Genomic DNA, 106807 nt, shown 5'->3' with positions numbered 1-106807 from the left:
GGGCACGGGGACTCCAACTAATCCAGGCACAGGGACTCCTGTACCAGTACCTGAACCAGTTCCCGTCCCTCTCCCAGAACCCGACCCCGACGCCAACATCATCAAAGACAGCATCATCACCAGCGTAGTCATGAAGGACAAGGACGGAAACAACATAGAAGACATCCGCCCGGATCAGGGCTCGCGTGTTCAAGTTGATTTCACTTGGCAAATCCCTGCTGGACATCCTTACTCAGAAGGTGCCACCTTTACCTTCCCTCTCCCAGATAAGTTTCGGACCGATCGCAATTTGACCGGAGATCTGAACGGAGGCTACGGCACCTATGAAGTGACAACAGACGGCACCGTCACCTTCACTTTCAGTGATGCCATCAATGACGGCGCAGAGATCAATGACGGAACCTTCTATGTGTGGCGGGAATTCGATGAGAAAAAGTTTGAAGGTGGCACGAGACAGGAGATCGATTTCAAATTCGATGGCATCGCTCCGATCTCTGTCCATTTCAAAGGCAAAAACAACAATGAAATCGACAAGAACGGGAAAGCAAACAAGGGCATGAATCCTAGCTATCTCGACTGGACCGTCGATTTTAACCAAAGTGAAAATCCGATAAAAGGCGCTATCTTTACGGATGAGCTTCCAAGCGGTCTGGATATCGACATGAGCTCGATTAAGGTCTTCCCATTGGAAGTTCAGTTGAATGGCTCTGTTAATCCAAAGGCTGAGGTAACCACCTTCACTCCTGAGAAATTAACAGAAGGAAACGGGTTCAAAATTAACTTTGGCGACATCGACGGTGCTTATCGCGTCGCGTACAGGACCAACGTCACCGGTACGATAGATACAACCTACACGAATAAAGCCACTGTCACAGGAACGAACCTCCCAAAGGATTTAATCGATTCCGCGAATGTCTCTGTCCGATTCAGCCAGCCTTTGAACAAAAAGGCGATTCACTACGATTACAACAAACAAACGATCACCTGGGCTATTCAGTACAACTACAATGAAAAACTGATCACGCAAAGCGATGCATGGCTCGAGGATCGATTCGATACGAGTCATCAAGAGCTCGTGAGTGGTTCCTTTACCGTTCATAAAATGACCATCGGTGACAACGGAAACGGAACAAAAGACGGGGCTGCCATCACAGAGTACAACGTAACCCCATCGCCTACTGGCTTCCACTTGCAGTTTGACCATGACGTGTCGGCTGCTTACGAAATCACCTACCAAACCAAAGCCAAAAATCGGGTCCACCAAGACAGCTACCTCGTGAAAAATGAAGTAGAGATCTATGATGGAACCAAAAAAGATGCATCCAGAGAGATCAATCAAGCAATCTTCTGGAAGAACGCCAAAAAAGAAAAAGTGAACTACCTGGATAAGACAATCGAATGGACGCTTAGTCTAAACGACGACAATCAGGTGATGGATGAAGTCGTCATTACCGACAGTTATGCAGGTCAAGGGCTAACTCTTCTACCTGACAAAGTAAAGATCAACGATTGGACAAAGGATTTGGAAGAAGGTCCTGACAAAGACTACAGCATCTCTCCGAACTCAACGTACGAAGAAGGATTCAAGATTACCTTCCACAAACCAGTCACAAAAGGTCTAGTCATTACGTACCTGACGAAGTTCGATCCTACTTCCAAGGACCGTCCATCCGTGTACAAAAACAAGGCTGAACTGAATTGGAAGGAAAACGGGAAAGCACAAGACCCTATCACGAAATCCGCTACTGTTAAACCAGACAACTACACCAACAATAACGGCAACAAAACGGGTACATACGACGCCCGCACAAAAGAAATCACGTGGACAATCGATGTGAACTACAACCTTCACAAGATTAACAACGCGATCATCCGGGATTTTTATACCGGAGAACAAACTTTTGTGAAGGACTCGTTAACCATCCATAAGTTGCTGCTCACAGGTGGAGCAGATGGTGTAAAAGTGGTCGAGGGTCCAGTTGTCGCCACCAAATTTGACGAACTGACCAACGGCTTCGAGCTTCATCTCGGTCCCATCGACTCGGCCTATCGCATCACGTACAAAACCAGTTTGGCTAATCTGCCTGTCGGAGAAGTGTACGAAAACAATGCCACTATGCACGATAGTGACACAACAGGCACTCCACTCTATAAAGGCAAGACGACCGTCAGACCGACATACGGTGGGCAATACGTCCTCAAAACAGGCGTACAAGGTACAGGAGCAGATTCAGAGTATGCAACATGGACAGTAAGAATCAATCCGAGCCAGTCTCATATTTCGGCAGGTGCTGTATTGACGGATACCCTGTCCAGCAATCAACTTCTGATGAAAGACTCCTTCAAACTCTTTACGACATCCGTCTCTGAATCCGGTGCTTTGACTATCGGAAAAGAAATGGCCTCCGAGGACTACAAATTAGAAGTAGTCGGCAATACCTTTAAACTGACCTTCAAAAACGATCTGCACACTGCCTACATCCTGGAGTACCGTTCCTTTATCAATGCTGACCATGGAGAGATCATCAAAAACGAGGCCTCTTTTGCAGGGAAAACAGTTGTAGGTAAAGGGAAAGACGGACAAGAAGGTGTCAAAGTCAGCTTGTCCGGTGCTGGTGGCGGAGCCAGCACACCTGGTAAAGGCGACTTGAAAATCGTCAAAACAGACGCAGATACGAAAAAAGCATTGGCAGGCGCCACGTTTGGTCTGTACGACAAGGCAGGGAAAACCTTGCTGGAAACAGTCGTGACCGATGAAAATGGCATGGCCACCTTCAAAGGCTACAAATTTAAAGCGTACAAGCTAAAAGAACTATCCGCTCCTGTTGGCTACGTCATCGCAGACGAGTACAGAAATGGAAAAGACATTACGTTAAAAGCTCCTGCAGGTGCTGACCCAGCTGTTCCAGTTATAATCGAAATAACCATCGACAACAAGCTGCTCCGTCAAGGATTTGAGTTAACCAAAGTTGACGCGGAGAATGCTGGCAAAACACTGGAAGGCGCTGTCTTCAATCTACAGGTTGAAAAGGGCGGAGCATACGAAACAATCGCTGAGCTGACAACCGGTTCTGACGGAAAAGTCTCCAAAGGCGATCTGGCAGAAGGAAACTATCAGTTAGTCGAAACGAAAGCTCCGAAGGGATACAAGCTGGATGCGACTCCTATTTCATTCAAAATCGCCTCCAACCAGACAGAAATTGTGACCCTTACGAAAAAGAACACCAAAAATATCGGGTCCGTTCAATTGCTGAAAGTGGACCACTACACCAAAGAGCCACTTCCTGGCGTAACCTTTGAGCTTCAAGATGCTGACGGGAAAGTACTGCAAAGTGGACTCACAACGGATAAGGACGGTATCCTTCTCCTCGAGAACCTGAAAGCAGGATTCTACCAGCTCGTGGAAACAAAAGCACTTGCTGGTTATGAGCTTGCTGAACCACTGAAATTCGAAGTAACAGATGAAGGCACGACAGCTCTCACGTTGACCAACAGATTGATCCCGGGATCTGTGAAACTGACCAAAATAAGAAAGGGATACCCAAATCATAAGCTCACAGGAGCTGAATTTACGCTCCGCGATGAAAATGGTCAGGTAACCAAAGACAAGAACGGTCAAGAGCTGACAAAGCTGACAACTGATGCAAACGGTGAACTTCTAGTCGAAGGCCTAAATCCTGGCAAGTACGAGTTTATCGAGACGAAGGCTCCTACTGGTTATGTAATAAACAGCAAGCCAATTGCTTTCGAGATTAAACGGAACCAAGTAGTTGGCGAGCATGTGCTTGTTACTGCCGAAAATGACGTAACCTCTGGTGGAGGCGGCGGTGGTGGTGGTGGTGGAGGCGGAAATCCTGAACCAAAACCTGAACCAAAACCTGAACCGAAGCCAGAACCTAAGCCAGAGCCTAAGCCTGAGCCTAAGCCGGAAAAGCCCGAGAAACCGGATAAACCAGACAAACCAGATAAACCAGATAAACCTGGCAACCCAGACCAACCTGGCAAACCAGACCAACCTGGCAACCCAGACCAACCTGGCAACCCAGATCAACCTGGCAATCCAGACCAACCTGACAAACCAGACCAACCTGACAAACCAGACCAACCTGACAAACCAGACCAACCTGGTACTCCTGATGCAAACAACAACACTACGAACCCCAACACTTCGGGAGAGTTGAATCAAACAGGAAATACAACCAAACCGAACGATTCGGGAGCTGCCAATAACTCCAACGTCTTGGAAACCAACAACGAATCTCCAGCTACAGGCAAAGTATTGCCTCAGACGGGAGAACAGGCTAACCCACTCCCTCTCGTTGCAGGTATCGTTTCGATCTTGATCGGTATTTCGATCATGTATCGCAGAAACAAGAAAGCGTAGCTCATCTAAAGGACCAAGTCCAGGGATTTTCCCGGCTTGGTCCTCTTTTTTCCCCTACTCTAGCAATTGCCGGAGAAGCGGTTCACTTTTATACAAAATCTCCAGATGTGTCGCCTCTACGTAATATCGCTCACCTTCGAGTGCGAATACACTGTTTGCCATGACACTCCCATCCCCAGCGTCACTATTGATCGAGCCCACTACTCTTCCATCGACCCATTTATCGGGAGACAGCGAAGGGACTGTTCGCAGGTAATGAATCGTTTCGTGTCCAATGCCAGCTACCAGCGTGACGCGAATATTGCGGGCTGCGATAATCCCCATCGTTGTGTTCAAGTAGTCCATGTATTGATTTTTCACGACCATCTTTTCATAAGGGACGAAGGCTTCTACCCCCTGTTTCTCCAGCAAATAATCGCCATATGCTGCTGACGGGGTAAGATCAAGGAGACTCGGAAAGTGTCTATGAATAGCTTGTATACGATGAAAAGGGATGCTTTGCTCCAAATAGGCTAGATAAACATTCATATATAGCTCCACGACATTTCTTTTGGCCGAAACGGAGCGCGGCAGCTTCCCTCCTGCCCAATAGCTGTAGGCGACAGGCGATCCTGCGTTGGGAGTCGCAAAAATGAGCAACTGATCCACATCGTTTTGATAATATTCGCTTTGGACATAGGCTCTAGCAACAAGGCCCCCCATGCTATGGCAAATGAGATTGACATAAGGGGAACCTGTCGTTTGCTTCGCTCGCTCGATGACAGGCAGCAAAAAGCGCTCTGCTGAAATATCGATCTGCCTTCGCCAATCATAAAAAGCTACAAACAATTGTTCATTGAGGGAGTATCCCATTTTTCCAAGCAAACGGATAAATGGCTCGTAAGCCGTTCGGGCAAACCCGAAGCCCCAGTCACCAGTACCCGGAATAATTTGATCACTCATCGACCCAAAAAGCCCCGGAACAAAAACAATCGGTGCCTTTTGCGCAAGAAAAGAACTCATGCTTGCACTCCTTTCCCTCTCTTTTGTCCCATGACCAGAAGGAAAACAACATATGCTTCTGCCTATGCCAGAGCAGCTTGGGTGGTTCCCTTGTTTCGATCAGTGTCGTCATTTTTTGCCGAAACTTCCCACTGGAGCGTAACAAAGCGATATAATAAAGCGTCAAACGTATTGGCTAATGTTTTAAGCAAATCTATCTTGTCGGAGGATTGGCAAAAATGAAGGTACGCAAGTGGTTTATGCTTTTGCTAATGTTCGTACTATGTATTCCAACGATGGGGATATCCGTGCAGGCCGCGCAGACATCCTCTGGCATCAGCATCTATTTAGACGGGCAACAAATCAAAAGTGACGTCGCTCCGTACATTATTCCAAAAGCAAACGTAACGATGGTCCCTATGCGAGTGATCGGTGAAAATCTGGGAGCCGAAGTAAATTGGGAGCCAAATTCTCAGACCGCAACGATCAGCAAGCAAGATACCTTGTTGTCCATGACGGTTAATCAGAAGAACGCTCTCGTGAACAACAACAGCGTCCCACTTGATTCTTCTGTTCAGAACAAGCAAGGAAGAATCATGGTTCCGCTGCGTTTTGTATCCGAGCAGTTGGGCCTAACGGTAAACTGGGAAGACAAAACCAAAACGATTCGCCTACAAAGCGGCAACGTCGCTACCATGACTCCGCCACCACAGGATGTTCTGAGTGAAACTGGCGGGATGGAACCAAGCACACCTGTCGTGACAAACGGAGATTTGCGCGGGGTATGGATATCGACAGTCTACAACTTGGACTGGCCATCTTCCGGTTCTAACGGAAACCCAGCGAAACAGCAACAAGAATACATACAGCTGCTCGATGAGCTGCAAGCCATGGGAATGAACGCTGTTTTCGTGCAAGTGCGTCCATCTGGAGACGCTCTGTACCCTTCTACACTCACTCCATGGTCGAGATTTTTGACGGGAACCCCAGGGAAAGATCCTGGCTACGACCCGCTTGCCTTTATGGTAGAAGAAACGCATAGACGCGGGATGCAATTCCATGCTTGGTTCAACCCGTTCCGTGCCACTACGGATGCAAAAACAGACCAATTGCCAGCGAATCATGTGATCAAGCAGCACCCTGACTGGATTGTGAATGCCAACAAAAAGTTGTACATCAATCCGGGTATTCCGGCAGCACGTCAGCAAATTATCAATGAAGTAATGGAAGTCGTGCAGCGCTATGAAATCGATGGTGTCCATCTGGATGATTATTTCTATCCTTCCAATGTCGCCTTTGCAGACGATGCAGCATTCAAGGCTTACAACAGCAAGAAAATCGGATCCAAAGCAGACTGGCGCCGCGATAATATCAATCAATTTGTTCAACAATTGAATCAGTCCATCAAGAGCGTCAAGCCTCACGTTCAATTCGGGATCAGTCCATTCGGTGTATGGCGCAACAGCAATGTCGATCCGACCGGCTCCGATACAAAAGCTGGCGTGACTGCTTATGACCACATGTTTGCCGATGTGCGCACATGGATTCAACAAGGCTGGATCGATTATGTGACTCCGCAAATTTATTGGAGCCTTTCCTTCGCCCCTGCCCAATACGACAAGCTCGTTACTTGGTGGGCAAACGAAGTACAAGGGACGAACGTCAAGCTCTACATCGGTCATTCCCCTTACAAGCTGGGAACGGCTGAAGCTGGCTGGCAGAGCGCCCAGGAGATTATCAACCAGTTGAATTACAACGCGATGGTTCCTCAGGTTCAGGGCAGCATTTTCTTTAGTGCCAAGGACTTGCGGAAAAATCCATTAGGTCTGCTCCCAGCTCTTAGCAGTTATTACAACCGCTAAATAAATAGCAAAAACCCCCGAATACTCGTAGCAAAGCATGCTTGCTACCTATGTTTCGGGGTTTTTTCTTCTACGTTAATTTTTCTACAATGAACGTGAGTTGCGCTTCCAATGAGATCGGGTCATTAAAATAGGAGCCTTTCTGATCAATCTGAAAAACCTGGTTATTTTTCACTGCTGACAGGCCCTTCCAAACGTTTGTACCGTATACACTCTCCGGATTGGTATCATCTCCGGACCATGCACTGGTAAAAATGTAGTCTCCCGCAAAGTCCGGCATTGTTTCAAGCGAGACCTCCGCCCAACCGGTATTGCTATCAATGGCTTCTTTTTGTACGGCATTCGGAGCCTTCAACTGGAATTCTCCGTAAAGGATGTCTCCGCCCCTTCCGAAGTTGTGCCCAAACGCATAGATCCCCTTGGCGTATGGCTGCAAAATCGAAACGGTTTTATCTCCTACCGCTGCTTGCACCTTTGGTTTTGCCTCAGCAATTTTCTTGTCCCATTCGGCAATCCACTCATTCGCCTTGTCTTCTCTCCCTGTCATTTTGCCAAACTCCCGCAGTTCTTCGCGGATTGGCTTCTTACCGTATGGAATTACTACCGTTGGAGCTATTTTGGTGAACTCCTCGATATTCTTATCCCCTTCAAACACGATAAGTAAATCAGGATTCATCGCCAGTACTTTTTCTAGCGATGTTCCGTTGCCCACGCTTTCGATACCATCCAGCTTCCCTTTAAAATACGGGTTTTCCATAGCATGGTCCGTGATACCGATAGGCTTGATCCCCAGTGTCAGAAAATGTCCAACATAGCTGTCCGCAAGAACCACAACCCGTTTTGGGTCCTTCGGAATTTTTACTGTGCCATTAAACGCTTGGTAGTTGATATATTCATTGTTACTCTCGTTAACTGAACTTTCCTGCGCAGGCTGAGCAGTTGGATTGGCTGGTGTCTGTCCGCAGGCTGATAACATGCTGATCATGACCATAATAAGGGCTACCATTATGATCTTATCTAAGCCTGATTTTCTCCTTCTCAAAAAGAACCTCTCCTTCAACGGAACTTGAAATTGATAATCATTCTCGTAAATTTTAGCATAAAGAGCTTGCTCTGCCCATCTTTTTCGTTCTCCGAGATACCATTTTCAATCCGTCACAAAAAAATGCCGCGAAGCATGTTCGCGACATTGGTAGCTTTATTTTTTGGCTTATTTCGTTACTTTGTGAAGACCGAACAGCATGAGGACATCATTATCGTTGGTCTCATACTCTTTCACTTCACCTTTAAAGGAAGTTTCTTTGACAATAATCTTGCTGCCTGTCGCATTTGGTTTCATTTCAATCATATGTGAAGATAGATTAAGATCATCTGCCGTTATACCTAACTTCTCGGAGAGATCTTTAACCGTAGCCTTGTGCTCACCTAGTTGACTGTCTTTAATGGTTACTGCCTGGCCATCCTTAGAAAAAACGAATGCAATCGTCAGGTCTAGGTTACTTTTTTCCGCAACGTTTGCTTTTGCATCTGCTGTTGTGGTTGCATACGGTATAACAGTACCAATCACCCCAGTAAGTAATAAAGCTGATGCAGTTGTCATCCATTTCTTTTTCATTGGTCTCGCTCCTTTTCATTTCTTTTTTTGTGTGCAAGTAAATCTCTTACTTGCTACATATAGGGTAAGAGGAAATGTTAAAAAAAATTGTGGGGTAAAACTAAAGTTTTCCTTAATTCATCGTGCATCACTCGGATCCGTTGGGTCTACTCCAAGCTTTGACCAGTTATTCGATAACCCATAAGGAAAACCCCCGAATCAGTAGCAGAGTTCGGGGGTTTCTATTTGTGAAGAAAGAGCTATTTGTTTTTCGGGACAACAGCATCGACGAACTGGCTGATAGTATCCTTGTTCAATTTGTCTCCGTCTGTTGATACTTCGTACTGTACTTTTTTACCCGAAGCCTCTGTTACCCAAACAATTTTTTTATTTACCTGGTCTTTCCTCGCTTCTTCTGTATAAAGCACTTCAATTTTGCCTACTTTTATTACCTCTTTTTTCTGATTATCCAGGTCAACTACATACGTTGTGCTGCCCTCAACATCTTCGTAATTGGTGATGCTGAAATTTAAATAGCTTCCCTCTGAATCCTTGTATGTCGCATACATATAATCCAGCTCATTGGTCCATTCCAAGGGCTGCATGACGAATTCTTTCTTTTCCTTTTCGGCCTGTTTATACAAAGCCTCTTTGTCATACTGGTTTTTGATATCATTCGCCAATTGAGCATCTAAGAAGGTAAAGCCTCCTGGCAATGTCTTTGGTACAACGATTCCTTCTCCCACTTTCTTTTGAACATCAGTCAGGGCGGTATACGAGAACGGGGTTGATACCGTGAAAACAAGCTTTTTCGGATTGTTTGCAACGATATACAGTGCTGCTGCAGTCCCCGGCTCCAGAGAATCCTCGATTTCCCAGCGTTTATTGTATAAGGTATCCGTTTCAGGATCGAGCTCTTTCACAATTTTCGATTTACCTTCATATTGCGATATATCCTTCTCCTGATACAGAACCTCGCCCTTCTCATTCTTCAACTGATAGTACTGGACAGCGGCATAGCCCGTTGTGAGGCTCGCGATCAAACCAATAGCGACTAATATGCTTACCTTGTACTTCACAAAAAATCTCTCCTTCTCTCTTTTGATTTTTGTCATCACTTGATGGCTAATGTCAATCTCCTGCGGGATGCGCGGGTCGTTGAACAGGTCCTTAATATTCTCGTGCGATTTGTTTGGTCTCATCGTGAGTTGACCCTCCCTTCCCTAAAGGAGAATAAGCGGATCGGAACTTCGATGCCGTACGCTCGAATTTTTTGCGCAGACTCGCAGCGTTTTTGTTCATGATCAAGGAAATTTCCTCGTACGTCTTTTCTTCCACGCCTCGCAGTAAGAGAAGCGTTCTTTCCTCTACGGAGAGTGTCTGCATGGCAAGAAATACATCCTCACTGAAATAAACATTCTCAATATGCCGCTCGATGTCTGATTCAGACTCTTTGTCCTGCATCAAAAATGGCAACATCTTTGTCCATTTCCTTTTTCTGATGAGATCGATGCAATGGTGATAGGCTATTTTATAAAGCCAAGCTGCAAAGGGCATGGTTGGACTGTATTTTTTCAAGTTGCGATAAGCCTTGAAGAAGACCTCCTGTGTGGCGTCTTCCGCTTCGCATCGATTCCCCAAGATGTGATAGCAGTAGTGAAATATGGGGGTTTGGTAGCTTTTCATGATGGCAGCGTAGCGGTCATCCGCTCCCTGAATGATCTCATCCACGAGTTCTTCTATCTGTTTCGTGTCCACTCTCTCCCTCCTTCCAACTGGTATAACGTACCACATCACCCTGTATGTGACATCGCGCACAAAAAAATGTCGCGAAGCATGTTCGCGACATTGGTGGAAAGCCTTATTTTTTGCCGAGCTCCGGCTTGTCTTGGTAAAAGAAATTCGGCGTATGGATTGTGTTGTCGTATAGACTGTGGAAAATGTGTGTGGCTGTTCCGGAGATCGGAGGAACCAGCCATGTCCAGTCACCCGTAACGGCTCGACCACATTTCTCTTCTCTTTCCTCAAATCGCTTGAATTGCTGGCTCGCCGTATGGTGATCGACAATCGATACTCCTTTTTCCTTGAAGGAGTGCAAGACGGCAACATTCAGCTCGATGAGCGCTTTGTCTCTCCAAAGTGTCACTTCCCTGCTCGTATCGAGCCCCATGACCTCTGCGACCTTTGGCAGCATGTTATATCGCTCTTGGTCAGCGAAATTGCGTGCACCGATCTCCGTTCCCATGTACCAGCCGTTAAATGGAGCGGCCAAATAGTCGATACCGCCAATCTCCATGCGCATATTCGAAACAATAGGAACCCCATACCATTGCAATTCCATATCAGCAAAGCCCGGCAAATCTGGATGCACGATCGGCACCTCCAAGACCAGCTCCTGAGGAATCTCAAAAAACTGCGGCGTCCGATCTCCAATTTGCACGACAAGCGGCAAAACGTCGTAGTTTGTGCCTTTTCCTTGCCATCCAAGGCTCTTACATAGCTTCGTCAACGAAAGCGAAATCGGGTCACCCAGTACGCCGTACTCTGTCTCGTATCCCGCATAGCGAATCAGTTGGTCATTCCAGATGCGCATGGGAGCTCTGCCTGCTACAGCAGGTGCAAAAACGGTGATGGTCGGGCGAATTTTCCCGTCATTGGTGGCAAAGTCGATGTGTCGGAGCATGGCCTGCGCCATCTCTTCTTCAGTTTCGACGTGCCGCTCATCTATCACAAGTAATGATTCCCAAAAGAATCGCCCAATACATCGATTGCTGTTGCGCCAGGCCATTTTTGCTCCGTGACGCAGCTCCTCTGCTGTATGCTCATAGTATCCCTGCTGTTCGATCATCTGTCGTACTTCTTGCAGCCGTTGCTCGGTTTCTTCCGTTGTCTTGTCCAGTTCGCGATAGCATGTTCGGATAAATTGCTCTGCCGTTTCCATTAGTTGAATTGGTTCCATATTACCCTCTTTTCCCGCTGAAAGGCGGTTCATGGTCCTGAAAAAATATGTACCTTCATTATAAATTTACCGGAACTCTATTACCAATCCCTGTAGGCATTTGGACACATATCTGTAAGAATCATTGGCTGACGTGGTTACTACGCACGATGAATAAGCAGCTTGAAAAATCCCGCAATCGACACTGCTACTTGCTATATTACGAAAATTTAGCAATAGTAAATACCCTAACGAAAATAAAAAAGAGCGCCTTAGCGCCCTTCTTAAACCGATAAGATTTTTCCGGCGATCTCTTTCGCCTTGTTTTCGTTGTGACGACGAACCCGTCCAGATAAAAGGAATAGTTCTACAATAGAAATAATAAGAGGAATGTACGTCCAGCAGAAAAGGGTATAAACAATTCCGAGGCCTACGCGATTCATATAATATTGATGGGCTCCCAGCCCCCCAAGGAACAGACAGAGGAGAATAGCTGTCGTGGAGTTTTTCTGGACTTTGCCGTACTCGGACTGGAAAATCAGTTTTTGATCCATTGTCATGTTTTTCTGGATGAGGATTGTATCCATAATGTAAAATTTCTCCCTCATGCTATATGAAATGTAAAAATTTAATAATGCAATAATACTACCCCTTTTATTACCTGTAAAGGAAAAAAGAGTAGCAATAGGCTACCCTTTTGGTGTGCTTTCTACTTCTGATAGGGATTTAGTAAAGAGATCGGCGGAAGTAATTCTTGCGCGACTTGCGCCATTACCATAGTGAAACGGAAAAGCCCATGTTCGCCGATAATCGCGAGGCGCGTAAAGATTTATTACATACAAAAAAGACAGGTGCTTTCACACCTGCCCTTTCTCCTAAACAGTCATATGGTTCCACATCTCCGACTTACTCAACGAAACAGCATCTGCTCCACCCTTCAACGCTTCGTTGACCTGCTCCATATTCCAGATCAACCCGCCCAAAATAATCGGCTGCGGCAAATGCTCCTTTATATACGAAATAATAGACGGCGCTATCCCCGGCATGATTTCAATCGCATCCGGCTGGTTTTCCAAGACGTTTTTGATGGTCGTCGTGAGAGAGGTCGAATCGATCAAAAAGACTCGCTGGATCGTCAGCATCCCTTCCTTTTTGGCCGCGCGAATCATCGGTCCTTTGGTAGTGACAATGCCCGTTGGTTGGATATAGGTGGACAAGAAACGAAAAGCCTCTTTGTCATTGGACAGGCCATTCATGAGGTCTGTGTGCAAAAAAATCGGCTTGCTCGACTGACGGATGGTTTCAGCTTCCTCCATCAGCTTGGTCAGCTTTCCGTACATCAACAGGATCGCGCAAGCTCGAGACGCCATCGCCTCTCCCAAGCGATCCTGTTCGGTTGCCGCAATAACCGGATTCGTATTCAAAATCGTTTTCATGTCCATGTTATTCGCCTCCTTCCCTCAGTAGCCGTTCCACACTTACCTCAGCGCAGCCAAGTTGCTTTGTCTCTACAACCCAATGACCCGCGAATCCGTTTTCTTTCAGAAGTGACAGGATCGAAGCAAACGGGATCGTTCCATCGCCTATCGCCAAATGATCGTCGAGCTTGCCAAAGTTATCACTCAGGTGAAGAGCGGACAAATGAGGGAGCACCTCCTGCAATGCATCGATTGCATATCCCGGACGAATCAAATGGGCATGACCTACGTCGTACACGATCCCTACGCGAGAGGATTGTACGTGACGGCATATACGCACGAGATCCTCGACGTTCCACCCCAGCACTTTTGGATAAGGGGGAACATTCTCGACCGTCAGTATGGTTCTACTCTCTGCGGACAGCTCGGTGGTCAACACGTGGAGTGCCTGACTCACATTTTCCACACCTCTGGCACGCTCTGTTTCCGCAAGTCGGTCTTCTACTTCCCCCGCATGCATCACAACATGGGTGCAGTCGAGAAAGCTGGCAATCTCCAGGCAGCGCTTCATCGTGTCCATTGTTTGCTCCCGAGTTGGTCCTGAGTCCGCCGCCAGATTGCAGCCGCTAATCGGCGCATGAATCGACCAGGCAATCCCTCTCTCGTTTCCCTGCTGCTTCAACTTTTTCAACTGCTCCCAGGACCAGTCCAAGAGGTCGGCATGATTCACTTCACACATTATCTCGATGGCCTTCCAATCATGGTGCAAAAGCTGAACAATAGCATCACGCAAGGACAGATCAAATAACGCATAGGTGGATACGGCAAACGAGCTTTTGTCTCTCATCATTCATGACCCTCCCTCTTATTTCACGCCGGAGTGGATGAAGCTGTTGATAAACTGCCGCTGGAACAGCAAAAATGCCAGCAACAACGGAAAAATTACCATGACAGTCGCTGCACTTACCTCGGCCCACTGCGCCCCTGTCTCAAACGATTGGGCAAAAATCGCCAGACCGACCGTCAACGGGCGATTTTCCACGGAATTCGTAATAATCAGTGGCCACATGAAGTTGTTCCAATGGTAGCTGACCGAGACCAAGCCAAACGCAATGTAGGTCGGCTTCGCTAACGGAACGTACACCCGCCACAAAATCTGGAACCAGGAGCAGCCCTCCATCCGTGCCGCCTCCTCTAGCTCGTGCGGGATTGTCTTGAAGGTTTGTCTCAACAGAAAAACCCCGAAGGCAGAAGCGAAGTACGGCAGCATAATGCCGATTTTGGTATCCAGCAAAGACAAGTCACGCAGGACATTATAGTTGGGGAAAATCAAGATATCTGCCGGGACCATGAGCTGGACCAGGAACAGGACAAACAGCACATCCTTTCCCCAAAATTGCAGCTTCGCAAAGGTATAGGCCGCCAGTGTAGCTGTGATCATTTGTGCCACCAAAATACCCGTCACGATCAAAAAGGTATTGATGTAGTACTGGTCAAAGGGCGCTGCATCCCACACCTTCGCAAAGTTATCGAGTGTAAAATCTGCACGGAGCGACCACGAAGTCGCCAGCTCCCTCGGGCGAAAGGAAGTCCAGACCGCCCAGAGCAAAGGAAACAACCAGAGAACGGCCAAGCCGTACATTCCAACTGTTGTGATTTTGCGAAGCATCTGCCATCCCCCTTTAGTTGTAATGAATCTTTTTATCCATACCAAAAAACTGAAAAGCAGCGACTAACAGCAGCAGCACGACCATGACAATCGTCAATGCCGAAGCCATTCCTTGATCCCAGAAAGAAAACGCTGTCTCGTATATGTAGTACAGCAAGAGATTGCTGGCATTATCCGGCCCGCCTTTGGTCATGATCACCAAATGGTCTACCAGCTTGAAAGAGTTAGTGAAGGCGATAATACTGACAAACATCGTCGTTGGCATAAGCAGTGGAAAGGTGATGCGGCGAAAAACCGTCCACGACGATGCCCCTTCCATGGAGGCGGATTCGTATAGCTCCTGTGAAATGTTTTGCAGCCCCGCCAAATAAAAGATCATGAAATAGCCAGCTTCCTTCCAAATGACCATGAAGATCATCGCCCACATCACATTTTTCTGATCGCCGAGCCAGTTCATGTCGCCTTTTCCGAACCACTCCATCACATGACTAAGCGCTCCGTACTCCGGTGTGTAAATAAACAGCCAGATGTTCGCCACTGCAATCATCGGAACAACTGTCGGGTAAAAATAAGCCGTGCGGATAAAGCTCTTCCCTCGTATTGCCTTGTTGGCGAACAGAGCCATAGCTAGCGCGAGAGCCACACTCGTCGGCACCGTTCCGATGGCAAACCAGATATTATTGGTCAGCACCTTCCAAAACACTTCATCTTCCACCATTTGTTTATAATTATCTATCCCGTTAAAAAACGGCTCTGGAGAACCCAGATCCGCTTGATGAAAACTGAGTATGAACGTTTGTATAACCGGATAGAAGGTAAACAGTAGCAGGAAGATGAGGGAGGGAAGGAGCAAGAGCCAGGCGTACATGTTCACTTTCCATTTTGCGCGTAGTTCCCCCATTGTCGCTCCCCCATTGCCTTGCTTGATTTATTTGTTGAACGGCGCCAGCATCTTGTCCGCTTCTTCCTGCGCTTTTTTCAATGCTTCCGCAGGCTCGGATTGACCAGTGATCACAGATTGCAGCGTGTCGTTCAAGAGCTTTGTCACTTTGCCGTTATTGTGCGTGGACAGCTCAGCATGTCCGTATTCCAGCTGGTCGCGAGCCACTGCTGCCGCCGGGAAGTCCTTAACGTATTGCTTCATACTCTCTTCTGCGTAAGCAGATTTGCGTGTAGCAACATATCCCGTATCGACGCTCCACTGAGCAGCGCGCTTAGGCTCGGTCATAAAGCGAATGAACTTCCATGCCGCTTCCTGTTTCTTTGCATCCGTTCCCTTGAACATGTAGAAGTTGCCGCCCCCTGTCGGGCTGCCGTAGTTCTTTTTCGCTGGCAAAAATGCTACGCCAAAATCAAACTTCGCGCTTTTCTTCACGTTCGTCAGGTTCCCTGTCGTATGGAACATCATCGCCGTTTTGCCTTCCAAGAAATCAGAAGGTACAGTCGCCCACTCGTTGACACCTTCAGGCATCACTTGATGCTTTTTGGACAAATCTACCCAAAATTGCAGGGCTTCTACATTTTCTGGCGTATCAAAAAACACTTTTTTCCCATCTTCGGACATCAAGTTCTTGCCGTTTTGCAAGGCCAGCGCTTGGAACATCCAATACGTAAAGCTCGAGGAAGGAATCTCGACGCCGTAGCGTCCGTCCTTTTTCAATTTGGCAGCGTACTGAACCAGCTCGTCCCAGGATGTCGGCGGTTTTTCCGGATCAAGCCCGACTTCCTTGAACGCGTCCTTGTTGTAATAGAGCACGATGGTGCTGCGTTGGAATGGAATGCTGTATGTCTTGCCGTCTACTTGGGAATTCGCCAAAAAGCCCGGGAAGAAATCATTCACGTATTCGCTACCGCCATCCTTGGCAATGAAGTCGTCCAACGGCAGGATGGCATCCATGTCCATCATCGTATGCAGCTCCGTTGAGAGCATCACCGCTACGTCTGGAGGAGTCTTGCCCTGCACAGCTGCTTGTACCTTTGTCGTCGTATCTTGATAGCTGCCCGTATAGACTGGCTTGACTGTGATATCTGGATTTTCTTTGTTAAACTCCTCTGCCATACCGTCCACGATCTTGGTCAAAGGACCGCCAACCGCAACCGGATAATAGAAGGACAGCTCTGTTTTGCCTGACGAATTGGCTCCTTGCGCCGCATTGTTTGTGGACGAAGAATTGCCACTGGAGCAACCCGTGATCAGACTCATACTCATAACGACCGCAAACAAGCTTTTGACGACTTTACGCATCGCAGTACCTCTCCCTTTTCTTTTCTTAATTGGTCGTAACCGCTAGATTTTTTCCGGTTTCTCCATCAAACACGTTCACCTGAGCTGGATCAAAACGAACATGCATGGTTTCGCCTCTTTTACAGTGCCATTGCCCGTTCCATTTGGCCTTCCACAGCTTGTCTCCCACGGTGAATTCCACAATGGTCTCAGAACCGAGAATCTCTACTCCCTGCACGGTGACAGGAAGCTGGCAGGAAGCATCCATAGTTTGCCCTTCAAGGGCGGGCTGCAGTGACTCTGGACGCAGACCAAGAACGACCGGGGTCTGGTCCTTGATACCGTGAAACATAGGAAGCGGCAAAAAGCGCTGGCCTGCTAGCTCAATTCCTGCTTGATCTGCCCGCCAAATGGCAGGTACCGTATTCATCGGGGGTGCCCCCGTAAACTCCGCCACGAACAAATTCGCTGGATGGTTGTAGACGTCGAGCGGTTTTCCGACTTGCTGAACCTCGCCGTCACGCAGGACCATCATGCGGTCTGCCATTGTCATCGCTTCCACCTGATCGTGCGTAACGTAAATCATCGTGATGCCCAGCTCTTGCTGCAAGCGACGGATTTCCGTGCGCATGTGTCCACGCAGCTTGGCATCCAGATTGGACAACGGCTCGTCCATCAGGCAGATAGGGTGCTGACTGACGATGGCCCGTCCGAGTGCTACGCGCTGTCTTTGTCCCCCGGATAATTCCTTTGGCTTGCGCTGCAAAAGATGCGCGATGCCCAACATCTCCGCTACACGCTCTAACCGCTTGCCCTGCTCTGCTTTGTCTACTTTTCGAACCTGTAAACCAAACAAAATATTATCTTTTACCGTCAAATGCGGATAAAGTGCGTAATTTTGAAAGACCATGGAGATGTTTCGCCCGCTCGGAGGGACTTGATTCATCGGCTTGCCGCCAATCAACAACTCTCCCGTGCTGATCTCCTCCAGCCCGGCAATCATGCGCAATGTGGTTGATTTCCCACAACCAGAAGGCCCTACCAGTACGAAAAATTCTCCTGGCAGAATACGAGTGCTCACTTCATTGACTACCTTCTGACTCCCATACATCTTGGAAATGCGCCGCAATTCCACTTCAGCCACGACTTTCCCCCCTGAACCTCTCGCTGTTTTTTACGTATCACTCGACTATAACAATTGCTTACTAAGGTAATATTTGGGTATTGTAAAGTTTTTGCGCATAATCCGTAATAATTCCCCCGACTCCCGCCTCGGTTGCCCGCTTCATATCTGCTTCCTCGTTAACGGTATACACGGTCAAAATGATTCCCCGATGCTTGGCGAATCGGATTAGCTCTGGCGTGACAATCTGATGGTTGATATAGTATTGGGCATTCAATTGAACCGCGTCTGTTATCTGCTTTTCGGCATACTGTTCCAGCTGTTCCTTTGGCTTGGTCCCGCTCAAGGTAAAGCCTAGTCCCAATTCCGGATTGAGCTTGGCGAAACGCTCCAATACTTCTGAGCTGAAGCTGCTGACAATCACATCTTCAACCATGTCGTGCTCCTTGATGGCCTTTGCCATTTCTTTTTCGTACCCAATCCCCTTTGCTTCCAGAATGACCACCGCTTTGCCCTTGGCCGCTTCCAGCAATTCATCCATGGTAGGAATGACAGCATCGGTAATCTCAGGCTGGTACCAGGAAGGATTGGCTGGATCGAGCTTGTTAGCGTTCAATTCACGCAGTTCCTTCAGCGTGAAATCCTTTACCTTTCCTGTCCCGTTGGTGGTACGCTCCAGATCAAAATCGTGGATCAGAACAAGGTGGCCATCCTTTGTTTTGTGGACGTCTGTCTCGATGATCTCCACACCCAGCTCCATCGCTTCTTCAAAGGCGTACATCGTGTTTTCCGGCTTTAAGGAAGGGATACCTCGATGTGCCATGACCATCGGAGGTTGCGTGATGCTTTTCTCTGGGTATGCAGCAAGCAGCTCATGCACCTCTTTTGGATCGTGTGAGACAACCCCCGCCACACCCATCTCGATCATTTCACTCGCTTGGCTATTGTTGGCCCGATCGATTCCCCACACAGACAACCCGCGATTGCGGAAGTAGCGAATGACATCCTCCGTCATCGCCGTTTGCGAGAGAACGATCACATTGGAACGACTGCTTCTGGCTGAGCGTACGAGCTCCTTTTGCTTCTTTTCGTTCAGCTTGCCGTCGATATACACGAGGGCACCACGGTATTCATTGTTTTTCTCCCGCATCTCTTGGACGATTTCCGGTCGGGAAGACACAATGTGCACATCAGAGAGGTCCTCTTTCTGGAGCAGGCGATCGACCTCGCCTAGCAATTTCTTGTCCTCGATATGAATCACTGGGATCGCCTTGCCCTTGATCTGGTCCAGTACCTCGTCCAGCGATGTGCCGTCCTGGGTGACGACTCCGTTCTTCCCGGATTTTTTCACCGGTATAAAAATGGAAGACGCTTCGGCATCCAGAATCGTATCGATCTCGGACTTCTTGTCGTACATGGCAATCACCGTTGGCGGTAGGACAATTCCCGTCTTGGGTTCAGGGACAATCAGCACGTCGTCTTTCAGATCAGAGACCGGAATCTTGTCTTTTTGGGCATTCGGTCCGAACAACAACTCACCAGGAGTCGGCTTGGGTTGATCGACAAAATCTCTGGACGCATCATTCGTATCCTTTTCCGTCAGGCGTTCCATCGAGTGCCCACCAGCGACTCCCGGATGAGAGGTGACTCCCGGAACCTTCGCATCCATATAAGCCATCGAATCCACCGTATTGTACTCAGGGTCCATCAGAATGACATGGTCGCCGCCATTCGCCAAATAAATGCTGCCTGTCGCCCAATCCGTCGGCAATAGCTCAGGGACGTCCTCCATGGAGTCGAACAATTCAAAATCAGGCGTGACGCCATGGCGTTCCACGATTCCGTCTGCATAGCGGGAAATGACAATCGTCTGGTAAGGCTCAATCATGGTGCCTTCCGGAAACGCATGCATGCCTTCGTTTCCTCCACGCTTTTCCTCGTCGCCTATCATGTATCCACTCAAATCAATCGGATCGTTGGAGATATTGGTGATTTCGATAAACTCGCCTGTGCTTTCATCAAAAAGGGGATCATTGACAACCTCTGTGATGAGCAAGGTTTTGCTCACCGCACTTTGCGCCATCGCGGGCATACTGCCTGTCACCAGACTTGCTGCCATTAGTGACCACAACCACTTTTTGCTGCTCTTTCCCAACTCCATCTCCCTTACCTCCTCGTTTTCCTACTCGACTTGCCCCATGGCTTCCATCGTCGGAAGGATGTAATCTGGCTGAATCTCTGTGGCTTCTAGTTCGCGACTGGTCGTCACACCTGTCATAACGAGCGCTGTTTTCATACCGCTGTTTTTCCCGAGTAAAATGTCTGTTTCCAAACGGTCGCCCACCATGACGCATCTTTCTGGCTGCACTTGAAGCTGTTGTAAAACCTGCTCGGCGTAGTACCGGGACGGCTTGCCAGTCATCGCCCAGACAGAGGCTCCACCTGCCGTTTCAATCGCTCTCGCCAACGGCCATGTATCAGGAATGGCACCCCCTGGCACCGGACATAACGGATCGGGGTTCGCTACGATCAGGTAGGCTCCATTTCGCACAGCGTCAGCAGCTTGTTGCAGCTTTTCATACGTAAATGCGCGGTCCATTCCGACCAATACGTGCGTAGCTTCCTCCGCATCTTGCACCTGCTTTATATGAAAGCTCGCAATCTCTTCCTCCAAGGCAGGCTCCCCAACGATCAGGACACGCGCTTGCTCCGCATTCTCTTGGAGATACAATCCCGCCGCATAGGCAGCCGTCATGATTTCTTCCCGCCGGGCAGCCAATCCGAGCTTCTGGAGGCGAGTCTGACAAGCTGTTCTTGTTTGTACCGTCGTATTGGTCAAAAACATGATTTTTTTCTGCTTCTCCCGCAGCGCGGCAAGTGTCTTTTCCACCCCAGGAAGCAATTCATTCCCGAGAAAAATCGTTCCATCCAAATCAAAAAAATACGCATCGTACCTATCTGTATCTAGCAAATCCTCTGCTCGCTCCTTTCATTCGAAAACACAAAAAGCCCTCATACACGGCAATAGCACAAAGAAACAAACCGAACGAACGGTCTTTTTCGAATCTATTGCTGTATGAGGGCTTTCTCCACGTCTCGACCCACTTACAGACGTTATTTATTTGGTTGATAGCTCGATCATAACAAGTCTTTGTTAAGGGATTGTTGAGCTACTTTTGGTTTTATGTGAACAACGCCAAAACTAACCAGTGATCGTTACACAAAAAAAGATTGCAAACTGTCTAAGAAAGAGTAAAATTCTTTGTGGATGATAATGATATTCATTATCGACATATAATCATATAATTATGCACTCATATTAGATGAAGGGATGTCTTTTCATGATTCAAAAATGGAGTTATCCACTCGCCGCAGTTGTTCTCGGCTCCTCCTTGCTCGCTGCTTGTGGAAACGCACAAACACAAACCGAAGAGAAAAAACCAGAAGCCACTCAGCCTGACAAGCCTGCCGCTGCTGAACAGTCCGCGACAGCGAGCACTGCTTCTGCTCCTTCTCCTGAGCTGCAAGCCTCTATTGATCAATACCGTAAATGGGTCGTTGACCAAACCGACCAATTCGTAAAAGCAACAGAGAGCTTCACCACCGCCGTTAAAGCAGGCGATATGGAAAAAGCGAAAAAGGAATACGCTCCAGCCCGTGCTTACTTTGAGAAAATCGAACCGATTGCTGAATCTCTCGGCGATTTTGACCCGTGGATCGATGCCCGCGAAGGCGATGTGCCTGATAACGAATGGCGCGGTTATCACAAATTAGAGAAAGCACTTTGGGAAACCAAATCGGTCGCTGACCAAGGAAAAGTGGCGGATCAACTGCTGCAAGATGTGAAGCAGCTCCGCGTGAAGGTAGAGAGTGTCGAAATCGATGTGCCTATGCTGGTAACGGGGGCGGTTGAGCTCTTGAACGAGGTATCGACGAGCAAGGTGACTGGTGAGGAAGAACGCTATTCCCATACGGACTTGTACGATTTCGCTGCGAACGTGGAAGGCGCTCACGAAATTTACAAAGTATTGAAGCCTGCTGTTACGGCTAAAGACTCTGCTCTTGCAAATGAAATTGAAGCCCGCTTCGCTGATTTGGATAAAGCACTCGCACCATACCGCAAAGGCGACGGCTATGTGCTGTACACCGAGTTGAAGCCAGACCAGGTGAAAAAGCTGAGTCAGTCCCTCGATGCATTGGCTGAACCATTGTCCAAAATGGGTACGATCGTAGGAGGCTAACAAGATGAATGACAAGCATCTCGCAAACACCACAGCGAACAAATTCACACGTCGAGAAGCTTTGAAGTTGGCGGGTGTCGGAGGGATTGGACTGCTGTTGGGGGCGACTGGGGTCAATAGCCTTTTGCCCTCTACTCCTAAAAATGAGCAGACAAGTGCCGCTCCGACCGGTGCAGATGAGGTCATTCCCTTTTATGGCAAGCATCAGTCCGGGATCATTACACCTATGCAGGATTTTATCTGCATGGGTGCTTTTGATTTGACGACGACCTCGCTAGGGGATGTCCGCAAGCTGTTTCAAAGCTGGACGCAGGCAGCAGCAAGCATGACTGCCGGCAAAAACGTCGATGAGGAGAGCGATAACGCCCTTCTTCCTCCTGTCGACACGGGAGAAGCCATGGGCCTGCGCCCAATGAAATTGACGATCACATTTGGGCTTGGCGCTTCTTTCTTTGACGAGCGCTTCGGTCTTGCAGCCAAACGCCCTGCTCCCTTGGTCGATTTGCCTCGCTTCAACAGCGATGAAATGCGAAAAGAATGGTCGGGTGGCGATATTGTCGTGCAGGTCTGTGCCAACGATCCACAGGTCGCCTTCCATGCCCTGCGGAACTTGGCCCGGATCGCTCGAGGAAAAGCTGTCCTCCATTGGCTACAAGAAGGCTTCCAGCGTACCAGCACATCCGACCCGACTGGCTCTACACCACGAAATCTGATGGGCTTCAGGGATGGCACGAACAATCCGCAGGTGAACGATCCCGCTACCGCAAATGAAATCGTCTGGGCTCACACTGCTGAAAGTCCTGCGTGGATGGCAGGCGGAAGCTACATGGTCATGCGTCGAATCCGCATGCGGATCGAGGTGTGGGATCGCTCCTCCCTCACCGATCAGGAGAATACATTTGGTCGTCACCGTTTAACCGGAGCTCCTCTTGGCAAAGCAAATGAGTTCGACGAGCTGGATCTGGATCGCAAGGATGCCAAGGGCAAACCCGTTGTTCCTGTGGATTCCCACGTCGCGTTGGCCCATATGGAGGGCAAGGTGAAAATTCTCCGGCGCGGTTACTCTTATTCGAGTGGAATGGATCTCAAGACTGGTCAGCTCGATGCTGGGCTTTTGTTCATTTGCTTCAATCGTGATCCGCGCAAGCAATTCATACCGATGCAACAAAAGCTCGCATCCGTTGACCTGCTCAATGAATATATCACCCATGTCGGCAGTGGTTTGTACGCCTGTCTACCTGGTGCAAGTGAGGGCGGATACATCGGGGACACGCTGTTTTAACCAACTATCTGGGATGGAGTGAACACCTTGAAACGCTATCTGTTTATCATTTGTACCTGCATGCTGCTATGGACATCTGCTCTGTCAGCCGCTGTAGCCGCGCCCCTGGTGCCAGAGCAGCTCAAGCAAATGATCGCCCTTTCCAGCGATGCCTTGATTAGCAGTGGCGATAACAATTGGGAAGAAGTAACCAAAGCGATCAGCAGTATGAAGAGCATCTGGGAGGGCAATTCGGAAGAAACCTCCGCAGATGCACAAGCATTGACGCAAGCAATCGCGGAAGCAGAGCAAGCCCTTGCCCAAACGAAGGCGAATCCTGACACCGCAAAAGCAGCCATCTCCAATCTGGCAAAAGCAACGGATCGATACGTCTCGTCCCAAGAAGAAGGCGGTCAGCCAAAAGAACGCGCACACAAGCAAATCGCGGCATTGCTACCGCTCTTGCAAAACAGCATGACAGCCATCACGGAAGGCGATCTGACGAAAGCCAAGCAATCGTACAACAGCTTCGTCACCGGATGGTACAAGGCAGAGGGTCTTGTTCGGGCGGAAAATGCCACAGTCTACGGGGATATGGAAATCAAAATCAGCGGTGCGCGCATTGCCCTGAACACAGAACCACCCGATCCGAAAAAGAGCGCAGAGAAAGTACAGGCACTCATTACTACGGTGGACAATTATTTGTCAGGAAAAGCAGTCCAACAGACCGCTGCGAATCCTTCTGCTGAGCAGCCGTCCATCTCGTCTCTACTGGAACTCCTTGCATCGGTAGAAACAGATATCGCCAATCAGGATGCAACCGCTGCTTCGGACAAAATGGAGACCTTTATCACCTCTTGGCCCTCTGTTGAAGGCGTAGTCATGACCAAATCGCCTGCTACCTACAGCAGCATCGAAGCCAAGATGGTCGCCATCCCGACACTCATCCTGTCCAATCCCCCGCAATGGGAAAAGGCGACGGCTCATCTTGCAGAAATGAAGACAGAGCTTGCGCCTTTTGCAACAGCATCCTCGTACACGGCTTGGGATGCGGGACTCATCTTGTTCCGCGAAGGACTGGAGGCTATCTTGATCATCGTCTCTCTGCTTACGGTCCTGAACAAGTCAGGCAATGCTGACAAACGCAAATGGATCTGGTCTGGGGCCATTGCCGGGATCGTAGTTTCCGCCATTCTTGCCGTCATCCTCAGTTTCGTTTTCTCCACCCTCTCCACAGGCAACTCGCGAGAAACGATTGAGGGAGTAACCGGACTGATTGCCGTCTTCTTTATGGTGACGATCGGTGCCTGGTTGCATAAGAAGTCCAATTTGCAGGCATGGAATCAATTTGTCGAGAAATCTATCGGCTCTTCTTTGGCAAAAGGAGCTCTGTGGTCACTCTCATTCACGGCCTTTCTCGCTGTTGCCCGCGAAGGGGCTGAAACGATTATCTTTTATATGGGGATGGCCGCTACGATCTCCATGACAGACCTGGCGATCGGTATTTTGAGCGCGCTTGTCGTCTTGGCCGTGATTGGCTTTGCCATCATCAAGCTCAGTGCACGCATTCCGGTCCGTCCGTTCTTTTTTGTAGCCAGCCTATTACTCTACTATATGGCGTTTAAATTCGTCGGCGTCAGCATCCACGCTTTGCAGGTGACGGGAAGCTTATCTGCACACAGCAGCGATTACTTGTTGTACGCGCCGACTCTCGGCATTTACGCGAGCTGGGAAACGACGATCCCGCAATTGATCATACTCGTGATCGTTCTTTTCAACTTATTCCTGTATTCGCGGAAAAAAACAGCCACTCCTATTCCACGGGTGAACTAAAAGAGAGAAAACCTGAAAAACGCAGCTCCTTCATGAGGGCTGCGTTTTCTTGTAAACCCTGATATTATTTTTGGCAATCATTCTTTATCGCAAGTTCACACTTTTTCTGTTATCGTTAAATTTTTATGGGACAAGTTATGTTACCATATTACAGGTGTAACCTTCTTTTTACATTTTTCGTCATTAGAAGGTACGATTCGATATTAGGATAGGAGTTAGATATGGGGGCAACATCAAATTCTGTTAAAGTTGACGTCAAAACAACGCCACGCGTTCGACAAAATATGGTCTACCTGTTAGTGAAGCAGCTTCGTCCACATCAATGGACAAAAAACCTGCTTGTCTTTGCTGCCTTGCTATTTTCTTTGCACAAAGTAAGTCCGGATGTCATTGGAAAATCCGTGCTGGCTTTCCTGCTGTTTTGTTTTGTATCCGGCTGTGTCTACATCCTCAATGATTTTGTCGATATCAAAAATGACCGAAATCACCCGGAAAAACAGCTCCGGCCCATGGCTTCTGGTGCATTGCCGCCAGCGCTCGCATTAGCATTCGGTGCATTTTTGCTTCTGGGTTCCCTTTTTAGTGCTTATTACTTTGACCGACTATTCGCGCTCGTACTGTTTGTTTACTTTGTGCTCAACGTCGCTTACTCGCTGAAGCTGAAGCATGTCGTCATTCTGGACGTCATGATTATCTCAGCCGGTTTTGTTTTGCGTGCCATCGGTGGAAGTCTCATGATCCAAACTCCTTTCACCCCGTGGTTTTTGCTCTGTACGATGCTGCTCGCGCTGTTTTTGGCCATCAGCAAACGTCGCCACGAGTTGATTTTGTTGCAGCAGGATAAAGGAACGCATCGCAAAGTGCTCGACAGTTATTCCTCCGAATTGTTGAATCAGTTGAACACGATTGTTACAACCATGACAATCATCAGCTATTCCTTGTTCACTTTTACGTCAGGACGCACGATTCACTTGATGTGGACCATTCCACTCGTGATCTTTGGTATTTTCCGTTACCTGTATTTGATCACCGTCGCGGGCCAGGGCGGCAGTCCGGAAAAAGTGTTGTTGCAGGACAAGCCGATTCTCATTACGGTGTTCCTGTATGTCGTCATGGTTGCCGGGATTATTTACGTATTTGAATTTAAATAAGGAAGTAAGGAAGTTTTGAACCTGTTTTGCACATGAAGTTACTTGCTCAGATAGGTTGTGGATTAAGCTATGCCATCCATTGTTCTAATCATCATTTCCGTGGTCCTCAGTGCGTGTGGACAAGTTGCGATGAAGATGGGCGCATCCTCGCTCACCAGCAACAATGACATGCTGCTACTGAAGTTCCTCCACTATTTCACGAACCTGCCGATTATGGTGGGACTTACACTTTACGGACTTTCTGCGTTTATCTGGATTGCTGCGCTGGAAAAGGTGCAGCTCTCCTATGCTTATCCCATGGCAGCACTCGGATACGTGTTGGTAGCTGTCATGTCCTTCTTGATCTTCAACGAACCGTTGTCCCTTACACGTATTGTCGGTCTGGCGATTATCGTCGTGGGCGTCGTCGTCATTTCTCAGTCATAATCTTCACGTAGAGGAGTTTTATCATGTTTTATGCGGTAGCGCCGTTTATCGGCTGGCTTGTGTCCGGAATAACCAAATTTTTGATTAATTACCTCCGTTTTGGGTCCCGGGCCAAAGAAATGGTCGGGAACGGCGGGTTTCCCAGCACGCACACAACCGTTATGGTCACGACTGTGTTTTTGATTGGCTTGCAGGAGGGCTTTACTCATCCTGCATTCGGGCTGGGTGTGGCTGTGACGTTTATTGTGATCATCGATGCGACTGGATTGCGCAGAGCGGTAGGAAAACATGCAGAGGCACTCAACAAGCTCGCAAAGGAACATCCGGACGTGTTTCCCGCCAAACCTTTGCGCGAAAGCATGGGACATACCAGATGGGAGATTGCCGGGGGTCTGGTGCTCGGGGTACTGCTTGCGACCGTATTGCATCTGCTGGCAGCGAACCTCCCTACCCTCATTGGCTAGTAGATTCGTAGACAGGAGATTATGTTCATGAATAACCGTACAGCTACGTACTCGTTCCTGCTTGGGACGGCTTTGCTATTGTTTATGGCTACGATTGTGCTTAGCACATCCGTTTTATTTTTGTTCGGCGTATCCGTGACGGCCGCCAGCTTTTGGATTGGCCTCGTTGCGGCTTTGGCTGCGATGGGCGGGATGGTGTCGGTCTTCGTAAGTTCACGTCGACGGGCCTGGTTTTTCTCCCTGTTGGCTGGATTGCTGATTGTTTCAGGCATCAGCTACTACATCAGTGCCAATACGTTTGATCTTTCTTTTGACGGGCAAACCTATCATCAAGAAGCAATCGTGAAAATAACCAACGGCTGGAACCCGGTTCATGACCAGCCCATCGTCAAGCCTTCTGATTCAAAAGAAGTGGAAGAGATGGATAATAGAGAGGTTCTCTCGGCCTTTCACCTGTGGATCAATCATTACGCCAAAGGGCCTTGGATGCTCGATGCAGTCATGTATAAACTGACTGGTCAGATCGAGGTTAGCAAAATATTTAACCTGTTGTTGATTGCATCGTCCTTTTTCCTGACACTCGCTGCGATCCGAACCGCTTTTCCAGAGAAAAAAGGGGCGGCGATTGCCTTCGCGCTGCTCGCAGCGTTCAATCCCGCGGTGATTACGCAATCGACTTCCTTCTATATTGACGGACAGCTCGGCTCACTCGTGCTCATCATTTGCGCTCTCGGCTATCTGCTGTATAAGCGCTACCATGTTTGGACGCTACTAGCGCTATGCGCAACGCTCATGCTGCTGGCTCAGATCAAATTCACGGCATTGGGGTATGCCGGATTGCTCGGCTTGGCTATTCTCGTGCTCTTCTTTTTCTACGATCGCCGACAGCACATCAAGAGCATGCTCGTGTGGCTTTCGGTCAGTCTAGTTATCACGGTAGGGGTTGTTGGGTACAATCCGTATGTCACCAACACGCTAACGAAGGGACATCCGTTTTATCCGTTGGCGGGCAAAGGTGCCGTTGATATCATGACCTCGAACAGCCCGCATGGCTTCAAAGACAATACGAGCATAGAAAATCTGGCTATCTCCTTATTTTCCAAATCGGAGAACATCGCAACACCCCATAGCCCTACATGGAAAGTGCCATTTACGGTCACATGGAAAGAGCTCGCCGTGTTCTACTCTCCTGACGTGCGTGTGGCCGGATTCGGACCACTTTTCGGAGGAGCTGTGATTGTCACATGCTTGATTCTCGTCGCCTTGCTTTTAGGAACTCATCGAAAAAAAGCGGCACCTTTCTTGTGGATCAGTCTGGCGCTCTTCGTGACCGTGCTTATTAATCCGGAAAGCTGGTGGGCGCGCTATGTTCCCCAGCTTTGGTTGATTCCACTCTTGATTGCGCTGGCAGTCTGGGATGTCCAGAAGGGCTTTTTCCGCCATGCGGGCAAGGTTCTGATCGTCATTTTACTCGCCAATATGGTGATGGTAAATGCTTCTCATATCATTGGACAGTCTGGCGCCAATGCATTAGTGAAAAAGCAGCTTGAAGAGATGAAGGCAAGTAACAAAACGCTGGTCGTAGACTTCCACCATTTCAATGCGGTGAAAGTACGTCTGCAAGAAGCTGGCATTCCTTTCATTGAGCAAAAGATCGATAAAGGCGAAGATGTCAAAGGATTTATGACTACGCGTGCCGTTTACCTCTTGAAATAAAACATAGAAAGGGCGTCTCTAAGTCGGAAAATCGACTTTTGAGACAGCCCTTTTTTATTTCTAGGTGCGTGTAGTAGATGAGACACAATCTTGCACGAATGTAAAAATTTTCATAATGATTATTGGAAAACTATGGTAGAGTTTACTTGTATTGATTATCCAGAAGGGAGTGTGCATCATGCCTGTTGAGACATTCAAAGCAACTGCACATCTACAGAAGGGAATGGTTGTGAAAGCCAGTTCCAGAAATTTCGAGATAACCATCGATGAACCGAAAAGCCTGGGAGGAACGGATACTGGGATGAACCCTGTTGAACTGGTTCTCTCCGCACTAGGCGCATGCCAATCTATCGTTGCCAGAGTATATGCCAGAAAGTTTCATATTCAACTCGACGATTTTTGGGTGGAAGTCGAAGGTGATCTCGATACGGATGGCTTCATGAACAAATCTGATGTTCGACGTGGGTATTCTGAAATTCGATACACCTTTCATATCAAAACCGATGCTCCTAGAGAGCAAGTAGAGTCTTTTGTGGAATTTTTGGAACAGACGTGCCCGGTTGGAGATACGATTGCGAATCCTGTCACTCTTAAATTAAACGGAATTGTTATTGAAAAACCGAGCGAGATAAAGGCGAATGATTAAAATAAGGCTCCCAGCTGGGAGCCTTTGTCGTCTTTTTGATTTTTACATAAATCCAAAGTAAATAACTGCGGCCAGCACCAAACGATAAATCGCAAAAGGTGTCAGCTTGATGCGATTGATCAGCTTCAAGAAGAAACGGATCGACAGAAGCGCAAACACAAACGCGCTAATAAAACCGACGACGAAAAATGGAATGCTGTCCATCGTAATCGCATCCCAACGCTTCAACAGCGACAAAAAGCTCGCGCCCGCCATGATCGGCACAGCCATAATAAACGTGAAGTCTGCCGCCGCCCGATGGCTCATCCCCAACAGTACGCCCCCCGAGATCGTGGAACCCGAACGGGAAAAGCCAGGCCACAGGGAGAAACATTGAATGAGTCCAACCAGCAACGCTTGCTTGTACGTAATTTGGTCAACCGATTCGATCTTGGGACGTCTTGGTCGGAACCAATCCGCAGCCAGCATGAGCAGAGCGCCCAGCACCAGACCAATTACCACGGTCTTTGTCGAGAACAAATACTCATCGATGTAGTCGTCAAACAGAACACCCAGAATCCCCGCTGGAATCAAACCGACAATGACCGTAGCCAAATTCAGTCGAGGTCCTGCCTGAATCTCACTCTTACCCGCCAGCTTTTTCAAGCCGAGCAAGCTCATGAACCGATCCCACATCAAAACGACAACAGCCAAAATCGAACCGAGCTGAATGACAATTTTGAATGTGTTGGCCACTTCAGGTGAAAACAAATCTTTCGTTTGGAACAAAAAGTCATCCACGATGATCATGTGACCCGTAGAGGAAACCGGGGCAAACTCAGTCAATCCTTCTACTAGCCCCAGCACAATCGCGACAAAAGCTTCCCAGAGACCCAAAAATTCCACGCTCCTATGAATGATGTCCAAAATCAATAGGTAGCAGCTACCCTGTAAAAGAGCAGACTACTGCTTCTAGCATTATAACGTTCATCTCCGGTACAAAGTTACATTGTGATAGAAAAACATTCTAGTAAATTATTGATAGGATTTCCCACAGTGAAAGCCCTCATGTTTTTCTTTATTCATTTAACTCTACAAGATGTGAATCGAAAAGCTGCGCAGGAAGAAGCGAATTTCCAGTCCAAGCGCCTCTGGAGCCCACCCCAGCTTCGGAATAAATGGCGGGGAATTTCAGCTTCACTTATGAATGACATCCTCGAAACTTCTACCTTTGAAACGCTCCCGCCATTTATTCCGAAGCGGACAGTCAATCACCCCTTGCGGGGCGTAGGCCGAAGCGTAGACTGGAAATTCGCTTCTTCCCTCCACGACAGCCCTCATCGATTCACATATTGCAACGTCCCTTCCCCCATGTCACCTAGTCGCCAGAGCGCCATTTTCTCGATGCCCGCTTTCTTCGCAACTGCGACCCATTGAGACAGTGTCTCTTCATCCGCATACCAAACCGTGTGCTTTTGTCCGTCTTCACCCATGTAGTCGAAGTACAAACTGCCACTCGCTTTATCCCGCTTTGGCGGCTCGATACTGGAGATAGCAAGGTCTGCTGCCTGTTTTTCCGTCACAGCCGTCACTTTTCCATCAGAAGCCCAATCAAAGCCGCCTACAGAGAGGGCCATGACTTTGTCACCCGGTACTTTTTTCATTCGAGTGGCGAGTTGTTCAATAAATGCATGATCGGCTTTGGGACCTGGCTCTGTATTCGTTCCGTACAAATTATAAGCCATCATGACGTAAGTAGGGCCCTTTGGCAATGCCAAGTCTTCAATCGGCGCGCGCGGCTCCAATACGATGCGAAGTGACTTCCCCTCCTGCTCCATATGCTGATACAAGGTATGGATAAAAGTAAGGAAGTTGTCCCAGTCTTTCTCGTCAATTCTCTCATAATCGATTTCTAAACCATGAAAGCCATTCTGGATCACAGCATTCTTGATCTCCATAATGTGCTTGGTACGGCTTGCATCTGTCGCCATGAGCCGGCTGACAATCGACGGGTCCTTTTGAACCTGCGTACCATCACTGTTAAGACGATCATTCACAATGGTCAAATCGAGATCGACATAGCTGCCCTGCTTCGAGGCTTCCTTGATCTCAGGCATCGCCTTGGTCATGCGGTCAGTAAAGTGCAGCTTGTCGTTTTCATCAAAATACGCCGCGAAGACTTGCACACTGGACAGGCCATCCGTCATCCTGCGGAAATCCTCCAAACCGGATTCCCACTGCCAGTCTACCACCCAAGCAGACAATTCCGTCGTGTTGTTGGCTGCATCTACACTCTCCAAGCTTTCCGTATCATTCCATTTCATCATGTACCACACGAGGGTGATACACACTCCTATCAGAAGAACAGTCAAAATGATCGATCGTTTCTTGATGTTTGACACCTTACACTGATCCCCCTTGTTTCGGATTTAAAAGGTGTCGATGACCCAGTCCATTGTAGTAGAAATAGCTTTCTTGATCGAGCTGACGACTCCTGCTAACCCTGTCTGCACATTACTGAACAGCATCTGCTGCTCACCACTCGGTTGCGCCAAGGACTCTATTTTTACGTCCGCAAACACCCCGTCATAAATGTCGTCCTTTTTGTTCTCTTCACTATAGGCCGCTTCCAATGCAACGCCACCGCTGCTCATACTCGGGTCGATCTGTTGCTGATCCAAAAGCGGTATCTTGTCCACGGAAACACTGAGACGGTCGCCTTGAACAGTGATTTCGAATGGACGCGTATTTTTAATGTTAATCGGGTATTTCTCCAGCTCCGGAGCACCAGACTCGCCTTGCTCCCTCGTATAGACCGAAGCACGGTCGAAGGTCAAATCCTCAGGATTCCAAATCACTTGGCTCAATTCCGTCTTGAAAAGCTCCTGAACTTCGCCTTTTTCCTTCTTCTGCTCGACGCGCAGCTCATTATCATGCAGGACAACCCGTACAAAGCTGTCTTTTTCCCGATCATAGCGCAAATAAATGGACTGCTTGCCGATTACATTCCCTTCCAGCTTGGCAGAAAGCTTGATATCCTTCTGGCTGTCGCTGTTTTTTAAATATAACATGCCAGAGCCAGCAGCTGGAGAGGTCAGGACGATCTGATCCTCCATAAATTGCGCGGCACCACCGAGACGATCCCACTCATTGGCCTGCTCTTCATCACCGCGAACAAAGCGAATCTTCTCGTCGGTGTCTTTTTGGATACGCATCAACAAATGATTCGTGTACCAGTAAGGCTCTGGCTGCACACGGGTCAGGTTGTACAGATCCCCCTCGCTGTCGTTGTAGGCGGTTCCTTCCCGGTTAACGTGCATCGTAAAATACTTTTTGATATTCGCGTCGTTCGCATCCGCTACCAAGCGATTCATGCCACCATACAGGGTGTTTGCATGCATGATCATATAGGCCCCTGGGACAAAGCCCAATTGATCCATATACGTATCATTCATCAGCTTGTAGTCTTCGTTTATTCTCGCTTCCATCTTGCTTCTGTCTTCAATCGGGATCATATTGCTGTCACGGATAAAGTCCATCAAGTAGTGGTTATAGTAACCCACCTTTGTTTTATTCGTTAATTCACCCTCATCCTTCACACCGATGAAATTGCCCTGATCATCAAACACATTGATATACGTCAACCGATAGCCGTTGGAACCAAGCTCCCAGAAGCCAGTTTCCATCATTTTTTTCATGTCTTCCGGTTGCAGGAATTTATTCTCGCTGTTCCCCATCTTGTTGCCGTATGACAATGCTGTTGCTTTGAAGTTGTACTTCTCCAAAAGCGGCTGGGCAAACAAGCTCGAATCGTTGCGGCCATCTTCAAAGGCTAAAAACAGTGCCTTGTCAGGAAGTGGCTTCTTTTTCTTGTAAAAGTCCAAGATATCTTGTTGCGAGATCGTTTGATAGCCCTGGTCATACAACGCTTGAAGCTGTTCATCCAATTGCTTCTTGGCTACCAGCTTCGGTGTACCCGAACGACCCACGCCAAAATAGGAGATGGCGATAAAGCCTTTTTCATTCGTCCAGCTCGCTCTATTCGGTTCCTCGTACTTCTTCCAATCAAATACAGCATTGAATAACATGACGCCCAAGACGACTAAGATAGCGATCTGGATCAGCGTCTTGATGAATTTATTGCGATCTTTTTTCCGATAGTCCAAGACATCGCTCATCGTTTTCCCCATAACTCCTGACACCCTCACTCCCTTTGTCTTTCCCACTTAAAATGGCAGCCCAAAGCCTTTTTTGTTCTTCTTTCGGGCTTCTTTTTTCAATCTCGCTTCGACATCCTGCGGTGTTTCTCGCGTACCCCAAGTAGATTTCCAGAATGTCACCCATGCCACAGGCATCTGCCATAATAGCACCAGCTCATAAAACACACAAAAGACAATCCCGAAAACCCACAGCTTGCTTCTACGGAAAAACAGATGGGCCAAGCTCATTAAGAGCGCCATCAGCAGCAAGCCCATTAAAAACGTACCTGGGAAAATATGATGAACGAGCGGAACGTATACGAGGTTGTACAGTACGATGACGGGAGCAGCAATAGGAACAATCAGACCAATGTAAAAGAAGATCGCCATAAATGGCTCCTTGCGCCAAATAAAGCCGCTGGCACGCAAAGACTCCCTCAACCACGAACGCTTCCAGCGCATCTGCTGCTTCAAAAATATGTTCATATCTGACGGCACAATCGTCGAGCAAATCGCAGAATCCTGATAGCCTGTCCGATGTGTTCGCAAAATAAAGTTGGTCATGCTTCGGTCATCGCCAAAAGTGGCGGGCTGCCCGAGAAACTTCTGATTCAGCCATGCTTCCGAATGCTGCAAAATCAATTCCTTGCGATAGCAAGACAACGGTCCAGACAAGCAAGTGACACTGTCAAACCACGATTCAGCCGCCTTCATGATGCGAAAAGCAATGTAGTAACGAACCGTTTGCAGCTTGGTGATCGCGTTGGTGAACTTGTTTTCCACATCCGTACGCCCTGCGACACCCCCCATTTTCGGGTCTTGGAAAGGCTGTACGAGGTTGCGAATCGCAGTCGGTTCCAAAAAGCTGTCTGAATCAACGAAGACAACCAAATCGTGCTTGGCCATTTCCACACCTTTTACCAAAGCGACCCGTTTCCCGCCGTTTTCAGGAAGAATGTGCATCTTCACGCGTTCGCGGGTCATATAGCGCTCGGCCTCGTTATGAATCATATCAATGACCTTTTGAATCTCTTCTGCTGATCGGTCCGTCGAGCGGTCGTCTACCACGATGACCTCCAGCTTATCAATCGGGTAGTTCTGATTCACACAACTCAAAATCGTCCGGTGAATCCACTGCTCTTCGTTGAAGCACGGAATAATGATGCTCACGCCCGGTGTATAGTCCGGATTGACGGGAACCTCCCGATAAAGAGCACCGAATAAATACCGTGTCAGCAAAAAGGCAGCGGCAATCAAGCTGTACAAATACAAGTAAATGTTGTATTTGAAATAAATCACGCTCTCCGCGCGCATGAGCACGATAAACGCCGCAGCGAAAAACAGGGAAGCACTTGCGATATAAATAGCGTATCCCCAGCGCTTTTTGCGAAAATACTCGGTCAGCGGTTTGGAAAACTCGAAGGCGAGCATGAACTTCTGACACCCTTCCTCTTCCTCCGTAAACCGGCGAACGACAGTTGCATCCAGCTTCACCGTTGACTCATAGCCTTCTGGCATTGTGCCTGGCGGGATTGTGCAATGGATCATAAACACTTGTCCCACCTGGATGTCTTCTCTCTCCGAATCTAGTTCAACTAATAGGCCCGTCGAAGAAATGTCGACGGCTCTTGCCTTCATTCCATCCTTGACCCGCTGTTTCTTGGTTAATAGCGTCACCGGGAAATCTGCCATATAGCGCAGACTCAGCATCCGAATGCGATTCAGGTATTCCGGGTCCTCCAGCTTTCCTGGCTCATTCGTATCTTTCGTACCGCGGCGATCCACTTGGACACGAATTTTCTCCGGGTCTGGCACATTCGATAGCACGCGCCTCTCCGTTTTGGAAACCGTCAGTACTTCTTCGATTTTCTCTTTCTTTTTAGGCTTTACTTTCTCTATCAACTGTTTCATCACTGTCGCTCTCTCCCCTCCACTGCCTACAAGCTCCAGTAATGAAATCCACTGTTTTCAAAGTCAGCTTTGGAATAAGTCTCTTTTATATCAATCATGATTTTTGCTTCATTCTTGCCGTACATCGCGGCATAATCAGCGACTTCCATCTGGGCAAAGGGAGCATGTGGTACCGCTACAACCACAATGTCCAAGTCGTGGAGAGCCTTCATCTCTGACAGCTCGATGCCGTATTCCTCGTATGCCTCCCGAGGATTCACAATCGGATCTACGACCAGTGGGTTGATCCCGTACTCTCTCAGTTCCTCAATGATATCCGTCACCTTGGTGTTTCTGATATCCGCACAATCCTCTTTGTAAGACAGTCCGAGTATGCCAATCCGCACATCCTTGAGGTCGAGCTTCGAGCGAACAGCCATTTTAATGATTTGTTGGGCGACATATTTCCCCATGCCATCGTTAATGTGTCTGGCCGCCAAAATAATGCGGGAGCGATAGCCGCTGTCTTCTGCTTTGTACGTTAAATAGTAAGGATCGATACCGATGCAATGCCCGCCGACCAAGCCCGGTGAAAAAGGGAGGAAGTTCCACTTGGTTCCTGCCGCTTGCAATACTGCTTTTGTCGGAATATCCATCTGATTGAACAGCATCGCCAGCTCATTCATAAACGCAATATTGACATCCCGTTGCGCATTTTCAATGACTTTTGCGGCTTCTGCTACCTTGATGCTTTCTGCTCGATAAACGCCTGCCTGGATCACGAGCTCGTAGACACTTGCTACGATTCCCAGTGTTTCTTCATCCATCCCCGATACGATCTTGACGATGTTTTCCAAGCGATTTACCTTGTCTCCCGGGTTAATGCGTTCAGGTGAATAGCCGATCTTGAAGTCTATGCCACAACGCAAGCCGGATTCCGCCTCCAGGATTGGCAAGCAAACATCTTCGGTTGCCCCAGGATAAACCGTCGATTCAAATACGACGATTGCCCCTTTTCTCAACTGTCTGCCCACCATGCGGGATGCGCTTTCTACATATTTCAGGTCGGGGACATTCCCACTTTTGACCGGGGTAGGCACTGCCACGATAAAAAATCGCGCTTCCTGCAATCTATTTTCATCTAAAGTGAATTCGATAGTAGCGTCACTCGTCAGCTCCTGATCCACGTCAGCATCATGAAAGTTTCCCTTTTGATAGGCTGCTACTTTCTCTTGGTTTACATCGAATCCAATCACAGAAGTACGTTTGGACAGTGCCATCGCAATCGGTAAGCCTACGTACCCAAGACCGACGACAGCAATTTTTTCTTCCCTCTCCACAATCCCTTCGTACAAATTCATAAGCCGGCTCCCTCTCCCTGTTCTATTTTGGCTTTATTGGCCAAACATCTCTGTCATGGGTACAAGCGTGTATCCTTTGCTTCTAAGCTGGTCAATTACGGTTGGTAGCGCCTCGATTGTGTGAATGTCATCGAGCATGTGCAGCAGAATCACGCTTCCGCTCCGCGTCTGCTCCATAATTGCTTTGACGATATCGTCCGCACTCCGTTTCTTGTCGTAATCGGACGGCGTCACATCATAAATCGTAATGTCCTCGTAGCCCGTCGCTGCAATCGCCTTGAGTGTCTGTTCGTCAAACGCCCCAGTTGGTGGTCTGAAATACATCGTCGGCTTCTGCTGAATCGCTTCGGTAATAATCTGATGGGCTTTGACAATCTCTTTTTGCAATTCTTCCGGCGCAATTTTGGTATTCACCGGATGAGAATAGGTGTGGTTGGCTACATCGTGTCCCGCTTCCGCAATCGCTCTCGCCAAGTTTGGATTTCGCTCTACACCATCTGCGCGAAGGAAAAACGAAGCCTTTACTCCTTTTTTGTCCAGGATATCGAGAATCTTCGTAACTGTTTGATCCGTACCCCAATCATCGAAGGACAGGGCGACCATCTTCTTGTCCGTTTCTTTTCGATAGATGAGATTTGGCTTGGACTCGTGATAGGCCGCATTCATTTTTGCTGCATCAAAACCCGGTATTTCTTGCAGCGGCTTTCGCTCCCCGCCTTGTGCAATCAACTCGTGCAATGGGACGAATCTATAACCGACATCAGTAGCTGCCTCTGCCAGTAACCGGATGTTTTCTACGACAGACTTGTTCTCCTCTGTGTCCATCGCGATGATGCCGCCGCGATTCATGTATTTTCTTAAGTAATGATTTTTTTGCTCCTCCGTCTCTTTTTGCCAATTGTGCAGAAACAAACTGGAGGACACGACCGCTTCTTGTCCATTGTGAGCAGCTACCAATCGAAGATCGTCGGAGTAATCGCCCGACTTCGTTCTGATATATCGCGGTGTCTTGTCGGTCTCTCTTTTGATGACCTCATTAGCCAATTTGATATCTTCGTACATTTTCTCGTAAGATTGACCCTGCAAATCTGACTGGTTCAACGTGTTGTTTTCAATATCGTGACCTCTGGCGACAATTTGTCGCGCAATGTCCGGCTCTTCCGCTACCCTCATGCCTGGCAAGAAAAAAGCTGCTTTGATGTGGTACTTATCCAGTTCATCCAGCAGTCTTTTCATCGTGTCTTTATCTGCCATCCCATTAAAAGTAAGAGCAAGCTGTCTTTGCGTCGTGTAGACCATGGACACGCCCTTGCTCTTCTCCCCTTGGTATCGCTCGATTTTTTCAGGTTTGACTGGCTGTAAGTTGTTATCTGTGCTGCTGTCACTCCCCTGAAACGGTGAACAGCCTGCCAACAATGCCAATATCGCGACAAGGGAGATCCAGTGAAAGAATCGGAACCCACTGACCCCTTTCTTATAACTAATCATGATTGTCCCCTTTTCGTGTAAGAAATGCCCTTTACGCATAAAAAAACGACTATTTCATCTGCGTAACAAGTAAGTGTAATCAAACACTTTTTGCACAGAAATGAACATAGTCTGCCTCTATACGCTAGACTAACATAACTACCTATGCCAAACAACTATATGAAACGGTTTCAATTATGACACTTTATGGAAAAAATTTGAATTTCCTACAGGACGCCATTAACGAAAAAAGACGAGCCTCATCAGGCCCGTCATTCGCTGTTACAGTTTGATCGCAATTAATTTTAGTTCCGTTAATTCCTCGACCGCATACTTGATCCCCTCGCGGCCAAAGCCACTGTCTTTTACCCCGCCATACGGCATGTTGTCCACGCGGAACGTCGGAATGTCGTTGATCATCACGCCCCCGACCTCCAGCTCTTCCGCTGCGCGCATAGCCGCGTGAATGTCACTCGTATAGATGCCAGCCTGCAAGCCGAATCGGGAGTCATTTACCGCCTCAATCGCTTCGTCCATCGTCTCAAACGGTGTAACGACTACGATTGGACCGAATACCTCTTGGCAGGAGACGGCAACATGTGCGCCTACATTGGTCAGAATCGTTGGGGCAAAGAGCTTGTCACTAACAGGCTTCCCACCAGTCACTACATGTGCGCCTGCTTCTACAGCTTCCTGTACCCATGCTCCCATGCGTTCATGATCCTTGGCGGAAATCACAGAGGACATGTCTGTCTCTTCGTTCAGCGGATCACCCAGCACGAGCTTTTCTGTGCCAGCCTTAAACTTCTCCAGGAACTCTTCGTACTTGCTCTGGTGAATATAAACGCGTTGCAGTGAGATACACACTTGACCACTAAAGGAGAAGGCACCCGTCACGCAACGATCAATCAACGCTTGCGTGATTTCCACGTTGTGGTCGATGATTACTGCAGAGTTGGAGCCAAGCTCCAAGGTTACACGCTTGAGTCCCGCTTTGTTTTTCATCGCGATTCCAACCGCAGGACTTCCAGTAAATGTAATCGCGGCAATTCGACTGTCACTGACCAGCCTTTCGCCAACGACCGCGCCTTTTCCAGGCAAAATATTGAGCGCTCCTGCAGGCAAGCCCGCCTCCGCGAAAATATCGGCCAGGATCAGCGAGCTAAGCGGCGTCTGACTTGCTGGCTTCAGTACAACGGTATTTCCTGCGGCAATGGCAGGCCCGACCTTGTGTGCTACGAGATTGAATGGAAAGTTAAAAGGCGTGATCGCGCCGACTACGCCGATCGGCTTGCGTACCGTAAAAGCAAGACGTCCTTCACCACCCGGTGCTGCATCGAGCGGCACCGTCTCTCCGTGGATACGCTTCGTTTCTTCTGCTGCGAACTTGTAGGTCTGAATCGTCCGGGCAATTTCTACACGACCTGTGCGAAGTGGCTTGGCGGCTTCTTGTGCGAGGATGACCGCCAGTTCCTCTTTGCGTGCTTCCATAATCGCAGCGGCCTTCTCCAGTATCAAAGCACGCTGATTGGCTGGCATTTTTGCCATGACTTTGGTTGTTGCTTTGGCCGCCTTAATTGCCTCGTCGACGTCATGATCGTCTGCCTGAGCGATTTCAGCCACCAGCTCCCCAGAATACGGGGAGTAGAGTGGTGCGTATTCTTTTGCTTCTTTCCATTGTCCGTTGATGTAGAGATGCTTTTTCATGAGTATGGAGAACCCCCTCGGGCGTTTTAGTTCGTCACGTATTGGCTTTTCAGAACATCCGTCATAATGTCCAGTGCCTCTTCCAGTTGCTCATCTGTAATAACCAGTGGAGACAGGAAGCGCAGCACGTTGCTGTGGACGCCAGCAGAAAGCACGATGACGCCAGACTCGTAGCAGCCTTTGGTCAAGCCAGCAACGAGCTCTTTCGCTGGTTGTTTGGTTGTTGGATCGATAAATTCTACAGCGCACATCGCACCCAATCCGCGCACCTCTGCGATCACAGGGAACTCTTTTTGCAACGCGTGGAAATGCGCCTTGATTTTGTCCCCGATCACCTGCGCACGACCAGACAGGTCTTCGCGCTCCATTTTCTCAATAACTGCCAATGCCGCTACGCAGCCAAGCGGACTTCCTCCATAGGTACCGCCGATCTCACCTGGGTTTGGCGCGTCCATGATTTCTGCACGTCCTGTAACCGCAGAAATAGGCAAGCCTGCCGCGATTGATTTGGACATGGTGATGATATCTGGCTCGATACCGAAATGGGTAGAGGCAAACATGGCGCCAGTGCGACCGAAGCCTGTTTGAATCTCATCAGAAATAAATAGGATTTGATGCTTTTTACAAATGTGATAGACACCTTGAACGAAGGACACAGGCGGGACGATAAAGCCGCCTTCTCCCTGAATCGGTTCCATAATCACGGCAGCTACTTCTTCCGGTGCAACCTCAGTCAAGAGGAAGTCCTCGAACTGACGCACGCAAAATTGCGCGTATTCATCATCTGTCATGGATTCCGGCTTGTTCAATGGATACGGGAATTGCGCTTTATACGTAGCTGGAGCGAATGGACCCATCTGGAATTTGTACGGCTTCACCTTGGATGTCAGTGACATGCCCAGAAGCGTACGACCATGGAAGCCACGGCTAAAGGAAATGATGCCTGGGCGTCCTGTGTATTTGCGGGCGATTTTCACCGCGTTCTCTACTGCTTCTGCCCCGCTGTTTGCGAGCATCGTCTTCTTTTCAAAGCTGCCTGGCGTGATTTCCGTCAGCTTCTCAGCCAAGGCCACATATGGCTCATACATCCCTACATGGAAGCAAGGATGAATGTATTTGTCCAGCTGCGCTTTTAGTGCCTCAACTACTTCCGGTGGGCAGTGTCCGGCATTCAATGTACCGATCGCTCCGGCAAAATCGATGTACGTATTGCCATCTACATCCGTAACCAATGCACCTGAAGCTGACTCTACAAAAACAGGGGTATTGTTGCCGACACCTTTTGGAACGAACTGCTTTCTTTTTTCAATCAAGGCCGCTCCCTTTGGACCTGGCACACCAGCAGCTACGTTTACAAATTGACGTTGTTTGGACATATCGTTTCCTCTCCTCGTTCGAGATGGTATTAGTTGGATGGCTTGCTTGTAAACTCAACCACGATATGTAGCAATACCTATGCCAAACGCCAGAGCTTGATGAAATCGCGTTTCTGGCACTATGGTCACATCAAATTATTCAAAAATGAATCGAAAACACCAGAATGTTCGATTCATTTTTGAATAAACTATTCATTTTTGAATCACCTGGAACGAATCCGATATTTTTGCAGCTTCCGCACGACAGAGGGCTGGCTAATTCCGAGAAACTCCGCGATTTCCCCCGTGGTCCGACAATGCTCGGATGCATAGCGCAGCCATTTTTCCTCTACCTGCTCTAGTGCTTCCCGAAGCGACATCTTGGAAGTAGCCAGACTCGGCTCCATGGCTGCCTGCTCTTCCCCTGCCAACCTGATTTCCGCGGGCAGATGCTGGGAAGTGATCACATCTTCGTCCGCAGTGACCACCATTCTCTCCAAGACGTTCTCCAGCTCGCGCACATTGCCGGGCCACTCGTACTGCATCAAGGCATGTGTCACCGCAGGGTCCAGACGCTTGTCCATTCCATATCGTTCATTGAGCGAGCGCACGACGCGCTTCAGGAGAGCCGCGATATCCTCTGGCCGATTTCGTAACGGCGGGACGTGGATTGGGACAACATTCAGGCGAAAATACAGGTCTTGCCGGAACTTTCCTTCCTTCACCATCTTTTCTAAATCGCGATTGGTGGCGGCAATCAAACGAAAATCCACGTCGCGGTACTGTGTGCTACCAACGCGTTGCAACCGTTTTTCCTGAATCACCTTCAACAGCTTGGCCTGCAAAGTCAGCGGCAGTTCCCCCAGCTCGTCCAAGAGGAGGGTCCCTTGATTCGCCATCTCGATAATCCCTTGCTTGCCCTGCTTGGCGGCCCCTGTAAACGAACCAGCCTCATAACCAAACAGCTCCGATTCCAGCAAGCCCTCCGGGATCGAGCCACAGTTGATCTCCACGAACTGCCCACCCGAACGACGGCTACTGCGATGAATTTCTTTCGCGATCACATTTTTCCCAACACCCGATTCCCCGAGTATCAGGACCGTCGAATCAACAGCCGCGACTTTTTTGATGAGACGCTCAATGGCTTGCATCGGCTGACTCACTGCCACGAAGCCATCCTGGTGCTTTTCGCGCAGCTCCTCAATCTCGGTTTCAAACTGCTTGAGCTGCTCTGTCAGACCCTCGTAGCGCCGTTTCAATTCCATAATTTCAGTCAGGTCATGGGAATAACTGATGATCGAATGCATGCTGCCATCCTCGTTCCAGACGGGAAAAGCCATCACCATCAGCTTTCGACCCCCGGGTATTTCCTGCATGATCGTCTGCGGCGTCTTGGCATCCATGACTTTTCGCGTGACAGATGGAGAAAAAACTTTCTTTTTTTCCAGCTCGATGACGTTTTTGCCCAAGAGCTCATCCTTCCCGATGCCGTATATTTCATACGACGAATCGCCAACCAGCCGGATGTAGCCCTCATGATCCGTGATTAACAAATGATCGCGAGACGTTTCAACAATGGCCTCCAATACGCGGCTCATCCACTTCTGTGTGCTCTCTTCTCTCATCATCTCTTCGCCGCCTCTCACACGCCGTTGTGTCCGATCTATGTTTATTTTTTCATTATAGAAAACAGCAAGAACAACGACAACCTATGAAAAATATGTAAAAATAGCGATAATAACAAGCCCTGCGAGATGGAAAGGATGGTAGGAATGACACCCACAGTCGGAGACATCTACTGTGTTTTTGTCGAGAAGCTGCAAAAGTACACAGCTTGCCAGGTCACATCGATAAAAGAGCCTGACACGAGCAAATCCAACCTCATCAGTATCCTCGAGCTGGACTGGAGCAGCGATACACTGCCTGATGAATCAGAGCTGCACCAGATGAAGCCCTTATATTGCGACTACTTCTTCTGGAACAACAAGCTCGATCACATCTATGTTGATCCAGCGGTGCCCAAAGGCTACATAAAAGTAGGGAATGTACCACCTCTCGTGACAGAAGAGACAAAGAGTTACGGCAGTTGGGATGTCGGAGGGAGCTTTTACCGTCAACACAAATGGAATCAAATTCCTGAGGAGCGTCGCCAGCAGTTTAAACAGGCCGCAAATGATGACAAAATGATTTCGCTGGGCGGGAAGAGCCTGCGTAGATCTAACAACGTCATTCATGCTGACATCCTGCGAAGCCTGACGGACATCTCTGAATTGGAAAAGCTCCCTTGCCTGACAAGAATCTACGCAGAGGAGCCCACCGATTCCTTACTTGCCTTTGTCAAAAGCAATCCTTTTATTCTGGAGCTTCACCTGGAAAAAGCCAACGGCTCCTCTCTAGATCTGATAGGAAGCCATCTCAGTAAACTCTCTGTCCAAAACGCGGACGGGCTGGAGTCACTGCATCTGAACGATTGTCTAAGAGAGCTCATACTGGGTAAGTCTCTTTCACCGAACCTACTCATAGAAGCCGAACAGGATGGATATTGGCTGACCGCCTCATTCTCAGATTCGCTACCGCTTCACCGCGGACTCGACCAGCTAGGAGGACTCAATCTGCGCGATGTGCCGGAGCTGGACTTACAGCCACTCGTCCAACGGTATCCCTCGCTTCAGAACCTCCGTCTGTGGGGCAAGCCCGGTACCCTCAGTAATCTGGGCAGTATCAAGCACTTGAAGGAGCTACTGACGTTTACGACCTACGATCTGTTTGGCTTCACAGGGGACGAGTTCCCTTTGCCAGATCAATGTCCCAAGCTCTCCAGTCTCTGGATGACAAGCCTCCCAGCAGAAGCGGCCAAGACCATTAAAGCCGCCTACAAAAAAGAAGTAAAAAATGGGCTGGATTTGTCCATTACCAAGCCGCGCAAACCCGAATGGCTGGCCAATAATTTGACCAATCCGTTTCGCGATTGGGATGGCAGGGAGCACATCTCAACAACCAACGCCAACAAGGCCGCCAGTCTCTATAAAAAAATGAACACCGCGATCAGTGCGCTTGAAAAACAGAGCAACGAAGACGCGACGACTGCGGAAGAAATACAAACTGCTTTGCGTGCATGGGTCAAAGAGTACACAGAGACTTTCAACAAAATGGATCGCCGGACTGGCTTTATCGAAACAGTTGAGCGAGAAGAAATTTTCGTTGTGCTCGATGAACTGCTTCAGTCGGCAAAACAGAATTTAGTTACTACGGGTGTGGAAGTAGATGTGGACGAGCTTTTTGCTATTTTTGATCAGACACGTGATTTTTGAGTGAGAAAAAAGAAGCCGCCTCTCCTATAGGAAGGCGGCTTCTCGTGCTTAGGCATTCTTTTTGATGACCCACGTACTCATGCAACGCTGTCCAGCTACATTCACCGTTTTGATTGGCTCCAGGAACACGCCTTGCCGTTTTTCCGTCATGCCCACCATCGTCCGTTCATTTACGAGAAAACGGGTGCTTCCGTCTGGCAACAAATAACGTTCGTTCCCTAGTGGCTGTACAGCATCCTCAATCCCGATCGAGGAAGCAAGACGCATGAATAGAGTGCCTCCTGGCTTCAGTACCCGCCACAGCTCCTCTAGCATCTGATGAAAATGCTCTTCGTTTTCAGCAAAATGGAGAACGGCATTACTGATGATGAAATCGAAGCTTTCGTTTTCAAAGCTCATGCTCTCAATCGGTTCCACACGAGCACGCTCCGCTGACCAGTTCGGCGCCAGTTGCGATGCCATTTGCTGTACAGCCTCGATAGCTTTTGCCGATTGGTCAACCGCATACACCGTATAGCCATTTCGCAAAAAGTAGACCAAATTCCGTCCCGAGCCGCAGCCAGCATCGAGTATCTGCATTTCCTTCGTAACCCGTCCCTTTAACAACTGATCAAACAAGTAAATATCAATATCGCCAAACAGCTCTGCCAGATTCATGCTTATCACAGCCTTTATCCGCTTTTTCTTCAGTGTACCAATTCGCTTGTCATCTTCCAATCACGGTCATCTGGAACGGATTTACAAAAATGATAGTTGACACCTGTTGACTACATGTGTAATCTTAAAAAAAGAAACAACGACTACAAATGTAATCGACGGAGGTGTCTTACTTGGACGAGCAACCGCGAATCTCGGATGCCGAGTGGGAGATTATGAAGGTCATCTGGGCAAAGTCCCCCGCTACAGCAGCCGATGTCATCCACACTCTGCGAGACAACAAGACGTGGAAAGACAACACAATCAAAACCTTGCTCAGCCGCTTGTTGCAAAAGGGTATTCTCACCTATGAGCAGGTCAATCGCGTCTACTATTACTCTCCTGTGCTCACTGAGGAAGAATGCAAGCGCCAAGAGCGCCAATCCTTTTTGCAGCGCGTGTACGGCGGAGCCTTAAAGCCCATGCTGGTTCACTTTTTAAAAGAAGAAAAGCTCTCCTCCCAAGAGATTGACGAGCTAAAAAAAATCCTTTCCGAAAAGGAGAAATAAGCTGGTGGATTGGCAATGGCTCACACTCACCCTCAATCAAGCATTTACGTGGACACTGTCTAACTCCATCGAAGCCAGTCTACTCGTGCTCTTGATCTTGCTCTGCCAGCAGCTCGGCAAAAAGCATTTCCCCATCCGCTGGCACCATGCCGTATGGTTCCTGCTTCTCTGGAAGCTCGCGGTTCCTTGGTCCATAGACAGCACGATCAGTTTGTATAACTGGCTGCCTACTTCCACGTGGACATCCATACAGGAAACGCACCCGCCTACGGAACCGATTGTTCTCACTACAGAGGCTTTGCATCCGCATGAATTTGCCCTCCAGCCAGATGCCTCTCTAGCAAACGAAGCGAGCTTTTCCTGGATCAGCCTGCTTTCCCTCATCTGGATCGGCGGTGTCGCCATTTTCGCTATCACCATGACTCGCAGTGCATACCGATTGCTCTCTCAGCTAAAAAACGATGTGTTCGTACAGGATGAAGCTATTTTGCGCGTCTTTTCCCAATGCCAAAAACAAATGGGCATCACCAAATCCATTCCCCTGCGCATGAGTCATCAAATGACAAGCCCTGCCTTGATGGGAATCTGGCGACCGCAAATCTGGCTGCCGGAAAATCTTTTGGACAAGCTCAACGAGCATGAGCTGCGCCACATTTTTTTGCATGAGCTGGCGCATTGGAAAAGACGAGATATTCCTGTGAACAGCATCATGAGCGTGCTTCTGATCCTCAACTGGTTCAACCCGCTGTTATGGTATGCTGCTTCCCGCATGCGTCAGGATCAGGAAATGGCTTGTGATGCCTTGGCTTTGACTTATTTGCAGGAGACAGAGGTACCTCGCTACGGATACACCATGATCAAAATGCTCGAGCTGTATGCCTGTCCCAAACAGATTCGCTTCACAGCCGGGTTCTCCAGCTCCAAAAAACAGGTGAAAAGGAGAATAGAAATGATTCGTCACTTTCAAAAACGAGCGTATACGTGGACGCTATCTGGTATCGTCGTCGTCTTGGCTTTAGGCATCTTCACTTTGACCGATGCAAAAACAGTGCTCGGGAACGAGGTCACCTTCTCTGTACCAGCAGAAGGGGAAACGAGAAGCGCACCCGATCAAACCAGCCTCTCCATCATCAACAACCTGAACACTCCAGTAAAAGCAGCAGCGGCCGGTAAGGTACTCAAGGCTGAATACGATTCAAAAACAGGGAAAGGCAACCAGGTCATTCTGGAGCATGATGGCGGGTATCAAACGGTTTACTCTCATTTGGAAAAGCTGGAGGTCACCGCTGGAGCTACTGTGACCCAAGGCCAGCTCATTGGTCTGTTAGGAAGTACGGGACGTAGCACGGGACCGCATCTTGCTTTCCAGATTCTCGAAAATGGTACACCCGTTGATCCGGCGAAGCTGTTGGTAGACATTGAAGCAAAAGAATAAAAACGAGGCCACAGAAAAAATATCTGTGGCCTAACTTGTTACGCTTATTCATTCGTAGACAAATCTCGTTTGTTACCTGAAAGCACCTTGTACAGGATAAGTGCAGTCACCAAAGCAATACAACCGTTCAGATAAAAAGAGGTAGCCGCGCCAAACTCTTGCCATACCCAACCGGTAAGAAGGGATGCGGGCAACAAACCGATTCCTGTAACCATCGAGTACATGCCCAGTGATGTTGCTTTCAAATCTTTCGGTGCGGAGGACGCTACCAATGACTTCTCTATGCCCTTCGTCAACGCGATATAAAAACCATACAGAATGAATAGCAACCATAAGCCTGTTACCGAACTCACCATTCCAAATCCAATATATACGAATCCGTATAGGATATAGCCAACAGTTAGAATGACCTTGTGTCCGAATCGATCGGAAATGGCACCTGATGTGTAGGAAAACAGCGAAGCAACCAAATGAAGGACTAAATACAGCAACAATACACTCGTAGCAGAAATCCCGAGATCAGTTGCTCGCAGCAATAAAAAAGAATTGGACGAATTCGCAACAGTAAACAGCATAATGATCAGAAGCAATTGCTTGGTCTCACGATTTAACTTCTTCCAGCTCGGTTTTGCTTTCGGTTCACGCGAAATCACCTTCGTATTTTCCCGCTTTTCCTTGATGGCAAAGAGCAAGCAGAAGCCAATGCCGACCGGAATCATTGAATACAAGAAAACACTGTGGAAATCTTTATTTCCATCCATCGTTAATAAGAGATACGCTATGCCGATTCCAATCGCCGCCCCGAGCATATCCATCATTTGATGCAAGCCAAATGAGCGTCCTTGCTTTCGTTTTCCTCCTGCTTCCGAGATGATCGCATCGCGCGGAGCCGTTCGTATTCCCTTACCCGTACGATCGATCAGCTTCCAGACAAAAACACCTACCCATGAACTGGCTATTACGAGGAATATCCTACCGATCCCGGATAGTCCATACCCCAGTATGGCTAACGATTTTCGTTTCTTGGAACGATCGGAAACATAACCTGAAACGAACTTGAGCAGACTGGTCAGAGCCTCGGAAACCCCATCGATCACCCCAATAATCATAGGACCCGAAGAGGCAAGAAAGATCGGAATTAACGGGGTAACCATGTATGTACCCATGTCTGTGAAAAAACTGACGAAACTAAGCAGCCATACGTTATTCATGCTGTTACAACCCAAAATGCTGTTTCGCCAGCTCTTTGAATCTCGCGTTGTCGATTTCCTCTTTGGTAACGACTCCATCCACCCACTGTGTAAAGGACGTATTCGTCAACGTAACATTGCCTCTCTCTGTAAGCTGCGTAAGCAAAGGGCTTTTGTTGAAGGGAGACTGTTCATGGTCAGCGATAATCGTCTGAATCTCGTTTAATTCCGTTACATCCGTCACCAGCTTCTGCGAATCAAACGTATAGCCGATCCTCCAGTCCGTATCCTTGTGTCGCAGCTTCATTTCGAGTACATAATCGCCATACTCCGTCTGCTCTTTCTTGATCCGAAACTCACCATTGCGCGAAGAGACGGTCTCCCCGGTTAACGGGACAGGCTTCAACGGCAGGTTCGAACCAAAACCCGTGTCGAGCAAATACGTTTGCCCCTCATAGGTAAGCAAAATCGTGGCATGCGTTCGACCAATCGTGTAATACTCGCCAACGTTCTGTCTGTATACAACTCCACGAATCAGATGGGCGTCAAATCCATTTTCCAGCAAGAAGAAATACAGCATCGGATTGAGTTCGTAGCAAAGACCGCCTTCGTTTCTGACCAATATCTTCTCCATGATGGACTGTCTAGAGATTACCCTTGTTCGCTCATCCACAACGCACAGGTTTTCAAAAGGAATCGCCAATGCTGTCAGATCAAGGAGGCGATCCAATGTATCGAAGGTAATCGTTTCATTTTCTGGCATGCCGATTCTTTTCCGAAATAAGGCATTTAGCTCACTCATGCTTCTTCCCCCTAAATAGGCTCTCCCTCAAGTATACGCCAGGCTCCAGCTCGATTTCCTTATATACCGAGCAGCTTTAGCTTCCGATACAAGGTGCGTAGCCCAATCCCCAGTTCTTCAGCCACCCGCTGCTTTCCTTTCAAATCACTGCCGTGCTTTTGCAACGAAGCGCGAATTGCCTCCGCTTGTGCATCGGCGACCCTTGCTTTGATAGCTGGACCTGAATCTGAAGGAGCCATTAGAGGACGAGCACGAAGGCGCGGAGGCAAGCTGTCGACAGTCAGTACTGTGTCTTGCTCCATGTTCATGGCGTACTCGATGGCGTTTTCCAGCTCCCGCACATTGCCCGGCCAGTGATAGTGCGTGAGCAGGTTGATCGCCTCTCGTGCTATTCCGAAGAAGGTGCGTCCTGCTTGCTCTCCGTACTTCTCCATAAATGAAACGGCCAAGAGCTCGATGTCTTCCTTACGCTCTGCGAGTGAAGGGACGTGAATGGGAATGACGTTCAACCGATAGTACAAATCGGCACGAAACGCTTTTTTCTCCACGAGCTCCTCCAGATTCTGGTTCGTTGCCGCGATGATTCGTACATTGATAGGAAACGATCGCGTGCTGCCGATGCGTTCCACAACCTTTTCCTGCAAGACGCGCAGCAGCTTTGCTTGCAACGAGAGCGGCATATCGCCGATTTCATCCAGAAAAAGCGTACCTCCCTCTGCCATTTCGAACCGCCCTGGCTTTCCTCCCTTTTTGGCTCCGGTAAAAGCACCATCCTCGTAACCAAACAATTCGCTTTCGAACAAATTTTCCGGAATGCTGGCACAATTGATCGCGACAAACGGGTAGTAAGCGCGTGTGCTTGCCTCGTGAATCGCTTTTGCCAGATGTCCTTTGCCTGTCCCTGTTTCGCCGGTAATTAGTACCGTAGAGCTGCTGTTACCGATTTTCATCGCCATTTCTTTGACCTGTTTGATGGCTGCGCTGTTTCCTACGATTTGAGCCAAGCTATCCACTTTGCCAGACGATCGGCTCCCTTGATGATCCAGCAAACGCGGAACGGTAAGCGATCCCCTCTGCACGCGAAGCACGCCGCCAATGAGCTGATTGTTGACGATGATCGGCGTGGCCTCGGTGGGAGCATCCAGCTTGTCAACGAGACAATTGGCGATCGGCAAGGAATGTGCGGCCATCCCGGATAATGACGGCAGCAGCATCCGTGAAACCTCCGCTGGCAGCAGTTCATGCTGGGACAGCAGTCTACGCGCGCTGGCGTTCGTGTGAATGACATTGCCACTCCGGTCAAAGGTGAAATACGCATCGGCAACGGTATCCAGCGCTCCCTCCAACAGTCGCATGGAGTCATCAGACGATTCGATCTGTCTCGTCGCATGAGACTGTACAATCGCCGTAATCATCTCGCTGACTTCTGTCAGGATTTGCTGGTATCTCTCTGTATGCTTGGATAGGCGATTTTGACCTTCCTTCGTAAAGGATGTGAGGGAAACGACCCCGATTGCATGATTGGCAACCTTAATAGAAGAGAGCAGCTCTACTTTGGCGGGACAGCTGTCGAGAAAACGGCATCCTTTGCACATTTCCATAGAGCCGGGTTTGTCTACCACATACTGACCTTTTGCCAACACGAATTCAATCGAGGGCACATGCACATTTTCGCCTTTTTGTTTCAAGTAGCGCTCCGTACTCACGACCAAGAGGCCGCGCTCGTTAATCACCGCGGCATCCACGTTCAATATATCTGAAATGCTAGTAATGACCTTTTCGATGGCTGGTTTGCACAGATCCAACGAAACCATGGATATCCTCCCTGTTGATTGTCCTTGCTCTCTATTTTATGAAATATTTAGATAGTTCACAAACATTTTACCACTGGTGTTTGCCAATAATGACAACTCATTGCCACTTTTGTCATCGCCATGAAGGTACGAAACACAGTCAGACCCTCGTTAAATCAGCTGTTTTGGCGATCAAGTAAGGAGCATGTTACTCGACAGAGTCCATTCCAAACTTGGCACAGTGATTGCATTATTAACTTTTCATCTAAGGGGAGTGATCAACCATGGTAAACACGAACGAGGTATTCCATTTGCAAGGAAAGGTAGCCTTGGTAACTGGCGCTGCTTCCGGTATCGGACTTGCAACAGCGAAACGACTGGCTCAATTCGGAGTAAACGTCATGCTGCTTGATATCAACGAGGAGCTCGGGGAAAAGGCGGCACAGGAAATCGTAGCGGAGGGCGGGTCAGCCCGTTATTTTACATGCAATGTCGTTTCCCAACAGGATTGTCGCGAAGTAACGCAAGCGATCGAGGAAGCGTACGGTCGCATCGATATTTTGTTCAACAACGCAGGCGTGATTAGAAGAAAGACGGTCGTCGAGCTGGAAGAAGATGATTGGGATCTGGTCGTCGATGTTTCCTTGAAGGGGGCTTACAACCTCTCGAAATTCGTCATACCGGTCATGGCAAAAACAGGCGGAGGCAGCATCATTAACACTGGCTCTGGCTGGGGCATCAAGGGCGGTGACAAGGCTGCGGCCTACTGCGCGGCAAAAGCAGGCGTCGTCAACCTGACGCGGGCAATGGCGATTGACCACGGTCCGGAAAATATCCGTGTAAATTGCGTGTCACCCGGCGATACCGACACACCTCTGTTGCGTGAAGAAGCGCGCCAGCTGGAAAAGGAAGAAGGAGCATTCCTCGTCTCCTCCGCCCAAGGACGTCCGCTGGAGCGTCTCGGTTCTCCGCAAGATATTGCCAATGCTGTCCTGTTCTTTGCCAGCGACCTGTCATCCTGGGTGACGGGTTCCGTACTGGTCGTCGACGGCGGCGGTTTGGCTTAATTTATCGCTATTGCGACTGAATATTCCAATGAAGAGATGGAGGAACCATGAGATGAGCGTACAACGTTATGCCCACCCGTATATTCCGAATTCTGCACCTGAAGTCAAAGAGAAAATGCTTACCGAAATCGGCTTTTCCAGCATCGAGGATATCTATGCGGACATTCCCAGGGAGCTGCGCCTACAAGAAAAAATGAACATCCCGAAAGCTTTGACCGAGTACGAGCTGGAGCGTCACGTCAACCAGCTGATGAACAAAAACCAAACCACAAAAGAAAATATCAGCTTCCTCGGTGCAGGCTGCTGGCCGCATTTTGTTCCGGCTGTCTGTGATGAAATCAACTCCCGCGCGGAGTTTCTGACGGCGTATGCTGGAGAGCCTTACGAAGACAAGGGGCGCTTTCAGGCGTTGTTCGAATACCAAAGCCTCGTAGCTGAACTGGTCGATATGGATGTCGTAAACGTTCCGACCTTTGACTGGGCACAGGCTGCTTCCACTGCTCTGCGCATGGCAGCACGTATCACCAAACGCACAGAGCTACTGGTCTCGAAAAATATCCATCCCGACAAGCTCTTGATCATCAAAAACTATACGTCTCCTGATCTTACTGTCACCACGATCGATTTTGAGAACGAAACAGGCAGTCTTGACCTGAATGATTTAAAAGCAAAGCTCAGTGTAGATACAGCAGCGGTTTACTTCGAAAACCCGACCTTCCTCGGCTCCGTGGAAGTAAACGGACAAATGATTGCGGACTTGGCTCATGCAGCGGGTGCCATTTGCGTAGTCGGTGTCGATCCCATCTCTCTCGGCGTGATGGAATCTCCGGCGAATTACGGCGCGGACATCGTGTGCGGAGATTTGCAGCCGCTTGGCGTACACATGCATTACGGCGGTGGGCAATCCGGCTTTATCGCGACGCATGATGATCCGACCTACGTCATGGAATATCCGTCCCGCTTGTTCGGAATCGCTCCGACAGAGGTCGAAGGCGAATACGGCTTCGGGGACGTCGCGTACGACCGCACCTCTTTTGCCAAGCGTGAAAAAGGCAAAGAGTCTGTCGGAACACAAACCGCGCTATGGGGCATTACCGCAGGCGTGTACTTAGCGACGATGGGACCTGTAGGCATGGAAGAAGTCGGGCAAGGCATCATGCAGCGCTCCCAATACGCCGCCAAACAGCTCTCTTCCATTCCCGGAGTCGAGGCCAGATTCGCCGCTCCCTTCTTCAAGGAGTTCGTGATCGACTTTTCGCAAACAGGCAAAACCGTCAAAGACATCAACGCTGCTCTTCTCGCCAAAGGAATATTCGGCGGAGTTGATTTGACTGAATACTACCCGGAATTGGGTCAATGTGCGCTCTACTGCGTCACAGAGGTTCATACCCAGGAGGATATCGATACGCTCGTCGCTGCCATCACAAGCATTTTGTAAAAACGGAAAAGGAGGAAATCGACCATGAAAACATCCGAAGGAACAATCGACAAAATGAAACGGATTCCGAGAGATCATAAGGTACGCCGCTTCCACCAAGCAAAATGGGATGAGCCTGTCATTTTCGAGCTGAGCCAGCCCGGCGAGCGTGGCGTCGAAGTACCACCCGTCGAGCCACAAATCGTGGAGACCGTAGGCGATGGCATCTCTTCGCTGCCAGACAGCCTACGCCGGAAAAAACGACCGAATCTTCCCGAGATCAGTCAGTACCGCGTGATCCGTCATTACTCCCGCATTTCGCAGGAGGTTCTGGGGTCAGATTTCAACGTCGAGATCGGGCAAGGCACCTGCACGATGAAATACTCCCCGAAAATCAATGAACGCTTCGTACGCTCGCCGAAAATGGCGGAGCTGCATCCGCTGCAAGATGAGTCCACTGTCCAGGGGATGCTGGAGATGACGTATCAGCTCGATCTATACTTGCGCGAGATTTCAGGAATGGACAAATTCTCGTTCCAACCGGGCAGCGGCACACAGGCGTTGTTTACCCAAGCCTCTATCGTGCGCAAATATCACGAAGCTCGCGGCGAAGGAGAACAGCGCAACGAGTTTATTACCACCCATTTTTCCCACCCATCCCAAGCAGCGACGGCCGCAGTCAAAGGCTTCAAAATCATATATGTACCAGCCGACGAAAACGGCTATCCTGATCTGGAAGCGCTAAAAGGTCTCGTATCCGAGCGAACCGCTGCCTTTGCCGTAGCGAATCCAGAGGATACAGGCATTTACAACTCCCGCATCAAGGAGTTCACAGATGTCGTTCACGCCGCAGGGGGGCTGTGCTGCTACGACCAAGCAAACGCCAACGGTTTGCTCGGCATTACCCGCGCGCTGGAAGCAGGCTTTGACATGTGCTTCTTCAACCTGCACAAAACCTTCTCCGTTCCTCACGCTTGCGGCGGACCTGCAACAGGTGCCATCGGGGTCACTGCCGAGCTTGCGCCATTCCTGCCAGGTCCGATCGTAGACTTCGACGGAGAGCGTTACTTCTATAAGCGTGATTTGAAAAACAGCATCGGGAAAGTCCGCAGCTTTTACGGCGTACCACCTGCTGTCCTGCGCTCCTACGCTTGGGTCCGTGCACTTGGTGCTGACGGCTTGAGGGAAGTTGCCGAAATCGCTTGCCTCAACAACAACTATCTCTATCACAAAATCACGCAAATCCGCGGTGCGAGCGCTCCCTATATACAAGGTCGACGCCTGGAGCAGGTTCGCTATAGCTGGCAGCAGCTAAAAGAAGACACGGGCGTCACGACGTATGATGTTCAGCGCCGCATGATCGACTTTGCCCACCATTACTGGACCAGTCACCACCCGTACGTCGTGCCGGAGCCGTTTACGCTGGAACCGACGGAGTCCTATTCCATGGCAGAGCTCGACGAATACGTTGCGGCACTAACCCATATTTCACAGGAAGCCTATGAGAATCCGGAGATCGTCAAAACAGCGCCACACAATAGTACAGGTCACCGTGTCCTAGAGTCCGTACTCGATGATCCTGATCAATGGTGCATCACATGGAGAGCTTATTTGAAAAAGACGGCACAAGGATAAAAAGAAAGAAACGCCAGCACAGATACGACAAGTGCTGGCGTTTTTTTCGTTGTGGAAGTTCATTTTAGAACTGATTCGGGAACTGCTTAATGATGCCTGCTGTTAGCACATCCGCCAATGAGATGATGTGATCCTCACCTTTGTCAAAGGTAGCAATGTCTGCTTCCCAGTCCTTTTTCAATCTCGCTTGGAGATTTCCGGTGAGCAGCTCCAAATGTTTGTACAGCAAATCCTTCAATTCCTTTTCGGTCCAATTGGGATTCGCGCTGCTTAAAAACTTGGCGATATCATCTGCGTTCCGGAACCAATCTTTATTTAATTTTGCCACACTCGCCTGATCGCCATTTTTTGCAGCATCAATAATTTTGCCTGCAATGACGATATGCTCAGTGAGAAGCTTGCCAAGCTTGTTGCCTGCTTCCTCTCCATAGTAAGGCTTAATCGCATTTCCGATATCCGTCTGGATTTTCAAAAGTCGCGCCAGTACCTTGTCTTTGTCTTCCAGTCCCGCCAAAGCGCTGACCAGATAGCTCCTCGTCCATAGTATATGGTCGATCCAGAGCTTTCTCATATCGCCCTGCAATTTGACTTCTTTCGGCTTTATGCATTCCTGTTGCTGGCCGTTTCCTTGTGATTCCTTGGCTACAGCCATCACCGGTACGCCTAGTAAAGCAAGGCAAATCATCAACAGTGTTGCTTTCCGGAGTATTGGAGTCATCATTGGGTCTTCTCCTCGTTATCGGTATGTAAAAGGTCCACAACCCAAAAGCTGGTGGTTAAAACTGATTCGGGAACTGCTTAATGATGCCTGCTGTCAGCACATCAGCGAATGAGATGATATGATCCTCACCTTGATCAAATGCAGCAATATCCGCTTGCCAGTCTTTTTTCAATCTCGCCTGGAGATTATTAGTGAGCAGCTTCAGATGCACGTACATCATCTCTTTTAGTTCCTTCTCGGTCCAATTAGGGTTGACGCTGCTTAAGAACTTGGCGATCTCATCCGCATTACGGTGCCACTCCTTATCAAGCTTTGCTACAGTAGCCTGATCGCCTTTTTTGGCTGCGTCAATGATTTTGCCGCCTATCGTAATATGCTCGGTCAGCAATTCGGTAAGCTTTTTACCTGCTTCCTCTCCGTAATACGGCTTCATTGCGTTCCCGATATCTACCTGGTTTTTCAAGAGACGTGCCTGTACGGCGTCTTTGTCTTCCAGCCCTGCCAAGGCGCTTACCATATAGGTGTGGTCCCACAGCAAATGGTCAATCCAGAGCCTGCGCATATCGCCCTGTAGCTTTACTTCTTTCGGCTTTATACACTCTGCCTGCTGTACATTTCCTTTCGATTCCTTGGCTGCTGCCATACTCGGCACACCAAGTAATGCCACGCAAATCATCAGCAATGTTACTTTCCTGAACACTGGAGTCATTTATTCCTTCTCCTTTTTTGATAAGTAGTGAATCCCGCTGTTATTTTGAGCAAAATTGGCTTTTTCATGCGTCTAACACATGAGTCCTGCAAATTGACACTTATCCGAGGCATCCTTATAGTTGTCATTAGCAACAATTGCACGGACTACCTAACCTAGGAGGTTTCGCAATGAAATTAGATGAGTATATCGGCGTCATCGTGAAACGAACGGATTTAAAACTGAACAACTATTATCAAAAAGTATGCAATCCGTATAACATCACCATCGATCAGTGGATGATTTTTGTCGTGTTATGGGAAGAAGAAGGTTTGACCCAGAACGAGTTGGCAGAACGCACCTACAAGGATAAAACGAATATCGCACGGATGCTCTTTCTCATGGAAGAAAGAGGGTTCATTCATCGCGAAACAGATAAAAAGGATCGCCGCTCCCTTCGTGTCTATCTGACGGAAAAAGGGCGACTTTTAAAAGACGAGGTCCTTCCTCCCTCCATTGAAGCGTACGAGAAAACCATTGCAGGATTGACCGAAGAAGAAGTGAACCAATTTCGAAGAACACTCAATATTATTTATGAGAACGTGAAAAACTTGTAAAAACAAAACATATTGCAGGATGTCATTTTTTGTATATAATTAGTTGTTGTAACAACAGTTTTTATAACAACTTTCATGGCGGAATATATACAAAAAAGGAGTGAAAATGATGAGTACAGAAGGGATTTGGAGCACGCATTACCGAGCGTTGACGATTGGTATTATTCTTGTGGTGACTGCTACAGCATTTGAAGGCTTGGCTGTCACGACAATCGCCCCCGGTCTTTCCCGAGAGCTACAGGGTGAGGATCTGTATGGGTGGGTATTCAGTGCTTATTTGTTGGCTCAGCTGATTGGAACCGTGGTCACAGGTCAATTCGTCGATAGAAAAGGGCCTGCCCAGCCTTTCATTGTCACGATCGTGCTTTTTGCTGTTGGCATTGTAGTTGCTGCAATTGCGCCAGATATGCTTACTTTACTGCTTGGGCGAGTGATGCAAGGATTCGGAGCCGGTGCCTTGGTCAATTGCGTGTATACCATGATTACCTTGCGTTACCCCGATTCCCTTCGCCCTCAGATTCTTGCTGTCTTCTCCAGCGCTTATATTCTTCCTGGCCTGTTCGGACCATATGTAGCCGGGATTATTGCTGAACAGTTGTCGTGGAGATATGTCTTCTGGTTGATCCTTCCCTTTATCTTTCTGTCTGCACTCTTAACCACCCCCTCTTTCCGAGGCTTACAGCCGCAAAAAGCAAGCGCGGCAAACAATCGTAGTCTTCTTCTGCCTTTTTTCTTGGCCCTGGGGACTGGTGCCTTACTTTTGGGGCTGGGCAAAATCCCCTCCATCTACGGTTTCCTGCTATCCATCGCGGGTTTGCTCACCCTCAGTGTCCCGTTGTATAAGCTGATGCCAAAAGGAACGCTCCTCGCACGCTCTGGCTTACCTGCTGTCATCGCATCTCGGGGTCTTTTTGTCGCTGCCTATTACGGCACACAAACGTATCTCGTCCTTGGACTCACCTCGATTTTAGGTTTAACCGCCGACAAAGCTGGTTTAGCTGTTGCCTCCGCAGCAATCAGTTGGTCGCTGGCAGCCAATGTACAAGCAAAGCTGGACAAAAAAGACCAAGGGGCCGGTCGAAAAAAACGAATTATCACAGGTCTTGTCATTATGCTCATCGGAGTCACCTGCACCGTACCGCTGACGTTGATTCAACTAGACCTTTTCGGTATCGTGGTCGCGATTTTTAGCCAGATCATTATGGGCTTCGGAATCGGTTTGGCTCACCCGACAAGCGGTGCTATTGCGTTTTCTCTTGCAAAGCCTGGTGAAGAAGGAAAAGTATCTGCTGAAATATCTATCGCGGATACGTTCACACCTGCGATTGTCATTGGGATGGGGGGTGCCATCGTGTCTGTGATGACTGCCTTTGAGTTTTCACTTTCTGTTGGGATTACTGTTTCCCTGCTCCTTCAGACGTTCATCGTCCTACTGGGGCTGGCATCTGCTGCCCGACTGGCGACAAGTTCCGTATCTGTTCAAGAAAAAAGGGACACCTTGGGGTAACCTCACGAAACGGAAAAAATCGTACGCTATGGATTAAGTCATTTCCGATAAGCTCCATTGACCAATCGTGCCTATCGTTCTGGACCGGGCGGGTAGCTTCGGCAGTACTTAACCGTAAATACGTGTTATGCTGGCGGTGGCCACAAAGAAACTGGTAATATATGTTATATCTATTATTGAAGATTCATAAAATACACAAGGAGGGAAATGAATATTAAGAAACCTTCGATTGTTGAACGTCCTCTTCATATGCTTCTCCTTCTGTTCATCGTTCTCCTTAGTGGTTGTAGCGCGGATAGTTCAACAGAAACAGTCCCTAAAGAGAAGTCATATGTAAGCGTCTACGATTATTTCGAAGAAATTCATGGGGAGAATTTGAAAACATCCGTGCTTCAAATAACAAGAAATGGTAATTCGGCAGAACTCACGTTACGAATCTTAATTTCGGATGATTTGAGAGAAAAAATGATGCATACGGAAAAGCCTATTTACTTTTCGTTTGCAGATATGCCGGGTGACGAGACCATTAAAAATTTGCTTGCTGAGACTCCTTCACTCGTTCAAATTGAGTTAAACAGTAAAGAGAGTCGGTATACGATTTCGCAACAGCTAAAGCTAAAAGAAAATTTGACAGAAGCTGATAACCAGGCACTAATGTCTCCTGCTAATTACCGATTTCAGGTCATAAACGAAGAAAAGCTCTCTGTAGCTAGTTTTATGGGTTTAGAATATTCGCTACTTCCTGAAGATAATCAGAAGTAGCAAAATCGCTTGTTACGAATTGTGCCTCTTGTGGCAAACGTGCCCACACCCCGCATGTATTCTTTTGGGGTAACGCCAGCCAAGTGTCATAAAACCCACGTAAGGACTTGGATGTAATAAAAAACTAGATTTCCTGTACGCTAAGGAAATCTAGTTTTTCATATTGTGGTAGTACCAGCGTGAAAGATGGTGTCCTCTCCCCAAACATGCCTATTCAGTCTCCTGCTTGTACAGGTTTTGTAATTCCTCGAGTCTTTTGTCTATCTTATGGAATCGTCTTTCCAGCCGATCCTGGACTACTCTGGGCAGTTCATTTTTCAAAATGTGTACAATATAAAACAGGGTTCCGATCATGACGAACATACTCAATATCAAGGTGATTTCTGGAGTAATAATAAAAAAGCACACACCGCCTATCAAAATCGTCAGTAGAATGTATCCAAACCATCTCCCCATGGTTCACTCCCCTTTACGATTTACAAGACACCTATATTTTACCAAATCATACAATCACTTGTCCTTGAAAAAAGGGTACCCTCCAGTAGTGATATCTACGTGAGGACACCCTGCTCTATTCCATCATGAAACTTTACCCAATAATCTTGGTCTTCTTCGCATTCTCCATCGACTTTTCAATAAGTCCGCTCAACGGACGCTTCAGCGCGAGCGCCACGAACAGGCTGATCCCGATAAAGCCGAATAATACGAGAATATCCCGAATCGCCGTTTCCCAAAGGATGCCGCCCACACCTTCACGTAACAGGCTGATCGCATACGTGAAGGGCATGTATGGGTTCAGCGCTTGGAAAAACGGTGAAGTCATGCTGATTGGGAACGTACCGCCCGAGCTGGAAAATTGAAATACCATGAAGATGATCGCTATTCCTTTGCCCACGTTGCCGAAAACGGACACCAGTGTGTACGTAATCGTAACGAACACTAGGCTGATCAGCATACCGAATAACACAAACGGAGCTTTATCAGCCACATAGGCCCCGAGGATGTAAATATCACCGAGCGTGACGAACAACGCCTGAAGTAGCCCGATGGTCGCAAACGTTCCCAAGCGGCCCAGGTACAACTGATACGGCTTGTACACTCCGCCCGGATTTTCCGCATTCGGCTTCAGCAGAGAAATCAACAAGGTCGCACCTACCCAAAGAGACAGCACACCGTAAAAAGGTGACATGGCCGAACCGTAATTCGGAATCGGATATAGGCGGTTTTCCTTGATCTGCACGGGACTTGCGAGGAATTCGCTCTCTTTTTTAATGTCGCCGCGCAATAGCTTGGCAAGATCAGCGAAGTTGTTGTTCGCTTCGACTTCTCTCAGCTTGTCAGCCGCCTGCCCAATGGCACTCTCCAGCTTAGGCAGATCATCGCGAACCAATGTGGCAACTCTGTGGACTCCTGCCTCCACCTCCGGGAGCTTGTAGCGCACAAAATCAGCCAGCTTGGTCAAATTCGCCTCCGCTTTGGGCAGATCGTTCTGAACGAATGCCGCTGCCTCGTCGAGCTTTTTCCCGATAGTAGGAAGATTCCCCTTCAAGAACGGAGCTGCTACGTGAATGGCATTTGCAAAAGCATCCGACTTGCTTCTGAGCGTTTGCGCGAGCTCGTGGACTTGCGCCCGTATTTGCGGCATATCCTGCTGGATTCGTTTCAGTTCTGCCAATCCCAGCTCCAAGCCCGTCTTTGTCTCTTGAAGAATCGCTTCGATATCCGGTAGTTTTTCTTGGGCCTTATGCAGTAGATCGGCAGATTCTCCTGTGATCACCTTCAGCCTTTCAATGCCCTCGGATATTTTCGGAACGATTTCGCTATCGTAACGGGACAGGATGTCTCCCAATTCCGCGCTGGTATTTTTCGAGAGCTGATTCAAGCTCTCCACCAAATCTTTCGCAGGCTGCTTGCCTTTTTCCAGCGCGCTTGCAATTGTGCCGAGAATCTCGATTTGTCGGTTCATTCTGCTCTCAATCGTGCGCAGCCTCTCTGCGAAATGACTCAATGGCTGTCCAGGAATATAACTGTTTACTTTCTCTACAAGCGATGCGGTATGCCCCAAAACATTGGCGGCTCTGGCTAACCTGTCTTTCACAGCATTTACCTCACTCGCAGTAGGCAGACGATCCGGATTGATTTGCAACAGTCTGTCCGTAAGTTGTGTGAGTGCATCCGAGGCTTGCTGGGCTAAGATGAGATTTTGCTTGATCAGCGGTGCAATCGTTTCAAAGGCACCGTCATGCTTCGTAAAAAAGTCATTGAGCTGATCGGCAACAGCCGCGCCCTTATCAGTCAGATCAGCGATACGCGGCAACGCATCTTGAGCAGCCGAAACGATCTCAATGGCCTGACTCGCTTTTTCTGTGGCCGTAGTCACTGCGTTTGCGACTTTATCAAAATTTTGATCCAGCTCTTCAATTCGTCCGACGGCTTGCTCAATCACCGGCAGCTTGTCTTCCATCGCGATAATGACAGACGCCGCCTCATTGATTTTCGGCCAGTTTTGCTGGATCTTGAGCACGGCCTGCCCTGCTTGATTGATTTCGGGGATTCTTTTTTCCACTTCCAGAATGATCTGCGCTTTCTCGTGAATCTCGGGAAGTTTCTTTTCAATCTCCAACACTTTTTGCCCAGCGGCACGAATCTCAGGCAGGCTTTTTTCCAGTTGGAAAACGCCACTCTCGATTTTGCGGATGGTCGGCAATTGCTCTTCAATTTTAATGCCGATCTCTGTAAGCTTCGTCAGCAAGGCTTCACTGACGCTTTCCGTAAAACTCTCGTTGATCTGCTTGGCAATCGCTGAAACACCTGATGAAGTGATTTTGGGTGCGACGGCGTTCACTTTTTCGTTGACCGTATAGATCACTTCAGGCTTGTTCAGGTCGCCATGGACAATTCCCGTGATTTTTGTGGAAAAGTCAGCCGGGATCAGGATGCTGGCATAGTAATCGCCCCGCTCTACGCCCCGTCTGGCCTCTTCTTTGTCCACAAAGGTCCACCCTAGCTTCTGGTTGTTGTGCAAGCTCTTTATGAGCTCGTCTCCGATGTTGACCTTTTGGTCGCCAACTGTGGCTCCCTGATCCTCGCTCGTTACCGCCACCTTGACACCTTGCGTATTGGCGTAAGGGTCCCATACTGATTTGATGTTGATCCAATCGTATAAACAAGGAAGGAGAATGATGGCGATGATCAGAAAAATCCCAGTCGGGACCTTGAAAATGTTAATCCAGTCCGTTTTGTAAATCTTCCATATAGACCGCATGTATGTACCACCTAGTAGGAAAGAATGGATGAATCTTTGCACTCACATGACAGTTTACCATGGAAGGAAATGATCGGGAATGAGCTGTCAGTAGTATCATGAGCTGCTGCACGCCAATTTATGAAGGACAATCTTCAACGCGCTGGACTCACCATATCAAAGCTCCAATCCACATTTTCATACCTTTTTACTAGCTGACTGGCCGTGATCGTTACCGGTTGATTTTCCCTTCCTTTCGGGAAATCGCGGATCGTGATCGTTCTTGCTTGGGGACGATCTTTTTCCGTAGAAGGATCTTCCAGCTCCATTTTAACGACGCCCAATCCGATTGCATCGACTCCACGGTATTCATAGGTGTCGGGATGATAGGTGAACTCTGCCTTTACGATACCGACGTATCCGGATGTGCCGGGATCTGGATTAGGCTCGGGCGCGATGCGAAACGACTTTAAGACAAACGTATTTCCCTCATTCGTGAAGGTTAGAGGCTGTTTGTTGAGGTCAGCAGGCGTAAAAGTCAGGAGCAGATCGGATGGTTCTGCCTTCTCGATGTAGACAGTACGATACGTCAGTTTTTTGTTTGGTTCAATCGGTCCATAAAACTCGCCATCTGCCCCGTTCGTATCCATCACAACCTTGCCTTTCTCATCGACGATTTCCCACATGACTGTCGCATTCTCCCCAAAGAAATCCCATAGCTCTTGGGCGGTAACCTTATCCCGGTAGAGCGAATTGTAGACTTTTACCCCTGCTTGCACTCTCGACTCCATGCGGGCAAGCTCTTGCTCATTCATTTTGGACGAGAGAATCAGTTTCGATTCCATCGGTGTCAGCACCAGTCGGTCAGCCACTAGGATAAATCCTTGCGGCGAGGTATACGTCTTCTTGAGTGGAATCGTTTGGGTTGCCGACTTGCTTTTTTCCAGTGAGACAGGAACCTTCAAGTGCCAGCTTCCGTAAGTCTGCTTGACCTTCTCTTCTTCCTCTTTTGAAGCTTCATCTTGCAGGTCCACTCTGTTTACTTTCAGGTTGAGAATCAAATCGTTCGGTATATTTTCAGGGAGATACAAGGTCTCAAAGCCGTAGGAATGCTGTACCTGGGTTCCGATGTACTTCCCGTTTTGGTCTGACAGGAAAATCCGGTTATCCTTGTTTTCAAACTCAATCGAAGCTTCCAGCTCTTGATTTTGTTCGGTAAAAAACCGAATCGACACGTACATTTTTACTGGATCGACCAGAATCTCATCTACCAACATAGTAATGCCTTGATCGGTTACCTTTTGATTCACTTTTTGAGAAAAGCCTAGATCGCCTCCGCGCTGCATTTCCGCGATAAACGACTCGGAAAAAATCGATGTGACATAGTGCGCAAGCGTAGGAGATGAGACGACACCCACTGTCAGGGCAAGCAACAGTATGGCGGCAGTAAGACCTGCCCTTTGCCATAGACGACTGCCTGTCCATTTTTTTCGGCGCATCGGTCCTTGTTGTTGCTCTTCTACCTGTAAAATTTCCCCCATGACTTTTTCGGTGAAATGATCCGAGGCAGATACGATCGGCCAAGGTTTACTCAAGTCGGCATCCACTTCGTCGACTTCCTGAAGCAGCATGGACTGACAATGTTCACAACCAGCGATATGGTCCTGAAGCTCTCTTCCTTCTTCATATGAAAGCTCTCGGTCGACTTGATTGATCAGCCTAACACAATCAGCACATTTCATGAAGCTCCCCCCTTTTCCCCATGAGTTCACGTAGCTTTTTCTTTGCGCGGTACAAGTGAACCTGCACGGTTGTCACCGGCACTTGCATCGTCTCAGCAATTTCTTGATAACTCAGCTCTTCAAAATACCGCAGCGTAAGTACGATCCGGTAATGGGAAGCGAGCTCTTCCATGACAGCGAATAGTTCGTTTTGTTTTTCAAGCGCCAGATAAAATGACTCCGGGTTTTCTTCGCAGGTAAGAGCCGTATTGGACTCTTGTAAAGGTACGCTCGGATGCTTCTCGGCCCTCCGCCACGCTTGCAGACAACAATTGATTGCGATTTTGTTTAACCAAGCTGAAAACGGACGGCTCGCATCGTATTGCTGCAAGCATTTATACGCATTAACGAAAGCTGACTGTGCGAAATCTTCTGCATCCTCTGGGGAATTGCCCATCCTCACGAGTAGCGAGCACACCCTGTTTTTGTACTTGTTCACAAGGTGGGCAAAGGCATGCGGGTCGCCTCCCAAGACTTGCTTCACCCACTCTTGATCATCCTCCATGAACTGTCGCTCCCTTCTATTTCTATCACCAGACATTCCGTTCACTTATACTGTCCAGCAATCATTCTACCTTTACTATGAAAAGATCGGTTTTTTTCTTACAAGGGTTGGATAAATATTTTCAGGACAGAAAAAAAAGCCCAACCATCACTGGTCAGGCTCTTCCTAGTAAATCAGTAACTTTATTTTCTCACTTTCAACTTGTACTCGCTCGTATGACCATCGTTCTCAGCAACAATCGTCAGCGTGGTTTTTTCTGGTGCATCCTCATGGACGGTTACCAGACCATCCTCGCTAATCACCGCATATTCTTCCTCCACTACACGGTAAGTAGTTCCTGTGCTTTCCTTGGTCATATCTCGTCCACTGCGGTCTGTCATGTTCGCCCATACGATCATTTGAACAGTATCACCAGGCTTCACTGAACTCTTTTTGGTGGATAGATTGATACTTTTGATTTCCGCAATGGAGAAAGTCACTTTGGTCGATTTTTCTCCGTTTGTCACCTTGACTGTAAATTTCTTGCCAGGTCGTGCATCCTCGGAAACCTCAATCAAGCCGTTTTCATCAACAGTGACGCTATCGTTGTCAGATTCATAAACCGTTCCGCTCTCGCCATCGGTCAGATCCTGTTTGGTGCGGTTCGAGAACGATCCTGTTACTTGAAGCTGGAGATTCTCTCCTGGCAACAGTGTTGCCTTGCTTGGCGTAACTTTCACGCTTTGCAGACCTGCACTCGCTACCATGTAGATGCCCGGTTTTTCGATATCAAAGCTTGCGCGGTCCCCCGTTTTGATAACCTCTACTGTTTTTCCTTTGGAAGTCTTGAGGCTACTCCATTCTTTCTCCGCTTCATCATAATGATGAGCCGTCAAATATTTATCCTTTTTCTCGTAAGGCAGAATCATGCGGACAGTCTCGCTGTCAAAGCGTTTCCATTCCTTGTTGTCTGCTTTCAGGCGAACTTCGTACATATCGCTGGCATTGCCCGATTTCGAAGGCTTTTTGATGTCGTCCAGCTTCGAGATCTCAGCGTGGATATCCTCACCGTCATGCTCTTCGAGAAGCTCGCTGGACAGCCACACACCTGCGTCTTCCTTGTTCACCAAGGCAACATTGATTTGTTTTTGTGCCAATGCATCGACGATATCACCACTTAGTGTCATCGAAGATTTTTCTTCTTCCTCCGATTTTTTCGCTGCACGCACTTCATGACGAGCGCCGTCCATGCGAATCTCGATTGTCTTCTCCAATCCAAACAGCGATGCTTGCTTGTCCAGTGCTGTCTCGATGGACTCTACTGCTTGGGCAAAACGTTCGATCTGAGCGACTACCTTCTCCGTATTTTCGCTATCGTCTGCTTCGATCGTGCTGACTTGTGTCAAAAGTTCAGCGATTGGTTCTTTCAGCTTTTTCACCCATTTTTCAGAGAGATCGTCTTTATCCAGCTTGGCAATCGTCGTCTCTGCTACATGAGCCATGACTTTTACTGCTTGCTCCCATTGTTCTTGATCGTTTTTCTCGATCTCACCTACAACTGGCAAGAAAGCATCCTTCAACAGGGAATAGGTCTGTTCTAACACCTGATCCTCATCGACGATATCCTCTTTCCACTTGGAAACCATCGCGGCCAACACGGTATCCGTTGCATCGGAGACCAAAGCAAGATGCGTAGAATCACTGAGCTTGTCGTCCTTGATCAGCTTGGACAATTGCTTGATCGCATTCTCGGCTTGCTTCTCTACTACATCCTCATCTGTAGCGTTCTTAATGGCATCAGCAGCAGCACGATTGGCTTGGCGCAACTGCTCATCTGGCGTGAGTACAGGTGGATCTACCGGTGGTGTGACTGGCGGTACTTCGGTAAATGCGTCCTTCAGTGCTGTTTGCGCAAAGTCCACTGACTCTGAGTCCTTTTGCTTGGAGAAAGCGAGAATGTTCGTCGCGCCATTCGGGATCGCCGTACCATTCGGCATCGCGTAGATGACCTTATCGCCTGTCTTGGCTACAGATGCGATCGCTGACTGACCGGACAGCTTGCCCTCGTCGTTCCCCCAGTAGAGTACATACTCGTCAATGTTCGCTTCATTTGCCGCAGGAGTGATCGTGACGTCCCCGCCAATCACACCCTTATTTGTGTCGGCATCGGTAAAGGATACTGCCTGTGGTGCCTGTGCCTGCGTTTCATCGACAATCGTAAAGGTCACGCGGCCAAGCTCCAAATTATCGTTATCTGTGCGATACTCTGCTTCCCCGACATAAATCGCATCGTATTTGCCCGGAGCGAGCTTCAAATCCTTGAATGAGACCGTTCCATTGGGTTGCTTCACGCCGCTCGTTTTTTGCTGAGCGATTGCTTTTACATTTTTGCCCAACTTCGTGCCTGTAGGGAAAATACCGATCCAGTCTTCTCTTACCGAACTCGTGTAGGCCACTTCAATCGCTTCTGACGACAGGTACTTCTCCTTCACCATCTGAACCGTAGGATTGCTCAAGGTCAGATCTGGATCGGTAGAAGGGTCTACCACTGGAATTTTCTTGGATAGATCAATTTCATATTGTGCATTGGCGATCCACGTGTCGTTTTTAAAATCTCTGCCTTTTACCAGGACTTTATCCTTGTAAACTTCCACGAAAAAGCCTTGGCTTCCGTCCTTGCCTGTATTGGCATCTGTCCACAGATAAGAGGTAGCACCCGCATTAAACATCGTGGCGTATTTGGCGTTGTACATCGTATCCTTCGCACCCAACTCCCAGTGTGTATGTCCACTGAACAGGAAAGCTCCAGGATGCTTCGCCAGGATCGTTTTCAATTCTGTATCTTGTCTGACACCGTACCAGTAATTGCTTTTGAGATAGCCATCATTGGCACCGGCTACCGTGTTCTTCAACGGTTGGTGATGGAAAATGAACGTCGGCTTGCCCCCAGACTCAGCCAGCTTCTCATCCAGCCATTTCAACTGCGTTTCAGACAGGTAGGAATAGTCTTTCAGCCCTTTTTCCGTGCCAAGGAAAATGAACTGGTAGCCGTTGATCCACTCACTGTAGTAGCTGGACTTCATGTTGGTGTACTTGTGGAACAGCTCGGAAAACTGCGTCCAGTCCCCCCAGCGAACGTCGTGGTTCCCTTGCACAAAATAGGTTTCCGGGAGTTGGTCCTTGTACATGTTAAAAATCCGGGCCAGCTCCATATATTGCGCTTCGGTTCCGTTCTCGGTATTGTCCCCGATAGTCATGAGTCCGTCACTGTCCGGATTCAGCGCAACCATATCTTTGAAAGCATCTTCGAGGTTTTTATTATGAACGTGATCCTTGCTGGTTTGCACATGCATGTCGGTGATGACTTCAAAGCTGACCAATGGCTTCTCTTTCACCATTCCTGGGATCGTAAACTCTGCGCTCGCAGTCGTTTCACCCGCAGCTGAATCCGAGTAAGCGAGGAGCTTCGTCGCACCTTTTGGAATGACCGTGTTAGCTGGGATTGTATAGGTCGCATACGTTTCACCTGGCGTAGTTGGAGGCTGCACTTGTGCGATGATCGGCTCTCCTGGCAGCTTTCCGACATCATTTCCCCAGTACAGATTGTAATGAGCCACATTCGCAGGATCGGCAGGGATTTTGATTTTCACATCGCCTGCGATCTGGTCTGCATCGTCATCCGTATCGACAAAAGTAATACCCGCAGGAGGATTCAAGGTAATGATCGAAAAAGGAGCTCGCTGAAAAATGTTGTAGCCGTCATTTTGCATGTACAGCGCCTCGTACTCACCTGCTGGCAATGACTTTGTAAAGCTCATCGCACCATTCGGCTGACCGTTTGCACTCGTATATTGCCAAGCGAGAGAAGGATTGCTGCCCTGTGGAATGGCACCTGCTTTATACAGTCCGATCCAATCCTTCAAGGAAGCTCCTGTATACGACAAGGAAACCGGTTGACCATACAAATAGGTTTGCTTGTCCATCGTGACAGTTTGCGCTCCTGCTGCCTGAACACCTTGGATCATAAAAGGTTGAGTCATTCCCATGAAGGCAACCGTAACACCCAGTACCATCGACATCGTTTTGTTTATCACTTTCATAATAAACGCGCACCTCATTTCGATCAGATTGATAGAGTCCGACTGATGATTTTTACACGACCTTGCTGCTGACTTTCAGACCAATGACACCAATCACAATGAGTGACATCCAGAGCATTTGCTGTAGATTGATCATTTCTTTGAATAAGAAAATACCGACGAATGTAATGAGAACAATCCCGACACCAGACCAGATCGCATAAGCGACACCGACCTGTATATAGCTGAGTGCGAAATTAAGCAGAGTAAAGCTGGCACCGTACAACAGAAACATCAGAATGGATGGCCACAGCTTGGTAAAGCCCGCAGATAGTTTCATCGAAGTCGTACCTGCTAGCTCCAACAGAATAGCGAATGCGAGGAGAACCCACCCCCACCCGATCCCCTCATTCATGCCGTGATGCCTCCACCTTCAGCTGTGCGTAGGAGGAAATCACTGCTTCTGCTTTCTCCAGGATTTGAATCCGGTCAGACGAGTCTTCCTTGCTCACAATGCCAATCGTCACGGAAACCCCTGCACTTTTCCCCATGCGTATGTCGCCGCTCGTATCGCCGATGACAGCGACTTCTCTCGGCTTCAAGCCCAATTGGGTACAAGCTTTTACCACCATGTCGGGATAAGGCTTGCCACGCTCTACCTGATCATTCCCGATAATGACTGGAAAATAAGAGCGAATGCCCATCCATTCCATATGCTTGATCGCTTCCTCTGTTTCGTCTGCGGTTACAATCCCCATAAACATTCCGTGGTCGCGACATTGTTCGAGGAACGGGATCAGCCCCGGAATGGGATAGGCAGGACGAGTCTGCTCCATATCCTGATAAGCTCGCTCCTTGCACTCTCTAGCGAGTCTCATTGATTCTCCCCACGATAGTCCCTGACGATAACCTTGCCATGCCAGGATCGCAAGCAAATCACCAGTCGAGCCCATCGCTAACGGACCATTGATGCTGTAGTCGCATACGTGCCCGTCTTCGTCGTGAACAGTCCCCCACAGCTCTGCGAGAGGAGCGATCTGGGCCGGCTGTGGAAGCTGGCTGGCAAAATGACGATGGACGGATTCGCTCCAGTACCCCCAGAGCCGCACAAACTCCAGCAAAGTACCATCCTTATCGAACAAAATCGCTTTGACCGTATATCTCTTGTTGTTAACAAGTAAGTCGGGCATCTTTTTCCCACCTGCATTCCATTTTGAATCGGATTTGACTTTACTCTTTCGTCCTGACGAGAAGCGCATCCGTTCTTTTCTGAATCTTGCCTGCCATCCACATGATCGCGGTACGTACCAACAGATTCGCCACAATGATTAACGTAGACATCGCAGCAGCTTGCGCGATATCACCTGAGTCCTCCTTATTCACAATCGCAACCGCAGCCGGTTTCAGGTCCGGTGCATACAAGAAAATAATGGCCGAGACCGTCACCATGCTGTTGATGAAATAGTAGAGGAACACTTCCAAAATCGTCGGCAATGACAACGGAACTGTCACCCGCAGCAATGTCCGATACCAGGGCACATTCATCGATTCCGATGCAGCCTCGAACTCGCTATCCAGCTTCTTCAGACCGGACGTCATCGTCAGGAAAGAAACCGAGTAGAAGTGAACGATGTTACACAAAATGACGATCCAAATCGTGCCGTAAATGCCATGCAGCGGTTGATTCGGATTGTTGAAAAAGAATACGTAGATCAAACCGAGCACGAGTCCTGGCAATGCAAGCGGCAGCATGGACAGAAAATACGCTGACTGACGCAGCAGACGATGCCCGCGTGACTTCTCGATGAGATATGCGAACAAAAAAGTAGCGACTGTACCAATCAATGCCGTCGCAAACGCGATAAGCAAGCTCGTCACAAACGGTCCTTCCCCATCCAAAAAGTCTTCGTAGTGTGTAAAGGAAATGGACAGATTGTACGGCCACACTTTTACAAGGGAGCCGTAAATAGCAACCAGGATGATGCTAATAATCACAGCGGACACGGCGGAGCAAAGCACGTAGAACAACCCATCCCGCAGTTTGTTGCGTTCAATTCGGTAAGGGGTGGACTTCGCACTCAACCAACCGCTCTGTTTACGCTGGGAGATGCGATCGATCACAAATGAAATGACGGCTGGTATCAACAGCAACACCCCAACGGCCGCACCCATTTGCATGTTTTGTTGCCCAATAACCTGCTTGTACAAATCTGTCGCCAGCACGTTGTACTGCCCGCCGACCACTTTGGGAGCACCGAAGTCGGTAAAGGTCAAGACGAAGCAGACAAAAATGGCACTGATCAGCGCAAACCTCGTACCTGGTACCGTGACCGTCCAAAATGTGCGCCACTTGGACGCCCCGAGCGTTTCTGCCGCTTCATACATCCGGTAATCTGCACTTGCGAGTGCCACCGACAGCATCAGAAACGCCTGCGGAAACGTATAGAGTACTTCCGCCATCACAATCCCGATAGGCCCGTAGAGCTCCATACGGAATTCCGGCAGCAGCCCAAAAAATCCGGTAGAAATCAGCCCTTGATTGCCAAACAGGTAGGTCAGCGCCAAGCCGTGCAGCATAGAGGGGGCGAATAGCGGCAAGAGCGCAACAGACCGATAAAACCATTTGCCACGAATCGCGCTTCTCTCCAGTGCGTAAGCAAATCCGAAGCCCAGCGTAACGGCAATGATCGTCGTGACTGTCGACACCTTAATGGAGTTCCACAATGACATCACGAGAGCCGGCGTCGAGAAGTAATTGGCAAAGTGCATAAGCCCAATAAAGTTCCCGTCCTGATCCGTAACTGCCTTGATCACCAGCTCACCAAGCGGCAGCAGGATGGCAAACAACAGCGCGATGGTCATGCAGACGATGATCGCGTTTTGGCTCCATTGGTTGGCATCAGGGCGTATTCGTTTTAACCAGGTGTCCATATCGTATGCGCTCCTTAGCCAACAGCCAGGTCTGCCGTATCATCAAAACGGATGACATGCTCTGGCGGCAGAGTGAAGGCAATTTTTTGATCCGGCCAAACATGATGAGACACCATAGCATGTGCCGGGACATCAATCGTGACAAACTGTTGCAACAAAGTACCTTGTGGACCGATTAACTCTGCCACAATCCGATAATGCGTACCGCGATATTCCAGCTCGCGCACGATTCCTTGTCTGCCTTTTTCATGCCCGTCACGCAGCAACTGAACATGCTCCGGACGGATGGCGAGCATAGCCTGTTCCGAGTGCTTATCCGACTGGATAAAGCTGATGGCTCCGATAAAATCAGCGACAAATGGCGTTTTGGGACGCTCGTACACTTCTTTTGGCGTACCGACCTGAATGATGCGCGACTGGTTCATAACCACGATGCGGTCCGCCATCGTCAACGCTTCCTCCTGATCGTGCGTTACCATAATCGTCGTCATCCCGAATTGATGATGGAGCCGACGAATTTCGTTTCGGAGTTTGGCGCGAACCTTGGCGTCCAGCGCAGATAATGGCTCGTCCAAGAGCAAGCAGTCCGGCGAAAACGCCAAGGCCCTCGCCAGTGCTACCCGCTGCTGCTGCCCTCCTGATAATTGGGCCGGGACTTTGTTGCGGTGTTCTCCCAGCTCAACCAGATGAAGCATTTCCTCTACCCGATCAGCAATTTGTGCCTTGGAGAAGCGATTACGCAATCCGTAAGCAATGTTTTCACTGACCGTCAAATTCGGAAACAAAGCGTACGATTGAAACATCATGCCAAAATTCCGTTTCCCTGCTGGCAGCGAGGTAATGTCTTTCCCGGCAATGACGACGCTCCCTTGATCCGCTTTTTCCAGTCCTGCGAGGATGCGCAACAACGTTGTTTTACCGCAGCCGCTCGGTCCGAGCAGACAGATGAATTCATTCTTGGCAATGTCCAGTTGAATGTCCTGAAGCGCTGTGTGCTTCCCAAATCGCTTGGCGAGATTGCGTAATGACAAATAGCCTTGCTCCATCACAAATGCTCCTTTATTCTTTACTTTTTCGGTTCAGCCTTGGAGCCGTACTTCTGCTCCCACTCTTTCAGAATGCCTTCGCGGTCTCTTGCTGCTTGATACAAGTCCAGCTTGGTCAGCTGCGATACCGGATCTTGTTTGTAGCCTTCCGGAATTTGACTTCCTTCTTGCTTGATGCTCAAAATCGCGTAGTTTTTGTTGTATTCCTTCATCGGCTCATCACTGATCGCCCAGTCGAGGAACAATTTTGCTTCTGGCTTGATGTCTTTTTTCTTTACGAGCGCGCTCGCTTCCATATCCCAGCCCGAGCCTTCTTTCGGGAACACGACTTCGACTGGAGCTCCTTTTTTCTGTTCCTGGATGCCGCTGTATCCATAAGAGATACCGATTGGCGCTTCACCAGCGGACGCCATCTTCGCCGGCTTGGAGCCAGAGTGCGTGTAGACCATCATGTTTTCATGCAGCTTGTCCATATATGCCCAAGCCTTGTCTTTGCCGTACAACTGATGCAGGGCGTTGACGGTCAAGTAGCCTGTTCCAGAAGAAGCAGGGTGAGGCATCGCGATTAAGCCCTTGTATTCTGGTTTGACCAAATCTTCGTACGACTGTGGGATGGGTAGATTGCGCTTTTCCATCTCTGCTTTGTTAACAATAATGGCTGTCTCCCAAATATCCATGCCTACCCATTTCGGCGGGTTGGCCTTGTCCTTGAATTCAGGCAGTACACGATCTACGCCCTTGGGAGCATATGACTCCAACATTTCCATATCGTCCATCACCAAAAGACTGGTGGCAGCCAGACCCCAGATTACGTCGGCTTGCGGATTGTCCTTCTCGGCAATCAGCTTGGCTGTCATGATACCAGTGGAGTCACGAACGATGTTTACTTTGATATCCGGATACTGCTCTTTGAAAGAAGTCAGATACGTCTTGATCTGTTCATCTTCAATTGCCGTGTACACATTGATCTCTCCAGATGCGTTAGACACAGCAGTCTCTGAACCGGTTTGCCCACTGCTTGATGCTGTTCCCTCTGTCTTCGGTGCTCCGCAGCCTGCCAACAAACTCGTAACGACCAACGTTGCTGCCATCACATTCCACTTGATTTTCACTGTGATTCTCCTTTTCTGAAAGAAAGTATCGGATAAAAACCATCTGTGTTCAAAAATTATTGTACATTCGCATTGTGTTTCGCCCATGAAACCACTGTTAATTGAGCATTAAGATTACGTAAATGCTCATAACAATAGCTTTATCACCGTGTTGAAAGAATTTTTGCTATAATGGAAGTATCATACAAAAAGAATTGAACGAAATAATGATGACGGTGGCACGAGAGGGAAGTGAATATTCGCATGTCTTTGAACGAGGAAAATGTACGAGAAGAAAAACGCCTCCATATTCGTAAACAAATGATTGAAGCCATAGCGGAAACAATGGACTTGTATGGCGCTACTCATTCCTCGGGTCAGCTTTACGGTGTCATGTTCTTCGAGAATCGTCCGATGACACTCGACGAGATGAAAACACAGATGAACATGAGCAAAAGCAACATGAGCTATGCAGTGCGATCCTTAATGGAATCCCGCATGGTCAAAAAACTCGAGGAAAAGCAGGAACGAAAAGAGCTGTATGCGGCGGAGACCAACTTCTTCACAGCGTTTCAAAACTTCTTCACATACAAGCTGCAGCGTGAAGTCGATGTGATGACCGGTGCCATCGACCAGGCAATGCCTGAATTAACCGAGCTGATCCTTCAGGAAAGTACCTCTGATGAGGAACGAAAGCTCGCCCTCCAAGATTTGCACAAGCTCCGACATGCAAAAAAGTATTACGAATGGTTACAAAATTTTGTGTATACCTTGGAACAAGGTGATTTTTTCGAAGAAGAGCCCGAATAGAAAAAAGCCATCTTTCTCTCCAAAGCTAGAGGAAAAGATGGCTTTACTTTTTACTTTTTCTTCTCTTGACGCACCAAATACAAGAAGTACGGAACACCGATGACCGCCGTCACAATACCTGCGGGAATCTCGATCGGAGGATTCAGCCCTCTCCCCAATGCATCTGCAATGACGAGAATCAACGCTCCCAAAACCGCGGCACCTGGCAACAGATAACGATGCTGATGACCGAATAGCTTTCTCGCCATATGTGGCGCAATCAATCCCACAAAGCCGATCGAGCCAATCGCCGCTACACATGCGCCTGCCAATGCAACCGCGAGCAGCAAAAGCATATAGCGTGTTCGCACGACATTCAGTCCCAGCCCGGTAGAGCTACCTTCATCTAGACTGATAATGTCCAGCTTTCGGTGCAGGGCAAGGCTAATGGGAATGAATACGAGCAGCCACGGCAGCAAAGCGTAAATTTCATCCCAGCCTTTCCCCCACAAGCTCCCTGCCAGCCAGACAAGTGAATCATTGGCTTGCATCGGATACTTCACCATGATGAATTCCGTCAACGCTTGGCAGATCGCCCCTACTCCCATGCCGACCAAGGCAAATGTAGTTGGCTGTGCACCGCTTTTCCGAGTGAAATAAATGAGGGCAATCGCTACCGCCAGTGCTCCCAAAAACGCGACAATCGGGAGAAGAAGTGGTGAAGCGGTCGGAAACAGAATGATGACAACTACCGCGAACAAGCCCGCGCCTTTGGTTACACCTATGACATCCGGTGATGCCAGAGGGTTACGGATCATTCCTTGCAAAATCACACCAGCGATCGCGAAGCCCGCTCCAGCAAGAATCGCGAGCAACGCCCGCGGCAATCGATAGTTTTCAATCATAAACGTAAGCGACGAAGATTCGCCCATGATCACCCGAATGATTTGATCAGGGCCGATAAAGATAGGGCCGATCCCCATGCTAAGCAATGCTGCCACTAAGACTAAAGCAACGAGGCCAATCAGGAGTAGGGTGTTTTTTCGCGACGTCATACCATTTCCCTCCCCTTTTTTCTCGCCAAGTAAAGAAAGAACGGGGTTCCCAGGAGAGCCGTTACAATTCCTACAGGAGACTCAAACGGATAGGAAATCAAGCGAGCCAGTACATCGGAGATTGTCACCAGGACAGCACCACCAAGCGCAGACACAGGGATAACGACCCGATAGTCCGTACCCACGAGCCTCCTTGCGATATGTGGAACCATCAGTCCGACGAATCCGACAGCTCCGGCGACAGCAACAGAGGCGCCTGCCAAAATAACGACCACAACATAAGATAGCAGTCGGACGCGGGCGATTTTTTGTCCCAACCCCATCGCGACTTCCTCCCCCAGTCGAAACACAGACAAAGAGCCGGACAGCCAGATCGCCAGCAGGAGTCCCGCCATCGACCACGGCAAAATCAATTGCACATCCGTCCAAGCCGCTCCGCTAATGGAGCCAGACAACCAGTACAATACATTCGATATGTGTTCGTTAAAGATGATAATTCCCTTCGTAATGGAGGTGAGCAGCAGGTGGATGGCCATTCCTACCAAAGCGATCTTGAGATTGGTCATCCCACGGGAAGCTGCGAATCCAAAGACAACAAGTCCCCCGACAATCGCTCCAGCAAATGCAAAATAGATGAGATTGGCTTTCCCGATATCCGGTAAAAACACAATCGCGAGTACGACCACCAAACAAGCCCCCGCATTCACGCCAAATACTTGCGGAGATGCGAGCGGATTGCGGGTAACGGCCTGCATCACCGCTCCTGCCACAGCCAAATTCGCCCCGATGATGGCTCCCAGTATGGCTCTCGGAACCCGGATGGTTTGGAATATCAAGAGCTCCTTGGAGTATTCACCCGATAGCCAATGCGTCACTAACGATCGAATTTGCAGCGAAGCTACTCCGGTAAACAAGCTCAGCAACAAACCAATGAGCAAGAGGATTGCCAAGCCGATCGCAATGAGGACAAAGGTACCTTTTCGTTGTCGTGTCGTTGTTTTCTGCAATACAAGCCACCTCGATCAATTACCACGTGCAAGAACACCGAAAAGACCAGATCAGCGATCGGTCTTTCCAGATTTTGCATCGTATGTGTTCTTATTTATCCTTACTGTACAAAAGGTTCACTGCCTCTTCGACAATGCGTTCCGCAGATTTCAGTCCGCGATAGCGCGTCCAGAGGTCACGATTTACTTTGTGTACTTCCTGATTTTTGACTGCGGTGATATTGTTCCAGAGCGGATTTTGCTTCCACTCGTTCAACAACGCGTCGTCTGCTTCCGCCAGGAAAATCACATCTGGGTCCCACTGTACCATTTGCTCCAGACTGATTTTTACCGTTGGTTCTGGCGCATCCTGAATCGCATTTTTGATTCCAATCATTTCGAGCAATTCACCATCAAACGATTTCGAACCATGTGCAGACAGCGAATCCGCGCGGAATACACCCAGCATGACATTGCGGGAATCCCCAGCAGGTATCTTCTTCTTAAACTCTGCGATGATCTCCTTGTGCTTGATCAGGCGTTGTTCTGCTTCTTTTTGCTTGTTCAGCGCTTCCCCAATCGTGGCAAACGAGCTCAAGTTTTCCTGATACGTCGAGTTGCGGCTTTTCAAAATGATCGTCGGTGCGATTTTTTGCAAATCCTTGTAAATGTCCTTGTGGCGATTCAAATCACCGATAATCAGATCTGGCTGCAACGAGCTAATGACTTCCAGACTCGGCTGCTGGCGAATCCCCACAGGAGTATACTCGATTTTTTTGCCGATCAGTCCTTCTACGTCCTTATCCTTCTCTTGCGCGATTCCTACAGGCGTCACTCCCAGCTCCCATAGTCCGTCTACAAAGGAGTACTCCAACGCGACGACTCTTTTCGGGTCCCCGGTAATTTCTGTTTCGCCCAACTCATGTTTCACGATGCGCTTTTGTGCGGTTTGCGCACTATCTGTACCTGCTGCTGGCTGTTTTTGCTCTGCGCTGCCGCACCCGGTCAGTAATACCGTACCTGCCAGTGCAAGCGTCCAAAGCATATGACCGAGACGTTTCATTCCGTTTGTTCGCTTCATCTTTTGTCCCTCACTTGATGTGATTGATAATGATTATTATTACCGTTGAAATGCGTTTTTTATTGTAACAATCTGCTGTCGCAAATGAAACATTGTGCTTATTAAACCTTTTACCGTAATAAAGATGATTAACGTCATTTTATTCATGCTCTGCCATTACGAAAAAAAGCCGTTACGTCTGAACCATCGACGTAAACGGCTTTTCGCTACGATGCTATTTGTTGTATGGCGAATGACTTACTTCAGACGTCAGGCTCAGCTTCTCTAATGCTTCCTTGGCAGGCGCATAATTCCCCGCCATCGCCAACGACGTCTGATAAGCTGCCACAGCCTCCTCCACTTGACCCAATCCTTCGTAGCATAGCCCTTTGTAATACCAGGCGTGAAAACTTCCCGATCCCTTCAAGGTCAGATGACGAATGTTGCTCTCACCTAGCTCCAAGCAGTGATCGAACGTCATCAAGGCTCGTTTATAGTCCTTTTTCAAATACTGAATGATCCCTTTGTACAAATGCAAATCAACGTAGTCAGGATACATCTCGATTGCCTTTTCAATTCCTGGCCACGCTCCCTCAGAACTGCCGATTGAGATCAACGTAGAGTATTTGAGCTTATAAAGAAGCGAAGGAGGCATCATATGGTTTTCGAGAAACCCGATAATAGACAGATTCACGAACTTGAACGTTTTCTCATGCTCCTGGATACGTGAGAATTCACTGGCAAGATGATACTCAATCCACGGAGAGTGGCCCTCTTTTTCCAATTCCTTCATGAGTAGCCCAATATTACGCTCGAATTTGTTCTTTCTGCCAGTAAATTCATTCATGTAGCCGTAATGGTATATCCGTACAGGCAAGATTTGAATATGGAGATCTTCGGTCAGATTGGGAAGAACCTCTTCTACGTTGAGCGTTTCATGAATGGGAAAATGGAAGCGAAAACCGATGCCATTGCGAAACAAACGTGAGTGAGCGATATGAAAAGCATCGTCTTCATTTATTTCATCTCCAATGTAATTTATTAGATGGATATAAAAAAGAGAATCCTCTTGACCGCGAAGCAGCTCTTTCAATTTCTTGCTGTCTTCCTGATTCATTTCCTCATCGGCATCCATCCACAAAATCCAGTCGCCCGTTGCTTTTTCCAGTCCAAAGTTTCGCGCTTCTGCGAAGTTATCCTGCCACTCATAAGAGTGTACGACCGCTCCGAATGACTTGCCTATCTCTACCGTTTTGTCGGTACTTCCCGTGTCTATGATAATCATTTCATCCACAAGGTCTTTCACGCTTTCCAAGCACTTGTGAAGGCACTCTTCTTCGTTTTTTACAATCATACATAAGGAAATTTTGGGCGCCTCAGACATGCTGCTCATCTCCTTTTACACACATCACTGAGATCGTAGTCTATCCCCCCTTTACTCTATGAACGGACTGCTCCTTTCAGAACGGCGCCATTTCCTTGGTTTTCGAACCTTTTGCTGAAGCAGCGCATAGGTAGTGGTAGGCAGATATCACAAAGAAAGCAGGGATCGTATCCATGCATGACTCATGTCCCTTGTGCAACAGCGCTCAGGTTGCGCTTTTCTACCAGTACGCTACCTTTTCGCTCCTAACGTGCACAGATTGTGATCTCGTTTTTCAACCTCACCTCGATCAAGTCAACGTGCCACAGCTGGTTGCAGACATTTATGATGCAAGTTGGGTTTCCATGCGGGATCAATATGCCAAAAATACATTTACGGAGCATGCGATCTTCCATACATTGCTGCTCGATATGTGGTTTTCGGAAAAAGGGAAGTTGCTCGAAATTGGTCCAGGAACAGGAGAGTTGTTATTCCTTGCTCGTGAGGCTGGGTGGGAGGTTGTTGGGGTAGAGCCGTCGCACCAATCATGCGCATACGCCCAAGACCGGTATGGGCTACAACTGGTTCATTCGTTATGGAACTCCTCCGTTCTCGCCCCCGAACACATTGGTACTTTTGATGCCATCGTTTTTTGTCACGTCTTTGAGCATATTTCGCATCCGAAGCAATACCTTGAAGAATTGAAGGGGTTTCTTAAACCAGGAGGAAAAATCATTTTTAGCGTGCCGAACAAAAACTCGTTCACCAATAAACTGTTTGGGGTGTATTCCCCGTTGTATACCGAGAATGACCACCTCTTTCATTACTCCCGTGACAATCTGATCTCACTGCTTCATCAAGGTGGCTGGGAGGTCCTCTCTATCTTTTCTCGAGAAGAAACGAACCGCTTGGAAAACCATCTGCGCAAGACCACGCAAACACCTTTACCGATCCATGACATCATGAAGCTAGCCGTGAACCTCCAGTCGACCTTCCAAGGCCATGAAATCTTCTGCATAGCAACACGACAAGCGCAGGAGGTGCAGCACATAGATGACCAGAGCCAAGCTGACTCTTTCCATGATTGTGAAAAATGAAGGCAATCGCTATTTGAGACAAGCGTTGGAAGCACATAAAGACTTTATTGACGCAGCCGTCATCATCGACGATGGCAGTATCGATCATACCGTGGATCTCTGTAGAGAGGTTCTCAAGGGCATTCCTCTTCAACTGGTTCAAAACGCTACCTCTCAGTTTTCCAACGAGGTCGCCTTGCGCAAACAACAATGGCAAGAAACAATCCAGACTGAGCCGGAATGGATTTTGAATCTGGACGCCGATGAAATCATGGATAGCGCCTTCCCCTCAAACGTTTCCGATATTTTGGAACAGCAGACATACGAGGCGATCTACTTTCGTTTGTACGATATGTGGAGCGAGACGCATTATCGCGAAGATGTGTATTGGAAAGCCCATCATTACTACCGTCCTTTTATGATCAAATATCGCCCTGACTTCCCATATATATGGAGAGAAACCCCTCAGCATTGCGGCAGATTCCCTCTCTCGATCAACCAGTTCCCTTACCTGTGCCATCCATCACGCGTGAAACATTTTGGCTGGGCACGACTCGAAGATAGACAAAGCAAATACAACCGCTATCAGCTCCTCGACCCCGACGCCCGATATGGCTGGAAGGAACAGTATGAATCCATCTTGGATCAACATCCCAATCTGTTGGAATGGGTGGAATGAAGATGATCATTCGCGATATCGAAAAGGCTTTGCAGCAGTCCAATTGTAATCACTGGCGATACAACTCACTCACGCTGAGCAAACAGGCCCTCGTACATGCATGCCGTCATATCAACAAAGAAAAGGAGGAGTGCCTGGTGCTTCAGTTGGGTGGAGGTGACTCCGCTCTGTTTTGGAAATCACTTGGCGATCTTGAGCTGCTCCCGGTTCAAGCAACTATTGTGGAGCATCATCCAATTCGTGCAAAGGAAATCAAGGAGAGTCTAGGTGATGTACCGCATGTCGCTTTGGTGACCAGCTCTTTGAAGCAACTATCCGAAGAGGAATGGAACAAGGTCTTCGACAATCCAGCAGAGAGCAGGAGCTTGTGGCCTGCCATCGGACAGCATGTTCCCGAGAATCAATTTGATCATTTTTCTATTCAAAAAGCATTTTACGCCGATTTGGACCAACTATCGCTTTCCCGTCATTCAGTAGATGTCATGGTTGTGGACGGTCCGCATGGCAACGGCCGCTCTCTTGCCTATCCACTATTTATTGACACACTCAAACCAGATGCGCTTATTCTCGTAGATGATTTTGATCACTATCCCTTTCTGGCTTACCTCGGAAAAATCTATCACTACGAAGAACTTTTTCGAGAGATAGCCGGAAATCGTCGCTGGGTATTGGTAAGGCTCCGGGGCTTACATACGCATAAATCTATGAGGTGATGATCATGTCCCAAGCATCGATCCCTAATATTACGCCTGTTATCTCGATTACTCTTGGCCAAACCACTTCGCTCTTGCTTGCATCCATCGCGTTAGAAGAACTGGCTTTGGCTCACATTCTGAACGCAGAGGCTGAAAAGCTCCAATTTGTTTTAGGCACCCTTGTTCCAGGGCTTGAACCACCCGCTACACTCTCCGACATCCTGCTCGTCCATTCAAGCGTTCGTCAAACGATACAAGATGTCATCAAAAAAGAAATACTTCTCCAATTCAAATTAGAAAATATCGTGGATAATCTTCTTCCCCAGATTCCTTCGAGTTAATAGGCCTCATTCGTATGGAAACTACCACAATACCACTGGTCCGGGTCAATCGATCCGGGCTTTTCCTTTTCCTTGCTTCCTTGCGCATGGTGTACAAATTAACAGTTCAGTGGGACACACACCTATGCATACACTTACCGTAGTGAAAACGAAGGGGGAATTTGCTATCGATCACGCGTTTAGAAGTAAGCGATAGGCTTAAATGAGTAAAATAGTTACCCATTACTTCAAAGAGGTGATCTCATGTCTCAATCTACCATCCCTAACATTACCCCAACGATTTCCGTTACGATTGAGCAATCCGTATCTTTACTGCTGGCATCCATTGCTCTGGAAGAATTGTCTTTGGTGCATATTATGAATGCAGAGGCAGAAAAACTCCAGTTTGTGGTAGGTACATTGGGGGTTACGCCTGAGGTCGTCCCCACCATCTCTGACATTCTCGCCGTTAACAACAGTGTTCGCAAAACGCTACAAGATGTCATCAAAAAAGAAATGCTCTTGCAATTCAAGCTGGAAAATGTGGTTAGCATTATCCCGGGCGCCTCTACTTCCTTATCGAATGAATACGATTAAGTTGTCATATTAAGATCGCGGTTACATAACATGTACTGCGAGGAAGTTTCCATTTATTCACTATCAATTACGCGATCCTATGACGATCCTATCGTTTTTAAGTACGTTGTAAGAAACTTGCCCGAAGGAGTTCTGTGCAAATAAAGGGAAGCAGATCTCCTTCTATTTCGGGCAAGTCTTATTTTGTATACAAAATCATACAAACAAAGGATGTAGATCACGATGTCAATGCCCACGGTCCCCAATATAACACCGGAAATCATATTGAAACGCAACGAAGTATTAAATCTGCTTCTCACCTCCATTGCGCTGGAGGAAATCGGACTTTCTCACATTATTAATGCAGAGGGGCAAAAGATCCAAAAAATCGTGAAGGAGCAATCCCTCTCGCTCAATGATGCACTTGCCCTAAACAATAGCGTGGAACGAATGCTGCGCAATGTCATCAAGACAGAGATGCTCTTGCAATTCAAGCTGGAGGACATTATTAAGCTGGAGCAGATGCATGATCATAACCACGATGACTTACCTGACTTGCCCGACCTGACTTGCTTCAAAGAATAACCCTCACTACTCACACTGCTTCTCATGGGATCATAATTTTATTGAAGAGGGATGATGATGACCTTACAAGATAAAGTTCAATCAAATGATTTGCCGACGCGCGAAGAAGCTTTGAGTCATTTGCTGCAATCGATTGCTCTAGAGGAAGAAGCCTTGTCCAGATTGCTAAATGCTGAAGCTGACAAAGCCCTTGCTTTCGTTGGCAAAAATCTGGACTTCCCCAACAACCCGTCCAATGATGAGATCATCACCTTTAATCGTACAGTCATTTCGATTCTGGATTCGGTGCTGATGGCTGAGTGGCTTTTGTTAAAAAAGCTGGATGCAGCCATTCACATGTACCCTGTGGCGCTTAAATCAAATTTTGAGATGGAAGAATCCGATTTCGGGGATGAATTGGATGACATCACCATCGACTATTAAGGATTGTTCATTTCAGGAATTCGAGGTCAATTGCCATGAAGAACAGAGGTATCGATGACACCGTTCTAAAACTGACCTATTCCATCGTCCAGTTGGTCAAAGGATTGGAATCCCGCTTTCATCATGCCAAAGATTACGAGCTTATGCTGTTTGGCTACCAACTATCAACGATGATCAATCTGCTCGTCAGACTGCATACCCACACACATAATAAGCAGATTACTCACAGCTTCCTTTTTGAATCGCGTAACCCTCTCCATCCCACAAGCGAAACATACACACATGTCCTTGCTGCGATTGCCCAGTTATCGGAGTTGGTAAAGTCGTGGAGCTTTCCACATAAACAAATCGCGACATTCATTGAAGATCATTTGCGGCAATTACAAGCTTTTTACTTGATAGAAGACCATCCCCATCATCAAGCAAAGTCTATGGAGCCGGAAGAGGATTCCCCCTACGAAGAGCCGATGCAATTAGAGCTGGAAGGAGTTTTTCCAGATGACGAACCGATACAGTTGGATCTGGGTGAGCAAACGAAAGCCACTGACGTTCCACCTATGCCTCCCCCAACCCCTCCATTGCTCGCAAATGACGCACGCATCGATACAGCCAACAACCGGAAATCACTACGTCCAAAACCCCCATTATTAGCACAAACTGCGTCCATCCCTACTCCCGATAAAAATAGAAACAAATCCGTGCGTTCCAAGCCTGTAGCGAACGTGGAAAAAGTGCGTGGCAAGAAAAAAATGCTCGCGAAGCGAGTGTCTGCACCTGCACGGCCTCCCTATGTACCGAACTCCGTAAAGGTACGTATCGGCAATGTCACCAAGATCATCCACATATGAACCTGAATCTAATGAAGGAGTAAGGTATATGGATCGTTTGGAATTGATCGAAGTGGCCGGCAACAGTTATGTGGTCTCCGGTAAATACGGAATCGGGGTCTATTTGGATAGGTCCAGCAAAACCGCTGTTTGCATTGATAGCGGCCCAAATGCCGCTGTCATCGAGAAAGTATGCAGTAGAATCAGCGATCGAGGGTATCAAATCCTTGCCGTTGTTCATACACATGGTCACGCTGTTAACCACGGTGGCAATCTCTATTTGAAAAAAAGGTTCCCCAACCTTCGCATCTATGCGACACATTTAGCATCCTATATCATCGAAAATCCACATCTCGAGCCTTTGGTTTTCGACGCAGGTGGAGGGTCTGATGCGAAGCCTGATCAAAACAAAAGGAATGAACGTGCGCTCGTAACGGATTACCTGCCATCCACCGATGGTATCTTTCACGTCGATACCATTCCATTCAAAATCGTCTCCTTACCTGGACATTCGCCGGGAATGGTCGGCATTATTACCCCTGATCATGTTCTTTACTGCGGCGATGCCTTGTTTGGCCCCAAAACGTTGAACAAGCAGGATCTCCTTTTTTTTAACGATCTGAAGGCTGCCAAAAGAAGCTTCAAGAAGCTCTCGATGATGAAATTGAACGCTTATGTGCTGTACCATGGTGGACCCTTTAAGACAGTAACGGGTTTAATTAACAAGCATCTCAGCCTTATGAAAGACACCTCTGCTTTTCTTGAAGCATGGATTCATGAGCAGCCAAGCACTCTCGAACAAGTAGTTCAAAAAGTCATGAAAAAATATGAGTTTGAAGATGACTTGCACCGCTACGGTTTGACTACTTCGATTATCCGCTCTTATGTAAAAGAGCTACAGCAAGAGAACCGAATTGTCGCAAAAGTGGACAATGGCTTACTGCTATTCAGTAAATCTGCGGAAACCGTTTGAACAATGGCTACATATGGGGGTGTACCATGGGTAAAAAACGTATTTTAATCGGTAGTCCCGTTCAACAATTCCCGATCATTTTGGAGGAATTCCTTCAATCCCTCACGGAGCTGACTACCAAAAACGAACTGATTCATTACATGTTCATTGACGATAACAAAGACCCACTATCCAGTACACTCTTGGCTGATTTCGAGCAGGAGAACAAACGAACCGTCATCCTCAAAAACACAGACGATGACACGTATGTCCGAAATGAAATGACTCATTATTGGACGGAACGAAATATTTGGAAAGTAGCGCAAATGAAAGATACGATTATCTCCCATGCGCTCAAAGAGGGTTTCGATTACTTGTTTTTGATCGATTCCGATCTCGTTTTACACCCTCACACCCTGCAACAATTGCTTCGAGCCAATAAAGATATTATTTCCAACATTTACTGGACACGTTGGCAGCCTGATTCGATTGAGCTTCCTCAAGTTTGGCTGATGGATCAATACACATTGACTCGCGAAGGGGCGTCCGAATCAGCGGAGAACCAAAACTTTTTAGAGATGCTGCGTAAACCGGGTGTGTATGAGGTAGGAGGTCTCGGTGCATGCACGTTCATCCATCGAAAGGTCTTGGAGGCAGGCGTCAGCTTTAAACGAATAGCTAACTTGTCGTTCTGGGGAGAAGATCGGCATTTTTGCGTTCGGGCTGTAGCTATGGGCTTTTCTTTGCATGTGGATACGCATCTTCCTGGGTACCACATCTACCGTCAGTCGGATCTGGCTGGAGTGAGCGAGTATCGCAAAAAAAATGGCATGACAGCGGGGAAAGCGAATCAGATTTCAATCAGTTTATGCATGATCGTCAAAAATGAAGAAGACGCTCTGGAGTGTTGCCTCTCCACCGTTGCGGATCTCGTAGATGAAATCATTATCGTCGACACGGGATCAACAGACCGCACGAAAGAAATTGCGTCCAACTATGGCTGCACCATTTATGATTTCGAGTGGGTTGATGATTTTTCCGCTGCCCGCAACTATGCATTCAGTAAGGCAACATGCCCCTATATTTTGTGGCTGGATGCAGACGATACCCTTCTAGAGAAAGACCGTCAGCTCTTCCGCGAGTTGAAGCTTACGTTGAATTACAGCATCGACAGTGTCACGATGAACTACAACCTCTCTGTGGACAGCAATGGGAATGTGGCGTACAGCATTCGCCGCAATCGCCTCGTAAAACGCGACCGTGGTTTTCGCTGGATCGGACCCGTCCATGAATATTTGGAAGTCAGCGGAAACGTCATCAACAGTGACATATCCATCACGCATAACAAGCAGAAGGAATACACGGACCGCAATCTGCAAATCTACCGACGCAGGGATGCTAAAGGGGAAGAATTCTCTCCACGGGACTTGTACTATTATGCGAATGAATTGCGTGACAATCAGTATCATGAAGAGGCCATTATTTTTTACACGAAGTTCCTGAACACCCAGCAAGGCTGGGTAGAAGACAACATTAACGCTTGCTTGAAGCTGGCGAATTGCTATTCCCATCTATACGAGAGACAAAATGTTCTATCGTCGCTATATCGTACGTTCAACTACGATCGCCCACGGGCGGAAGCGTGCTGCCAGATTGGAGCCTTTCATGTCGAAGATAAAAATTGGCTGCTCGCCATTTTTTGGTATGATCTCGCAACACAAGTGGAGCGACCTGCTGAAAAGCTCGCACACATCGACCACGTATCCTGGACGTGGCTACCTCATCTTCAACTCTGCTTATGCTATTCTCAAATGGGGGATAACGAGAAATCACGCCACCACAATGATATTGCCTACTTATACAACCCAACCCACCCTAGCATTCTCTACAACAAAAGGTATTTTGAGTCTCTGACCTGACTCCCCTCGTGATCATGAAAAAGTTACCCACCCTGTGGGTGAATGTATAAATGCCATAAGCAATGGTGGTCTATTTTTTGATGAGCACGGCGCTTACCGGTTAACACAAAAGCCAATCTGGAAATCAGATTGGCTTTTTTCTGTTTCTATACAGTCAGGCACCTGCACAGATAACGCCTCATAGCATAGTGAGAAGTTTTTGAATGTAACAGGAAGGATGAATGCCATGTCGCAAGCCAATATTCCCAATATTACTCCCACCATTACTATAACGAGAGACGATGCTATCAATCTTCTCCTTACTTCCATCGCCATCGAAGAGCTCAGCCTCGGGCATATTATTAATGCAGAAGCAGAAAAATTGCAATATGCCATTGGTACATTACCAGGTTTGACTGTTCCTGCTTCGTTAAGCGATCTCCTTTTGGTGAATACAAGCGTACGCCAAACCTTGCAAGACGTTGCGAAAAAAGAAATGCTCTTGCAATCGAAACTGGACAACATCCTGTCTGTTCCATCCTACAGCACAGGTGGTATAACGGGGGCGACGGGCGTTGGTGCTACCGGACCTACTGGAGACACTGGGGACACTGGCGCTACCGGACCTACTGGGGCTACCGGGGCTACTGGCGCGACTGGACCTGCTTTCACCGCAGAAAACTTCTCTGGCTTCTTATCAACTGTGACCCTTTGCGCATCTTCCCAATTAATTAACTGGTCAACGGCCAGCCCCTACTATGGCAGCCCAAGTTTCAACCCTCTAACTGGCACTTACACAGTACCAGCGAATGGAACTTACTCCATAAAGGCAACCATTAACTATGAAACGACCGCAGCCATTACCGTTAACTTAGACGCTGGAATTACTCCCGCATTTGTCGTGCAAAGAATAACTCCGACCGCAACGGATTTGATTATTGCCGATTTCCCTGTTCTCAACGTAAACGTTGCGCTCGTACTCACATTAAGAGCCATTCTGGGGGCAGGAACCGTCACACTCGCGGGTGACGTTCAACTCAATGCAGGTGATACACTCGGTTTGTTCTATGTTGCCAATGGTTTGACCATCAACCTCAACTTAGGTGGAGGAGGCGAGGGCATCGTCTGGTCCATTCACCGTCTCACCTAACAAGACTTTGCCTTTACGAAAAAAGCTGACTGCATCTAACATGCAGTCAGCTTTTTCTTGTCCGTTACATTCCCAGCTTACACCTTTTTCACAAATTCCGATTTCAATTTCATTGGACCAAAACCATCGATTTTGCAGTCGATATCATGGTCTCCGTCAATCAAACGGATATTTTTTACTTTTGTCCCGATTTTCACAACCAATGAAGTCCCTTTTACTTTGAGGTCTTTAATGACGGTTACGGTGTCGCCATCGTTCAAGACGTTTCCATTTGCATCCTTGATGACCTTGTTATCTTCACTGTTGTCGCTGTCTGCTTGCAACGTCCACTCATGGCTGCATTCCGGGCATACCAGGGAGCTTCCATCTTCGTACGTGTATTCTGAATGACATTTTGGGCAATTTGGCAATTGACTCATCTTTGATATAACCTCCATTCGATACTGTCCATTCTACCATAACTAGCCTGAAAAACCTGGCCACCTAACCAGTAAGCCCCTCGTCCCGTGCTTTTTTAACGGCCTCTTCGCGATTCTTTACACCCAGTTTTGCATAAATCACTGTAGTGCAATTGCGTACCGTTCCTTCTGAAAGAAAGATTTTCTCCGCGATTGTTTTCATGCGAAGCCCCTCTACTAACGAGGCCAATATGCCTCTTTCCCGTTCCGTCAATCCATAGGGACACTCGCGTCCTTGCTTTTGGCGAAGCCCATTCAGCTCTTCTTGCTGCAAGCGCATTTCTTTGAAAAGGACATCCGCAATCTTATGGTTAATCAACGCTTCACCCTGATGAACAACTCGTATCGCCTCTACGAGCTCGACCGGACTAACCGATTTTAACAAGTAGCCATTCGCGCCTCTCCCTAGCGTTTCTGTCGCAAGGGCTGTTTCTTCGAAGGTCGTCAACATAATGACACGCATATCCGGCCACTGCTCACGTATCGCTTGTAGTGTCTTCGCCCCGTCCATGACAGGCATTTGAACGTCCAAAAGTACGACGTCGGGCTTTTCTTTTGGGATAATGTCCAGTGCCAGCAAGCCGTTCTCTGCGACCCCGACCACTTGTAAATCTTGCTGATTCTGTAAAACGAGTTGCAAACTTTCCCTCACAATGGGCTGATCATCGACGATCAGGATACGTATGCCTGCACTTGGTACAGCCTGCATAGCTGGCAGACTACAAATGACCGTCACACCTCCTTCGTCCATACAATGGATCGATAATCGTCCCTGGAGTGCTTCCAGCCTTTCCTTCATCGATTGCAAACCAAATCCGAATTCGATCGTCCCATTTCCTTCCCCATTATCTTCGACCTGCAATCGGATCAGAGCTTCTTCAAAGTAAAGTCCCACTTGAATTTGTGATGCTTTTCCGTGTCGCACAGCATTGGTCAGTGTTTCTTGCAAGCAGCGGTACAAAGTCAGCTTCACGGAACGGCTCAACGCATACTCAGCGCCGTACATACGCAGCTTGACGGATACCCCTGTAGCCACTTGAAATTGCCCGATCAATTCAACGAAGGCGGACTCCATGGTCGTAGCAGATTCATAGCCATTATGAGCCCATTTGTGGAAAATCCCTCTGGACTCATCCAAACCTTGTCGGGCCATCTGCAAAAGCATGTCCAGCCGACTAACCTCCGCATCTGGTATTTTAGACCGAAGCATCTCCATACCCATAATGAGCGATGTCATCGTGTGTCCGATCGTGTCATGCAGCTCTCTGGACATTTTGTTCCGTTCTTCCAGCAGCGTGATTTCCTCCACCTGGGAAGTGTATTGCTCCAATATCTGGTTCTGGTGTTGAATAATCAGGCCTTGCTTGTGCATACGGCTAAGCAATTGAAAGGCAAAACCAAGCGCATATGCCGCGAAATGGTACACAATTAGATCGCTTACGACTATAGGCTCGAAAGCAAACCCAATTGCCTCGCCCACAAGAAACGGCATCGCCGGAATCACCAAAATCGCCAATGGTCCCGTCCAGCGATAAGATCGTTCCACACTGTGATATCCGATGAGAAAAGCGATGGGGATAAACTGCCACCTTACTCCTTCAAAAAAGAAGTTCAAGGCAATGCACAAGCCTCCACTCAAAATAATCTCAGCGAACAAATATAAGTTACGAGAGTATCGACGCAAACAACTGGGGACGACAAGCACTAAGAACGAAACGATCAATGTAATCACTATCGGATAAGGCAATTGATCGTGATGGCGGACAAAACCAAGAATAATCGTCAATCCCCACATAAAGTGGATGGTGAAGATCATCCAGTCGACCCATAACCATCGTTTAACAAATGCAAGCAATTGGCACACCTCATCTACACCCAAACTTTTTCTCCATTATATTATCAGATGACGACCAGCTACTATCACGATAAACAATGACATTCTGTTACTTCTCACCGTGACACTCCTCATCCTATACTCATCCCTGTCGCTGGCCTTACAACAATTGACTGACGCAAAACGCGAAAGGTGATGAACATGACATTATTTGCTCTACGAAAATGGTTTGCCGTTCTGCTCGTATCCTGCCTCATGCTGATACAGCCTCTATCAGTGGCCAATGCTCGCTCGCCGCTTACTGCTCCTTCCATCGAACAAGTAGTTGATCCCCTCATGCAAAATGAAATGAACAACCTGCATATCCCAGGCGCAGCCATTGTCATTACCCAGGGAGATCGTATCATTTTTAAAAAAGGCTATGGTTTTGCCGACGTCGAACAGCAAATCCCCGTTGATCCTGAGCGTACGGTGTTTCGAATCGGTTCCGTGACCAAGTCGTTTACCGCTACTGCAGCGATGCAGCTCGTGGAACAAGGCAAACTTTCCTTACGCGAAGATTTGAATACCGTCCTAAAAGACTACAAAATTACCAATAATCGTTACGGCCCAATCACACTCCACCACCTGCTCACACATACAGCCGGTATAGATGAAAAAATTTATAAAAGAGACAACCGTCAGAGTGTGATACCGGAATTCTCGACCGAGACCGTAAATGAAACGCTTCAGATGCAGGAGACGATTTTCACGCCTGGCAGCAAATTTCAATACAGTAATGCGGGCACCGGATTGTTAGGAAGTGTAGTCGAACAAGCTTCCGGTCAATCTTTGCATGATTATATGCGGGAGAATATCTTCCGCCCGCTAGGTATGAATTCCGCCGAATTGTATCTCCCGCAAGACAGGAGCAATCTGGCTAAAAGCTATTATTACGACGGAAACGGCTATCAAACGATTCCTTACTCGGGGATTATTTTCCCAGGGAGTGGTGCTGCTAATATGACACCCGTCGACTTCGCCCCCTATATGATCGCCCATCTTTCTGGCGGCAGCTATAACGGCACATCTCTGCTCAAACCAGAGACTGTCCAGCTTATGCATGCCCAACAATTCGCGGCCCATAAACGCATGTACGGGATCGGCTACGGCTTTTTTAAAGGAGAGACGAAAAACGGCATTCCTACCCTATGGGCAAACGGTGGAATTGATGGCTTTATCTCGAAAATGGTGCTGATTCCCTCAGAATCAATCGGCATCTTTGTTACGGTGAACGCCACGCATCCGGGCTTGGAGCTGCACGGTAAGGTCGTGAACGCGTTTACCGACAAGCTACTGACAGAGCAAGTACGCAAGCCCCTAACTCCTGTTGATGGCACCATAGACGAAATGAAAAAGCTGGAAGGTCAATATCTGCTTACCCTGACGCCCGAGAATGGCTGGGGCAAAGGGCTTCGCCTGCTCAGCAGCTACACCTACACAGTGAAGGCATTGGAGGCGCAGACGATATCCGTGACTGGTTTGTTCCAGAATGAAGGACAGCAATCCCTTGAGAAAAAGTTTGTGCAGGTAGACGATCATTTCTTTCAAGAGATCGGCGGTGAGGAACAGCTATATTTTCACGAGGACCAAGGGAAATTTTATATGACAGGACCGATGAACTTTTCACTTCCTCGTATCTCCTTCATCGAAAGTCCGCCTGTTCTCCTGGCTCTGTATGTGATTCCCGGAATCGCGTTCATCCTTCTTTCGCTCGTCTGGATCGCTCGTGTCGGGCTACGCAAATGGCGCAATCAATCGCACGCTATTTCGAAGATCGTTCCGATTATGGCTCTGCTTCATAGCTTATTTTTTATCATCCAATTCACCTATGCAAACGCAGAGCTTGTCTATGGCTACCCGGCCTTCTACCAAGTGATTGTCGCATCCCTACCGATTGTTTCGTTGGTCATTGCCGCTTATTTGCTCCTGCGAATCGGAACAGCCAAGGAGCGCGATCGCTGGAAGGTAGCGAATAGTGTAGCAGCGGTACTCTCCATCCTGTATACTGGCTATTTATTTTACTGGAACTTTCTTTCGATTCATTACTCCTAAGACTCCGATGCCGCAACTGAGCTTTACAGTTGCGGCATTTTTTTAAGCATAATGTTTGATCCAAAGAACTAGGATTAAACTAAGCCGCATAAGGAGGAACGAACCATGAGTACTTCAAGCTTAAAAATCGGGATTATTCTGGGTAGCTCTCGCCCAGGTCGAGTCAGTCCCCAAGTAGGTGCGTGGCTCAAAGGAGTTGCCGATCAACGAGGAGATGCAGCGTATGAAATCGTTGATATTGCGGACTTTCACTTACCGTTCTTTGGCGATCCGAGTGGTGAGCAACAAGTAGCCGCATGGGCGACAAAGCTATCCAGCCTGGATGGATTCGTATTCGTTACCGCCGAATACAACCACAGCATCACAGGGGTATTAAAAAACGCACTCGACCTCGCCCGCAAGGAATGGTACAACAAAGCGGCTGGTATCGTCAGCTATGGTTCGTCAGGCGGAACTCGTGCAGCAGAGCACTTGCGTGGAATCCTGGGGGAATTGCAGGTGGCCGACGTTCGTACACAACCTGCCTTCAATCTATTTACTGATTTTGAAAATTACACGGTCTTTACACCATCCGAATTGCACATCCCACATGTAAACGACATGTTAAATCAAGTGATTAGTTGGTCAACGGCATTACAATCGGTTCGAGACTAATAAGAAAACCTCTATCGAGGCCTTTTCAAGGAGGAGCGACCGCGTTTTAGCGGAAAGTTTCCATGCGCTCCGGAATTTATTTTATAAATTCCTATACGTTAGAAAAATGACTAGCAGTGATATCTGCTAGTCATTTCTTTTTCATTCCTCACTCATATCGCAACGCATCAATCGGATTGAGTCTGGCTGCCTTATGAGCCGGATAGAGGCCAAAGAAAATACCGATGGCACTGGAGAACCCGAAGGCGATTACGATACTTTCCCACGATAATAGCGGCGGCACATCGACATATTGCGAGGCAAACATGGCTGTCCCGATGCCGAGCAGCACCCCAATCGTTCCACCAATCAAGCAGACGATCATCGATTCGATCAAAAACTGTAGCATAATATCTCCGTAACGCGCGCCTAACGCTTTGCGAATGCCAATTTCCCGCGTCCGCTCCGTGACAGATACGAGCATGATGTTCATGACGCCAATCCCACCGACAAACAGCGCAATCCCGGCTGCAACACTAAAGATCGTGGTGAGCGTGCCGGAAAAGGAATCCATCTCCCCCAGTGCGTTCTCAATACTATCGATTTGGTAGTAGTTTTCGCGATCGTGCCTGCGGTTTAAGTATTTCTCTGTCTGACTCTTGGCTGCTTCCATCGTTTCCTTCGACTTGGCTTTTACGGTTATCGTATGAACGTACTTGTACCCGTCCATATTGTGCAGAAAGGTAATCGGCATATAGGCACCCTCTGATCGACCAGCCTCAACCATCAGCTTGGCTTCCCTTACCACGCCAATAACGATGACGGATGCTGCTTTGAAAGTCAAACGCTTGCCAATCGGGTCTTCACGTCCGAAAAGCCCTGCCGCTAATTTTTCGGTTAAAACGATAACCGGCTTCCCCTCTCTTACTTCCTTCGCAGTAAAATATCTGCCTGCAACTAGTTTCAAGTTGGGTTGAACCTTTAACAGATCCTCATTTGTTCCTTGTATACTTGCGTCCTTCCCCTTTTTCGGGCCACGAATCGTTCCAAAAAGATTTGTGAACGGCACGGCCTCTTCAATGTAGGGCGATTGTTGGGGAAGTGCATAAGCATCCTCCACTGTCAAATCAGTAATCTTGCTTCCTTGGTCCCACCAAACAGTAACGCTGAAATTAGTAGCACCCAGCTTCTCCAACTGATCGGTATAGGCCTGTTGACTGCCGTTTCCTAGTGTAATTACAGCAATAACAGACATGATTCCGATGATGATCCCAGACATCGTCAAGGTAGCTCGGAGCTTATTTGTTCCAATCCCTTCCAGAGCCGTACGAAAGCTTTCGAGTAAATTCACGTGAGGATCACCTCCTCGGACGCAGTAGCAAACAAGCGCTCCTCCACTCGCTCATCTCGGATGATATGACCATCTCGAAACGTAATGACCCGTTCGGCATGCTGGGCGATATCCGCCTCGTGCGTGACGAGCAGAATCGTTACCCCTTGCGCATGCAGCTCCTGAAAAATCGCCATGATCTCGATGCTGGAACGACTGTCCAGATTCCCCGTCGGCTCGTCAGCAAGTAAAATCGCAGGCTGGTTGACCAGCGCTCTGGCAATGGCGACACGCTGTCTTTGACCGCCGGACAGCTGCGTCGGTTTATGTTCCATCCGCTGGCCGAGTCCGACACGCTGCAACGCCGCTTTCGCTCTTTTTTTGCGTTCTGTCATGCCGACGCCCGCATACATCATCGGCAACTCTACGTTTCGCAGCGAAGTAGCACGTGGCAACAGATGAAACGATTGAAAGACAAAGCCGATTTTTTGATTGCGTACCTGCGCCAGCCCACTATCCTTCAATTGCGTAACATCAATTCCATCCAAGACATACGATCCGGAGGTTGGCCGATCCAGACAACCCAGCATGTTCATAAACGTCGATTTTCCGGAACCAGAAGGTCCCACGATCGCCACGAATTCACCTTGAGCCACGTGGATATTGATATTTTGCAAAGCAAACAATTCCAGCTCATCCGTCTTGTATTGTTTGGTTAACCCCTCAATGGTCAGCATATGTATCCTCCTTTACCCCGCAAACTCTTCGGGAGATGCTTGGAAGATCACTTCATTTTCTTGCAAGGTTTCCGGTGGATTCGCTACCAATTCTTCACTGCCATCCAATCCGCTTTCAATTTGGATAAACAATTCACTTTCAATTCCAGTCGTCACTTTTTTCTTCTTGGCCTTGCCATTTTCCACTACCCAGACAAAGAAAGATCCATCTTGATCCGTCACGACTGCCTCAATGGGGACTTGCATAGCGTTTGCTGCTTTTTGCAGGACGATGTTCACATCCACGTGAAAACCTGGCTTCAAATACTCCCTCGTCTCATTTAGATGAACAGCGACTGGCACTCCCGTACTCTCTCCACCCGGCTCTTTGCTGGTTACAGCCATAGGAGATATGCGCAACACCTTACCTTGCAACTGTTCTCCGCCTAAGGAAATGCCTGAGACCACCGCATCCTGTCCGATTTTGATTTTACGCAAGTCAGATTCTCCAACTGCTGCTTCGACCATAACATCATTGGTATCTCCAACCGTGAGAATTTCCTCGCCTTTACTTAGGTACTTCCCTTGTTTCACCTTCATGGAGAGCACCGTCCCCTCAATCGGAGACACGATGCTGCTTTGCACACGTTGCTTTTCATATTTTGCTTTTTCCAAATTCAGCTTTTGAATTTGCGCCTCGTAGGAGCGAATCTCTGCCTTGTCTGGCCCTTTTTGCTTCAAAAGTAAATCTTGCTTCGCGACCCTTACTCTTGATTCCGCAGTCTGTAGCTTTTGCTTCGCCTCCTCTACAGCCTGTTGGGTAGACACACCTGCGGTAAACAGCGATTGCGTTCGCTGGTAATCTTTTAATGCCGTTTGGTATTCGCGTTCATGCTGGGCAAGCTGCTCCTGCATTTTCGTGACTTCCTCAGGCTCCACACCTTTGGAGAGCTTTACGATATTCGCTTCCTGAATGGTGATCTGTGCCTCGATATCCATGATTTCATTGCTGACATCGGACATGTCGATATTGCCGATCACCTGCCCTTTCGTCACTTTGTCTCCCTCCTTGATGGAGAAATTCCGCAGTTCTCCTGCATAGTTAGCGAACAATGTATGTTCATTTCGTACTTTGACCATGCCCGACGTCAAAATCGTGCTTTCCAAGTCGGCCGTTACCACCGTTGATAACATGACAGGAATGCCATTCTTCTTTTCGCCCGAAGAAGCCGCATAGCCGCCAAGCCCAGCGACAAGCACGCCTACCCCCAGCCAGATCCACAAACGCTTTTTCATCCTTCCTTACCTCCCCAAAAACTGTAAGCTCCGGTCATCTTTGGCCAATCCAAAAACCCCACTTCTTCCTTCGCAGTTTCCACCCTGGCTCGTCACCCGATCAGGATAAGAAAAACTTTTAAAAGAAAAAGTGGGGTAATCCTTAAATTTTTTTAAAGTGAGGTAGTCTGTTCGTAAGGTAAGCGTATTTCAAAAACGGTGCGGATCAAATTGCTTTGCGCAGAAATCGTCCCTTCGTGGCGCTCGACGATATTTTTGGCGATAAATAGCCCAAGACCTGTGCTTCCGTTTTGATGGCTTCTGGCCTTGTCTCCCGTGTAAAACATTTCGAAAAGATGCGGCAGATCTTCCGGGGGAATCTCGTGACCATAATTGATAATCTGCACAACGACCTCGTCACCCGCAAGAAAACCTTTGATATCAACAAACTGACCATCGTGCCCGTAGCGGATGGCATTGGTCATGATGTTCTCGAAAACGCGTGCCAAGAGCTCGCCATCCCCGTAAACCGTCAATCGTGATGCCACATTCATTCTGGCTTCCAACTGATTTTTCTCCAGGGAAGGATATAGCTCCTCGTTTAACTGCATGAGTAATTCACTCAGATCAATCAGGTTCTGTTGGAGGGTGAGCATGCCGTAGTTCATTTTCGTAATTTCGAAGAGCTCATCGATCAGCTTTTCCAAACGCTGCGACTTGGTAAAAGCAATATTCGTGTAATGCCTGGCTTGTTCCACCGTTAACTGCTCGTCCCGCAAAATGATGTCCAAATACCCTAAAACAGAAGTCAGCGGCGTTCGTAGGTCATGCGCCAGGTTCAAAACCAACTGATCCTTGCTGCTTTCGGCAAAATCCCCTCTTTGTACAGCTTCCTGCAATTTTTCACCCGCCAGATTGATGTCCTTGGCAATATCTGCGAACTCATCGTTCGACGGTATTTGAACATGATGGGTAAAGTCGCCATTTGCAAGATGATGAATCCCTCTGGAAATCTCCTGAAAATAGATGGCATACCTTTTGGTTAGCAAGAAGAAAAACAAGATGGCTAGGGGAACAAAAAAAATCAAAAAGAAGTAAATGTCCCCTATTTCTCGCATAAAATAGCGAATCGGCGCTAAAATGCTTTCCATCTTCACCTGTGTTCGATAGTAAAGCTGAAGCGCTTTAAAGATCACATAGGTAACCGCACCGGATAGAAGCAGACTTAGGCCCAGAAGCTTGACCATTTGGAACCGAAAGCTTCGTATCATGTTATCCATGGAATGAATACCCGACGCCCCAGACCGTTTTGATCCACTTGTTCTTGGTTTTTTCTTCACCCAGCTTCTTTCGCAAGGTGCGAATGTGCACCATGACTGTATTGCAGCCTTCATAGTACGCTTCGCCCCACACCTGCTGGAAAATATTATCCGCACTAAACACCTTCTTGGGATAGCTGGCCAGCAGGTAGAGAATATCAAACTCTTTCGGCGTTAACTCAATCGTTTCTCCGTACAGGCTCACGGTTCGCTGCTCAGGGTAAATGACAAGTCCACCTGCCTCTAAGACCTTGTTACTCGCTACTGCTACTGCTGGTTGATTCAGCTGCTTAAAGCGTCGCAGCTGGGCATTCACACGAGCGACCAATTCCATTGGATTGAATGGCTTGGTCATATAATCATCTGCGCCCATCACCAATCCGGAAATTTTATCCAGATCGGACGTCTTGGCACTCAAAAAGATAATCGGCATATTGTGCTGTTCACGAATGAGACGGGTGACCTCATAGCCATCCAGCCCAGGCATCATAATATCGAGGATTGCCAAATCAATCGAATGCGTCTGCACAGCTTGGAGTGCTTCCCTTCCATCCGCTGCGATAATTGTGTGGTAACCTTCTTTTTTCACATGCAAGGCAACGAGCTCAGCAATCTCCGCTTCATCGTCGGCGATCAATATGGTGACCTGCTTCATCGTTTTTCCCATCCCTTTTATACATTTGCTACCATTATAGCAGGTATGAAAAAACATTTCTGTTATCTCACCATGATAACGTTCATACAATTATGGATAATAATTACTTTCAGTTTGTTTTGACTTTACCGACTTTTCTATATTACTATATTCATGTCCATATCATATCTATCATAAATATACTTGGGGGTAATTTATGAAAAAACTAATGGTTGCTGTTGTTTCTAGTTTGTTGGCACTCACGGTAAGTGCATGTGGCACTGGCACGGATCAAGCTTCCTCAACATCTGGGCAGTCGGGTGCCAAGAAGTACGTTATTGGTACAGATGCAACATACCCACCCTTTGAGTTTGAAAAAGACGGAAAGTACGTGGGAATTGACATCGACCTGATCAACGCCATCGCCAAAGAAGAGGGCTTTGAGGTAGAAATTAAGCCGATGGACTTCAAAGGAATCATTCCGGCTGTTCAAGCGAAGCAATTGGACGGAGCCATTGCCGGAATCAGCATCACAGATAAGCGCAAAGAAATTTTAGATTTCTCTGAACCTTACTATCAAGCAGGTCTTTCTCTGGTCGTACGTGAGGACAACACAACGATCAATGGGGAGGCAGATTTGGCTGGCAAAACGATTGCCATCAAAAAAGGCACGACTGGTGCGACCTTTGCTGATGAGCTCGGGAAAAAATACGGAGCGACTGTCAAATACTTCGACGATAGCCCTTCCATGTTCCAAGAAGTTCAGAACGGCAACGCTGATGTGACCATCGAAGACTATCCGGTTATCTCGTATAAAATTACGGTAGACCCTGCTTCCAAGCTAAAAATTGTAGGCGACCGTCTCAATGGTGACCACTACGGCATCGCGGTTTTAAAAGGCAACAAAGAGCTGCAAGACAAACTCAACTCCGGTCTGAAGAAGCTGAAAGAGAATGGAAAATACGATGAAATCATCAACACCTACTTGAGCACCAAAAAATAAAGGCGCGAGACGCGCCTTTTTTTCACCTTAGAAAGAATGGAGTTGTCCAAATGAGCAGTAGTTGGGATGTCATTGTCGATGCGCTTCCTGTCTTGGCCCAAGGCTCTGTGGTCACGCTAAAAATAACGGTCATTTCCCTGTTTTTTGCTCTCTTAATCGGATTGCTTTTTGGCTTGATGAGTACAAGCCGGTCCAAAGTGCTTCGCGGCATTGCAACCGCTTACGTTGACTTTCTCCGCGGCACACCGCTGTTGGTTCAAATCTTCTTTATTTATTTTGGATTACCGCCTGTCCTTGATATCAAAATTCCAGAGACAACTGCGGGTATTCTTGCGCTCAGTCTCAATGCCGGAGCGTACCTGGCTGAAATTTTCCGAGGAGGAATTCTCTCCATCGATAAAGGGCAGATGGAAGCTGCTCGCTCCCTGGGACTCACGCACGGAAAAGCTATGCGCCTAGTTATCTTGCCCCAGGCTGTTCGCCGCATGATTCCTGCTTTCGTCAACCAATTCATCGTGACGCTAAAAGACACCTCGCTCTTAACGGTCATTGGTATCCGTGAACTGATGAACAGTGGTGAGATTATCATCTCTGGCAACTTCCGCTCGTTTGAAATTTGGGCAGTAGTAGCGGTCTTCTATTTCCTGATGATCTACATCCTCAGTCTGCTATCTCGTTCCCTTGAGAGGAGGTTCGCGAAATGATTCATGTGGAGAATTTAAAAAAGAGCTTTGGCTCGTTGGAAGTCTTAAAAGACATCTCGACTACCATTGAAGAGCGCGAAGTTGTCTGTGTCATCGGTCCCTCCGGCTCGGGAAAAAGTACGTTTCTGCGCTGCCTGAACCAGTTGGAAGAGGTGACATCGGGCAAGATCACCATTGAGGGTGTGGAGGTTACTTCCCCCAAAGTGGACATTAACAAGCTGCGAGAGCGTGTCGGCATGGTGTTTCAACGGTTCAATCTATTCCCGCATCTCACTGTATTGGAAAACATTATGCTCGCACCCAAGCACATCAAAAATTCAGAGCGTCAGCAAAATGAACAAAAGGCGCTGGAATTGCTGAAAAAAGTAGATTTGGCGGACAAGCGAGACGTGTATCCAGATCGGTTGTCTGGTGGTCAACAGCAGCGCGTAGCCATTACCCGGGCGCTCGCCATGGACCCTCATATCATGTTGTTCGATGAACCTACCTCTGCACTCGACCCGGAAATGGTAGGGGAAGTTCTTCAGGTGATGAAAGATTTGGCCAAAGAAGGAATGACGATGGTCGTGGTTACGCATGAGATGGGCTTTGCCCGTGAAGTAGCCGATCGCGTGATTTTCATGGATGGCGGATATATTGTAGAGGAAGGCAAGCCTGCCGAGATTTTTGACAATCCCCAGCATGAGAGAACAAAGGCGTTTCTCAGTAAAGTGCTGTAAAACAAAACAAGCAACGGGCATGATCGATTCGTCATCTACCATGCCCGTGTGTTTTTCCCTATGAAGTACCGCCAGCAAAACGCGAATTTTCAACGTTAAGGGAAGATGGACACAAAAACAGCCGGTTTTCACCACGTTAAGGGGTACATCCGAGATACGAGTAATTCTGGGTCACACACTTACAAAAAATGGTGATTGCATCTATTTGGAGCAATTTCAAAAAGCATGCTTTTTGAGGGCGACCGCCAACATTTTAACGGAAATATACGCTAAAGACGTTAAGCCGCATAAAAAGCCGATTTCTCTTACTCTAAGCGAATGACCGCTAAACATCATTATCGGTCATCAGCATGCCAGAAAACGGCCAGTTACGTCCGCTAATGCTAAGCGTATAAATCGGTCAAAATGTTGGCGCTACCCCTTTGAACACAAAAAAACCCGACCGGAGTCGGGAGCAAATTGGCTTACCATGGGTCAGGATAGTGTTTTGCAATCGGAGGTTCTTTACTTAACGTATCTACCCCAACTGGTACGACAAATAACGCGGATAAAATACATAAAGACATCATCAACTTTTTCACGAGTATCACCCCCTTGCGGGTTTAGGTATTATGTACAGTATACAATATTTCCATTTTTTGGAGTATGTCAAAAGGTAAATTTTCCTTGTTAGCTGTATAGTATTCAAATAAATACCCAATGCTTTTAATCGCTTCTTCCAATTTCATCATTTTCTTATAATACATAGCACTTTCTAATAAACTGGCACACCCCATATCTAAATCGCCTTTTTCAATGTAAAAATTCCCTTTTGCGCGAAAATATAAACCTAGATGAGTACATTGGTTCGGTGTACCAACGTTAGTCGGCAAAAATGACGATTCTGACTGAAAAATATCTACGACCCCCAACTCATCACCTAATCTTGTATAAATATCCAGCAGATCATTTACCACTGGTAACTTTTCGTTTTGCGGGCGCATGTGCAAGCAATCTAATAATAATGGTACTGCCTTTTCAATATCATCCGTAGTCTTTGCGTATAATATAGCTCGAAGATATTGAGATTCTTTCTGTACATTTAAACAATCTAATTGTTCATACGCATCCAAATATACTTTAGCAAGAATATAGTCTCTTAACTCAATGTAAGCGATGATAATAGCTAGGTACGCTTTTGCTGTCAGCTCATCTCGCTTATGATCTTCATTAATACCTTTCTTACATAGATGAATGCACTCTTCATGACATCCTCGAAATAACGCATGCGAACCCAACTTATAGTAAGTCATAACCCTTTCATCCACGTGTAGATATGAAATATAGTGCAATAACTCCATACCTTCTATATACGACTCGTCCAATTTTTTAAAGCTATCACGTTGAATAAGATATTTCTGATATAACGACCTGGCTAAAAATACAGGGATACCATGTTCGCGCGAATACTGAGAAATCACACCATATATTAAAAATCGAAATTCTATATTTTCCGTATTTCCCGCCAATTGATAAAGATAATCTAACGAAAGAAACGTGTTGCTCTTAGGGCATTCTAATAGCTTAGATGCGATTTTTTGCGTAAGAACGGCATTCCCCTGATTGATCGCCGTTTCCAGCAATAATTCAAACGTTTTAGTCCTTTTAATTTTATATAAATATGGCATAACCGCCTCGTACAAAGATATGTCTAGCGTTTCAGCTAATCGAATTACATTCCGCATATTTGGCAAAGTGAGAGAGTCTGTTTCGATCTTACTGATCGTGCCAGAGGATATGTCTGTTTTTCTAGATAACTCCGCTAAAGTCAGCCCCGCCTCTTCTCGATACCTTTTCAAAACGCAGCCAAACGACGATCTCATTTCCGCCATAACCACAGCTATTAACCCCCAATACAATTCCCTTTTTATGGATACTACTATAGCACGTGATTCTATCGAGAAAATAATTTTTCCAGTTTTTCTATATTTTCTACAAAAAGGAAGTAAGGTTATTTTTAGAAATTATGGTACAATTTGGATATTCTATTAAGGAGGAGCTTTCACAACGGGCAATGCCCATTATAGTCAGAAGCGTAAAGATGTAGAAACATGAAAAGAGGGATAGAGAAGCCTATGAAGAAATTTAAAAGAGTATTAGTGCCTTTCGTCGTGTTCTCATTATTAGTTGCTCCAGTGTCAGTCTTGACGCCAGCATCTGCTAAAAGTACAGAGAAAATCGCTGAAAGTATTTCCGAGGAGAAAAAGAAATACGAAAAATCTTATGAGAAAGTTGACTTTAGATTTTCAGAAAAAATTTTAGAAGAGTTGACTCAATATGAAAAAGATCACCCAAAAGCGACTGAAGATGAAATTAATGAACATTTTTTGGAATTGTGCGAAATATACAACAATGATAACCAAAATATAAAGAACCTGGCTTCAAGCTCTGATGGTGATTGGGATGATTTCTATGATTATGCTGATGGAGTAGTTACACTGAATCCAAAAGAGCAGGCATTGTATGATCAATCGCCGTCAAAAGGATTTAAAGCTCTTATGGCAGGGAAAGGGGCATGGAATTATACAGAACTAGCTTTCGGTAGAAATGGTACTGATGAAGAATCAGATGCTTTTCGACATGCATTATGGAACATGTGGATAGTATGGGCAGTGAATGATAGTTGGGCAGAAAAGTGGACGAGTGCACACGAAGATGGTGCTTCCTATCAAAACAAAAAATCTTTAACATATAAAATGGATATGCACAATAATGAAGAAGGACGATACAAAGCAGCACAAGAGGGGATAGACAGTAATAGCAGTCGTTCAGACGTTAAAATTGCGATTGATGAGTTATACAAAAGCGGAAAGCTTAAAAAAATAAATAAACCAAACAAAAAAGAGAGTACCTGGACACTAGAGAGATTTACAGGTAAAGAAGAGGATTATGTAGATCAAGATCTTCCCCCTATTACGTAAGAAAAAAGAGAATCAGGAATGATTATTCCTGATTCTCCTTTTTGAAAGAAGGTGATATTTATGAAGAATAAATTAATCGTGTCTTTGGCTGCAACAGCAATAGTTGTGGTGCTAGTATTTGGATTTTTATATGTAGGGACTGGAAACGATTACTATAGACTTTCTGATGGACCATCTTCAGAACAGATAGAAGCTTTAAAGAGTAATAAAATTGATTATATGATCAAAGAAGACGGATCTTTATGGATAAGAAGAAGTGATGAATTGAAAGTAGCACAATGTTGTACATAGTTATGTTGAGTAACCAAAATGAGAGATACAACAGCAACCGGATTTATGAATGGTTGCTGTTTCTTTTCCATCAAAGGAAAGCCGTAGCACATCTAGGGGTACAGCCGAGATACGAGTAATTTTGGGTCACAAGCTTACAGCAATTGTCATTTTTCGAATGCAGTTTGTGACATGGCAGGAGAATTCGATAAAATCAACATTTGGAAATAAAAGTAAGACTATGACCCATTTTTGCATGTATCTCGGCTGTACCCGGTTAAGGTGTAATCGGCTGTTTTTTCGTTCCAAAGCGAGAATTCCCTTTCTCTTCCTCATGAAGTATCATCTTTATTTCTTAACTTCCAATTCTGACTTTAATTTATCTAAATACCGAATCTGATCCGCAAGTGGGGATGATACCAAATCTTTAAACAACGGGATATTCCTTATCCACTCTGCTTCTTGGTACATTTTTTCAAACTCCTGAATCACCTCTTTATAGGCAGCAGTATTCTTTTGGATCTTTTCCACCTTCTCCGAATTTTATGAATCCCTTAACGTTGTAAATCCGCGTTTATCTTAACTCCAATGTGACAATCACTGTTAATTCAAAGGTTGTCACATTGTTTACATGTATTCAAAGTAGCTTTAAGTTGTTTAATTATCTCTGTTCGAGGAAAAGAGTTAGGCTAATCGATCTTTATAAACCAAGAACCAGTCAAGAACACAAAATAAAGTGTTAGACTGTTTTTTTGTTTATGACACTATCGATCCCTCTAGCTCAACAACCAACGGATTTCTGCAACACAGAAATACTTTCCTTGAGGAACGCTTTATTTTTTTCAATTCCCCTGTTTTTACACCAGACAACAGCACTAAAAGCATCGTAAAAATCATAAAAGGGAAGTATTGTATCCAATTCCATTATGGGACGAATTGTTGAATATCCCTCTATATACGAAACTCTTCTTTGAGGATTTACTTCCCAAACATATCGATTAATTTTTGTAAAATCTATTTCTGAAGATCCTCCCCGTGCACTTTCAAAGTCAATAATTCCAACGACCTCATTATTATTTGTTAATATATTTCCTGGTCGGAAATCCATATGAACAACGCAGGGTCTATCAGGATGAGGTAATGCTGAGAAGGCACTCTCAAAGTGATTAATACATTTTTCGAAAAGTCCTCTCTCAAGGACTTCCTTACAAGGTTCTTTCAACTTTTCAAAGTTATTTTTTATGTATAGTCTCCAATTATTTTCATTAAGAAACTGATAACCTTCTACACCTTCAACACCATACCCCGGCATTTTCACGTCATGCAGCTTGGCATGATACAGCCCAATTTGAAATGACAGTTCATCGTCAATTGTACCTGCACACGGTATTCCTTGAATCTGAGATAGAAGTAAGGCACCAGAAATAAAGTCATTCCCACCCCAGAAATCTAATACTTTTGGAACCGGTATTACCTCGCACAACAATTCAAGCATACGATATTCACGAAACAGTTTATCCCTATTATAAGGGATCTTCGCATATACAGTTTCGCCACTAGTAAGATTCAGTTTGTATACTTGTGAACTAAAAGACTCAGGAACATTATCTATACTTAAAACATTAAGGTTAAATCTTCTTATGATCGTTTGTATTAAGTTCAAAGCGCACCTCGCGTGTTTAGATTAGTTTACTTACCATATCCACATTATTTTGAACTATCCTGCACG

Annotated in this window: 92 protein-coding genes; 38 read left to right on the top strand and 54 right to left on the bottom strand. The window is 47.7% G+C overall.

Features of this window, described 5'->3' with window-relative positions:
• A partial coding sequence (locus tag HPY27_RS27280) for a collagen binding domain-containing protein (RefSeq protein ID WP_174226432.1) occupies positions 1 to 4384 on the top strand: 4384 nt, incomplete at its 5' end.
• A 54-nt stretch (positions 4385 to 4438) separates the two neighbouring features.
• On the opposite strand, the gene HPY27_RS27275 is transcribed toward HPY27_RS27280, so the two are convergent.
• Entirely contained in the window at positions 4439 to 5386 is a 948-nt protein-coding gene (locus HPY27_RS27275) for a lipase/acyltransferase domain-containing protein (protein ID WP_174226431.1), read from the bottom strand.
• Positions 5387 to 5604: 218 nt separating this feature from the next.
• On the opposite strand from HPY27_RS27275, the gene HPY27_RS27270 reads away from it, so the two are divergent.
• Positions 5605 to 7227 carry a family 10 glycosylhydrolase gene (locus tag HPY27_RS27270; RefSeq protein WP_174226430.1) on the top strand — a complete coding sequence of 541 codons (1623 nt, stop codon included), beginning with the start codon at positions 5605 to 5607 and terminating at the stop codon, positions 7225 to 7227.
• 70 nt (positions 7228 to 7297) lie between these two features.
• Here HPY27_RS27270 and HPY27_RS27265 read toward each other — a convergent pair whose 3' ends face one another.
• The 14 genes from HPY27_RS27265 to HPY27_RS27200 form a co-directional block, all read right to left on the bottom strand.
• Complete coding sequence (locus tag HPY27_RS27265) at positions 7298 to 8233, bottom strand: iron-hydroxamate ABC transporter substrate-binding protein (protein WP_069849913.1); 936 nt, start codon at positions 8231 to 8233, stop codon at positions 7298 to 7300.
• A 204-nt stretch (positions 8234 to 8437) separates the two neighbouring features.
• Entirely contained in the window at positions 8438 to 8842 is a 405-nt protein-coding gene (locus HPY27_RS27260; RefSeq protein ID WP_017246651.1) for a hypothetical protein, read from the bottom strand.
• Positions 8843 to 9081: 239 nt separating this feature from the next.
• A complete protein-coding gene (locus HPY27_RS27255) occupies positions 9082 to 10023 on the bottom strand; it encodes a hypothetical protein (RefSeq protein ID WP_174226429.1) in 942 nt (313 codons plus the stop codon).
• Entirely contained in the window at positions 9992 to 10579 is a 588-nt protein-coding gene (locus HPY27_RS27250) for an RNA polymerase sigma factor (RefSeq protein ID WP_017246653.1), read from the bottom strand. The genes HPY27_RS27255 and HPY27_RS27250 overlap by 32 nt, the downstream gene beginning before the upstream one ends.
• 103 nt (positions 10580 to 10682) lie before the next feature.
• Positions 10683 to 11780 (bottom strand): nitric oxide synthase oxygenase, encoded by a 1098-nt coding sequence (locus tag HPY27_RS27245; protein ID WP_017246654.1) that lies wholly within the window; start codon positions 11778 to 11780, stop codon positions 10683 to 10685.
• 263 nt (positions 11781 to 12043) lie between these two features.
• The gene (locus HPY27_RS27240) at positions 12044 to 12346 is read right to left on the bottom strand and encodes an NINE protein (RefSeq protein WP_254613002.1); all 303 of its coding nucleotides are present in this window, start codon (positions 12344 to 12346) and stop codon (positions 12044 to 12046) included.
• A 288-nt stretch (positions 12347 to 12634) separates the two neighbouring features.
• Entirely contained in the window at positions 12635 to 13201 is a 567-nt protein-coding gene (locus HPY27_RS27235; protein ID WP_174226428.1) for a glycerol-3-phosphate responsive antiterminator, read from the bottom strand.
• Between the two features lies 1 nt (position 13202).
• Complete coding sequence (locus HPY27_RS27230) at positions 13203 to 14024, bottom strand: sugar phosphate isomerase/epimerase family protein (protein WP_174226435.1); 822 nt, start codon at positions 14022 to 14024, stop codon at positions 13203 to 13205.
• Between the two features lie 18 nt (positions 14025 to 14042).
• Complete coding sequence (locus HPY27_RS27225) at positions 14043 to 14846, bottom strand: carbohydrate ABC transporter permease (protein ID WP_174226427.1); 804 nt, start codon at positions 14844 to 14846, stop codon at positions 14043 to 14045.
• Between the two features lie 13 nt (positions 14847 to 14859).
• Entirely contained in the window at positions 14860 to 15747 is an 888-nt protein-coding gene (locus HPY27_RS27220) for a carbohydrate ABC transporter permease (RefSeq protein WP_106835451.1), read from the bottom strand.
• 27 nt (positions 15748 to 15774) lie between these two features.
• The gene (locus tag HPY27_RS27215) at positions 15775 to 17091 is read right to left on the bottom strand and encodes an ABC transporter substrate-binding protein (RefSeq protein WP_173623434.1); all 1317 of its coding nucleotides are present in this window, start codon (positions 17089 to 17091) and stop codon (positions 15775 to 15777) included.
• Positions 17092 to 17116: 25 nt separating this feature from the next.
• The gene (locus HPY27_RS27210) at positions 17117 to 18214 is read right to left on the bottom strand and encodes an ABC transporter ATP-binding protein (protein ID WP_174226426.1); all 1098 of its coding nucleotides are present in this window, start codon (positions 18212 to 18214) and stop codon (positions 17117 to 17119) included.
• 61 nt (positions 18215 to 18275) lie between these two features.
• On the bottom strand, positions 18276 to 20354 hold the full coding sequence (locus tag HPY27_RS27205; RefSeq protein ID WP_174226425.1) for a glycerophosphodiester phosphodiesterase family protein: 2079 nt from the start codon (positions 20352 to 20354) through the stop codon (positions 18276 to 18278).
• 21 nt (positions 20355 to 20375) lie between these two features.
• Positions 20376 to 21164, bottom strand: a complete 789-nt coding sequence (locus tag HPY27_RS27200) for an HAD-IIA family hydrolase (protein ID WP_174226424.1) — start codon at positions 21162 to 21164, stop codon at positions 20376 to 20378.
• A 370-nt stretch (positions 21165 to 21534) separates the two neighbouring features.
• Between HPY27_RS27200 and efeO the strand changes: the two genes are divergently transcribed.
• The 8 genes from efeO (at position 21535) to HPY27_RS27160 (ending at position 29931) form a co-directional block, all read left to right on the top strand.
• A complete protein-coding gene (gene efeO, locus HPY27_RS27195) occupies positions 21535 to 22434 on the top strand; it encodes an iron uptake system protein EfeO (RefSeq protein ID WP_174226423.1) in 900 nt (299 codons plus the stop codon).
• Between the two features lie 4 nt (positions 22435 to 22438).
• The gene (efeB, locus tag HPY27_RS27190; RefSeq protein WP_174226422.1) at positions 22439 to 23716 is read left to right on the top strand and encodes an iron uptake transporter deferrochelatase/peroxidase subunit; all 1278 of its coding nucleotides are present in this window, start codon (positions 22439 to 22441) and stop codon (positions 23714 to 23716) included.
• A 27-nt stretch (positions 23717 to 23743) separates the two neighbouring features.
• Entirely contained in the window at positions 23744 to 25528 is a 1785-nt protein-coding gene (locus tag HPY27_RS27185) for an FTR1 family iron permease (RefSeq protein WP_174226421.1), read from the top strand.
• Between the two features lie 221 nt (positions 25529 to 25749).
• Positions 25750 to 26679, top strand: a complete 930-nt coding sequence (locus tag HPY27_RS27180; RefSeq protein WP_174226420.1) for a decaprenyl-phosphate phosphoribosyltransferase — start codon at positions 25750 to 25752, stop codon at positions 26677 to 26679.
• 69 nt (positions 26680 to 26748) lie between these two features.
• Positions 26749 to 27105: an SMR family transporter gene (locus tag HPY27_RS27175; protein WP_017246668.1), complete on the top strand. Its 357-nt coding sequence runs from the start codon at positions 26749 to 26751 to the stop codon at positions 27103 to 27105.
• Between the two features lie 23 nt (positions 27106 to 27128).
• A complete protein-coding gene (locus HPY27_RS27170; RefSeq protein ID WP_017246669.1) occupies positions 27129 to 27569 on the top strand; it encodes a divergent PAP2 family protein in 441 nt (146 codons plus the stop codon).
• A gap of 27 nt (positions 27570 to 27596) precedes the next feature.
• Entirely contained in the window at positions 27597 to 29285 is a 1689-nt protein-coding gene (locus tag HPY27_RS27165) for a hypothetical protein (protein ID WP_174226419.1), read from the top strand.
• Between the two features lie 178 nt (positions 29286 to 29463).
• Positions 29464 to 29931, top strand: a complete 468-nt coding sequence (locus HPY27_RS27160) for an OsmC family protein (protein WP_017246671.1) — start codon at positions 29464 to 29466, stop codon at positions 29929 to 29931.
• A gap of 42 nt (positions 29932 to 29973) precedes the next feature.
• On the opposite strand, the gene HPY27_RS27155 is transcribed toward HPY27_RS27160, so the two are convergent.
• The 9 genes from HPY27_RS27155 to HPY27_RS27115 form a co-directional block, all read right to left on the bottom strand.
• Positions 29974 to 30807, bottom strand: a complete 834-nt coding sequence (locus HPY27_RS27155) for an undecaprenyl-diphosphate phosphatase (RefSeq protein WP_174226418.1) — start codon at positions 30805 to 30807, stop codon at positions 29974 to 29976.
• Between the two features lie 440 nt (positions 30808 to 31247).
• Complete coding sequence (locus tag HPY27_RS27150) at positions 31248 to 32312, bottom strand: glycosyl hydrolase family 18 protein (protein ID WP_174226417.1); 1065 nt, start codon at positions 32310 to 32312, stop codon at positions 31248 to 31250.
• Positions 32313 to 32339: 27 nt separating this feature from the next.
• A complete protein-coding gene (locus HPY27_RS27145) occupies positions 32340 to 34100 on the bottom strand; it encodes a polysaccharide deacetylase family protein (RefSeq protein ID WP_174226416.1) in 1761 nt (586 codons plus the stop codon).
• Positions 34101 to 34136: 36 nt separating this feature from the next.
• Positions 34137 to 36020: a glycosyltransferase gene (locus HPY27_RS27140; protein WP_017246675.1), complete on the bottom strand. Its 1884-nt coding sequence runs from the start codon at positions 36018 to 36020 to the stop codon at positions 34137 to 34139.
• A gap of 26 nt (positions 36021 to 36046) precedes the next feature.
• Positions 36047 to 37360 carry a nucleotide sugar dehydrogenase gene (locus HPY27_RS27135; RefSeq protein WP_174226415.1) on the bottom strand — a complete coding sequence of 438 codons (1314 nt, stop codon included), beginning with the start codon at positions 37358 to 37360 and terminating at the stop codon, positions 36047 to 36049.
• 33 nt (positions 37361 to 37393) lie between these two features.
• On the bottom strand, positions 37394 to 38848 hold the full coding sequence (locus HPY27_RS27130; RefSeq protein WP_173623444.1) for a polysaccharide deacetylase family protein: 1455 nt from the start codon (positions 38846 to 38848) through the stop codon (positions 37394 to 37396).
• A gap of 261 nt (positions 38849 to 39109) precedes the next feature.
• Positions 39110 to 40534 carry an aldehyde dehydrogenase family protein gene (locus tag HPY27_RS27125; protein WP_174226414.1) on the bottom strand — a complete coding sequence of 475 codons (1425 nt, stop codon included), beginning with the start codon at positions 40532 to 40534 and terminating at the stop codon, positions 39110 to 39112.
• Positions 40535 to 40560: 26 nt separating this feature from the next.
• Complete coding sequence (gene gabT / locus HPY27_RS27120) at positions 40561 to 41910, bottom strand: 4-aminobutyrate--2-oxoglutarate transaminase (RefSeq protein WP_017246679.1); 1350 nt, start codon at positions 41908 to 41910, stop codon at positions 40561 to 40563.
• 203 nt (positions 41911 to 42113) lie between these two features.
• Positions 42114 to 43517, bottom strand: coding sequence for a sigma-54 interaction domain-containing protein (locus tag HPY27_RS27115; protein WP_174226413.1), 1404 nt, complete (start codon positions 43515 to 43517; stop codon positions 42114 to 42116).
• 144 nt (positions 43518 to 43661) lie between these two features.
• Here HPY27_RS27115 and HPY27_RS27110 point away from each other — a divergent pair, with 144 nt between their 5' ends.
• Positions 43662 to 45200, top strand: coding sequence for a hypothetical protein (locus HPY27_RS27110; RefSeq protein WP_174226412.1), 1539 nt, complete (start codon positions 43662 to 43664; stop codon positions 45198 to 45200).
• 48 nt (positions 45201 to 45248) lie between these two features.
• Here HPY27_RS27110 and HPY27_RS27105 read toward each other — a convergent pair whose 3' ends face one another.
• Positions 45249 to 45917 (bottom strand): class I SAM-dependent methyltransferase, encoded by a 669-nt coding sequence (locus HPY27_RS27105; RefSeq protein ID WP_217438110.1) that lies wholly within the window; start codon positions 45915 to 45917, stop codon positions 45249 to 45251.
• Between the two features lie 113 nt (positions 45918 to 46030).
• On the opposite strand from HPY27_RS27105, the gene HPY27_RS27100 reads away from it, so the two are divergent.
• Together HPY27_RS27100 and HPY27_RS27095 are read left to right on the top strand one after the other, a co-directional pair.
• Positions 46031 to 46405, top strand: a complete 375-nt coding sequence (locus tag HPY27_RS27100; RefSeq protein WP_017246683.1) for a BlaI/MecI/CopY family transcriptional regulator — start codon at positions 46031 to 46033, stop codon at positions 46403 to 46405.
• A 4-nt stretch (positions 46406 to 46409) separates the two neighbouring features.
• Positions 46410 to 47840, top strand: coding sequence for a M56 family metallopeptidase (locus HPY27_RS27095; protein ID WP_174226411.1), 1431 nt, complete (start codon positions 46410 to 46412; stop codon positions 47838 to 47840).
• Positions 47841 to 47884: 44 nt separating this feature from the next.
• On the opposite strand, the gene HPY27_RS27090 is transcribed toward HPY27_RS27095, so the two are convergent.
• From HPY27_RS27090 to HPY27_RS27080, 3 genes are read right to left on the bottom strand one after another with little or no spacing between them, the layout of a single operon-like run.
• The gene (locus HPY27_RS27090) at positions 47885 to 49051 is read right to left on the bottom strand and encodes an MFS transporter (protein WP_174226410.1); all 1167 of its coding nucleotides are present in this window, start codon (positions 49049 to 49051) and stop codon (positions 47885 to 47887) included.
• A gap of 4 nt (positions 49052 to 49055) precedes the next feature.
• Positions 49056 to 49832 carry an arylamine N-acetyltransferase family protein gene (locus tag HPY27_RS27085; RefSeq protein ID WP_173623449.1) on the bottom strand — a complete coding sequence of 259 codons (777 nt, stop codon included), beginning with the start codon at positions 49830 to 49832 and terminating at the stop codon, positions 49056 to 49058.
• A gap of 59 nt (positions 49833 to 49891) precedes the next feature.
• Positions 49892 to 51646 carry a sigma-54 interaction domain-containing protein gene (locus HPY27_RS27080; protein ID WP_174226409.1) on the bottom strand — a complete coding sequence of 585 codons (1755 nt, stop codon included), beginning with the start codon at positions 51644 to 51646 and terminating at the stop codon, positions 49892 to 49894.
• A 263-nt stretch (positions 51647 to 51909) separates the two neighbouring features.
• Between HPY27_RS27080 and HPY27_RS27075 the strand changes: the two genes are divergently transcribed.
• The 3 genes from HPY27_RS27075 to gcvPB are packed head-to-tail and all read left to right on the top strand — an operon-like array spanning position 51910 to position 55744.
• Complete coding sequence (locus HPY27_RS27075) at positions 51910 to 52692, top strand: SDR family NAD(P)-dependent oxidoreductase (RefSeq protein WP_017246688.1); 783 nt, start codon at positions 51910 to 51912, stop codon at positions 52690 to 52692.
• 52 nt (positions 52693 to 52744) lie between these two features.
• Complete coding sequence (gcvPA, locus tag HPY27_RS27070; protein ID WP_174226408.1) at positions 52745 to 54130, top strand: aminomethyl-transferring glycine dehydrogenase subunit GcvPA; 1386 nt, start codon at positions 52745 to 52747, stop codon at positions 54128 to 54130.
• 24 nt (positions 54131 to 54154) lie between these two features.
• Complete coding sequence (gene gcvPB, locus HPY27_RS27065) at positions 54155 to 55744, top strand: aminomethyl-transferring glycine dehydrogenase subunit GcvPB (protein ID WP_174226407.1); 1590 nt, start codon at positions 54155 to 54157, stop codon at positions 55742 to 55744.
• Between the two features lie 64 nt (positions 55745 to 55808).
• Here gcvPB and HPY27_RS27060 read toward each other — a convergent pair whose 3' ends face one another.
• Together HPY27_RS27060 and HPY27_RS27055 are read right to left on the bottom strand one after the other, a co-directional pair.
• Positions 55809 to 56462 carry a glycosyltransferase gene (locus tag HPY27_RS27060; RefSeq protein WP_173623522.1) on the bottom strand — a complete coding sequence of 218 codons (654 nt, stop codon included), beginning with the start codon at positions 56460 to 56462 and terminating at the stop codon, positions 55809 to 55811.
• Positions 56463 to 56520: 58 nt separating this feature from the next.
• Positions 56521 to 57174: a glycosyltransferase gene (locus HPY27_RS27055; protein ID WP_173623453.1), complete on the bottom strand. Its 654-nt coding sequence runs from the start codon at positions 57172 to 57174 to the stop codon at positions 56521 to 56523.
• Between the two features lie 170 nt (positions 57175 to 57344).
• Between HPY27_RS27055 and HPY27_RS27050 the strand changes: the two genes are divergently transcribed.
• From HPY27_RS27050 to HPY27_RS27040, 3 genes are all read left to right on the top strand, one after another.
• Positions 57345 to 57770 (top strand): MarR family winged helix-turn-helix transcriptional regulator, encoded by a 426-nt coding sequence (locus tag HPY27_RS27050; RefSeq protein WP_056489008.1) that lies wholly within the window; start codon positions 57345 to 57347, stop codon positions 57768 to 57770.
• 109 nt (positions 57771 to 57879) lie between these two features.
• Entirely contained in the window at positions 57880 to 59277 is a 1398-nt protein-coding gene (locus HPY27_RS27045) for an MFS transporter (protein WP_174226433.1), read from the top strand.
• Positions 59278 to 59484: 207 nt separating this feature from the next.
• Positions 59485 to 60039, top strand: a complete 555-nt coding sequence (locus HPY27_RS27040; RefSeq protein WP_017246694.1) for a hypothetical protein — start codon at positions 59485 to 59487, stop codon at positions 60037 to 60039.
• A 210-nt stretch (positions 60040 to 60249) separates the two neighbouring features.
• Here HPY27_RS27040 and HPY27_RS27035 read toward each other — a convergent pair whose 3' ends face one another.
• The 10 genes from HPY27_RS27035 to HPY27_RS26990 all read right to left on the bottom strand — a co-directional run bounded on the left by HPY27_RS27035 (position 60250) and on the right by HPY27_RS26990 (position 74716).
• Positions 60250 to 60495, bottom strand: coding sequence for a hypothetical protein (locus tag HPY27_RS27035; protein ID WP_017246695.1), 246 nt, complete (start codon positions 60493 to 60495; stop codon positions 60250 to 60252).
• Positions 60496 to 60628: 133 nt separating this feature from the next.
• Positions 60629 to 63304: a YhgE/Pip domain-containing protein gene (locus tag HPY27_RS27030; RefSeq protein ID WP_174226406.1), complete on the bottom strand. Its 2676-nt coding sequence runs from the start codon at positions 63302 to 63304 to the stop codon at positions 60629 to 60631.
• Positions 63305 to 63438: 134 nt separating this feature from the next.
• Positions 63439 to 65025, bottom strand: coding sequence for a DUF4179 domain-containing protein (locus HPY27_RS27025; RefSeq protein WP_173623456.1), 1587 nt, complete (start codon positions 65023 to 65025; stop codon positions 63439 to 63441).
• A complete protein-coding gene (locus tag HPY27_RS27020) occupies positions 65012 to 65569 on the bottom strand; it encodes an RNA polymerase sigma factor (RefSeq protein ID WP_017246698.1) in 558 nt (185 codons plus the stop codon). Before HPY27_RS27020 ends, HPY27_RS27025 begins: the two co-directional genes overlap by 14 nt.
• Before the next feature lie 182 nt (positions 65570 to 65751).
• Positions 65752 to 69648, bottom strand: coding sequence for a metallophosphoesterase (locus tag HPY27_RS27015; RefSeq protein ID WP_174226405.1), 3897 nt, complete (start codon positions 69646 to 69648; stop codon positions 65752 to 65754).
• A gap of 52 nt (positions 69649 to 69700) precedes the next feature.
• Complete coding sequence (locus tag HPY27_RS27010; protein ID WP_017246700.1) at positions 69701 to 70042, bottom strand: DMT family transporter; 342 nt, start codon at positions 70040 to 70042, stop codon at positions 69701 to 69703.
• Complete coding sequence (locus HPY27_RS27005; protein WP_174226404.1) at positions 70035 to 70817, bottom strand: HAD family hydrolase; 783 nt, start codon at positions 70815 to 70817, stop codon at positions 70035 to 70037. Before HPY27_RS27005 ends, HPY27_RS27010 begins: the two co-directional genes overlap by 8 nt.
• Before the next feature lie 40 nt (positions 70818 to 70857).
• Positions 70858 to 72558: a putative 2-aminoethylphosphonate ABC transporter permease subunit gene (locus HPY27_RS27000; protein WP_069849990.1), complete on the bottom strand. Its 1701-nt coding sequence runs from the start codon at positions 72556 to 72558 to the stop codon at positions 70858 to 70860.
• A gap of 14 nt (positions 72559 to 72572) precedes the next feature.
• Positions 72573 to 73604, bottom strand: a complete 1032-nt coding sequence (locus HPY27_RS26995; RefSeq protein WP_173623459.1) for an ABC transporter ATP-binding protein — start codon at positions 73602 to 73604, stop codon at positions 72573 to 72575.
• 20 nt (positions 73605 to 73624) lie between these two features.
• Positions 73625 to 74716 carry a putative 2-aminoethylphosphonate ABC transporter substrate-binding protein gene (locus tag HPY27_RS26990; RefSeq protein WP_173623460.1) on the bottom strand — a complete coding sequence of 364 codons (1092 nt, stop codon included), beginning with the start codon at positions 74714 to 74716 and terminating at the stop codon, positions 73625 to 73627.
• 243 nt (positions 74717 to 74959) lie between these two features.
• Here HPY27_RS26990 and HPY27_RS26985 point away from each other — a divergent pair, with 243 nt between their 5' ends.
• Positions 74960 to 75505 (top strand): GbsR/MarR family transcriptional regulator, encoded by a 546-nt coding sequence (locus tag HPY27_RS26985; RefSeq protein WP_017246705.1) that lies wholly within the window; start codon positions 74960 to 74962, stop codon positions 75503 to 75505.
• A 50-nt stretch (positions 75506 to 75555) separates the two neighbouring features.
• On the opposite strand, the gene HPY27_RS26980 is transcribed toward HPY27_RS26985, so the two are convergent.
• The 4 genes from HPY27_RS26980 to HPY27_RS26965 form a co-directional block, all read right to left on the bottom strand.
• Entirely contained in the window at positions 75556 to 76539 is a 984-nt protein-coding gene (locus tag HPY27_RS26980) for a FecCD family ABC transporter permease (RefSeq protein ID WP_017246706.1), read from the bottom strand.
• Positions 76536 to 77546 (bottom strand): FecCD family ABC transporter permease, encoded by a 1011-nt coding sequence (locus HPY27_RS26975; protein WP_017246707.1) that lies wholly within the window; start codon positions 77544 to 77546, stop codon positions 76536 to 76538. Before HPY27_RS26975 ends, HPY27_RS26980 begins: the two co-directional genes overlap by 4 nt.
• 91 nt (positions 77547 to 77637) lie before the next feature.
• Positions 77638 to 78606 carry an ABC transporter substrate-binding protein gene (locus HPY27_RS26970; RefSeq protein ID WP_174226403.1) on the bottom strand — a complete coding sequence of 323 codons (969 nt, stop codon included), beginning with the start codon at positions 78604 to 78606 and terminating at the stop codon, positions 77638 to 77640.
• A 214-nt stretch (positions 78607 to 78820) separates the two neighbouring features.
• Complete coding sequence (locus tag HPY27_RS26965; RefSeq protein WP_174226402.1) at positions 78821 to 79969, bottom strand: glycosyltransferase; 1149 nt, start codon at positions 79967 to 79969, stop codon at positions 78821 to 78823.
• 173 nt (positions 79970 to 80142) lie between these two features.
• Between HPY27_RS26965 and HPY27_RS26960 the strand changes: the two genes are divergently transcribed.
• From HPY27_RS26960 to HPY27_RS26910, 11 genes are all read left to right on the top strand, one after another.
• Entirely contained in the window at positions 80143 to 81045 is a 903-nt protein-coding gene (locus tag HPY27_RS26960; protein WP_017246710.1) for a class I SAM-dependent methyltransferase, read from the top strand.
• Entirely contained in the window at positions 81002 to 81703 is a 702-nt protein-coding gene (locus tag HPY27_RS26955; RefSeq protein WP_173623462.1) for a glycosyltransferase family 2 protein, read from the top strand. The genes HPY27_RS26960 and HPY27_RS26955 overlap by 44 nt, the downstream gene beginning before the upstream one ends.
• Positions 81704 to 81705: 2 nt before the next feature.
• On the top strand, positions 81706 to 82416 hold the full coding sequence (locus tag HPY27_RS26950; protein WP_174226401.1) for a hypothetical protein: 711 nt from the start codon (positions 81706 to 81708) through the stop codon (positions 82414 to 82416).
• Between the two features lie 5 nt (positions 82417 to 82421).
• The gene (locus HPY27_RS26945) at positions 82422 to 82739 is read left to right on the top strand and encodes an alpha-helical endospore appendage domain-containing protein (protein ID WP_017246713.1); all 318 of its coding nucleotides are present in this window, start codon (positions 82422 to 82424) and stop codon (positions 82737 to 82739) included.
• A gap of 243 nt (positions 82740 to 82982) precedes the next feature.
• Positions 82983 to 83315, top strand: a complete 333-nt coding sequence (locus HPY27_RS26940) for an alpha-helical endospore appendage domain-containing protein (RefSeq protein WP_017246714.1) — start codon at positions 82983 to 82985, stop codon at positions 83313 to 83315.
• A 222-nt stretch (positions 83316 to 83537) separates the two neighbouring features.
• Complete coding sequence (locus HPY27_RS26935; protein ID WP_174226400.1) at positions 83538 to 83879, top strand: alpha-helical endospore appendage domain-containing protein; 342 nt, start codon at positions 83538 to 83540, stop codon at positions 83877 to 83879.
• A 57-nt stretch (positions 83880 to 83936) separates the two neighbouring features.
• Entirely contained in the window at positions 83937 to 84302 is a 366-nt protein-coding gene (locus tag HPY27_RS26930; protein ID WP_017246716.1) for an alpha-helical endospore appendage domain-containing protein, read from the top strand.
• A gap of 35 nt (positions 84303 to 84337) precedes the next feature.
• On the top strand, positions 84338 to 85150 hold the full coding sequence (locus tag HPY27_RS26925) for a hypothetical protein (protein ID WP_174226399.1): 813 nt from the start codon (positions 84338 to 84340) through the stop codon (positions 85148 to 85150).
• Positions 85151 to 85178: 28 nt separating this feature from the next.
• Positions 85179 to 86102: an MBL fold metallo-hydrolase gene (locus HPY27_RS26920; protein ID WP_174226398.1), complete on the top strand. Its 924-nt coding sequence runs from the start codon at positions 85179 to 85181 to the stop codon at positions 86100 to 86102.
• 26 nt (positions 86103 to 86128) lie between these two features.
• On the top strand, positions 86129 to 88000 hold the full coding sequence (locus tag HPY27_RS26915) for a glycosyltransferase (RefSeq protein WP_174226397.1): 1872 nt from the start codon (positions 86129 to 86131) through the stop codon (positions 87998 to 88000).
• A gap of 226 nt (positions 88001 to 88226) precedes the next feature.
• Positions 88227 to 89129, top strand: a complete 903-nt coding sequence (locus HPY27_RS26910; RefSeq protein ID WP_017246720.1) for an alpha-helical endospore appendage domain-containing protein — start codon at positions 88227 to 88229, stop codon at positions 89127 to 89129.
• Between the two features lie 77 nt (positions 89130 to 89206).
• Here the strand turns inward: HPY27_RS26910 and HPY27_RS26905 are convergent, their stop codons facing one another.
• Positions 89207 to 89548, bottom strand: a complete 342-nt coding sequence (locus HPY27_RS26905) for a zinc ribbon domain-containing protein YjdM (protein ID WP_017246721.1) — start codon at positions 89546 to 89548, stop codon at positions 89207 to 89209.
• Positions 89549 to 89612: 64 nt separating this feature from the next.
• The gene (locus HPY27_RS26900; protein ID WP_174226396.1) at positions 89613 to 91466 is read right to left on the bottom strand and encodes a hybrid sensor histidine kinase/response regulator transcription factor; all 1854 of its coding nucleotides are present in this window, start codon (positions 91464 to 91466) and stop codon (positions 89613 to 89615) included.
• Between the two features lie 156 nt (positions 91467 to 91622).
• Here HPY27_RS26900 and HPY27_RS26895 point away from each other — a divergent pair, with 156 nt between their 5' ends.
• Positions 91623 to 93515 (top strand): serine hydrolase domain-containing protein, encoded by a 1893-nt coding sequence (locus HPY27_RS26895; protein ID WP_174226395.1) that lies wholly within the window; start codon positions 91623 to 91625, stop codon positions 93513 to 93515.
• 105 nt (positions 93516 to 93620) lie between these two features.
• Positions 93621 to 94169: an NADPH-dependent FMN reductase gene (locus tag HPY27_RS26890; RefSeq protein ID WP_017246724.1), complete on the top strand. Its 549-nt coding sequence runs from the start codon at positions 93621 to 93623 to the stop codon at positions 94167 to 94169.
• Positions 94170 to 94317: 148 nt separating this feature from the next.
• Here HPY27_RS26890 and HPY27_RS26885 read toward each other — a convergent pair whose 3' ends face one another.
• The 5 genes from HPY27_RS26885 to HPY27_RS26865 all read right to left on the bottom strand — a co-directional run bounded on the left by HPY27_RS26885 (position 94318) and on the right by HPY27_RS26865 (position 99443).
• Positions 94318 to 95499, bottom strand: a complete 1182-nt coding sequence (locus tag HPY27_RS26885) for an ABC transporter permease (RefSeq protein ID WP_017246725.1) — start codon at positions 95497 to 95499, stop codon at positions 94318 to 94320.
• Entirely contained in the window at positions 95496 to 96215 is a 720-nt protein-coding gene (locus HPY27_RS26880) for an ABC transporter ATP-binding protein (RefSeq protein ID WP_017246726.1), read from the bottom strand. Before HPY27_RS26880 ends, HPY27_RS26885 begins: the two co-directional genes overlap by 4 nt.
• 12 nt (positions 96216 to 96227) lie before the next feature.
• Entirely contained in the window at positions 96228 to 97490 is a 1263-nt protein-coding gene (locus HPY27_RS26875; RefSeq protein WP_017246727.1) for an efflux RND transporter periplasmic adaptor subunit, read from the bottom strand.
• A 152-nt stretch (positions 97491 to 97642) separates the two neighbouring features.
• Entirely contained in the window at positions 97643 to 98749 is a 1107-nt protein-coding gene (locus HPY27_RS26870) for a sensor histidine kinase (RefSeq protein ID WP_017246728.1), read from the bottom strand.
• Complete coding sequence (locus HPY27_RS26865) at positions 98742 to 99443, bottom strand: response regulator transcription factor (RefSeq protein ID WP_026042904.1); 702 nt, start codon at positions 99441 to 99443, stop codon at positions 98742 to 98744. The genes HPY27_RS26870 and HPY27_RS26865 overlap by 8 nt, the downstream gene beginning before the upstream one ends.
• 196 nt (positions 99444 to 99639) lie before the next feature.
• Between HPY27_RS26865 and HPY27_RS26860 the strand changes: the two genes are divergently transcribed.
• The 3 genes from HPY27_RS26860 to HPY27_RS26850 are packed head-to-tail and all read left to right on the top strand — an operon-like array spanning position 99640 to position 101848.
• Positions 99640 to 100425, top strand: coding sequence for a transporter substrate-binding domain-containing protein (locus HPY27_RS26860; RefSeq protein ID WP_173623470.1), 786 nt, complete (start codon positions 99640 to 99642; stop codon positions 100423 to 100425).
• A 50-nt stretch (positions 100426 to 100475) separates the two neighbouring features.
• A complete protein-coding gene (locus HPY27_RS26855) occupies positions 100476 to 101129 on the top strand; it encodes an amino acid ABC transporter permease (RefSeq protein WP_017246731.1) in 654 nt (217 codons plus the stop codon).
• On the top strand, positions 101126 to 101848 hold the full coding sequence (locus HPY27_RS26850) for an amino acid ABC transporter ATP-binding protein (protein WP_017246732.1): 723 nt from the start codon (positions 101126 to 101128) through the stop codon (positions 101846 to 101848). The genes HPY27_RS26855 and HPY27_RS26850 overlap by 4 nt, the downstream gene beginning before the upstream one ends.
• 602 nt (positions 101849 to 102450) lie before the next feature.
• Here HPY27_RS26850 and HPY27_RS26845 read toward each other — a convergent pair.
• Positions 102451 to 103719, bottom strand: a complete 1269-nt coding sequence (locus tag HPY27_RS26845) for a helix-turn-helix domain-containing protein (RefSeq protein WP_026042905.1) — start codon at positions 103717 to 103719, stop codon at positions 102451 to 102453.
• Between the two features lie 243 nt (positions 103720 to 103962).
• On the opposite strand from HPY27_RS26845, the gene HPY27_RS26840 reads away from it, so the two are divergent.
• The gene (locus HPY27_RS26840) at positions 103963 to 104808 is read left to right on the top strand and encodes a DUF6973 domain-containing protein (protein WP_017246734.1); all 846 of its coding nucleotides are present in this window, start codon (positions 103963 to 103965) and stop codon (positions 104806 to 104808) included.
• A 60-nt stretch (positions 104809 to 104868) separates the two neighbouring features.
• Positions 104869 to 105099, top strand: coding sequence for a hypothetical protein (locus tag HPY27_RS26835; protein WP_017246735.1), 231 nt, complete (start codon positions 104869 to 104871; stop codon positions 105097 to 105099).
• Between the two features lie 327 nt (positions 105100 to 105426).
• On the opposite strand, the gene HPY27_RS26830 is transcribed toward HPY27_RS26835, so the two are convergent.
• Both HPY27_RS26830 and HPY27_RS26825 read right to left on the bottom strand, forming a co-directional pair.
• Positions 105427 to 105609 (bottom strand): hypothetical protein, encoded by a 183-nt coding sequence (locus tag HPY27_RS26830; RefSeq protein WP_017246736.1) that lies wholly within the window; start codon positions 105607 to 105609, stop codon positions 105427 to 105429.
• 250 nt (positions 105610 to 105859) lie between these two features.
• Positions 105860 to 106741, bottom strand: a complete 882-nt coding sequence (locus HPY27_RS26825; protein ID WP_017246737.1) for an aminoglycoside phosphotransferase family protein — start codon at positions 106739 to 106741, stop codon at positions 105860 to 105862.
• Positions 106742 to 106807 lie beyond the last annotated feature (66 nt).

Source organism: Brevibacillus sp. HB1.1 (assembly GCF_013332445.1).
Classification (GTDB): Bacteria; Bacillota; Bacilli; order Brevibacillales; family Brevibacillaceae; genus Brevibacillus; species Brevibacillus porteri.
The sequence above is the reverse complement of the archived record's forward strand: the minus strand, read 5'-3'. Positions and strand labels throughout refer to the sequence as shown.

Excerpts from the sequence above, each read along its gene's own strand:
- HPY27_RS27275 (WP_174226431.1), bottom strand. The coding sequence starts at position 5,386 with ATGAGTTCTTTTCTTGCGCAAAAGGCACCGATTGTTTTTGTTCCGGGG.
- HPY27_RS27270 (WP_174226430.1), top strand. The coding sequence starts at position 5,605 with ATGAAGGTACGCAAGTGGTTTATGCTTTTGCTAATGTTCGTACTATGT.
- HPY27_RS27265 (WP_069849913.1), bottom strand. The coding sequence starts at position 8,233 with ATGGTAGCCCTTATTATGGTCATGATCAGCATGTTATCAGCCTGCGGA.
- HPY27_RS27260 (WP_017246651.1), bottom strand. The coding sequence starts at position 8,842 with ATGAAAAAGAAATGGATGACAACTGCATCAGCTTTATTACTTACTGGG.
- HPY27_RS27255 (WP_174226429.1), bottom strand. The coding sequence starts at position 10,023 with ATGAGACCAAACAAATCGCACGAGAATATTAAGGACCTGTTCAACGAC.
- HPY27_RS27245 (WP_017246654.1), bottom strand. The coding sequence starts at position 11,780 with ATGGAACCAATTCAACTAATGGAAACGGCAGAGCAATTTATCCGAACA.
- HPY27_RS27240 (WP_254613002.1), bottom strand. The coding sequence starts at position 12,346 with ATGGATACAATCCTCATCCAGAAAAACATGACAATGGATCAAAAACTG.
- HPY27_RS27235 (WP_174226428.1), bottom strand. The coding sequence starts at position 13,201 with ATGGACATGAAAACGATTTTGAATACGAATCCGGTTATTGCGGCAACC.
- HPY27_RS27230 (WP_174226435.1), bottom strand. The coding sequence starts at position 14,024 with ATGAGAGACAAAAGCTCGTTTGCCGTATCCACCTATGCGTTATTTGAT.
- HPY27_RS27225 (WP_174226427.1), bottom strand. The coding sequence starts at position 14,846 with ATGCTTCGCAAAATCACAACAGTTGGAATGTACGGCTTGGCCGTTCTC.
- HPY27_RS27220 (WP_106835451.1), bottom strand. The coding sequence starts at position 15,747 with ATGGGGGAACTACGCGCAAAATGGAAAGTGAACATGTACGCCTGGCTC.
- HPY27_RS27215 (WP_173623434.1), bottom strand. The coding sequence starts at position 17,091 with ATGCGTAAAGTCGTCAAAAGCTTGTTTGCGGTCGTTATGAGTATGAGT.
- HPY27_RS27205 (WP_174226425.1), bottom strand. The coding sequence starts at position 20,354 with ATGGAGTTGGGAAAGAGCAGCAAAAAGTGGTTGTGGTCACTAATGGCA.
- efeO (WP_174226423.1), top strand. The coding sequence starts at position 21,535 with ATGATTCAAAAATGGAGTTATCCACTCGCCGCAGTTGTTCTCGGCTCC.
- efeB (WP_174226422.1), top strand. The coding sequence starts at position 22,439 with ATGAATGACAAGCATCTCGCAAACACCACAGCGAACAAATTCACACGT.
- HPY27_RS27180 (WP_174226420.1), top strand. The coding sequence starts at position 25,750 with ATGGGGGCAACATCAAATTCTGTTAAAGTTGACGTCAAAACAACGCCA.
- HPY27_RS27175 (WP_017246668.1), top strand. The coding sequence starts at position 26,749 with ATGCCATCCATTGTTCTAATCATCATTTCCGTGGTCCTCAGTGCGTGT.
- HPY27_RS27170 (WP_017246669.1), top strand. The coding sequence starts at position 27,129 with ATGTTTTATGCGGTAGCGCCGTTTATCGGCTGGCTTGTGTCCGGAATA.
- HPY27_RS27165 (WP_174226419.1), top strand. The coding sequence starts at position 27,597 with ATGAATAACCGTACAGCTACGTACTCGTTCCTGCTTGGGACGGCTTTG.
- HPY27_RS27160 (WP_017246671.1), top strand. The coding sequence starts at position 29,464 with ATGCCTGTTGAGACATTCAAAGCAACTGCACATCTACAGAAGGGAATG.
- HPY27_RS27145 (WP_174226416.1), bottom strand. The coding sequence starts at position 34,100 with ATGGGGAAAACGATGAGCGATGTCTTGGACTATCGGAAAAAAGATCGC.
- HPY27_RS27140 (WP_017246675.1), bottom strand. The coding sequence starts at position 36,020 with ATGAAACAGTTGATAGAGAAAGTAAAGCCTAAAAAGAAAGAGAAAATC.
- HPY27_RS27135 (WP_174226415.1), bottom strand. The coding sequence starts at position 37,360 with ATGAATTTGTACGAAGGGATTGTGGAGAGGGAAGAAAAAATTGCTGTC.
- HPY27_RS27130 (WP_173623444.1), bottom strand. The coding sequence starts at position 38,848 with ATGATTAGTTATAAGAAAGGGGTCAGTGGGTTCCGATTCTTTCACTGG.
- HPY27_RS27125 (WP_174226414.1), bottom strand. The coding sequence starts at position 40,534 with ATGAAAAAGCATCTCTACATCAACGGACAATGGAAAGAAGCAAAAGAA.
- gabT (WP_017246679.1), bottom strand. The coding sequence starts at position 41,910 with ATGTCCAAACAACGTCAATTTGTAAACGTAGCTGCTGGTGTGCCAGGT.
- HPY27_RS27115 (WP_174226413.1), bottom strand. The coding sequence starts at position 43,517 with ATGATGAGAGAAGAGAGCACACAGAAGTGGATGAGCCGCGTATTGGAG.
- HPY27_RS27110 (WP_174226412.1), top strand. The coding sequence starts at position 43,662 with ATGACACCCACAGTCGGAGACATCTACTGTGTTTTTGTCGAGAAGCTG.
- HPY27_RS27090 (WP_174226410.1), bottom strand. The coding sequence starts at position 49,051 with ATGAATAACGTATGGCTGCTTAGTTTCGTCAGTTTTTTCACAGACATG.
- HPY27_RS27085 (WP_173623449.1), bottom strand. The coding sequence starts at position 49,832 with ATGAGTGAGCTAAATGCCTTATTTCGGAAAAGAATCGGCATGCCAGAA.
- HPY27_RS27080 (WP_174226409.1), bottom strand. The coding sequence starts at position 51,646 with ATGGTTTCGTTGGATCTGTGCAAACCAGCCATCGAAAAGGTCATTACT.
- HPY27_RS27075 (WP_017246688.1), top strand. The coding sequence starts at position 51,910 with ATGGTAAACACGAACGAGGTATTCCATTTGCAAGGAAAGGTAGCCTTG.
- gcvPA (WP_174226408.1), top strand. The coding sequence starts at position 52,745 with ATGAGCGTACAACGTTATGCCCACCCGTATATTCCGAATTCTGCACCT.
- gcvPB (WP_174226407.1), top strand. The coding sequence starts at position 54,155 with ATGAAAACATCCGAAGGAACAATCGACAAAATGAAACGGATTCCGAGA.
- HPY27_RS27060 (WP_173623522.1), bottom strand. The coding sequence starts at position 56,462 with ATGACTCCAATACTCCGGAAAGCAACACTGTTGATGATTTGCCTTGCT.
- HPY27_RS27055 (WP_173623453.1), bottom strand. The coding sequence starts at position 57,174 with ATGACTCCAGTGTTCAGGAAAGTAACATTGCTGATGATTTGCGTGGCA.
- HPY27_RS27050 (WP_056489008.1), top strand. The coding sequence starts at position 57,345 with ATGAAATTAGATGAGTATATCGGCGTCATCGTGAAACGAACGGATTTA.
- HPY27_RS27045 (WP_174226433.1), top strand. The coding sequence starts at position 57,880 with ATGAGTACAGAAGGGATTTGGAGCACGCATTACCGAGCGTTGACGATT.
- HPY27_RS27040 (WP_017246694.1), top strand. The coding sequence starts at position 59,485 with ATGAATATTAAGAAACCTTCGATTGTTGAACGTCCTCTTCATATGCTT.
- HPY27_RS27035 (WP_017246695.1), bottom strand. The coding sequence starts at position 60,495 with ATGGGGAGATGGTTTGGATACATTCTACTGACGATTTTGATAGGCGGT.
- HPY27_RS27030 (WP_174226406.1), bottom strand. The coding sequence starts at position 63,304 with ATGCGGTCTATATGGAAGATTTACAAAACGGACTGGATTAACATTTTC.
- HPY27_RS27025 (WP_173623456.1), bottom strand. The coding sequence starts at position 65,025 with ATGAAATGTGCTGATTGTGTTAGGCTGATCAATCAAGTCGACCGAGAG.
- HPY27_RS27020 (WP_017246698.1), bottom strand. The coding sequence starts at position 65,569 with ATGGAGGATGATCAAGAGTGGGTGAAGCAAGTCTTGGGAGGCGACCCG.
- HPY27_RS27015 (WP_174226405.1), bottom strand. The coding sequence starts at position 69,648 with ATGAAAGTGATAAACAAAACGATGTCGATGGTACTGGGTGTTACGGTT.
- HPY27_RS27010 (WP_017246700.1), bottom strand. The coding sequence starts at position 70,042 with ATGAATGAGGGGATCGGGTGGGGGTGGGTTCTCCTCGCATTCGCTATT.
- HPY27_RS27005 (WP_174226404.1), bottom strand. The coding sequence starts at position 70,817 with ATGCCCGACTTACTTGTTAACAACAAGAGATATACGGTCAAAGCGATT.
- HPY27_RS27000 (WP_069849990.1), bottom strand. The coding sequence starts at position 72,558 with ATGGACACCTGGTTAAAACGAATACGCCCTGATGCCAACCAATGGAGC.
- HPY27_RS26995 (WP_173623459.1), bottom strand. The coding sequence starts at position 73,604 with ATGGAGCAAGGCTATTTGTCATTACGCAATCTCGCCAAGCGATTTGGG.
- HPY27_RS26985 (WP_017246705.1), top strand. The coding sequence starts at position 74,960 with ATGTCTTTGAACGAGGAAAATGTACGAGAAGAAAAACGCCTCCATATT.
- HPY27_RS26980 (WP_017246706.1), bottom strand. The coding sequence starts at position 76,539 with ATGACGTCGCGAAAAAACACCCTACTCCTGATTGGCCTCGTTGCTTTA.
- HPY27_RS26970 (WP_174226403.1), bottom strand. The coding sequence starts at position 78,606 with ATGAAGCGAACAAACGGAATGAAACGTCTCGGTCATATGCTTTGGACG.
- HPY27_RS26965 (WP_174226402.1), bottom strand. The coding sequence starts at position 79,969 with ATGTCTGAGGCGCCCAAAATTTCCTTATGTATGATTGTAAAAAACGAA.
- HPY27_RS26960 (WP_017246710.1), top strand. The coding sequence starts at position 80,143 with ATGCATGACTCATGTCCCTTGTGCAACAGCGCTCAGGTTGCGCTTTTC.
- HPY27_RS26955 (WP_173623462.1), top strand. The coding sequence starts at position 81,002 with ATGACCAGAGCCAAGCTGACTCTTTCCATGATTGTGAAAAATGAAGGC.
- HPY27_RS26950 (WP_174226401.1), top strand. The coding sequence starts at position 81,706 with ATGATCATTCGCGATATCGAAAAGGCTTTGCAGCAGTCCAATTGTAAT.
- HPY27_RS26945 (WP_017246713.1), top strand. The coding sequence starts at position 82,422 with ATGTCCCAAGCATCGATCCCTAATATTACGCCTGTTATCTCGATTACT.
- HPY27_RS26940 (WP_017246714.1), top strand. The coding sequence starts at position 82,983 with ATGTCTCAATCTACCATCCCTAACATTACCCCAACGATTTCCGTTACG.
- HPY27_RS26935 (WP_174226400.1), top strand. The coding sequence starts at position 83,538 with ATGTCAATGCCCACGGTCCCCAATATAACACCGGAAATCATATTGAAA.
- HPY27_RS26930 (WP_017246716.1), top strand. The coding sequence starts at position 83,937 with ATGACCTTACAAGATAAAGTTCAATCAAATGATTTGCCGACGCGCGAA.
- HPY27_RS26925 (WP_174226399.1), top strand. The coding sequence starts at position 84,338 with ATGAAGAACAGAGGTATCGATGACACCGTTCTAAAACTGACCTATTCC.
- HPY27_RS26920 (WP_174226398.1), top strand. The coding sequence starts at position 85,179 with ATGGATCGTTTGGAATTGATCGAAGTGGCCGGCAACAGTTATGTGGTC.
- HPY27_RS26915 (WP_174226397.1), top strand. The coding sequence starts at position 86,129 with ATGGGTAAAAAACGTATTTTAATCGGTAGTCCCGTTCAACAATTCCCG.
- HPY27_RS26910 (WP_017246720.1), top strand. The coding sequence starts at position 88,227 with ATGTCGCAAGCCAATATTCCCAATATTACTCCCACCATTACTATAACG.
- HPY27_RS26905 (WP_017246721.1), bottom strand. The coding sequence starts at position 89,548 with ATGAGTCAATTGCCAAATTGCCCAAAATGTCATTCAGAATACACGTAC.
- HPY27_RS26895 (WP_174226395.1), top strand. The coding sequence starts at position 91,623 with ATGACATTATTTGCTCTACGAAAATGGTTTGCCGTTCTGCTCGTATCC.
- HPY27_RS26890 (WP_017246724.1), top strand. The coding sequence starts at position 93,621 with ATGAGTACTTCAAGCTTAAAAATCGGGATTATTCTGGGTAGCTCTCGC.
- HPY27_RS26880 (WP_017246726.1), bottom strand. The coding sequence starts at position 96,215 with ATGCTGACCATTGAGGGGTTAACCAAACAATACAAGACGGATGAGCTG.
- HPY27_RS26875 (WP_017246727.1), bottom strand. The coding sequence starts at position 97,490 with ATGAAAAAGCGTTTGTGGATCTGGCTGGGGGTAGGCGTGCTTGTCGCT.
- HPY27_RS26870 (WP_017246728.1), bottom strand. The coding sequence starts at position 98,749 with ATGGATAACATGATACGAAGCTTTCGGTTCCAAATGGTCAAGCTTCTG.
- HPY27_RS26865 (WP_026042904.1), bottom strand. The coding sequence starts at position 99,443 with ATGAAGCAGGTCACCATATTGATCGCCGACGATGAAGCGGAGATTGCT.
- HPY27_RS26860 (WP_173623470.1), top strand. The coding sequence starts at position 99,640 with ATGAAAAAACTAATGGTTGCTGTTGTTTCTAGTTTGTTGGCACTCACG.
- HPY27_RS26855 (WP_017246731.1), top strand. The coding sequence starts at position 100,476 with ATGAGCAGTAGTTGGGATGTCATTGTCGATGCGCTTCCTGTCTTGGCC.
- HPY27_RS26850 (WP_017246732.1), top strand. The coding sequence starts at position 101,126 with ATGATTCATGTGGAGAATTTAAAAAAGAGCTTTGGCTCGTTGGAAGTC.
- HPY27_RS26845 (WP_026042905.1), bottom strand. The coding sequence starts at position 103,719 with ATGGCGGAAATGAGATCGTCGTTTGGCTGCGTTTTGAAAAGGTATCGA.
- HPY27_RS26840 (WP_017246734.1), top strand. The coding sequence starts at position 103,963 with ATGAAGAAATTTAAAAGAGTATTAGTGCCTTTCGTCGTGTTCTCATTA.
- HPY27_RS26835 (WP_017246735.1), top strand. The coding sequence starts at position 104,869 with ATGAAGAATAAATTAATCGTGTCTTTGGCTGCAACAGCAATAGTTGTG.